The sequence below is a fragment of the Synechococcus sp. CS-1329 genome (genome assembly GCF_025128055.1).
Taxonomy (GTDB): domain Bacteria; phylum Cyanobacteriota; class Cyanobacteriia; order PCC-6307; family Cyanobiaceae; genus Regnicoccus_A.
Map to the genome: position 1 here is coordinate 52,914 of NZ_JAHLYS010000036.1, position 86,024 is coordinate 138,937.

General features: G+C 67.1%; 81 protein-coding genes, 1 tRNA gene and 1 riboswitch (1 of these 83 only partly in view). Of the genes, 41 read left to right on the forward strand and 41 right to left on the reverse strand.

From position 1 onward, the window contains the following. Positions 1-1,451, forward strand: partial view of a DUF3769 domain-containing protein gene (locus KQ304_RS08670; RefSeq protein ID WP_259736699.1) — the 3' end only. 1,729 nt of this gene lie to the left of the window's left edge; the window shows 1,451 of its 3,180 coding nt (coding positions 1,730-3,180); the start codon falls outside the window, past its left edge; the stop codon is at positions 1,449-1,451. 35 nt (positions 1,452-1,486) lie between these two features. On the opposite strand, the gene KQ304_RS08675 is transcribed toward KQ304_RS08670, so the two are convergent. From KQ304_RS08675 to KQ304_RS08700, 6 genes are all read right to left on the reverse strand, one after another. Next, entirely contained in the window at positions 1,487-2,113 is a 627-nt protein-coding gene (locus tag KQ304_RS08675; protein ID WP_259736700.1) for a 3-isopropylmalate dehydratase small subunit 2, read from the reverse strand. 63 nt (positions 2,114-2,176) lie between these two features. Then, positions 2,177-3,610 (reverse strand): 3-isopropylmalate dehydratase large subunit, encoded by a 1,434-nt coding sequence (gene leuC, locus KQ304_RS08680; protein WP_259736701.1) that lies wholly within the window; start codon positions 3,608-3,610, stop codon positions 2,177-2,179. A gap of 27 nt (positions 3,611-3,637) precedes the next feature. Continuing rightward, on the reverse strand, positions 3,638-4,945 hold the full coding sequence (locus tag KQ304_RS08685; protein WP_399228898.1) for a competence/damage-inducible protein A: 1,308 nt from the start codon (positions 4,943-4,945) through the stop codon (positions 3,638-3,640). Beyond that, positions 4,920-6,053 (reverse strand): glycosyltransferase family 4 protein, encoded by a 1,134-nt coding sequence (locus KQ304_RS08690; protein WP_259736774.1) that lies wholly within the window; start codon positions 6,051-6,053, stop codon positions 4,920-4,922. Before KQ304_RS08690 ends, KQ304_RS08685 begins: the two co-directional genes overlap by 26 nt. Before the next feature lie 107 nt (positions 6,054-6,160). Beyond that, positions 6,161-7,450, reverse strand: a complete 1,290-nt coding sequence (glyA, locus tag KQ304_RS08695; RefSeq protein ID WP_259736775.1) for a serine hydroxymethyltransferase — start codon at positions 7,448-7,450, stop codon at positions 6,161-6,163. 146 nt (positions 7,451-7,596) lie between these two features. Continuing rightward, positions 7,597-7,670: transfer RNA gene (locus tag KQ304_RS08700), tRNA-Arg, on the reverse strand. A 96-nt stretch (positions 7,671-7,766) separates the two neighbouring features. Here KQ304_RS08700 and KQ304_RS08705 point away from each other — a divergent pair. The 3 genes from KQ304_RS08705 (at position 7,767) to KQ304_RS08715 (ending at position 8,692) form a co-directional block, all read left to right on the forward strand. Then, positions 7,767-8,024, forward strand: coding sequence for a hypothetical protein (locus KQ304_RS08705; RefSeq protein WP_259736703.1), 258 nt, complete (start codon positions 7,767-7,769; stop codon positions 8,022-8,024). 15 nt (positions 8,025-8,039) lie between these two features. Further along, positions 8,040-8,330, forward strand: a complete 291-nt coding sequence (locus KQ304_RS08710; protein ID WP_259736704.1) for a DUF3181 family protein — start codon at positions 8,040-8,042, stop codon at positions 8,328-8,330. Positions 8,331-8,425: 95 nt separating this feature from the next. After that, entirely contained in the window at positions 8,426-8,692 is a 267-nt protein-coding gene (locus KQ304_RS08715) for a cytochrome-c oxidase (protein WP_259736705.1), read from the forward strand. Here the strand turns inward: KQ304_RS08715 and murJ are convergent. Next, complete coding sequence (murJ, locus tag KQ304_RS08720; protein ID WP_259736706.1) at positions 8,670-10,289, reverse strand: murein biosynthesis integral membrane protein MurJ; 1,620 nt, start codon at positions 10,287-10,289, stop codon at positions 8,670-8,672. The two genes, KQ304_RS08715 and murJ, sit on opposite strands and share 23 nt — an antisense overlap. 123 nt (positions 10,290-10,412) lie before the next feature. Between murJ and sfsA the strand changes: the two genes are divergently transcribed. The 4 genes from sfsA to KQ304_RS08740 all read left to right on the forward strand — a co-directional run bounded on the left by sfsA (position 10,413) and on the right by KQ304_RS08740 (position 14,918). Further along, positions 10,413-11,210 (forward strand): DNA/RNA nuclease SfsA, encoded by a 798-nt coding sequence (gene sfsA / locus KQ304_RS08725; protein WP_259736707.1) that lies wholly within the window; start codon positions 10,413-10,415, stop codon positions 11,208-11,210. 124 nt (positions 11,211-11,334) lie between these two features. After that, complete coding sequence (locus tag KQ304_RS08730; protein ID WP_259736708.1) at positions 11,335-12,792, forward strand: ammonium transporter; 1,458 nt, start codon at positions 11,335-11,337, stop codon at positions 12,790-12,792. 125 nt (positions 12,793-12,917) lie between these two features. Continuing rightward, on the forward strand, positions 12,918-14,114 hold the full coding sequence (locus KQ304_RS08735) for a 4-hydroxy-3-methylbut-2-enyl diphosphate reductase (protein ID WP_259736709.1): 1,197 nt from the start codon (positions 12,918-12,920) through the stop codon (positions 14,112-14,114). 165 nt (positions 14,115-14,279) lie between these two features. Further along, positions 14,280-14,918 carry a DUF1997 domain-containing protein gene (locus KQ304_RS08740; RefSeq protein ID WP_259736776.1) on the forward strand — a complete coding sequence of 213 codons (639 nt, stop codon included), beginning with the start codon at positions 14,280-14,282 and terminating at the stop codon, positions 14,916-14,918. A 78-nt stretch (positions 14,919-14,996) separates the two neighbouring features. Here KQ304_RS08740 and KQ304_RS08745 read toward each other — a convergent pair whose 3' ends face one another. Both KQ304_RS08745 and purH read right to left on the reverse strand, forming a co-directional pair. Continuing rightward, on the reverse strand, positions 14,997-15,455 hold the full coding sequence (locus KQ304_RS08745; RefSeq protein ID WP_259736777.1) for a DUF4079 domain-containing protein: 459 nt from the start codon (positions 15,453-15,455) through the stop codon (positions 14,997-14,999). Between the two features lie 101 nt (positions 15,456-15,556). Further along, the gene (purH, locus tag KQ304_RS08750; RefSeq protein ID WP_259736710.1) at positions 15,557-17,128 is read right to left on the reverse strand and encodes a bifunctional phosphoribosylaminoimidazolecarboxamide formyltransferase/IMP cyclohydrolase; all 1,572 of its coding nucleotides are present in this window, start codon (positions 17,126-17,128) and stop codon (positions 15,557-15,559) included. 57 nt (positions 17,129-17,185) lie between these two features. Between purH and KQ304_RS08755 the strand changes: the two genes are divergently transcribed. Then, entirely contained in the window at positions 17,186-17,869 is a 684-nt protein-coding gene (locus KQ304_RS08755) for a dienelactone hydrolase family protein (protein WP_311133898.1), read from the forward strand. Between the two features lie 64 nt (positions 17,870-17,933). On the opposite strand, the gene KQ304_RS08760 is transcribed toward KQ304_RS08755, so the two are convergent. Next, positions 17,934-18,305, reverse strand: coding sequence for a DUF3155 domain-containing protein (locus KQ304_RS08760; protein WP_259736711.1), 372 nt, complete (start codon positions 18,303-18,305; stop codon positions 17,934-17,936). Between the two features lie 404 nt (positions 18,306-18,709). Between KQ304_RS08760 and KQ304_RS08765 the strand changes: the two genes are divergently transcribed. Next, complete coding sequence (locus KQ304_RS08765; RefSeq protein WP_259736712.1) at positions 18,710-19,825, forward strand: sensor histidine kinase KdpD; 1,116 nt, start codon at positions 18,710-18,712, stop codon at positions 19,823-19,825. Here KQ304_RS08765 and cobS read toward each other — a convergent pair. Next, positions 19,822-20,601, reverse strand: a complete 780-nt coding sequence (gene cobS / locus KQ304_RS08770) for an adenosylcobinamide-GDP ribazoletransferase (protein ID WP_259736713.1) — start codon at positions 20,599-20,601, stop codon at positions 19,822-19,824. The genes KQ304_RS08765 and cobS overlap by 4 nt on opposite strands. 53 nt (positions 20,602-20,654) lie before the next feature. Between cobS and tgt the strand changes: the two genes are divergently transcribed. Both tgt and KQ304_RS08780 read left to right on the forward strand, forming a co-directional pair. Continuing rightward, positions 20,655-21,800, forward strand: coding sequence for a tRNA guanosine(34) transglycosylase Tgt (tgt, locus tag KQ304_RS08775; protein WP_259736714.1), 1,146 nt, complete (start codon positions 20,655-20,657; stop codon positions 21,798-21,800). 34 nt (positions 21,801-21,834) lie between these two features. Continuing rightward, a complete protein-coding gene (locus KQ304_RS08780) occupies positions 21,835-21,987 on the forward strand; it encodes a photosystem II reaction center protein K (protein ID WP_006172455.1) in 153 nt (50 codons plus the stop codon). A 3-nt stretch (positions 21,988-21,990) separates the two neighbouring features. Here KQ304_RS08780 and KQ304_RS08785 read toward each other — a convergent pair whose 3' ends face one another. After that, a complete protein-coding gene (locus tag KQ304_RS08785) occupies positions 21,991-22,722 on the reverse strand; it encodes a WecB/TagA/CpsF family glycosyltransferase (RefSeq protein WP_259736715.1) in 732 nt (243 codons plus the stop codon). A gap of 94 nt (positions 22,723-22,816) precedes the next feature. Between KQ304_RS08785 and KQ304_RS08790 the strand changes: the two genes are divergently transcribed. After that, positions 22,817-26,143 (forward strand): glycoside hydrolase family 15 protein, encoded by a 3,327-nt coding sequence (locus KQ304_RS08790; RefSeq protein ID WP_259736716.1) that lies wholly within the window; start codon positions 22,817-22,819, stop codon positions 26,141-26,143. Here the strand turns inward: KQ304_RS08790 and KQ304_RS08795 are convergent. From KQ304_RS08795 to psaC, 4 genes are all read right to left on the reverse strand, one after another. Next, complete coding sequence (locus KQ304_RS08795) at positions 26,104-27,111, reverse strand: Gfo/Idh/MocA family protein (RefSeq protein WP_259736717.1); 1,008 nt, start codon at positions 27,109-27,111, stop codon at positions 26,104-26,106. The two genes, KQ304_RS08790 and KQ304_RS08795, sit on opposite strands and share 40 nt — an antisense overlap. Before the next feature lie 102 nt (positions 27,112-27,213). Continuing rightward, a complete protein-coding gene (locus KQ304_RS08800; protein WP_259736718.1) occupies positions 27,214-28,476 on the reverse strand; it encodes a hemolysin family protein in 1,263 nt (420 codons plus the stop codon). A 29-nt stretch (positions 28,477-28,505) separates the two neighbouring features. Continuing rightward, the gene (gene glmS / locus KQ304_RS08805; protein ID WP_259736719.1) at positions 28,506-30,431 is read right to left on the reverse strand and encodes a glutamine--fructose-6-phosphate transaminase (isomerizing); all 1,926 of its coding nucleotides are present in this window, start codon (positions 30,429-30,431) and stop codon (positions 28,506-28,508) included. A gap of 132 nt (positions 30,432-30,563) precedes the next feature. After that, positions 30,564-30,809 carry a photosystem I iron-sulfur center protein PsaC gene (gene psaC, locus KQ304_RS08810; RefSeq protein WP_259736720.1) on the reverse strand — a complete coding sequence of 82 codons (246 nt, stop codon included), beginning with the start codon at positions 30,807-30,809 and terminating at the stop codon, positions 30,564-30,566. Between the two features lie 147 nt (positions 30,810-30,956). On the opposite strand from psaC, the gene acpP reads away from it, so the two are divergent. The 6 genes from acpP (at position 30,957) to KQ304_RS08840 (ending at position 37,160) form a co-directional block, all read left to right on the forward strand. Further along, on the forward strand, positions 30,957-31,199 hold the full coding sequence (gene acpP, locus KQ304_RS08815) for an acyl carrier protein (protein ID WP_006172464.1): 243 nt from the start codon (positions 30,957-30,959) through the stop codon (positions 31,197-31,199). Positions 31,200-31,207: 8 nt separating this feature from the next. Beyond that, complete coding sequence (gene fabF / locus KQ304_RS08820) at positions 31,208-32,455, forward strand: beta-ketoacyl-ACP synthase II (protein WP_259736721.1); 1,248 nt, start codon at positions 31,208-31,210, stop codon at positions 32,453-32,455. Between the two features lie 66 nt (positions 32,456-32,521). Continuing rightward, the gene (tkt, locus tag KQ304_RS08825; protein WP_259736722.1) at positions 32,522-34,534 is read left to right on the forward strand and encodes a transketolase; all 2,013 of its coding nucleotides are present in this window, start codon (positions 32,522-32,524) and stop codon (positions 34,532-34,534) included. A gap of 29 nt (positions 34,535-34,563) precedes the next feature. Next, complete coding sequence (locus KQ304_RS08830) at positions 34,564-35,664, forward strand: glycosyltransferase family 2 protein (protein ID WP_259736723.1); 1,101 nt, start codon at positions 34,564-34,566, stop codon at positions 35,662-35,664. An 87-nt stretch (positions 35,665-35,751) separates the two neighbouring features. Next, positions 35,752-36,792, forward strand: coding sequence for a glycosyltransferase family 2 protein (locus KQ304_RS08835; RefSeq protein ID WP_259736724.1), 1,041 nt, complete (start codon positions 35,752-35,754; stop codon positions 36,790-36,792). Continuing rightward, a complete protein-coding gene (locus tag KQ304_RS08840) occupies positions 36,789-37,160 on the forward strand; it encodes a GtrA family protein (protein WP_259736725.1) in 372 nt (123 codons plus the stop codon). Before KQ304_RS08835 ends, KQ304_RS08840 begins: the two co-directional genes overlap by 4 nt. 661 nt (positions 37,161-37,821) lie before the next feature. On the opposite strand, the gene KQ304_RS08845 is transcribed toward KQ304_RS08840, so the two are convergent. Continuing rightward, positions 37,822-38,196, reverse strand: coding sequence for a hypothetical protein (locus KQ304_RS08845; RefSeq protein ID WP_259736726.1), 375 nt, complete (start codon positions 38,194-38,196; stop codon positions 37,822-37,824). 344 nt (positions 38,197-38,540) lie between these two features. On the opposite strand from KQ304_RS08845, the gene KQ304_RS08850 reads away from it, so the two are divergent. The 6 genes from KQ304_RS08850 to KQ304_RS08875 all read left to right on the forward strand — a co-directional run bounded on the left by KQ304_RS08850 (position 38,541) and on the right by KQ304_RS08875 (position 44,182). Continuing rightward, complete coding sequence (locus KQ304_RS08850) at positions 38,541-39,353, forward strand: mechanosensitive ion channel family protein (RefSeq protein ID WP_259736727.1); 813 nt, start codon at positions 38,541-38,543, stop codon at positions 39,351-39,353. A gap of 49 nt (positions 39,354-39,402) precedes the next feature. Then, entirely contained in the window at positions 39,403-40,386 is a 984-nt protein-coding gene (locus KQ304_RS08855; protein ID WP_311133899.1) for a patatin family protein, read from the forward strand. Between the two features lie 13 nt (positions 40,387-40,399). Next, entirely contained in the window at positions 40,400-41,539 is a 1,140-nt protein-coding gene (locus KQ304_RS08860) for a hypothetical protein (protein ID WP_259736728.1), read from the forward strand. Between the two features lie 3 nt (positions 41,540-41,542). Further along, on the forward strand, positions 41,543-42,421 hold the full coding sequence (locus KQ304_RS08865) for a mechanosensitive ion channel family protein (protein WP_259736729.1): 879 nt from the start codon (positions 41,543-41,545) through the stop codon (positions 42,419-42,421). A gap of 94 nt (positions 42,422-42,515) precedes the next feature. Then, complete coding sequence (locus KQ304_RS08870) at positions 42,516-43,091, forward strand: J domain-containing protein (protein WP_259736730.1); 576 nt, start codon at positions 42,516-42,518, stop codon at positions 43,089-43,091. A 47-nt stretch (positions 43,092-43,138) separates the two neighbouring features. Continuing rightward, entirely contained in the window at positions 43,139-44,182 is a 1,044-nt protein-coding gene (locus KQ304_RS08875; RefSeq protein WP_259736731.1) for a hypothetical protein, read from the forward strand. Positions 44,183-44,289: 107 nt separating this feature from the next. Here the strand turns inward: KQ304_RS08875 and KQ304_RS08880 are convergent, their stop codons facing one another. From KQ304_RS08880 to ruvB, 7 genes are all read right to left on the reverse strand, one after another. Then, positions 44,290-44,784: a lactoylglutathione lyase family protein gene (locus KQ304_RS08880; RefSeq protein ID WP_259736732.1), complete on the reverse strand. Its 495-nt coding sequence runs from the start codon at positions 44,782-44,784 to the stop codon at positions 44,290-44,292. 164 nt (positions 44,785-44,948) lie between these two features. Continuing rightward, positions 44,949-46,361, reverse strand: a complete 1,413-nt coding sequence (gene thiC / locus KQ304_RS08885; protein ID WP_259736733.1) for a phosphomethylpyrimidine synthase ThiC — start codon at positions 46,359-46,361, stop codon at positions 44,949-44,951. Positions 46,362-46,455: 94 nt separating this feature from the next. Beyond that, positions 46,456-46,583: riboswitch (TPP riboswitch) on the reverse strand. Positions 46,584-46,615: 32 nt separating this feature from the next. After that, on the reverse strand, positions 46,616-47,248 hold the full coding sequence (locus KQ304_RS08890) for a HEAT repeat domain-containing protein (protein WP_259736734.1): 633 nt from the start codon (positions 47,246-47,248) through the stop codon (positions 46,616-46,618). Between the two features lie 26 nt (positions 47,249-47,274). Then, positions 47,275-47,532, reverse strand: coding sequence for a DUF3188 domain-containing protein (locus KQ304_RS08895; protein WP_259736735.1), 258 nt, complete (start codon positions 47,530-47,532; stop codon positions 47,275-47,277). Further along, complete coding sequence (locus tag KQ304_RS08900; protein ID WP_259736736.1) at positions 47,529-48,752, reverse strand: amidohydrolase; 1,224 nt, start codon at positions 48,750-48,752, stop codon at positions 47,529-47,531. The genes KQ304_RS08895 and KQ304_RS08900 overlap by 4 nt, the downstream gene beginning before the upstream one ends. Continuing rightward, complete coding sequence (locus KQ304_RS08905) at positions 48,749-49,558, reverse strand: tetratricopeptide repeat protein (protein WP_259736737.1); 810 nt, start codon at positions 49,556-49,558, stop codon at positions 48,749-48,751. Before KQ304_RS08905 ends, KQ304_RS08900 begins: the two co-directional genes overlap by 4 nt. Next, a complete protein-coding gene (gene ruvB, locus KQ304_RS08910; protein WP_259736738.1) occupies positions 49,558-50,637 on the reverse strand; it encodes a Holliday junction branch migration DNA helicase RuvB in 1,080 nt (359 codons plus the stop codon). The genes KQ304_RS08905 and ruvB overlap by 1 nt, the downstream gene beginning before the upstream one ends. Positions 50,638-50,696: 59 nt before the next feature. Between ruvB and smpB the strand changes: the two genes are divergently transcribed. After that, positions 50,697-51,194: an SsrA-binding protein SmpB gene (smpB, locus tag KQ304_RS08915; protein ID WP_255108544.1), complete on the forward strand. Its 498-nt coding sequence runs from the start codon at positions 50,697-50,699 to the stop codon at positions 51,192-51,194. 33 nt (positions 51,195-51,227) lie between these two features. Next, positions 51,228-52,226: an SIS domain-containing protein gene (locus KQ304_RS08920; RefSeq protein WP_259736739.1), complete on the forward strand. Its 999-nt coding sequence runs from the start codon at positions 51,228-51,230 to the stop codon at positions 52,224-52,226. A gap of 4 nt (positions 52,227-52,230) precedes the next feature. Here KQ304_RS08920 and kdsB read toward each other — a convergent pair whose 3' ends face one another. From kdsB to KQ304_RS08940, 4 genes are read right to left on the reverse strand one after another with little or no spacing between them, the layout of a single operon-like run. Continuing rightward, entirely contained in the window at positions 52,231-53,076 is an 846-nt protein-coding gene (gene kdsB, locus KQ304_RS08925; RefSeq protein ID WP_259736740.1) for a 3-deoxy-manno-octulosonate cytidylyltransferase, read from the reverse strand. A gap of 51 nt (positions 53,077-53,127) precedes the next feature. Next, a complete protein-coding gene (locus KQ304_RS08930; RefSeq protein ID WP_259736741.1) occupies positions 53,128-54,471 on the reverse strand; it encodes a CCA tRNA nucleotidyltransferase in 1,344 nt (447 codons plus the stop codon). A 25-nt stretch (positions 54,472-54,496) separates the two neighbouring features. After that, a complete protein-coding gene (locus KQ304_RS08935) occupies positions 54,497-54,988 on the reverse strand; it encodes a diadenosine tetraphosphate hydrolase (protein ID WP_311133900.1) in 492 nt (163 codons plus the stop codon). Further along, positions 54,979-55,686, reverse strand: coding sequence for a glycosyltransferase (locus KQ304_RS08940; protein ID WP_259736742.1), 708 nt, complete (start codon positions 55,684-55,686; stop codon positions 54,979-54,981). Before KQ304_RS08940 ends, KQ304_RS08935 begins: the two co-directional genes overlap by 10 nt. A gap of 6 nt (positions 55,687-55,692) precedes the next feature. Between KQ304_RS08940 and KQ304_RS08945 the strand changes: the two genes are divergently transcribed. The 9 genes from KQ304_RS08945 to KQ304_RS08985 all read left to right on the forward strand — a co-directional run bounded on the left by KQ304_RS08945 (position 55,693) and on the right by KQ304_RS08985 (position 67,273). After that, positions 55,693-56,916, forward strand: a complete 1,224-nt coding sequence (locus KQ304_RS08945; protein ID WP_259736743.1) for a glycosyltransferase — start codon at positions 55,693-55,695, stop codon at positions 56,914-56,916. Positions 56,917-56,926: 10 nt separating this feature from the next. After that, entirely contained in the window at positions 56,927-57,916 is a 990-nt protein-coding gene (locus KQ304_RS08950; RefSeq protein WP_259736744.1) for a glycosyltransferase family 2 protein, read from the forward strand. Further along, the gene (locus KQ304_RS08955) at positions 57,909-58,859 is read left to right on the forward strand and encodes a hypothetical protein (RefSeq protein WP_259736745.1); all 951 of its coding nucleotides are present in this window, start codon (positions 57,909-57,911) and stop codon (positions 58,857-58,859) included. The genes KQ304_RS08950 and KQ304_RS08955 overlap by 8 nt, the downstream gene beginning before the upstream one ends. After that, entirely contained in the window at positions 58,859-60,010 is a 1,152-nt protein-coding gene (locus KQ304_RS08960; protein WP_259736746.1) for a glycosyltransferase, read from the forward strand. Before KQ304_RS08955 ends, KQ304_RS08960 begins: the two co-directional genes overlap by 1 nt. Continuing rightward, a complete protein-coding gene (locus KQ304_RS08965) occupies positions 60,007-61,194 on the forward strand; it encodes a glycosyltransferase (protein ID WP_259736747.1) in 1,188 nt (395 codons plus the stop codon). The genes KQ304_RS08960 and KQ304_RS08965 overlap by 4 nt, the downstream gene beginning before the upstream one ends. 35 nt (positions 61,195-61,229) lie before the next feature. After that, a complete protein-coding gene (locus tag KQ304_RS08970) occupies positions 61,230-62,084 on the forward strand; it encodes a sulfotransferase (protein WP_259736748.1) in 855 nt (284 codons plus the stop codon). A 28-nt stretch (positions 62,085-62,112) separates the two neighbouring features. Next, entirely contained in the window at positions 62,113-64,542 is a 2,430-nt protein-coding gene (locus KQ304_RS08975; protein WP_259736749.1) for a UvrD-helicase domain-containing protein, read from the forward strand. Beyond that, positions 64,535-65,899 carry an O-antigen ligase family protein gene (locus KQ304_RS08980; protein WP_259736750.1) on the forward strand — a complete coding sequence of 455 codons (1,365 nt, stop codon included), beginning with the start codon at positions 64,535-64,537 and terminating at the stop codon, positions 65,897-65,899. The genes KQ304_RS08975 and KQ304_RS08980 overlap by 8 nt, the downstream gene beginning before the upstream one ends. A 69-nt stretch (positions 65,900-65,968) precedes the next feature. Next, on the forward strand, positions 65,969-67,273 hold the full coding sequence (locus KQ304_RS08985; RefSeq protein WP_259736751.1) for an O-antigen ligase family protein: 1,305 nt from the start codon (positions 65,969-65,971) through the stop codon (positions 67,271-67,273). On the opposite strand, the gene KQ304_RS08990 is transcribed toward KQ304_RS08985, so the two are convergent. The 8 genes from KQ304_RS08990 to KQ304_RS09025 form a co-directional block, all read right to left on the reverse strand. Beyond that, positions 67,241-67,717 carry a hypothetical protein gene (locus tag KQ304_RS08990; protein WP_259736752.1) on the reverse strand — a complete coding sequence of 159 codons (477 nt, stop codon included), beginning with the start codon at positions 67,715-67,717 and terminating at the stop codon, positions 67,241-67,243. The two genes, KQ304_RS08985 and KQ304_RS08990, sit on opposite strands and share 33 nt — an antisense overlap. After that, complete coding sequence (locus tag KQ304_RS08995) at positions 67,714-68,850, reverse strand: hypothetical protein (RefSeq protein WP_259736753.1); 1,137 nt, start codon at positions 68,848-68,850, stop codon at positions 67,714-67,716. Before KQ304_RS08995 ends, KQ304_RS08990 begins: the two co-directional genes overlap by 4 nt. After that, a complete protein-coding gene (locus KQ304_RS09000) occupies positions 68,843-69,424 on the reverse strand; it encodes an HAD family hydrolase (protein ID WP_259736754.1) in 582 nt (193 codons plus the stop codon). Before KQ304_RS09000 ends, KQ304_RS08995 begins: the two co-directional genes overlap by 8 nt. 29 nt (positions 69,425-69,453) lie before the next feature. Further along, positions 69,454-70,266: a 3-deoxy-8-phosphooctulonate synthase gene (gene kdsA / locus KQ304_RS09005; RefSeq protein ID WP_259736755.1), complete on the reverse strand. Its 813-nt coding sequence runs from the start codon at positions 70,264-70,266 to the stop codon at positions 69,454-69,456. A 75-nt stretch (positions 70,267-70,341) separates the two neighbouring features. Beyond that, positions 70,342-72,177, reverse strand: a complete 1,836-nt coding sequence (locus KQ304_RS09010; protein WP_259736756.1) for an ABC transporter ATP-binding protein — start codon at positions 72,175-72,177, stop codon at positions 70,342-70,344. Between the two features lie 31 nt (positions 72,178-72,208). Then, a complete protein-coding gene (locus tag KQ304_RS09015; RefSeq protein ID WP_259736780.1) occupies positions 72,209-73,267 on the reverse strand; it encodes a glycosyltransferase family 1 protein in 1,059 nt (352 codons plus the stop codon). A gap of 54 nt (positions 73,268-73,321) precedes the next feature. Continuing rightward, positions 73,322-74,035: a heme oxygenase (biliverdin-producing) gene (locus tag KQ304_RS09020; RefSeq protein WP_259736757.1), complete on the reverse strand. Its 714-nt coding sequence runs from the start codon at positions 74,033-74,035 to the stop codon at positions 73,322-73,324. Between the two features lie 77 nt (positions 74,036-74,112). Beyond that, positions 74,113-74,568: a hypothetical protein gene (locus KQ304_RS09025; RefSeq protein WP_259736758.1), complete on the reverse strand. Its 456-nt coding sequence runs from the start codon at positions 74,566-74,568 to the stop codon at positions 74,113-74,115. Between the two features lie 156 nt (positions 74,569-74,724). Between KQ304_RS09025 and KQ304_RS09030 the strand changes: the two genes are divergently transcribed. The 3 genes from KQ304_RS09030 to KQ304_RS09040 all read left to right on the forward strand — a co-directional run bounded on the left by KQ304_RS09030 (position 74,725) and on the right by KQ304_RS09040 (position 79,664). Further along, entirely contained in the window at positions 74,725-76,176 is a 1,452-nt protein-coding gene (locus tag KQ304_RS09030) for an NADP-dependent isocitrate dehydrogenase (RefSeq protein ID WP_259736759.1), read from the forward strand. Between the two features lie 75 nt (positions 76,177-76,251). Then, entirely contained in the window at positions 76,252-78,273 is a 2,022-nt protein-coding gene (locus tag KQ304_RS09035) for an acyltransferase family protein (protein ID WP_259736781.1), read from the forward strand. A 5-nt stretch (positions 78,274-78,278) separates the two neighbouring features. After that, entirely contained in the window at positions 78,279-79,664 is a 1,386-nt protein-coding gene (locus KQ304_RS09040; protein ID WP_399228934.1) for a (Fe-S)-binding protein, read from the forward strand. A gap of 4 nt (positions 79,665-79,668) precedes the next feature. On the opposite strand, the gene KQ304_RS09045 is transcribed toward KQ304_RS09040, so the two are convergent. Further along, entirely contained in the window at positions 79,669-81,021 is a 1,353-nt protein-coding gene (locus tag KQ304_RS09045) for a four-carbon acid sugar kinase family protein (protein WP_399228936.1), read from the reverse strand. Positions 81,022-81,035: 14 nt separating this feature from the next. Here KQ304_RS09045 and KQ304_RS09050 point away from each other — a divergent pair, with 14 nt between their 5' ends. Continuing rightward, complete coding sequence (locus KQ304_RS09050) at positions 81,036-82,223, forward strand: FAD-binding oxidoreductase (protein WP_259736761.1); 1,188 nt, start codon at positions 81,036-81,038, stop codon at positions 82,221-82,223. Here the strand turns inward: KQ304_RS09050 and modB are convergent. The 3 genes from modB to KQ304_RS09065 all read right to left on the reverse strand — a co-directional run bounded on the left by modB (position 82,213) and on the right by KQ304_RS09065 (position 85,059). After that, positions 82,213-84,066 carry a molybdate ABC transporter permease subunit gene (modB, locus tag KQ304_RS09055; protein ID WP_259736762.1) on the reverse strand — a complete coding sequence of 618 codons (1,854 nt, stop codon included), beginning with the start codon at positions 84,064-84,066 and terminating at the stop codon, positions 82,213-82,215. The two genes, KQ304_RS09050 and modB, sit on opposite strands and share 11 nt — an antisense overlap. Next, positions 84,063-84,836 (reverse strand): molybdate ABC transporter substrate-binding protein, encoded by a 774-nt coding sequence (gene modA / locus KQ304_RS09060; RefSeq protein WP_259736763.1) that lies wholly within the window; start codon positions 84,834-84,836, stop codon positions 84,063-84,065. Before modA ends, modB begins: the two co-directional genes overlap by 4 nt. 82 nt (positions 84,837-84,918) lie before the next feature. Beyond that, positions 84,919-85,059 carry a hypothetical protein gene (locus KQ304_RS09065; RefSeq protein WP_259736764.1) on the reverse strand — a complete coding sequence of 47 codons (141 nt, stop codon included), beginning with the start codon at positions 85,057-85,059 and terminating at the stop codon, positions 84,919-84,921. A 26-nt stretch (positions 85,060-85,085) separates the two neighbouring features. On the opposite strand from KQ304_RS09065, the gene KQ304_RS09070 reads away from it, so the two are divergent. Further along, positions 85,086-85,364, forward strand: coding sequence for a hypothetical protein (locus tag KQ304_RS09070; protein ID WP_259736765.1), 279 nt, complete (start codon positions 85,086-85,088; stop codon positions 85,362-85,364). Here the strand turns inward: KQ304_RS09070 and KQ304_RS09075 are convergent. After that, complete coding sequence (locus KQ304_RS09075; RefSeq protein ID WP_259736766.1) at positions 85,355-85,630, reverse strand: DUF1971 domain-containing protein; 276 nt, start codon at positions 85,628-85,630, stop codon at positions 85,355-85,357. The two genes, KQ304_RS09070 and KQ304_RS09075, sit on opposite strands and share 10 nt — an antisense overlap. Positions 85,631-86,024 lie beyond the last annotated feature (394 nt).

Sequence of the window (86,024 nt, forward strand, 5' to 3'; positions counted from 1 at the left end):
GCTATCAGGCGGCAAGGATCGTGCTCACCGCCGACGGCTGGCGCAGCGACCGCGCCAGCTTCAGCAACGATCCCTTCACACCCTCGCAGTCGTGGATGGACGCGGATCAGGTGGTGGTCAAGCAGGACGACAACGGTGATCTGCTGATCACCTCCAAGCGCAACCGACTGATCCTGGAAGACCGTCTCCCCATTCCGGTGACCTCCAGCACTCGCATCAGCAAGCAGCAGGAGGTGGAGAACCGCTGGGTGCTGGGAGTGGATCAGGAGGACCGCGACGGCTTCTACGTGGGCCGGCGCCTGCGACCGATCCGGATCGGTCAGAAGGGGATCCTCGAACTGGAGCCGCAGTTCATGCTGGAGCGTGCCTACCAAGGCACCACCGACAGCTATCCCATCCCCGGCGGCCAGGCCGGCGGTCCCTCGGTCAGCCAGGACAACACCCTGGGCGATCTCTTCGGCCTGGAGGCGCGGCTGGAAACACCGTTGCTGGGTTTCAACACCAGCTTGAACCTGGATATCTCCACCTTCAATCCCGAGAACCTCGCCAATGGCACCCGCAGCTGGGGCCAGATGAATCGCAACATCAACCTTCCCCTGGTGGGCGCCACCACGGCCCGGCTCTTCGGGGCCTATCGCTTCAGGATCTGGAATGGATCCCTGGGCGAGCAGGACATCTATTCGGCTTATGGCGTCTCCCTGGAGCAAAAAGAGACCCTGCCGAAGTGGGGCAGGCTCAGCAACCGCTACTTCTGGCGGGTGGGTGTAGGCAACTACCAGAGCAATGAATTCCTCAGCAGCGGAGAGGAATCCAGGAATCTCGCCCAGCTCTGGCGGGCCAACGCGGTGGCCTCGCTGAACAGCAGCCTGCAGCTCTGGCGGGGAAGGGCCCTGCCCTCCACACCCGATGGCGCCCTGCGCTACTCGCCCGAACCGATCGTGCCCGGCCTGGCCCTGAACACGAATCTGACCGGCAATCTGGCCTATTTCGGCGATGGCACCTACCAGAACACCTTCTCAATCTCCGGTGGTCCCACCCTCACCCTGGGGCACTTCAACAAGCGCTTCTTTGATTTCACCCAGCTCACGATCACCGGCGGCATCACCCTGCGCGATGGCCTCAGCCCCTTCGGCTTCGATGCAGCGGTGGATCTGGGCACGGTGGGGATCGGCCTCACCCAGCAGATCGCCGGACCGCTGCTGTTCAACGGAGGGATCGGCCTCAATGTGGATCCCTCCTCGCCGAATTACGGCGAATTGACCGGGTCCTACGTGGAGCTGCGCTGGCAGCGCCGTGCCTATGCCTTCAGCGTGTTCTACAGCCCCTTTGAGGGCATCGGCGGAGTGCGGATCCGCCTCAACGACTTCAGCTTCAAGGGAACGGGAGTACCGTTCGCTCCCTACCGGCCCGAGTTTGATGCGGTTGGCGGGCCGCGTCAGACCCTGTTCTGATCAACCTCAGGCCTGGGCACCGCTGACCAGCTCGCTCAGTGAAAGCCGTTGGCGTAGGGCAGGGCCGCCAGGGTGCGGCTGAGTTCGGCGTGGTGGGAGAGCAGCTGGCCGGTGGCATCCCACTGGCCCGTGGTCAGCATCTGCAGCGGCCCGGCGGGAAGTTCCAGAGGCCAGCGCTGGCCGTAGCCCTCGAGGCTGGCCTCGGCCAGGGTCAAGCTGAGGGGCTCGGTGGGGGCGGCCAGGGCCGCCTCCTGCAGGGCGCGCATGGTGTCGTGACCGGCCGTCAGGCAGGGCAGGCCCAGGGCGAGGCAGTTGCCATAGAAAATCTCGGCGAAGCTTTCGCCCACCAGAGCCCGGATGCCCCAGCGCATCAACGCCTGGGGAGCATGTTCGCGGCTGGAGCCACAGCCGAAGTTGCGGTTGACCAGCAGCAGCGAGGCCCCCTGGTGCTCCGCCCGGTCGAAGGGATGGGCCCCGGCCAGCTCGGTGCGGTCATCGGCAAAGGCCCCTTCAGCCAGGCCCTCGAAGCTGACGCACTTGAGAAAACGGGCCGGGATGATCCGGTCGGTGTCGATGTCATCGCCGCGCACCACCACAGCGGTGCCGGTGATGCTGGCGATCGGGCCGGCCGGGAAGGGCCGGGGGGGCAGGGAGCTGCTCATGGCAGGAGGCGGGGCACGGAACGGGGCAAGGGGGCGGATCGAGGCGGAGACCGGCGGCGGCGCTCAGCCCACCGGCACCTGCAGCGGCACGAGGGCCAGCAGCTCGCGCACATCGCTCACCCGGCCGGTGACGGCGGCGGCGGCCACCATGGCGGGGCTCATCAGCAGGGTGCGGCCGGAGGCGGAACCCTGGCGGCCCTTGAAGTTGCGGTTGCTGGAGCTGGCGCTGATCTGGCGACCTTCGAGGCGGTCGGGATTCATCGCCAGGCACATCGAGCAACCCGGCTCGCGCCACTCGAAGCCGGCCGCCGTGAACACGGCATCGAGGCCCTCGGCCTCGGCGGCGGCCGCCACCTGCTCCGAGCCCGGCACCACAAAGGCCTTGAGGCCCGGGGCCACCTGACGGCCCCGGGCCACGGCCGCCGCCGCCTGCAGATCACTGAGGCGACCGTTGGTGCAGCTGCCGATGAAGCAGACATCGACCGGAACTCCAGCGATCGGCATGCCGGGCTGGAGGTCCATGTAGCGGTAGGCCTCCTCCGCCAGCGGACGCTCATCCACCGGGGTATCGGCCAGGCTGGGCACCGACTCATCGACGCCGATGCCCTGACCCGGGGTGATGCCCCAGGTGACGGTGGGGGCAATCGTGCCGGCCTCAAAGACCACCTCGTCGTCGAATACGGCGTCAGCCCCGCTGGCCAGGCTGCTCCACCAGGCCACGGCCCGATCCCAGGCCTCGCCCTCGGGCGCGAAAGGCCTGCCCTGGATGTAAGCGAAGGTGGTGGCATCGGGGTTGACATAGCCACAGCGGGCGCCCCCTTCAATGGCCATGTTGCACAGGGTCATGCGCTCCTCCATCGAGAGGGCCTCGATGCAGGATCCAGCGAATTCATAGGCGTAGCCCACACCGCCCTTCACCCCCAGGCTGCGGATGATGTGCAGCACCAGATCCTTGGCGAACACGCCCGGCTGCAGGCGACCCTCCACCAGGATCCGCCGCACCTTGAGCTTGTTCATCGCCAGGCTCTGGCTGGCGAGCACATCCCGCACCTGGCTGGTGCCGATGCCGAAGGCGATCGCGCCGAAGGCCCCGTGGGTGGAGGTGTGCGAGTCGCCGCAGGCGACGGTCATACCGGGCTGGGTGAGGCCCAGTTCCGGGGCGATCACGTGGACGATGCCCTGACGACCACTGCCGAGGCCGTGCAGGGTGATGGCGTGCTCGGCGCAGTTGCGCTCCAGGGTGGCGAGCATCTCCTCGGCCAGGGGATCGGCGAAGGGCCGCGCCTGGGAGGTGGTGGGCACGATGTGATCCACCGTGGCCACGGTGCGCTCGGGGTGGCGCACCCCCAGGCCCAGATCGCGCAGGGCCGCGAAAGCCTGAGGGCTGGTCACCTCGTGGATCAGGTGCAGGCCGATGAACAGCTGGGTGGAGCCGCCCGGCAGCTCGGCCACGCGGTGCCGGTCCCAGACCTTGTCGTACAGCGTGCCGGCGCTCACCGTGCCCCCGAGTCAAGACAGGCCAGCCTAGGTCGGGGGGGCCTGGCCTTCGCTCTGGGTCTGGGCAAGCAGACGCAGCCGCAGGCGGTTGAGGGCCTCACCGGCGCTGACCGCCTGGATCCAGTCGCGGCTGCGGCCAGCGCCGAAACGCACCCCCTCACTGGTGCTGCCCTGGGGCCCAGCCAGGGCGATATGCACGAGCCCCACAGGCTTTTCGGCGCTGCCACCGCCCGGGCCGGCGACGCCCGTGAGGGCCAGGGCCCAGGTGCTGCCGGTGACCCGCCGCGCCCCTTCGGCCATGGCGATCGCCACCGGGTCACTCACCGCTCCATGGGCCTCAAGCGTGGCGGCAGGCACCCCCAGCAGCCCCTGCTTGACGGAATTGGCATAGGCGATCACACCGCCGAGGAAAGCCTCGGAAGATCCGGGCACCGCCGCCAGGGCCGCACCCAGCCCACCACCGGTGCAGGATTCCGCCACCGCCAGGGTCTCCCGCCGCCGCCGCAGCAGCTCCAGGCAACAGGACGCCTGGCTGTCGTCGTCGACTCCGTAGAACCAGGCCCCCAGCCGCTGGCGCAGCTCAGCCTCCAGCGGGGCCAGGAGCTCCTCGGCCTGAAGGAGTGTGGGGCCCTGGGCCGTGATCCGCAGCTTCACCTCACCGGTGCCGGCATAGGGGGCCACGGTGGGATTGGCCAGCTCCAGCAGGTCGGCCACCTGCTCCGCCAGGCGCGATTCCCCCGCCCCCCAGAAGCGCAGGATCCGACTGAGGAACACCCCCTCGGCCAGGCCCTGCCCCCGCAGCCAGGGGGCCGCCGTGGCGGCCCACATCGCCCGCAACTCGGAGGGCACTCCGGGGAAGGTGAGCAGGCTGAAACCCGGCTTGGGGGTCCAGATCATTCCGGGAGCCGTGCCCAGCGGGTTGGCCAGCACGGCCGCTCCGACAGGCAGCAGAGCCTGCTTGCGGTTGCTTGGCGAAGGGGTGCGGCCCAGGGCCGCGAACTTGGCCTGGATGTCGCTCCACACCTCAGGGCACTCCTGAAGCGGAGTGGTGAAGGCGGCGGCCAGGGCCTCGGTGGTGAGGTCGTCGGGGGTGGGTCCGAGCCCACCGGTGCAGATCAGCACCCGGCAGCGGCTGGAGGCCTCCCGCACCATGGCGATCAGTCGCTCACGGTTGTCCCCCACCACCGACTGGCGGTAGTGGGGCAGCCCCAGGCCCGCCAGCTGCTCCCCCAGCCAGCGGGCATTGCTGTTGAGGATGTTGCCCAGCAGCAGCTCGGTGCCGATGCAGAGAATCTCGCAGCCGCCGCTCTCAGGGCTTCGGGTCACACTCGGCATCACAGGGGATGGTGTTGGAGGCGGAATCGCCCAGCAGCCTGCGCTGGCGACGGGATCCCATCACCGCGCCGATCAGCACGGCCGTGGCCAGGGCCAGCCAGAGGAAGCGCAGCTCCACATTGGCCGCCACCAGCGCCAGAGCTGCCAGCCACTGGGTGAAGGCATAGATCAGCAGCACCGTGCGGCGATGGCTGAACCCGGCCCGCAGCAGCCGGTGATGCAGATGGCGCCGATCGGGATAAAAAGGCGAGTGCCCCTCGCTGAGTCGGCCCATGATCACCGCTGACATGTCGGCCAGGGGCAGCGAGAGGATCAGCAGCGGGAACAGCAGGCTGACGGTGGTGAGCCCCTTGGCCGGGCCGACGATGCTGATGGCCGCCAGGGCAAAACCGAGGAAATAGGAGCCGCCGTCGCCCATGAAGATGCGGGCGGGGTTGAAGTTGTGGCGAAGGAAGCCGAGGCAGGCACCGGCCAGGGCGGCGGCCAGCAGGCCGGCGGCGCTCTGCTGGAGGCTGAAGCTCACCGAAAGCAGACCCACCGCGGCGATGCCACCCACACCGGCCGCCAGGCCGTCGAGGCCATCGATCCAGTTGATGGCGTTGGTGATGCCCACCAGCCAGATCACCGTGGCCAGCAGGCTGAGGCTGTCGGGCAGGGGAAAGGCCAGCGACGGCAGACCGAACCATCCCAGGGGCAGATCGATCGCTCCGATGCGCACTCCTTCACTCCAGACCACCACCGCCACAGCCACCTGGCCGGCCAGGCGGGGCAGAGGCGGCAGGGCAAACAGGTCGTCGGCCAAGCCGATCACGAAATAGCAGAGCGCACCGGCCAGGGTGGTCCAGATCAGCTGGTCCCGATCCGGCGCCAGGGTGCCGAAGCCCCCCCGGGCCCAGGTGAAGGCCAGGGCCAGGGAGAAGCCGGCCACCATGCCGATGCCCCCCAGCCGCACCATCGGCACATCGTGCTGCTTGCGCGAATCCGGGGGATCGAAGAGGCCGTAATGCAGCCCCACCCTGCGCACCAGCGGCACGATCAGAGCCGTGAGCAGGGCCGCGATCACCAAGGTGATGAGGGCCGAGGTGAGCGGAGTGGCGGCCATGCTCACGAGCAAGGGGCGGTGCTCAGGTCACCAGGGAATGGCAACGCTGGTGGCAACGTCGCGGAGACAGCCATGCAGGGACCAGATCGAGGCCAAAGCTTAGGCAGTGAGGGTCAGGCCGGCTGGGGGATCCGACTCGGTCCGTAGAGCGGATGGCGGTCGCAGAGGGCCCGCACGCGCTCGCGGCAGCGCAGCTCGATCACGCTGTCCTCGGGATGGAGCAGTCGGTCGGCGATCACATCGGCCACCTCGACGAAGTCGTCGGCATCGAAGCCGCGGGTGGTGAGGGCGGCGGTACCCAGGCGCAGGCCGCTGGTGACAAAGGGCGATTCCGGATCAAACGGCACGGTGTTCTTGTTCGCCGTGATGTTCACCTCGCTGACCAGCAGGTCGGCCACCTTGCCGGTGAGACCGACAGAGCGCAGGTCAAGCAGCACCAGGTGGTTGTCGGTGCCACCTGACACCACGGCGATGCCCCGCTCCTGGATCCGGGTGGCCAGGGCCTGGGCATTGCGGATCACCTGCTGGCTGTAGAGGCGGAAGGAGGGCTGCAGGGCCTCACCGAAGGCCACGGCCTTGGCGGCCACCACATGCTCCAGGGGGCCGCCCTGGCTGCCGGGGAAGACAGCCTTGTCGAAACGCTTGCCGAACTCGGCGTCATTGCAGAGGATCAGCCCGCCGCGGGGGCCCCGCAGGGTCTTGTGGGTGGTGGTGGTGACCACATGGCAATGGGGGACGGGACTGGGATGGGCCCCTGCGGCCACCAGGCCGGCGATGTGGGCCATGTCGGCCAGCAGGAAGGCATCGACGGAATCAGCGATGGAGCGGAAGGCCGCAAAATCGATCGTGCGGGGGTAAGCGGAGTAACCGCAGATGATCATCCGGGGGCGGTGCTGCTCGGCCAGGGCCCGGATGGCGTCGTAGTCGAGCTGCTGGGTGTCGGGATCGACGCCGTAATGGACGGCCTTGAACCACTTGCCCGAGACATTCACCGGCGAGCCATGGGTGAGGTGACCCCCATGGGAGAGGTCCATGCCCAGGATCGTGTCGCCGGGCTGGAGCAGGGCCAGAAACACGGCGAAGTTGGCCTGGGCACCGCTGTGGGGCTGCACGTTCGCCCAGGCGGCCCCGAACAGCTGGCGGGCCCGGGCGATCGCCAGCTCCTCGATCGCATCGACGTGCTCACAGCCGCCGTAATAGCGCTTGTGGGGCAGACCTTCGGCGTACTTGTTGGTGAGCACCGAACCCTGGGCCTCCATCACCGCCCTGGAGGTGAAGTTTTCGCTGGCGATCAGCTCCAGGTGGCTCTGCTGACGCTCCAGCTCACGGCCGATCAGGGCGGCGATGGCGGGGTCCCCGGCCGCCAGGGACTGGTTCAGGGGCGTACCGGTGGCATCCACCATGGAATCGAGGGCAAGGCGCGAGACCCGCATCGTAAGAAATCATGCCGGCGCTTCAGCTGGACCCACGGCCAGCGGCCGGGAGGTGCCAGGGGGGCTGCCGAGGCCGTGCCATAAAAAAACCGCCCGGTGAAGGGCGGTTAAGCAAGCGCGCCTGGAGAGATTCGAACTCCCGACCCTCTGATCCGTAGTCAGATGCTCTAATCCGCTGAGCTACAAGCGCATGCCTGTGCATTCTCACCGCACGGGGGTGCCATTCGTCAACTGTCGCCGGGTCACAATCGAGCCAGCCACCGCAGGCGCTGCGGCCCCCCTCCCCATGCCGATCCGCTGGTACGGCCCCGCCGACCCCGCCGACCCCACCTATTGCCACTACGAGCGGGTGGTGAACCTCTGCCTGCACGGTGGCCTGTTCGCCGCCGTGAACACAGGCCTCTGGTTTGTCCAGGGCCTGCGCCATCCCTGGTCGCACCTGGGTTGGCTGAGCCTGACCTGGGGAGCGTTCTGGCTGTTGCACCTCATCATCGTGTTGCGACTGCGGCCACGAACCGAGGTGCTCGACCAAGGTGAGGGTTGAGCCTGCACCACTCCAGTGAGCCTGACGGCAAGTGAACTTGAGGAGCTGAGCCTGGCCCTGGCTGACCGCCTCTACATCCAGGTGGCCAGCTGGCACCTGTACCTCGGCGACGCCGGGCTGGCGATGACCCTGGCGATCGAATGCGCCGCCCGGCTCGATCAGGGGGCCGGGATCTGCGCCCGTCAGGCCCTGGAAGCCGTTCAGGTGCCGATCGGAGGAGGCTCCAGCCGCCTACCCCTGGCCCGGCTGCTCCCCCCCGGGCAGCTGAGCGACCTCGAGGACATCCTCGACAACCTGGGCGGCTGAGCCCCCCGGGCCGCGCTGTGGCGGCTGAAGAAGCACGACAGTGCGGGCCTGGGCGTTGGGCTGCGAATAGGGTTCAAACCCGTTGCAGGCGTTGGATGCTGGTCATCGAGGTCACCAATGCCCGAGAGGTGGTCCGGCAGCGCATCGGCCCCCTGGGGGGCCGCTTGATCGGCAAGGTGGTCGACGCCGAAGCCCAGGTGGAGAAGGCACTGATTCAGGAACTGGAGACCGCCTTCCGGGAGTTCGGCATCGAAGCGCGGATCTTCTCGGTGGATGGACCGAAAATGTTGGGGCGCAGCCACCTGGAGATTCCGGTCCAGGTGCGCGAGGAGCGCCGGGTCACCCTCCGGAACCCCGGCTGAAGCGCCCTCGCACCTGGCGTAGCAGGTCCCGGGCTTCCGGCACACCCGCCCAGCTGGCGATCAGGCCGTAGAGCGTCAGCCCCAGGCCGGAGCTCAGGGCGCACTGCAGCAGCTGGCCCGGCAGACCCCCTGGCCAGCCCACGAAGCTGGAGAGCACCCAGGCGGCCAGCCCGCCGGCCACCGCGGCCAGCAGCAGCCAGAGGCTGTCCCGCCCCCAGATCCTCAGGGGCAGGCCCCCCAGGCGCCGTTGCAGGGCCAGCAGCAAGGCCGCACAGGTGAGCAGGTTGACGGCCACCGTGGCCAGCACCAGGCCAGGGGCACCGAAGTTGAGTCCCGGCAGCTGCAGTCCCCAGGGCGTGGGACCGCCCACCAGCACCCAGTCGAAGATCACGTTGAAGCCGATGCCGGCCACGGAAAAGCGAAAGGGGGTCGTGCCGTCACCGAGGGCATAGAACACCCGCACCAGCACATCGCGGCCCAGGTAGGCCGGCATGCCCACGCCGTAGGCCATCAGCAGGCTGGCCACCAGCAGCGCCGCACCCTGATCGAAGGCCCCCCGCTCGTAGACCAGGGCCACGATCGGATAGGCCAGCGCCACGAACAGAGCCCCCAAGGGCATCATGCTGGCGGTGGAGAGCATCAGCCCCTGGCGGATCCGGTCCACCAGAGCCGGGCGATCCGCCGGGGCCGTGAGCCGGGCGAACACCGGCAGCAGGGGCACCAGCAGCACATTGGAGAGCAGGCCCAGTGGTGTCTGCACCAGCAGGTTGGAATAGCCCAGGCCAGCGGCGGCGCCGACGATGCCACTGGCAAAGAACAGATCGGTGAAGACATTGATCTGCAGCATCCCCGAGGAGAGCGTGGCGGGGCCCATCACGTGCATCACCTCGCGCACACCGGCGTGCTTCCAGTCCCAGACAAGCTGGAAGCGGTGCAGGCCCTGCTTGGCCAGGGCGGGCAGCTGGATCAACCACTGCAGCACCGCCCCCAGGGTGGTGCTGCCGGCCAGCACGATGCCCCCCAGCGCCGCCGTGGCCGGCAGGGCGATCTCCGCTCCGAGCTGAAACCAGAGCAGGCCGATGCCGGCGATCATCGCCACGCTCGACACCAGCGGGCTCACCGACGGCAGCCAGAACACATCAGCCGCATTCAGCGCCCCGAAACCGAGCCCGATCAGGCCGGCGAACAGGGCCATCGGCGCCATCCAGCGCAACTGCAGCACGGCGATGGCGTGACGCTCCGGGTCGAGCCCAGGGCCCACCAGGGTGATCAGGGGATCGGCGGCCAGCAGCAGCAACACGGTCACCGCCAGCAGGCCCACCCCCACCAGGGTGTTGATCGCCGCCAGCACGTGGGCGCCTTCCTCGCGGGGGCGGCGGGCCAGAACGCTCACCATGGCGCTGTGAAACGGCCCGTTGATGCCCCCCAGCAGGATCAGCAGGAAGCCCGGCAGCACGTAGGCGTAGTTGTAAGCGTCGTAGGCGGCGCCCACACCGAAGGCGGCGGCGATCACCTGCTGACGCAGCAGACCGGCCACCTTGCTCAGGGCCGTGGCCACCGCCACGATCAAGGCGATGCGCCGCAGGGATTTCGCCATCCAGTCAGGCCGCTGGGCCCCATCCACCGGGGGATTCTCCACCCCGTGGCCGACAGCGAGGTCAACGGGCCGGGCGGCAGCATGGACATCTGAGCCATCACGCCCTGGCCAGCCCCTGAGTTGATGCCGGATTCCAAGCCTTGCTCCAGCCCCACCGGCACGCTGATCCTGCCGTTGCAGAACCTCGTGGAGGGGGTGCTGCTGCGCCGCTACAAGCGCTTCCTGGCGGATGTGGAGCTGGCCGACGGCCAGGTGGTGACAGCCCATTGCCCCAACACCGGCCCCATGACCGGGGTGCTGCTCCCGGGGGGCAGGGTGCGCCTGCGCCACGACCCCCGGCCGGAGCGCAAGCTGGCCTGGACCTGGGAGCAGGCCCAGGTGCCCGGCAGTGACGGGACGCCCTGCTGGGTGGGAGTGAACACGATGCTGCCCAACCGGCTGGTGCGGGCCACGATCGAGGCGGGCTGCCTGGAGCCCTGGATCGGGCCGATCGGCTCGATCCGCGCCGAGGTGGCCTATGGCCAGGGCCGCCGCAGCCGGATCGATCTGCTGCTGAGCCCGGCCGCGGGGGCCGCCGACCCGCGCCCCATCTACCTGGAGGTGAAGAACACCACCTGGAGCCGGGGGGAGCTGGCCCTCTTTCCCGACACCGTCACGGAGAGGGGGCAGAAGCACCTGCAGGAGCTGATGGCCGTTGGGCCCGAAGCCCGCGGCCTGCTGGTGCCCTGCCTGAGCCGCGCCGATGTGACGAGCTTCGCCCCAGGGGATTCGGCCGATCCCCGCTATGGCGAGCTGTTCCGGGACGCTCACGCGGCGGGGGTCGAGGTGTTGCCCCTTCGTTACGGCTTCAGTGCCGAAGCCGTGAGCTGGCTTGGGGTGGCCGAGCTGATTTGCAGGGATCCGCAGGCCTGTCCCAAGTAAACGGATCAGGGGTTTTGTAGCGGATGCCACCAGCAGTTGATGCTTCAGCGTGCACTTTTGCCTGGTAGGAACGCCTTCGGGCGTGATTCACCTTTCCGCAAATTCCTGTGCGACGTTGCGCTCCATGACAGTTGCTCCTCACGCCCCTGGGCGACGCCGGCCTCGGCGCCTTCAGGAGGCGAGTCTGCTCGAAGCTCCCGAACTGCTGCTGTGCAGCATCCGTGGCCTCTCCAATTCCCGCACGCTCACCTGGCTGGCCTGTGTGCCCCTGGCCCTCTTCGGCCTCGGGGTGTTCAACCTCTCAGCCCATGCCGCTGAGCTGCCGGAGCTCACGCCGGCTTTTCTGATCAACAATGTCTGGCTGCTGATCGCCTCGATTCTGGTGATCTTCATGAACGCCGGCTTCGCCATGGTCGAAGCGGGCCTCTGTCGCCAGAAAAACGCCACGAACATTCTCACCAAGAACCTGATCGTCTTTGCCCTCGCGGCGAGTGCCTATTGGCTGATCGGTTTTTCACTGATGTACGGCGAAGCTGTCATCCCCGGCTGGCTCTTCTACGGCAAGGGAGGACCACTGGGTCTGTTCTTTGATCCCACCGTCACCGCGGAAATGGTCAAGGACGCCGCTCTGGTGCCCTCCGTTGATTTCCTCTTCCAGGTGGCTTTCGCCGGCACCTCCGCCACCATCGTTTCCGGCCTGGTGGCCGAGCGCATCAAATTCAGCGAATTCGTGCTCTTCTCGCTGGTGCTGGTGGCCTTCATCTACCCCATCGCCGGCAGCTGGCAATGGAATGGCGGCTGGCTGAACCAGCTGGGCTTCATCGATTTCGCCGGCTCCACGGTGGTCCACTCCGTGGGTGCCTGGGCCGGACTGGTGGGCGCCATGCTGCTCGGACCCAGGATCGGCAAATTCACCGATGGCAGGACCCAGGCCATTCCCGGCCACAACCTGGCCATTGCCACCCTCGGCTGCCTGATTCTCTGGATCGGCTGGTACGGCTTCAACCCTGGCTCCCAGCTGGCCATGGATGCTGCCGTTCCCTACATCGCCGTGACCACCACCCTGGGGGCCGCTGGTGGCGGCATCGCCGGCACGCTGGTGTCCCAGCTCACCTCCGGCAAGCCTGACCTGACGATGACCATCAACGGCATCCTGGCGGGCCTCGTCGGGGTCACCGCCGGTTGCGACGGTTTCTCGATGCCAGCGGCCTGGGTTGTCGGCTTCATCGCCGGCACCCTCGTCGTCTTCTCCGTCAGTTTCATCGACAAGCTGGGCATCGATGATCCCGTGGGTGCCTGGTCGGTGCACGGCACCTGCGGCATCTGGGGCACGCTCGCCGTGGGTCTGTTCAACACCGACAAGGGCCTGCTCACCGGCCATGGCTTCGGTCAGATCGGTCTTCAGATCCTCGGGGTGATCTCCTACGGACTCTTCGCGGTGATCTGTTCCTGGGTTGCCTGGTCGGTCATCGGATCCATCTCCGGAGGCATCCGCGTCAGCGAGAGGGAAGAGATCGAAGGTCTCGACATCTCCGAGCACGGCATGGAGGCCTATCCCGACTTCGCCTCCACGGCGAACTGAGTCACCGCTCCTGCCCATTCCGGCCCATGGTCCGGCTCCTGCCCCGGTTTCGACCGGGGCTTTTTTTCGCCCGCCGATGGGCGGCAGCCCATAGAGTCGGCCCCTGCCTGCCCTGCGGCGACGCCATGGATACCCGCGCCTTCAAACGCTCGCTGCATCACTCCGAGCGCTACAACCGCCGTGGCTTCGGCCTGGGCGAGCAGGTGGCGGTCAACCTCGAGGAGGCCTACCAGAGCGAGCTGATCGCCACGATCCGCGAGAACGGCTACGAGCTGCGCCATGGCCGGCTGACCGTGCGTCTGGCCGAGGCCTTCGGCTTCTGCTGGGGGGTGGAGCGCGCTGTGGCGATGGCCTACGAAACCCGGCGGCACTATCCCAGCGAGCGGATCTGGATCACCAACGAAATCATCCACAACCCCTCGGTGAACGCCCATCTGCGCGACATGAACGTGCTGTTCATCCGCGTTGAGGAAGGGGTCAAGGATTTCTCCGAGGTGGGAGTGGGTGATGTGGTGATCCTGCCGGCCTTCGGTGCCACCGTGCAGGAGATGCAACTGCTGAACGAGCGTGGCTGCCACATCGTCGACACCACCTGTCCCTGGGTCTCCAAGGTGTGGAACACCGTGGAGAAGCACAAGAAGCATGCCTTCAGCTCGATCATCCACGGCAAGGTGAAACACGAGGAAACCCTGGCCACCAGCTCGTTTGCCGGCACCTACCTGGTGGTGCTGGGGCTGGATGAAGCGCAGATGGTCTGCGATTACATCCTGGGCAAGGGCGACCGCGAGGCCTTCATCAGCCACTTCGCCAAGGCCTCCTCTCCCGGCTTTGACCCCGACCTGGACCTGGCGCGCGTCGGTGTGGCCAACCAGACGACGATGCTCAAGAGCGAAACCGAGGAGATCGGCCGCATGTTCGAGCGCACCATGCTGCAGCGCTACGGCCCGGCCGAACTCAACGATCACTTCCTGGCTTTCAACACCATCTGTGATGCCACCCAGGAGCGCCAGGACGCCATGTTCTCCCTGGTGGATGAACCGCTCGACCTGATGGTGGTCATCGGCGGCTACAACTCCTCGAACACCACGCACCTGCAGGAGATCGCCATCAGCCGCGGCATCCGCTCGTTCCACATCGACACCCCCGAGCGGATCGGGCCGGGCAACCGCATCGAGCACATGCCCCTGGGGGGCAACCTGGAGATGGTGACACCCTTCCTGCCGGAGGGTCCGCTGCGGGTGGGCATCACCTCAGGCGCCTCGACGCCCGACCGGGTGGTGGAGGATGTGATCCGTCACCTGATGCAGCTCTGCGACGACTGAGGTCCATCCGGCCTCAGCTCCGGTGCTGTCACAAGCCCAGCGGTCGCTCTCCCGAGCTGCAGTTACATTGATTCACCATCTCCCGCGACCACGGGGTAGTTGCTCGGGCCACGAGGAGATCGAACAGTTTTGAGCACCGCCCTGTCCAGCGACGCCTCAACGACCGTGGACCTTGCCCAGGATCCGGAGTCTGTCCAGCGGCCACCAGCCGAGGTGCTTCCCCTGCGCCACAGCGATGATCCACGGGTGCACCGCTACAGCAGCCGCTTTGCGGATGTGATGGAGATGCGGGCGCCCTCCCACGACGTGGCCACCTACCTCGACCATCACGACGGCTGGTTCAGACGCTGTGCGGCGCCGATGACGGTGCAACCACTCGGGCCCAATGGCTATGCCCTGACCCTGGGTCGCTTCGGCAATTTCGGCTTCGAGGTGGAGCCCACCATCGGCCTGGAGCTCCTGCCCCAGAGCGAAGGCATCTATCGCATCCTCACAGCGGCCCTGAGCGAACCCGACGTCAGCCTGCAGGAGGTCTACGACGTGGAGTTCAACGCTGCCCTGCAGCTGGAGGAAGGCCTGAGCGACCCCCTCACCCAGGTGCGCTGGGAACTGGACCTCTGCGTATGGATCCGGCTGCCGGCGGTGATCGGCCTGCTTCCCGACAAGCTGGTGCAATCCAGTGGCGACCACCTGTTGCGTCAGATCGTGCGTCAGATTTCGCGCAAGCTCACCTGGAAGGTCCAGGAAGACTTCCACGCCACCCACCAGCTGAGCTGCCCGCCGCGCCGGCGGGCCCCGTTCTGATCCAGGCGTCTGCGGACTCGCGTCCGGCAGGGCTGCGCTGAGCCGTGAGCTGTGGATCAGGTCTCAGCGACTCGGGCTTCAGCGACTGGTCCAGATCTTGTTGACGATCTGCATGCCGGTGACCGCCTGCCAGAGGAAGAGGGTCATCAGGGTCATGTTCAGGCCCACATGGGCCTTGCGGGCGATCAAGTTGCCCTTGAGCATCAGCGGCGAGAGGGAGGCCGCCACGGCGATCAGGCTGACCATGGCGATGCCCACCAGCAGGTGCGGCCCCACAAACAGCTTGCCGTTGTTGATGTAAGTGACGGCCATGCCACCGAAGCTGCCCAGCACCATCACCGCCAGCACGATCGAGCCGATCTGGAAGTGGCGCTGAGCGAACTTGCCCTTGATCAGCTCCTTGCGCTGCTCCGGCTCGGCGGTGCGGGTTTTCTTGGCCTTGATCCCCAGGCTGAGGGCATAGCCGGAGAGGGCCAGCAACACCCACATCAGCAGCGGGTGAAGGAAATTGAGGTTGAAAGCGAGGGCGTCGGGCATGGTCACGGGGTGAGGCCGTTGGCAGCGAAACTACTGCTCCGAGCCCTCCCCGCGTCGTTCAGCGGCCGCCGCGCACCCGTTGAGGGCGGCGCAGAGGCGCTTCAGTGCAGGAAGTGGCGCTGGCCGGTGCAGACCATCGCCAGACCGAGCTGGTCACAGGCCTCAATCGATTCCCCATCGCGCACACTGCCGCCGGGCTGAATCAACGCGCTGATGCCATACTCCGCCGCCAGCCGCACGGTGTCTCCGAAGGGGAAAAAGCCATCACTGGCCAACACCGCCCCCTGGCCGGCCTCGGCGGCCGCCTCCAGGGCGAGGCGGGCGGAGCCCACCCGGTTCATCTGACCGGCGCCGATCCCCAGGCTGACTCCGGCTCTGGCCACCACGATCGCGTTGGAGCGCACATGGCGCACCAGACGCCAGGCCAAGCGCAGGTCGTCGAGCTCAGCGGAACTGGGCGGCCGCTGGCTGACCACCTGCCAGGCGTCTTCACAGACGGCCTGATCATCGAGGTCCTGGGCCAGCAGGCCGCCGAGCACGGTGCGCAGCTGCCGCCGCGGCGCCCGCAGCAGCGCCGCCGCAGGAAGCTCCAGCAGACGCAGATTCGCCTTGGCCCCCAGGCGCGCCAGGGCCTCATCACTGAATCCAGGCGCCACTACGCACTCCAGGAACAGGCTGGTGAGCCGCTCGGCACTGGCCCCATCCACCACCGCGTTGAGGGCCACGATGCCACCGAAGGCCGAGACCGAATCAGCCGCCAGAGCCCGCTGCAGAGCCTCGGCGAGGCTGCTGCCCACGGCCACCCCACAGGGGTTGGTGTGCTTGACCACCACCGCCGCCGACTGCACCCCCTCGCCGTAGCCGAACTCGCGCACCGTGGCCAGGGCGGCATCGAGATCCAGCAGGTTGTTGAAGCTGAGCTCCTTGCCCTGCAGCTGACGGGCCCCGCCCCAGCCCGCCCCTGGCTCGCTGTACCAACCGGCCTGCTGATGGGGGTTCTCGCCGTAGCGCAGGGTCTGACGCAAGGGCAACTCCAGCCGCAGGGGGGGCTGCTGAGCAGCGGCAGCCTCCTGCGGCGCGGGGGCTGGCTCCAGTTGCTGCGCCAGCCAGGAGCTGATGGCGCTGTCGTAGCTGGCGGTGTGGCGGAACGCCTCCAGGGCGAGCTGGCGGCGCAGGGCAACATCCAGCCGATCCTCGGCCAGGGCCGCGAGGAAGTCGGCGTATTGGCAAGGGTCGGTGAGCACCGCCACATCGGCGTGGTTCTTGGCGGCGGCGCGCACCATGGCCGGGCCACCGATGTCGATCGTCTCCACCGCCTTCTGCCAGGACACGGCCGGATCGGCCACGGTTTCGCGGAAGGGATAGAGGTTCACCACCACCACATCGATGGGGGTGATCGCCTGGGCCTCCAGATCCGCTTGGTGGGCCGGATCGTCGCGGCGGGCCAGGATGCCGCCGTGGATGCGCGGGTGCAGGGTCTTGACCCGGCCACCGAGGATCTCCGGAGCTCCGGTGTGATCGGCCACACGGGTGACCGGCAGGCCGGCGGCGGCCAGGGTGGCCGCAGTGCCGCCACTGGAGAGCAGGCTGTAGCCATGGCGGTGGTGCAGGGCCGTGGCGAGTTCCACCACGCCCTGCTTGTCCGACACACTCAGCAGCGCGGTGGGGGCCATGGACGGTCGTGACGGCGTGCTGGCCACAACTTACGCAGCGACACACCCCCAGCGCCCGTGATCGCGCAGCACCATGGCCCCAGCTCCGGCCCTGCCGCCGGCGCCCCCACCCGAGAGCGCCAGGACCCCAATGCCATGACGGATGACCTTCTGATCCGCGGACCCGCCGCCGCCGAGCAGCGGCTGGTGTTGCTGCATGGCTGGGGCGCCGATGCCGACGACCTGCTGGACCTGGGCGAGGAGCTGGCCGGGCGCTCCACGGGGGTGATCAGCCTGCGGGCGCCGGAAGCCCATCCCCACGGAGTAGGTCGCCAGTGGTACGACCTGCAGCAGCCGGAGTGGCCGGGCCTGGCGGGGGCACGGCTGCAGCTGCGCCAGCGGCTGGAGGCCCTGGCGGAGAGCCTGCCCCTGCAGCAGACGATTGTTCTGGGCTTCTCCCAGGGGGCCGCGATGGCCCTCGATGTGGCCGCTGAGCTGCCGGTGGCCGCCGTGGTCAGCTGCAGCGGCTATCCCCATCCCGGCTGGAGCCCACAAGCCCCGCTGCCGCCGATCCTGCTCAGCCACGGCCGAGGGGATCCGGTGGTGCCCTATGCCGCCAGCGAGGAGCTGCAGCGGCTGTGGCGCAGCGCCGGCGGCCAGTGCCAGCTGCTGGGCTTCCCGGGGGGCCACACCATCGACCCGGCCCTGTTCCCCTCGATCCGCTCCTTCCTGCAGGAGCACTGGCTGCCCCCATCCCCATGAACAAACCCCCGCGGATCCAGTGATCCAGCGGGGGTTGTTGGGTCCGTGGGCCCCTGGGCAGGGCTCAGACGAAGGCGTATTCGTACTCTTCCATTTCCTCCCAGTCGTCGGAGCCGTTGGCTTCAAGGCCGGCGAAGAGGTTGTCTTCACCGACCTGATCGACGATCAGGCGCAGGGAAGGGAAGAGGAAGTGGTTCTCCTCGGCGTACTGGGCACTGAACAGGCCCTTTTCGCCCCAGAAGAAACGATCGGTGGTGTGCTCATTGCGGCGGACGTTGAGCAGGGCAGGCGCCTCAAGGCCGGTTTCGGCGATGTAGCGGCGAGCCGCGGTGACCGGCTTGTGCTCTCCGGTCTCCAGGTTGTGGGTGGGCACGTGGGCGAGCACGCGCTGACCGGCGAGACGACGGCGACTGATCCGCTTGCGCTTCTTGGACATGAAACAACTCCCGAGGGGGAGAAGGAGAGGGATGGGAAGGATGGGCCGGTCTCGCAGGGCGAGACAGCTCGGCTGAGCGCCCCTTGGGGGAGCGCAGGCACGTCCAGACACCTGGCAACCGTGAGCGGAATTTCCAGGGCGGCTGCTGGCAGCTGCTCAAGAAATGGCCAGAGAGGAAGCAAACCGGAGCGATCCCAGGGGAGAGCTCCGAACAGCGGAGGGACGGGTCTCTCTCTGCTGTAGCCTCGTTTGCAGAAAAGTGCAACCGATGCGTTCGTACCTACACTTGGGGTCCGCTCGCGGACCGCGAAGTAATGGTCGATACGTAAATCTTAAGGCAATTTCCGAGATTTCCAGCACGGATCCAGGAATTTTTTTTCGCAGGCTCTCCCGTTCAGCTTCAGATGCAGGTGTCGCCGCGCTTCCTGACCCTGCTGCAGCTGCAGCTTGAGCAGTTCGCTGACCGCAGCGACCTCCGCTCCCTGGTGGTTTATCTGGCGATGCCGCGGGAAGACGGCAAGCTGGCGCTGATGCCGGCCGGCCACTGGCCACCCCAGCGCCGGGTCCTTCCCGCCGTCGATGAAGACCAGAGCCTGCTGCTGCCCAGTGAGCAGCGCCGCTGGCTGCCCCTGCGCCACCAGAGCACCCTCCTGGGTGCCCTGCGGGTGGAATTGGCGGGCAGCGCCTGGCCGGCCAACCTCCATCCACGGCTGCAGGCGGCGGCCCAGGCCCTGACCGAAGCCCTGCTGCTGGATCTGGAACATCAGCGCCTGAGCGAGCAGCTGGAGCTGCAGCAGCAGCAGCTGCGCCTGCTGGTGCACCAGATGCGCAACCCCCTGGCTGCCCTGCGCACCTTTGCCCAGCTGCTCAAACGGCGCCTGGAGGGCGATCCCGAGAACCGGGCCCTGGTGGAGAACATGCTGGTGGAAGGTCAGCAGCTCCACCGCTACATCGAAGCGATCGATGGGCTTACGGATCCAGCGGCGCTCCAGGCCGGCCCCGAGAGCGCAGGCCCCCTGCTGCTGCCACCATCCCTCCGCAGCGGCGAAGCCTTGCCGCTGCGGGAACGGGTTGAGCCCCTGCTGCAGCGCGCCGCCGCCACCGCCTCCCTGCGGGGCCGCCCCTGGCAGGCCCCCGCCTCCCTGCCGGACTGGCACGGTGACAGCGCTGTGGTGGCGGAGATCCTCGCCAACCTGCTGGAGAACGCCTTCCGCTACAGCCCCGAAGGCAGCAGCGTCGGGCTGCACAGCGCCCTGGCCCCAGACGGCCGTCCCAGGCTCACGGTCTGGGACGGAGGACTGGCGATCGCCGATCAGGAGCGCGAATCGATCTTCGGGCGGGGGGTCCGTGGGGAGCGGGGCCAGGAGCTGCCTGGCACGGGGTTGGGGCTGGCTCTGGCCAGGGATCTGGCCCGCAGCCTGGGCGGTGAGCTGCGCCTGCTCTGCCCCCCCAGCCGCGCCGCCAGCGATCTCCCCGATGCCGGCAACGCCTTTCTGCTGGAGCTGCCCCCCAGCGCCTAGCCGGCCCCAGCCACCAGGGCCGCCAGGGCCAGCAGCAGCAGGGTCAGTGTCTCCACCCATTCCACGCAGGCGCCGTAGCTGTCGCCGCTGTGGCCCCCCAGGCGGCGGCCCAGAGCCAGCGGCAGCAGCCAGGCCGGCAGCAGGCCCAGCCAGCCCTGCCAGGGCCAGCCCATCGAGGCCCCCACCAGGCTGAGCGGCAGCAGCAGCAGCAGCGCAGGCCTGAGCTCCCGGCCCAGCCCGAGCCAGTGCCGCTGATGGAAGGCCGCCGTGCCGTCGGGGCGCAGGTAGGGAAAGTGCTGGATGGCCAGCAGCGGGGCGATGCGGCCCCACACCCCGGCCCAGACCAGGGCAAGGGCTCCCAGGGGGCCCAGGTTCAGCTCCGCCAGGGTGAGCAGCGCGGCTGCCCGCAGCAGCAGCACCTGCAGCAGAGCGAGCACGCCGCTGGCGCCCACCCGGCTGTCCTCCATCGCCTCCAGGGCTCGATCGCCGGCGGCCAGACCATCGCCCGTGTCCATCACCCCATCGGCATGGATGCCGCCCGTCAGCCAGAGGCCCAGGGCCAGCACCAGGGCCACGCGGGCCCCGGCCGGCAGCCAGGCTTCGGCCAGGCACCAGAGCAGGCCCTGCAGCAGTCCCTGCAGCAGTCCGATCCAGGGGGCGAAGCGGGCAATGCGCTCGAAGCGGGGCTGGGGCCGCGGCCAGGCGGGCAGCACCGTGTAGAAGATCCAGGCTCCGGCCAGGTCCCGCAGCCAGGGGGGTGCCGCCAGGGGCCTCATCGGCCAGCCCCCGGCAGGCGATCTAGGTTCAGTCCCGAACTGTTCCAGCCGCCGTGACCCGCTCCGCCGCAGCGGCCGACCTCTTCCGCTTCAGCGCCACGGCCCACTGCCCCAGGACCCAGGCCCGCTGCGGCGTCTTCCACACCCCGCACGGCAGCATCGAGACGCCCCGCTTCATGCCGGTGGGCACCCTGGGCACCGTCAAGGGGGTGACCCCGGCCCAGCTGGCGGCCACCGGCGCCCAGATGGTGCTCGCCAACACCTATCACCTGCACCTCCAGCCCGGGGAGGCCATCGTGGCGGAAGCCGGTGGGCTGCACCGCTTCATGGGCTGGGATGGGCCCCTGCTCACCGATTCCGGTGGGTTCCAGGTGTTCAGCCTCGGTGACATCAACGTCATCAGCGACGAGGGGGTGGTGTTCCGCTCGCCCCGCGACGGCTCGCGCATCAATCTCACACCGGAGCGGTCGATGCAGATCCAGATGGCGCTGGGAGCCGATGTGGCCATGGCCTTCGATCAATGTCCGCCCTATCCCGCCAGTGAAAACGACGTGGCCGAGGCCTGCCGCCGCACCCACGCCTGGCTGGAGCGCTGCGTCGCCAGTCACGATCGCCACGATCAGGCCCTGTTCGGCATCGTCCAGGGGGGCACCTTCCCCCATCTGCGCGAGCAGGCGGCACGGACGGTGAGCGCCATGGACCTGCCCGGCATCGCCATCGGCGGCGTGAGCGTGGGCGAGCCGGTGGAATCGATGCACCAGATCGTGCGCCAGCTGGCGCCGCTGCTGCCCCGGGATCGCCCCCGCTACCTGATGGGGGTGGGCAGCCTGCGGGAGATGGCGATCGCCGTGGCCCAGGGCATCGACCTCTTCGACTGCGTGCTGCCCACCCGCCTCGGGCGCCACGGTACCGCCCTGGTGGGAGGCGAGCGCTGGAACCTGCGCAATGCCCGCTTCCGCCACGACCACAGCCCACTGGATTCCAGCTGTGCCTGTGCGGCCTGCACCGGCCACAGCCGGGCCTATCTGCACCACCTGTTCCGCAGCGGCGAACTGCTGGGCCGGATCCTGCTCAGCCTGCACAACCTCACCCAGCTGATGCGCTTCAGCGCGGCCATGGCCACGGCCATCCGCGAGGGCTGTTTTGCAGAGGATTTCACTCCCTGGGAGCCCGGCTCCCAGGCCGCTCACACGTGGTAGCGTCCAGCCCATATCACGATTTCGACGTTCAGGGATGGTCTTCTCCACACTGATCACCGCCACCACCCTGGCCCAGCTTCCCGAGGCCTACCAGGCCTTTGGTCCCCTGGTCGACATCCTGCCGATCATCCCCCTGTTCTTCCTGCTGCTGGCCTTTGTCTGGCAGGCCTCCGTCGGCTTCCGCTGACCTTCAGCCACCCCGCAGCACCGCCCAGGCGAACGCCGGCAGGGCCAGCATCCGCCGCCAGCGGCTCGGTTCCTGGATCAGCCGGTACAACCATTCGATCTGCAGGGCCCCCATCCAGCTGGGGGCCCTTTTTTTAATGCCTGCCCAGACGTCGAAGCTGCCGCCCACCCCCATCCAGAGGCCGGGCTGGCCCCGATGCAGGCGCTGGATCCAGATCTCCTGGCGGGGAACCCCCAGGGCCGCCAGCACCAGATCCGGCTGGCTGGCCTGCAGGCTGGTCTCCAGCCCAGGCCAGGCTTCAGCGGGCTGATAGCCGTGCACCGTGGCGATGAGAACCAGCCCCGGCAGACGCAGCAGCAGCCGCTCCTTCAGGCGCTCCATCACCTCAGGAGACGCCCCCACCAAAGCCACCCGCCAGCCGCGCTCGGCAGCCTCCACCAGCAGCCGATCGGCCAGCTCGATGCCCGGGCTGCGCCGCACCCGGTGCCCCTGCCGCCCCAGGGCCCAGACCACCCCGGCCCCATCGGGGATCACCAGCTCGGCGGCGCGAATCACATCCCCGAGGGCCGGATCCTCGAGGGCCGCCATCGTCATCTCGGCATTGAGGGTGACGATCTGACCACCGCCGCGGCCGTGCAGCCCCAGGGCGGCCTCGGTCACATCAGCGCAGACATCGATCGGCAGCCCCAGCACCTTCGAGCGCAGGCCGGCGGGAACCTGAGTTTCCGTCACCATCACGGCCAGGTCCTCTCGAACCGCAGGGGAGAATCCAGGCAGAGTACCCATCTGCGACGCAGATCCCTCCATCAATCTCGCTGCCAAACCGACCATGACGAGCGAGTGGACCAGTGAAGGACGCCTGGAGCCGCCCCTGCAGGAGCAGCTGGGTCCGCGCCAGCTCAGCGATGAGGACGCCCGCGAGCTGTTGCGCCACCTCGACAATCAGATCGAGCGGGTGGTGCTGGCGCGCCAGCACCCCATCACGGGCCTGCTGCCCGCCAGCACCGCCAACACCGTGCACGGCAATTACGGCGATGCCTGGGTGCGCGACTGCGTCTACTCGATCCAGTGCGTCTGGGGGCTGGCCCAGGCCCACCGCCGCCTCCATGGCCCCTGCACCCGCAGCCATGAGCTGAACCAGCGGGTGCTGCAGCTGATGCGCGGACTGCTCACCGCCATGCTGCGTCAGTCGGCGAAGGTGGAGCGCTTCAAGCGCAGCCTCGACCGGCTCGATGCCATCCACGCCAAGTTCGACACCGGCACGGGCCATCCGGTGGTGTCCGACGACGGCTGGGGGCATCTGCAGCTCGATGCCACGGCCCTTTATCTGCTGCAGCTGGCCCAGCTGACCCGGGCCGGGCTGGTGGTGGTGCAGAGCAGCCACGAGCGGGATTTCCTGCAGAATCTGGTGTATTACGTGGCGCGGGCCTATCGGATCGCCGATTACGGGATCTGGGAGCGGGGTGACAAGGGCAACCACGGCGAGCCGGAGCGCAACGCCAGCTCGATCGGCCTGGTCAAGGCGGCCCTGGAGGCCCTCGAAGGCCTCGACCTCTACGGCCCCCACGGCGATGGCAGCTGCTGCCTGCACATCCCCCATCCGGCGATCGTGCGGCTGCGTCGGGCCCTGCAGGCCCTCTTGCCGCGGGAATCAGCCAGCAAGGAGGTGGACAGCGCCTGCCTCTCGGTGATCGGCTACCCCGCCTGGGCGGTCGAAGACCCGGAGCTGGTGGAGCGCACCCGCAGCAAGATCCGTCGCGACCTCGGTGGCGCCTACGGCTACAAACGCTTTCGCCGCGACGGCCACCAGACCCTGGTGGAAGACCACGAACGGTTGCACTACCAGCCGGAGGAACTGGCCCAGTTCGAGGGCATCGAGTGCGAATGGCCCCTGTTCTTCGCCTACGAGCTGGTCACGGCCTGTTGCGAGGAGCGCTGGGGTGAGGCCTGGCACTGGCGACGGCGGCTGGAGGCGGTGAGCGTGGACGTGGATGGCGTGCCCGAGCTGCCCGAGCTCTACCTGGTGCCGGCCGAGGCGATCGAGGCGGAGCGGCTCCACCCCGGCACCCAGGAGCGCATCGCCAATGAGAATGTGCCGCTGCTCTGGACCCAGAGCCTCACCTGGCTGGGGGACCTGCTGCTCCACGGCCTGCTGACACCGGAGGACATCGATCCCAGCCATCGGCGCCTGCCGGCGCCCCTGGGGGCCGAGCGGGTGCTGGTGGCCCTGGTGCCTGAGAACGAGGCCATCGCCGCGGCGCTGGAGCAGGCCGGCCTGCCGGTGACCCACTCCCATGGTTCGGTGCGGGTGGCCAGCTCCAGGGAGCTGGGCCGACGCATGGCCTCGGTGGGCGCCAACAGCAAGCTCGGCCTCAGCGGCTATCCACCGGTGCGGATGGAAACCATGGCCACGGCGCTGCTCTACCGCAGCCCCGCCGGTAATGGCGGTGGCGGCGGAGGCAGGGGCGGCGGCGAAATCATGGCCTTCCTGCCCTCGGTGCTGGAGGAGGGCACCTTTTATCTGGCGGACGACCCCGAACAGCTGGCGGACACCGTGAGCGGTGAGCTGCGGCTGCTGCAGCGGCAGTGGCGCGGCGATGGCCTGCCCCTGCTGTTGATCCCCCTGGCCGCCGGCCCCTTCCAGCGCGATCCCGACGCCCTGATCCGCCTGGGGGACTCCCTGCGCAGCGGCCTGGTGGAGGGGGTGCCGGTGCAGCTCGACCGTCTGGAGGGATTGATCGATCAGGTCTGCTGGGAGGAGCTGCCACCCCTCCTGGAGCAGCCGCCGGCCCGGCGCAGCCAGCCGGCGGCTCCGGTGCTGCGCAGCAGCACCAGCCAGCAGCCACTGACGATCCAGCAGGAGCAGGAACTGGAGGACATCGCCATCCCCGGCCTGACGGATCTGCTCTGGCGCAGCACCTCGCTGCCGGAGCAGGCGGAGGTGCTGGAGCAGCTGGTGCAGCGCCTGGGACAGAGCGCGATCCTGCAGGGCCCAGCCAGCGCCGGGCCGCTGAAGCTGCAGGCGCTGGTGGAGGAGATCTACCGGCGGGGCCTGGCGGAGGGCGACTGGAACGTGGTGCGGCGCTGCGCCGGCCTGATGCAGCTGGTGCATCCCCAGCTGGAGGATGCGCTCACCGACATCCTGGTGCGTCAGAAGCAGGTGGTGGTGGGTCGCAATTACACCCATGACTCCTTGATCAGCCAGCCCCAGGGCAGCGCCATGATCGGGGCCATGATCCGCCGCTTCAGCGGTGACGACGGCCGCGAGTGGATGCTGCAGCAGGAACTGCTGCTGGCCCTCGACGGCCTGGGCCGCTCGGAGCCGGAATTGCTCAGCGGCAGCCTGACGATCCAGCTGGGGCAGCTGCTGCTGCTGCTCACCGGCGAGCTGGCGGCCGAGCGGGATCTCACCGCCGACGACGCCTTCGAAGCGCTCTGCGATCTGCCGCCCCACGCCATCCGCCGGCGACTGCGCACGGTATTGGCGGATGTGGAGCATGCCCGCGAGGCCCTGCGTCGCAAGGAACAGCTTCATCTGAGCGGGCGGGTGCTCTGGGAGGTGCCCGATCCCCTCGACGACCTGCCGCTGGGCAGTGGCTGCGGCTGGATGCAGCACCGCCAGCGCCTGGGGGCCCTGCAGCGGGTCCCGCGCGATTTCTACGCCGGCATCTGGGATCTGCTCCACCACTGCCGCGGCCTGGTGATCGGCGACAAGCTGGAGCGGCGCAACCGCCTGGTGAGCGAGCCCCTGCTCTCGGAGAAGACCCCTGGTGAGCGCAATTTCGCCGCCCTGGTGGAGCACCTGCTCAACAAGATCGAGGCACCGGAATACCGGCAGCTCTGCACCGAGACGCTGCTCTCGCTGGTGGTGTTCGTGGGTGCCAACACCCAGGTGCGTTTCGACGACTACCTGGCCCTTGATGTGGTGATCGGCCACGCGGTGCGGGTGGGCTGGCAGCAGACCCATCCGGAGCTGGCTGGGAAGGATTACTCCCAGCAGAAATCAGCGGCCTGGGATCTCTTCTACGCCTCGTCACCGGCCCGCTGCCGCCGCTGGCAGATCCTTGCCCTGCGCGACCTCACCGAAGTCGTGGACGGGGCCGCTGCTGCTGACGCTCAGATCGGTGCGTCAAGGGCCATGCAGAGCGAGGGCTGATCCACCGCCAGCTCGATCAAGTTGGCCAGCATCAGCGCCCTGGAGGCCTGCTGGCCATCCACGGCCGGCACCTCCCGGCCGCGCAGACAGAGCAGGAAATGTTCCAGCTCGGCGTAGAGCGGCTCGATCGAGGTGGTACTCACTTCCTCGATGAAGCCGTCGTTGCGATACAGCAGCTCGCCGTGGTCGGCGGAGACCCACTCATGGGCGCGGCGGTGGATGTGCAGCCGGCGATTGAGGAAATCGGTTTCCACCAGGCTGGCGCGGCAATGGGCGCTGAGGCTGCGGATCTTGCGGTGGGCCATCTTGCTGGCCGTGAGACTGGCCACCACCCCGTTGCTGAAGCCGAGGGTGGCATTGACGTAGTCGATCGGGCCCTCGGAACTGCGCCCGCCCGCCGCCGCCAGCCGCACCACCTGGGAGCCGGCCAGCTCGAGCACCAGATCGATGTCGTGGATCATCAGATCCAGCACCACGGAAACATCGTTGGCGCGATCGGCATGGGGGCTGTGGCGCCGTGCCTCCAGCACCACCACCTCCTCGTTGGCCACCACCTTGAGCAGTTCACGGAAGGCGGGGTTGAAGCGTTCGATATGGCCCACCTGAAGCTGGCGCCCCGCCAGTTCCGCCGCGCCGATCAGGGCGCTGGCCTCCTCCTGGCTGGCGGCGATCGGCTTCTCGATCAGCACGTGCAGACCAGCCTGGAGGCAGGCCATGCCCACCCGGTGGTGCAGCAGGGTGGGCACGGCGATGCAGACCGCCTCGACCTCAGGCAGCAGGTCGTCGAAGTTCTCGAACCAGCGGCAGCCGAACTGCTCAATGGCCAGCTGACCGCGGCGTTGATCGGGATCCGCCACCCCCACCAGCTCGGCATCCCGCAGCAGGCTCAGGACCCTGGCGTGGTGCCATCCCATGTTGCCGATGCCGATGACCCCCACCTTGACCGGGGTGATGGGATCGCTGCTCATCGCCGCACCAGCACACCCGCCAACGTGATCTCCCAGCGCTCCAGTGCAGGCATTATCAATGATCATCCGCTCCTGTTGCGTCAGCGCTGCCGAGGCGTTGCCTCAGTCGGAGGGGCGGCGGGTGATCTGAACCCGCTCGATGCGGGGGCCGTCCATGGCACTGATCTCGAACTGGTGCCCCTTCCAGCGCAGGCACTCGCCCGGAGCCGGGATGTGCTGCAGCCGCTCCAGCATGAAACCAGCCAGGGTGTGGTGGCCATCGGCCTCCGGCAGGGAGAGGTCCAGCTGGCGGTTGAGCTCGAAGATCTCCAGATCGCCCGCCACCAGCCAGGTGTCGTCCTGAAGCCGTTGCAGGTTCTGGCGGATCATGATCAGATCGTCCTCATCGCCGACGATCTCGCTGGTGAGGTCGGCCACCGTCACCAGGCCCTCGGTGCCGCCGTGTTCATCCACCACCACCAGCAGGGGCTGACCGCTGCGGATCAGCGGCAGCAGCACCGCCAGAGGCACCGTTTCCTGCACCCGTGCCACCGGAGTGATGTAGGGAGCCAGAAGCGTGTCGCCCTGCAGCAGCCCCTGGGCGATCGGTTCGGCCAGGCGACGCAGGTCGAGCACGCCGCGCACGTCATCAAGCGACTGGGCGATGACGGGGAAACGGGCGTGGGCAGTGGCGTGCACCGCCTCCATCATCTCGGCGAAGGTGACCTCCAGGGGCAGGGTGACCATGCCGGAGCGGGGCACCATCACCTCGCGCACCTGGGTGTCGCGCAGGGAGAACACCCCTTCGAGAATGCTGCGCTCATCCGGCAGCAGACCGGTGACACTGTTGGATTCGATCAGGGTTTCCAGTTCGCCGGCGGAGAGGGCGGGCACCAGCTCATCCCAGTTGCGCGGCAGACCCAGCAGGCGCAGCAGACCATTGGCGAACCGCTCCACCAGGATCAGCAGGGGCCAGAGCGTGCGGATCACCCACTCCAGCAACGGCGCCAGTTGCAGCGCCGAGCTCTCCGGCCGGTGCATCACCCAGGCCTTGGGGGCCACGCCGCCGATCACGGTGGCCAGCCCCACCAGGCCCAGAAACACCGCCACATCCAGCCAGAGGCGTTCGCCCCCGGGGTCAAGCCGCACCGCCAGACCACGGCCGGCCCAGCCGAGGGCCACCATCGCCAGGGCCGCCCCCAGCTGGGTGGCGACCAGCACCCGGCGCAGACGCTGCTGCAGCCGCTCCACCGAGAGGGCGCCGCTGTGGCCATCGGCGGCGAGCACCTTGACGCGGCTGGGGCGCAGATGAATCAGGGCGAACTCACTGGCGGCGAAGAAGGCCAGCAGTGCCAGCAGTGCCAGCAGCAGAACGAGCAGGCGCATGGAGAGGAGAGCAGCGAGCAGGTTGAGGTTCACTCCACGGTGACGCTCTTGGCCAGATTGCGGGGTTGATCCACATCGAGACCGCGGTGGGCGGCGATGTGATACGAGAGAAGTTGCATCGGAATCACGGTCAGCAGGGGGCTGAGCAGCTCATCCACCTCCGGCACCGGCAGCAGCACATCGAAGATCTCGGTGTCGGGGGTGCGCGGGGCCACGCCGATCAGTCGGGCATCGCGGGCCTTGGCCTCCTGGGCGTTGGAGAGCACCTTGTCGAAAACACTGCCGGGCACCGCGATCGACACCACCGGCACCCGCGCATCCAGCAGGGCGATGGGGCCGTGCTTCATCTCACCCGCCGGGTAGCCCTCAGCGTGGATGTAGCTGATCTCCTTGAGCTTCAGGGCCCCTTCGAGGGCGATCGGGAAGTTGATGCCACGGCCCAGGAAGATCACATCCTGGGTGTCGGCGAACTGGTGGGCCAGCTCGGCGCAGAGCAGATCCTGTTCCTCCAGCAGGGTCTGCAGCTGGGCGGGCAGGGCCCGCAGACCGTTCACCAGCTCGAGCAGCTGAGCCGGGGAGCGGCTGGAGCGGCGTTCGGCGAAGGAGAGGGCGAGGCCGTAGAAGGCCAGCAGCTGGCCGAGGAAGGTCTTGGTGGCGGCCACACCCACCTCAATGCCGGCGCCGATGTCGAGCAGGTGGGGCACCAGGCGGCCCAGGGAGCTCTCGGGCCGGTTGGTGATGCCCAGCAGCCTGGGGGCGAAGGCCGGATCGGCGATCAGGTCCCGGCGCTTCTGCTCCATCTGCAGCGCCGCCAGGGTGTCGGCGGTTTCCCCCGACTGGGTGACGCCGATGGTGAGGGTGTGGGGCACCAGCGGCGGCGGCGCGTAGCGGAATTCGCTGGCGTAGTGCACCGCGGTGGGCAGTCCCGCCAGTTGCTCCAGCAGGTAGGCCCCCACCTGGGCGGCATGGCGGCTGGTGCCGCAGGCCAGGATCTGGATCCGCTCCACCCCGTCGAAGAGCTGATCCGGCAGCGGCAGGGCCACCAGCGACGGAGTACCGGGCACCCCCAGCGATTCGCTGGGCAGATGGCGGGCCACCCACAGCGCCGCTGTTTCGGGCTGCTCGTGGATCTCCTTGTGCATGAAGTGGCGGAAGCTGCGCTTGTCCGCCACGTGCTCAGTGCCCTTCAGCAGGCTGGGGGCGCGCGTCACCCGCTCCGCCGTTGGACCGTAGAGCTCAATGCCCAGCGGCGTGAGCAGGGCCGTTTCACCGTCTTCGAGCGGAAGGATGGTGCGGGTGAACCCCGCCAGGGCGGGCGTGTCGCTGGCACAGAGGAATTCCCCCTCCCCCAGACCGATCACCAGCGGCGCCTGACGGCGGGCCACCACCACCGCTCCGGGCGCAGCGGCCCAGACCACCGCCAGGGCATAGGCCCCGTGCAGCTGGGGCAGCACCTGCTGCACGGCTTCGAGCAGCAGCTGGGGTGAGGGCTGGCGCCCCGGGCGCTGCAGCCCAGCCAGCGTCCGGGCCACCAGGTGGGGAATCACCTCGGTGTCGGTGTCGGAGAGGAAGTGAACCCCCTCGGCCTGCAGCGACTCCCTGAGCAGGCGGTGGTTCTCGATGATGCCGTTCTGAACCACGGCCAGGCTGCCGCTGCCATCGAGATGGGGGTGGGCGTTGCGCTCCTCCGGCTTGCCGTGGGTGGCCCAGCGGGTGTGGCCGATGCCGCAATGGCCGAGGGCCCCCTGGGCTTCGTAGCGGGCGGTGAGGTTGACGAGCTTGCCCTCAGCCCGCAGCAGGGTGAGCCGCCCGGCTGGGGAGCCATTGCCCGGCTCGGGCGCTTCGACCGTGGCGATGCCGGCAGAGTCGTAGCCGCGGTATTCGAGTTGGCGCAGGCCTTCCAGCAGCAGGGGGGCCGCCTCACGGGAGCCGATGACCGCAACGATGCCGCACATGGCTGGTGGGCCGGACTTGGGCTGTTTCTAAAGGATCACCACCCGCGCGCCCAGCCCACCAGGGCAGAGCGGCCTGCAGACATGAAAAAGCCCGGCCAAGCCGGGCTGAGGTGCACAGAGCGGGTGAGGGCCTCAGTAGGCCAGGCCCATGCTCCGGCTGGTTTCATCTCCGAGGTAGACGCGGATGCTGAGGAAGTCGGTGGGACAAGCGGTTTCGCAGCGCTTGCAACCGATGCAGTCTTCGGTGCGAGGTGATGAAGCGATCTGGCCAGCTTTGCAGCCATCCCAGGGAACCATCTCGAGAACGTCGAGAGGACAGGCACGGACGCACTGGGTGCAGCCGATGCAGGTGTCGTAGATCTTGACGGAATGGGACATGCCCGGCCAGAGAGCGAACGGCGTCCGGTCAAAGTACTCAACCTGTTCGGGAGCCCAGGGTCAGGGGCCCCAGGCCGTCATCCTTTTTCATACGGGCCAGGGGGCGTTCAGGGCGACCCGTAGGATGCGGCCTCCCACACATCGGCCATGTCACAGGAAGCGATCTTCGAGAAAGTCCGTTCGATCGTTGCCGAGCAGCTCAGCGTCGATGCCGCTGAAGTGAAGCCAGAGTCGAATTTCCAGAATGATCTGGGCGCCGACTCGCTCGACACGGTGGAACTGGTCATGGCCCTGGAAGAGGCCTTCGACATCGAGATTCCCGACGAGTCGGCCGAGGGCATCACCACCGTCGGTGACGCCGTCAAGTACATCCTGGATAAGCAGGCCTGAGGGTGTCGATGGTGGAGGGTCTCCGCCGTGTCGTGGTCACGGGCCTCGGCGCGGTCACACCGATCGGCAACAACGTCTCCCAGTACTGGGACGGCTTGCGGCTCGGCTCCAATGGGGTGGCAGCGATCACCCTGTTTAATGCCTCACGGCATGCCTGTCGTTTCGCGGCCGAGGTGAAGAACTTCGATCCCAGTGGTGTGCTGGATCGCAAGGAGACCAAGCGCTGGGACCGCTTCTGCCAGTTCGGCGTGGTGGCCTCCAAGCAGGCGGTGGAGCAGGCGCAGCTGGTGATCGACGAGAGCACCCAGCACCGCATCGGTGTGGCGATCGGCTCCGGCGTCGGCGGCCTGCTGATGATGGAGACCCAGGCCCACGTGCTCGCCGACCGGGGACCTGACCGGGTCAGCCCGTTCTGCGTGCCGATGATGATTCCGAACATGGCGGCTGGGCTCACCGCGATCGCGCTGGGGGCCAAGGGTCCCAGCAGCGCTGTCTCCACGGCCTGTGCGGCTGGTTCCAACGCCATCGGCGATGCCTTCCGTCTGATTCAGCTGGGCCTGGCCGACGCGATGGTGTGCGGCGGAGCCGAATCGGCAATCACGCCCCTGGGGGTGGCCGGCTTCGCCAGTGCCAAGGCGCTCTCCTTCCGCAACGACGACCCCGCCACCGCCAGCCGCCCCTTCGACGCCGAGCGCAACGGCTTCGTGATCGGCGAGGGCTCCGGGATCCTGGTGCTCGAAAGCCTGGAGAACGCCCGCGCCCGGGGAGTGGAGATCCTCGCCGAGGTGGTGGGTTACGGCATGACCTGCGACGCCCATCACATCACCTCGCCAACGCCGGGGGGTCTCGGTGGCGCCGAAGCGATGCGGCTGGCCATGGCCGATGCACGGCTGGAGCCGGAGCAGGTGGACTACGTCAATGCCCACGGCACCAGCACCCAGGCCAACGACAGCAACGAGACTGCGGCGATCAAGGCGGCCCTCGGCGAGCACGCCTATCGCATCCCCGTCAGTTCGACCAAGTCAATGACCGGCCACCTGCTGGGCGGCAGCGGCGGCATCGAGGCGGTGGCCGCGGTGCTGGCGATAGGCCACAACCTCGTACCACCTACGATCAATTACCAAAATCCAGATCCGGCCTGTGATCTGGATGTCGTGCCCAATCAGGCGCGGGAACAGAAGCTGAACGTCGTGCTCTCCAATTCGTTCGGATTTGGCGGCCACAACGTCTGCCTCGCCTTCCGTCGGATGCGCTGAAGGCCTGGCCCCGCCAGCCATCCGCCGCCCGGAACGCCCCACTCCCCACCACTCCTTCCCCCAACCATGGTCGCCGCCCCCACAGTGGACTCCCTGTCCGTCGACAACCTCTGCGTCAACAGCATTCGCTTCCTGGCGATCGACGCGATCAACAAGTCCAACTCGGGGCACCCAGGCCTGCCGATGGGCGCGGCGCCGATGGCCTACGCGCTCTGGAACAACCACCTGCGCCACAACCCGGCCAACCCCAAGTGGTTCAACCGCGACCGCTTCGTGCTCTCGGCCGGCCACGGCTGCATGCTGCTCTATGCGCTGCTGCACCTGAGCGGTTACGACAGCGTCTCGATCGAGGACATCAAGCAGTTCCGCCAGTGGGGCTCCAAGACTCCCGGCCACCCCGAAACCTTCGAAACCCCCGGGGTTGAGGTCACCACCGGCCCCCTCGGTCAGGGCATCTCCAACGCCGTCGGTCTGGCGATCGCCGAGGCCCACCTGGCCGCGAAGTTCAACCGCACGGGCGCCCCGCTGGTCGATCACCACACCTATGTGATCATGGGCGACGGCTGCCACCAGGAGGGCATCTCCGGTGAAGCCGCCTCTCTCGCCGGCCACCTGGGCCTGGGCAAGCTGATCGCCCTCTACGACGACAACCACATCACGATCGACGGCAACACCAAGGTGTCGTTCACCGAGGATGTGCTCAAGCGCTACGAGGCCTACGGCTGGCACGTGCAGCATGTGGCCGAGGGCAACACCGACATCGAAGCGATCAGCAAGGCGATCGCAGCGGCCAAGGCCGTCACCGACAAGCCCAGCCTGATCAAGGTGACCACCACGATCGGCTACGGCTCCCCCAACAAGGCCGACACCGCCGGAGTGCACGGCGCGGCCCTCGGGGCTGAGGAAGCCGAGCTCACCCGCCAGTCGCTGGGTTGGAGCTACGGACCCTTCGAGGTGCCCGAAGAGGCCTACAGCCAGTGGCGCCAGGCGCGCGAACGCGGCGCCGCTCTGGAAGCCGAATGGGACAAGACCCTGGTGGCCTACCGCAGCCAGTACCCCGCCGAAGCCGCCGAATTCGAGCGCATGCAGCGCGGCGAACTGCCCCAGGGCTGGGACAGCAAACTGCCCCGCTTCACCGCCGCCGACAAGGGCCTGGCCACTCGCCAGTACTCCTACAACGTGCTCAATGCCATCGGCGCCGACCTGCCCGATCTGATCGGCGGCTCCGCCGACCTCACCCACTCCAACCTCACCGACATCAAGGGTGAGCAGAGCTTCCAGAAGGGCAGCGAAGCCAACCGCTACCTGCACTTCGGTGTGCGCGAGCACGCGATGGCGGCGATTCTCAACGGCATCGCTTACCACGACAGCGGCCTGATCCCCTACGGCGGCACCTTCCTGGTGTTCGCCGGCTACATGGTGGGCGCCATGCGCCTCTCGGCCCTCAGTGAGCTGGGTGTGATCTACGTGCTCACCCACGATTCGATCGGCCTCGGCGAAGACGGTCCAACCCACCAGCCGGTGGAAACCCTGGCCTCGCTGCGCTCGATCCCCAACCTGCTGGTGATCCGCCCCGGCGATGGCAACGAAACCAGCGGCGCTTACCAGGTGGCGGTCACCAACCGCAAACGGCCCACGGTGCTGGCCCTCAGCCGCCAGGCGATGGTCAACCAGCCCAACTCGGCCCCCGAGCATGTGGCCAAGGGCGGCTACATCCTCGACGACAGCGACGGCAGCCCCGAGCTGATTCTGATCGGCTCCGGCACCGAACTGGATCTCTGTGTGAAGGCGGCAGTCCAGCTGCGCGGCGAAGGCCGCAACGTGCGGGTGGTGTCGATGCCCTGCGTGGAGCTGTTCGAGGAGCAGGACGCCGGCTACCGCGAGTCGGTGCTGCCGGCTGCGGTGCGCAAGCGCCTGGTGGTGGAAGCCTCCGGCTCCTTCGGCTGGCACAAGTACGTCGGCCTCGACGGTGACACCGTGTCGATCGACCGCTTCGGTGCCTCCGCCCCCGGCCCCACCTGCCTGGAGAAGTTCGGCTTCACTGTGGAGAACGTGGTCGCCAAGGCCAAGGCGCTCTGAGCGCCACCACCTCTCTCGCCCGGGGCCCGATGGGCTCGTCCGAGCGCCTGTCCATCGTTCTGCCGACGTACAACGAACGGCAGAACGTCGCCAGGATCCTGGAGGAACTGCTGCCGCTGAAGCAACACTTCGACCTGGAAGTGCTGTTCGTGGACGACGATTCGGCCGATGGCACGGCTGATCTGGTCAAGCAGCTGGCCCACGGCCAGGCCGGCGTGCGCCTGATCCGCCGGGTGGGGCGCGCCGGCCTGGCCAGCGCCATCAAGGAGGGCATCCTCGATGCCACAGGTGATGTGATCGTGGTGATGGACTGCGACGGCCAGCACGAGCCGGCGGCGGTGGAAGCAGCGGTGGCAGCCCTGCTCAGCAGCGGCAGCGATCTGGTGGTGGGCAGCCGCTTCCACCCTGACGCCGCCATTCACGGCCTGAGTGCGGAGCGCACGCGCAATTCCACCTGGGCCAACACGATCGCCCGCTTCAGCCTGCCGGGCTACCGCCGCCTCACCGATTACATGAGCGGCTTTTTTGCCCTGCGGCCAGAGGCTGTGCTGCGCCATGTGCGGCGGGTGGATGTGAACGGATTCAAGTTTCTCTACGAGCTGCTCTCGATCAGCCGCGGATCGCTGCAGGTCAGTGAGATCCCCCTGCGCTTCCAGGCCCGGATGGCCGGTGATTCAAAGCTGGATCTGGCCATCGTCTGGGATCTGGGAGTCTCGATCCTGCACACGTTGCTGCTGCGCGCGATCCCCCGCCGCGCCATCAGTTTTGCCCTGGTGGGCCTGAGCGGGGTGGCGGTGCAGATGCTGGTGGTGCAGGCCTTGATGGCCGCGGCGGGGCTGGCCTTCAGGCAGGCGCTGCCGGTGGCCGTGGTGATGGCCGCCAGCACCAACTACCTGATCAACAACGCCCTCACCTTCCGCTTTCAGCGCCAACAGGGACCAGCGCTGCTGAAAGGACTGCTCAAGTTCCTGCTGGTGGCTTCCCTGCCGGTGCTGGCCAATGTGGGCGTGGCCTCCACCTTCTACAACCTGGTGTCCCGCAACACAGTCCTGGCCCAACTGGCGGGCATTCTGGTGGTGTTCGTCTGGAACTACGCAGCGTCCTCGCGGTTCGTGTGGAACACGCCTTAGCGAGCCCACCCCAATGCGATCGGCTCAACGCCATGGAGCCATCAGGGCGGCCCACTCTCATGCATTACCGTAAGGATTAGCAGCGACATGAACGCCATTGTGGAGAGCATGAGCACATCTGCTGACAGAAAGGGTCCGGCTGCAGCCGAGCAATTCACGCCCCAAAGCAGTCAGCCAAGCCCATTGATTTCCCTTGTCATTCCATGCTTCAACGAGGAAGGATGCCTGGAGACACTGTTTGAAGAACTGCACAAGCAGGCTCAATACGTCCTCAAGGCCAGATCAGAACTGTCATTTGAAATCATCATCATTGATGATGGCAGCAAGGATCAAACGATTGAAAGCGCCAAGAAACTCCTAATCCAAAGCCAAGATTGGGCCTCGGGTAAGATCATCTGTTTTTCTCGAAATTTCGGCAAGGAGTCGGCACTGCTGGCAGGCCTGCACTATTGCTCAGGTGATGCATGCATCACTATTGATGCTGACTTACAAGATCCCCCTGAGGTGATTCCAGACATGATTAGCTCATGGCTCGAGGGCCATGAGATCGTCAGTGCAGTCAGAAGCGATCGCTCCAATGATCATTGGATCAAACGCTTCACGGCCGAATCCTTTTATCGAATCTTTCTCGCACTCTCCAAACTTGACATTCAGCTGAACGCCAGTGATTTCAGACTTCTGGATCGAAAGGTGGTCACTGCAATCCTGGCCTGCGAAGAACGGGTGCGGTTCTCTAAAGGCTTCTTTGCCTGGGCAGGTTTTCGGAAAAAAGAAGTCTATTACAAAAGGCAGATGCGCTCTGCTGGCGAAGGGAAATGGAACCAATGGAAGCTCTGGAACTACGCCTTGGACGGAATCTTCAGTTTCTCAACAGCACCATTGAGAATCTGGAGCTATGTTGGCTTTATCGTGACCATAGCAGCCTTTATCGTTGGGATGACTTCGGTCGTGCGGGCGATTCTCTTTGGAATTGAAACTCCTGGCTACGCCTCACTGTTCGCAGCTGTCACCCTTCTTGGCGGGCTCCAGCTGATCGGAATCGGAATTGTGGGAGAGTACCTTGGACGCACCTACATGGAGTCTAAACGGCGGCCTTGGTTCATCGTACGTGATATTTTTGAGACTTGAATATCATCTCACGGCTGGGTAGATTCAGTGCAGTTGGCCTGGTCGCCACCGGGATCCATGCCACTGTTCTTGTCGCACTCATCAGCCTTGGCATCGGCAACGGCCTTGCCAATCTCTCTGGTTTCCTGATTGCATTCATCTGTTCATTCTTTGGCCAACAGGCGCTGACATTCAAAGACCGGCTCGGAGAAAAACGGCTTAACAAAAGAGCTGCAGCGGTGCTGCTGATCGTCAACAGCAGCCTGGCGATCATCTTGGGGCAAATCGCTCCAGCCGTAGCCCTCCCGGCCCTGCCGATCCTCCCCGCAGCAACCAACTACATTCTGCTCTGGATATTCACTGGGCGCAGCTTCTTCATTGCCAACTAACAGTTTTTGACCATCAGTTTCAGACAGTGAACGGCAACCGGGTTTAGACAGAAATCAAGTGAGGCCCTCAGCGCTCAGCTGTTGAGGGGGTCACAGGAACATCTTCGTAGAACTGCTGAAGAGCCAGCACCACCGCTCTCCAATCCGGAACAACCGCACCGGCAGAGGAGATCCAGATCAGCCGATCAGGGCGGAGGCACTGTCACGACAACATCCTGGTTGAGCGGCTATGGCAAATGCTCCAGCATGAAGAGGTGTACTGGCCTACTACAGCGACGGCTGGGCGGCAAAACCCTCAATGAGATCTACAATCAGTTGGGCACCTGTTCCGCCCACCTTGGGTTAATGAGTACAGGGGCACCGGCTGTTCAAAAAAAGCCATCCAGCTCAGAGGCTGTTCACCAGATTTTCGAGAAGATCGAGAATCATTTCTCCATGAAATCCTCAAAGCATAAAGCCATGAAACTATCAAGGCATGAAGCCACCAAAGGCGACTGCCTAGCGGCTTTTCATGCATAGAAGAACATATTGAATCGTAAGTTGGTTGACGGCCTAAAGACCTCGGCCTCTATGGCGCCGAGGACAAAAGGAACCAACCAACCCACGTCACCATTCAGGCGAAAGCCTGGGCAAGCAAGCGATGGGCGTGCGCCACTGGTTGCTACTTAACAATCAGCATAACTTCATTCGACTTCTTGCCAGTCTTTTCATCAACAATATAAAGGGGGTATGAACCTGGCTTGGCATAGAGCTCAGGCGGGACTAGCCCTGAAACCAAGGTGCCGTCAGAATTGACACTTGATCCAGGCAGTTTTTGTCCTGCAAGCACCGGCACCGCAGATTTAGGTGCGTCCGTGGTGTCTGCCCAGATGGCACTGAGGCCATCTGGTTGGACGTTAAATGGCTGACCAGCCTGGATTTCCAAGGGCCCATACCCCTTGAGGGAAATCTGCTTTGCAGCCGGTGAGCAAGCTGCAAGCCCGAGGGGGATCGCCAAAAGTGACGCCATCAGGGCATTCCGAGCGGGTCCGGTCATCTTCAAAGCAAGAAATCGTATTCAATCATACCTGATCTTAGAGCTGAATTCCGGCTCGGCGGAACCTTGCTGACCTGCCCTTGATGGCTGGCCGTTTTTCGAGACCTGGATAGCCAGCCATGGCTTCGCAGACGCTTGCGGTTGTGACATAGATCACACCCACGCCTCCGTTCAGCAGTTCAGAAATTGGGGTCAGATTCTCTATGTTGGCAGGGATGGATCGAGTTGGGTGGGACAAGACTTGACCAAGAAAAATTCTGCTCCCAAAATGAATATTAATGCCTGCAGGAATGTGAGGCAAGGCCATGCCACAATTCAGTCTTGCCCTGGGTTGAGCGGGACCAATGGCCGAACTGCTCGACTGGCTGCCCAAAGGGCTGGCGGCCCTCGCCATTCTTGTGGTGTCCTGGCTGGTGTGGCGCACGGCACGGCGTGCCGTGGGACTGGCGATCGAGCGGGCGGGGCTGGATCCGACTGCCAGTAATTTCCTGCTGACGATCCTGAAGTATGTGATTCTCTCGATCGGGGTCGTCACAGCCCTCGGGCGGGTGGGAGTCAACACCACCTCCATTCTCACCAGCCTCGGTGTTGTCGGCTTGAGCCTTGGCTTTGCCGCCAAAGATGCCCTCTCCAACATGATCTCAGGACTGTTCATCTTCTGGGATCGCCCTTTCGTTCTCGGCGATCTGATCGAGGTGGGTGGGCACTATGGCCGGGTGGATCGGATCACGATGCGCTCAACCCGGGTGGTGACACCTGATGGGCGAATGCTTGCTGTTCCCAATACGATCGTGGTGAATTCAATTGTGGCTTCTTACACGAATTTCCCCCATCTTCGCCTTGATATTCCCTTCAGCGTGGGCGTTGAGGAGAACCTTGCTCGGGTTCGCGCGATCGCCCTCTCCCAGTGCCCCGATGCGGATCTGCTGGCCGAGGATCCGCCGGCCAGGGTGGTGGTCACAGCCCTGAATGATTACAACATCGGTATGGAGCTCCAGGTGTGGATCTTTGATGAGAAGCAGCACATCGCCATGCGCCACCTGCTGCGCGAACAGCTGTTCGAGGCCCTGCGCAAGGCCGATGTGGACATGCCACTGCAGACGTTGGCTCTGCGAAGCATCGATGGCAATTCTGAGGTGAGCAGGAAAACCCAGTAGGCTTGCAAGGGCCAATGTGGCCCAAATCATTCATGCGAAACTGGAAGGCATGACAAGCATCGGCCTGGCCCTGGGCAGCGGCGGTGCCAGGGGATGGGCCCACATCGGAGTGCTCCGTGCCCTGCAGGAGCAAGGGATCCGGATCGATGGGATCGCCGGCTCCAGCATCGGCGCCCTTGTGGGAGCGATGCACTGCGCCGATGAGCTCGACGACCTGGAGGACTTCATCCGGGAATTGAGCTGGAAAGGCATGCTCAGCTACTTCGACATGGTCTTCCCCACCAGCGGCCTGCTCGATGGCAATAAGATCTATGCGTTGCTCTCAGAGCGCCTGCAGGAGATGAGGATCGAAGATTCAGACATCCCCTTCTGCTGTGTGACCACTGATCTGATCAACGGCAAAGAAGTGCAGCTCCGCTCAGGTTTGATGGTGGATGCAGTCCGGGCCAGCATCTCAGTGCCGGGCATCTTCACACCATTCTGCGCTGGTGATCGTGTCCTGGCCGATGGCGGCCTCGTCAATCCAGTGCCGGTGGATGTGGTCAGGAGCATGGGGGCCGAGGTGGTGATCGCGGTGAATCTCAACAGCCCCGGCACCGGCTCTGAGGCGGAGCCGAGCGGCGAAGCGCAGGGAGCAACGCACAGAAAGGAGGCCGAAGAGTCTGGGGGTGGCCCTCACCCCAGAGCCAGCAGTGAGGCCTCAAAGCAGCGCAAGGAGTCGTTTCTGAAGAGCCTCGCAGAGCGCTACGAGAACCTGCAGGACAATCTTCAGGAGTCGTTGCAGGACAAGGTGGATCGGTGGTTCCCTGATCAGGATCCCTGCCCGAACATCTTCGAGGTGATCGGCCTGTCGCTCAACGTGATGGAGCAGCAGGTGACCCGCAGCCGCCTGGAGGAGCACACTCCCGACCTGCTGGTGCAGCCTCTGCTGGCCGACTTTGCCATCTTCGATTTTCACAAGGCTGATGCGATCATCCGCAAGGGTTACACCGCCATGAAGCAACAGATGCCGGCCCTGATGGAACTGCTCTGATGGACCAGATCTGATGGCGCTGCATCTGCTCGAGGCCCTGCGGGACAGCCTGGATTCCTGGTTTGAGCAGCAGAAGTCTCAGTTGGCAGAGGATCCGCTGGAGCCTCTGCCGCGGGAACGCAGCCTCGCCGTGCAGCGGCAGGTCGCTGGTCTCAACATCCCGGCGGCCCAGCTGACCTTTGTGCGCCAGGAGCTGGAGGAGGCGATCGCGGCCTGGCGCTCCGATCCCGACGCCTCCCATGTGCTGATCCTGCTCAGCCGGCCGGTGGACCCCATCGCCCCGGTGATCGAAGCGGCCCTGGCGGGGTGGACAGCACCGGTGGACGTGTGCCACACGCTGCTGCCCTGCCACCATCGGCCCGCGGATCCCCAGGCGACGGCGCTGATGCTCAGCGCCGCACTGGAGGAGCCCCTGCCGTCTGGGGCCGGCGATGACGACACGGTGCTGCTGTGCCTGCCGAGCCTGGACCAGTGTTTTCTGCGCTGCATCAAGGGCTGGAGCGGGATCGGGCACCTGCGCGAGGTGATCCTGGAACGCCGCGACCGCTTCTGGCTGCTGGGCTGCAACGGCTGGGCCTGGAAATTCCTCGACCACGTCAGCCAGATCAACTCCTATTTCCCCGACGCCAGAACCCTGCCGGCCCTCACCGGCGACGACCTCAGGGACTGGCTGGCGCCGGTGAGCCACGACCTCGGTCTCGGCCGTGCCGCGGACGACCAGCCCAATGACGCTGGCGACGGGGAGCACTCCAAGACGGGTGCAGGCGAGACAGACCAGTGGGCCCAGCTGGCAGACCTGTCCCTGGGCAGCTTCAGGATCGCGGCTGAACTCTGGCTCGGGGCACTGCGACTGGACCCGGACAGCGAAGCGGGCCGCCTGCAGCAATCGAGGCCGGCACTGCCCACACTGCCGGCCCTGACGGATGAGGACCGCTACATCCTGCACAGCCTGTTGATCCACGGAGCCCTGCGCAGGGACCATCTCGCCTATGGCCTGGGGCTGCCCAGCCACCGCCTCCAGCCCCGCATCCAACGGCTGCTGGGCGAAGGGCTGCTGCGGCAATCAGCGGCGGAGCTGTGCGTGCAGCCCGGGCACTATCCCGCTCTGGTGAAGGAGCTGGCGAACAGCAATCTCTTCACCGGGGAGGCCTGAGCGATGGCTTGGCCCCTGCTCCACCCTGGTCTGCGCCCCGAGCTGCTGTTGGCGGCAGCGCAGGCTGAAACCAGCAGGCAGCGGATCCTGGCTGAGCTGACGCTGTGGAAGTCGATCAGCGCCGTCCTCGCGATCCTGCTGGCCTACGGAAGCATCGTCCTGATCGAGCGGCTGACCGTCTGGCTCTCCGAAAAGGTGGCCCGTCGCTACAGGCTGCTGATCAAGCAATCGCTGCCCTTCCTCAAGGGGCTGATCCTGGTGGTGACGGTGTCCCACCTGCTCGATCAGTTTCTGAATCTCAACCAGAACAACCTGCTGGCGCTGACAGGAACCCTGGCCGTGGCCCTCGGCTTTGCCTTCAAGGACTATGTGAGTTCGATCATTGCGGGGGTGGTCTCCCTGTTCGAGGCCTCCTATCGGGTGGGGGACCGGGTCAGGATCGGCGACCACTACGGGGAAGTGGTGGGCTACGGATTGCGCAGCCTGCAACTGCTGACCCCCGACGACGACACCGTCACCATTCCCCACAACCTGCTCTGGACCGATCCGATCGCCAATGCCAACAGCGGCCACCTGGAGGCACAAGTGGCCACCGATGTGTATTTCGACCACAGGGTGGACGTGGATCTGGTGATGGAGATTCTCTATCAGGCGGCCTACAGCAGCCAGTACACCCAGCTGCGCCTGCCTGTGGTTGTGGTGATGACTGAACACCTGTGGGGCACCCAGTTCAAGTTGCGCTCCTATCCCATTGATGCCCGTGATGAGTTCACCTACCAGACTGATCTGCTGAGGCGAGCCAAGCGAGCCTTTGCCCAGCATGATCTGCCCTATCCCTACCGCTCGCTGGCACTGCTCCAGCAGGCGGCAGCCAAAGGCTGATCTGCAGCGGCCGTGAGTGTTGAAGATTTGCGAATTCCCGCACAAGCCCAGCCGCATAGATTCAGAATTCTTCCACATACTGACTCATCGACAGGTGGTAACACGCGCCAAAAAGTTGACGCTACCGGAAGTCAGCGAACGGATCCAGGCACTGCTGAGTCAGTCGGCTCTAACAGAAGCTGATCTTCTGGCCTTCGCCAGGGCCGTGAATGGAAGTGACTTCAAAGTCCCACCGCCACCCAAACCAAAACCGGTGCCCAGGCCAAAGGCGCCCACCCTCGCGGAAGTCAAATCCGCCGTGCTGGCACATTTTGACTGCAAGACAGCCATGCAGCTGAAAAAGAACAAGAATTTCCAGATGTCGATGACCGGAGACCAGATCATCCTCAAGAACAAAGAGGATTGGCTGAGGCTCTATCGCCGCTTCGTTGGTATCCCCAGCCATGAACGGGGGCTTGAAGCAGGGCCGACCGTCATCAACGGCATCGACGTGCTCAAGCATTTCCGGCCCTGGGTGGTGTTCGACCTGGATCCAAAAACCGCCAGCGCTGATGACGTGAGGGAAGCCTTTCGAGCCTTAATCAAGGTGCACCATCCTGACCACAACGGTGATCCCCGTGTGGCGGAACGCCTGCAGAAGATGAAAGATTCAGTCCTGGCCCTGATGTGAGTTTAATACAGAGCTGAAGCCCTTACGACAACACTTCAACATCCAGCATGCGCGACCTGTTAACGGATCGGGAAACAGCCAGGATTCTCGGCAAAAGAATTGATTCTCTCTACAAGATTGTCGATGCCTTTGATGCGCAGTCCGACGATGAGTGGGAGCTGGTGGAGGGTGAACACTTTGAGTTCACTGGAGCGCCTGTGGCTGCGGCCCAAGGCAAGCGCGCCCGGCGTTTCACGGAGGAGGGCATTGAAGCCCTGGCCCGTTACATCGAAACAAAGGAAAAGATAGGACTTCTGCGCTTACTCCGTGACCGGATCTTCAATGTGAAGCAAAAGCGCCGACAGATGCTGGTGTCACGGCGCATTACCCAGGAGTTCATGGAGATGGGCGATGACCTGGTGATTCGAGGCGAACTGGCCTTCGTGAGCCGTAAGACCACGGTGAGCATCCTCCAGACCAACTACCAGGGCTTGAGCAACTCCTGGAGTCGCTTGCGTTCTACTGGCACTGAAGATGGGGAAGAAGCTCTTGAGATCGATAAGGATTTTGTTGAGGCCGAAGCCAAGATCGTGCTGATCAGTCAGCGCGGCATCGCACGAGTTGCTCGTGACATGCACAAAAACAGCCAGATCACCCCAGCGCGCAAAGCCTGGATCGAAGCGGTGGGCGATGTGGTGGAAACATGCTTCAACGCTGAAATCCGCCACCTGACCCAGGGATCAGATCTAGCCATCAAGCGAGCCAAGGGTGCTGCCGGGAATCGCTGCGAAGTGACCGGACAGAAGTCCTCAAGGCAGACGAAAGTGGACCTGGCCGGTCACCACCTGTTTGATCGCTGCAGCCGCCCAGACCTGGCAGATCTGAGCGATAACATCCTGGTGATCATTCCAGATCTGCATCAGGAGTTTCACAGCTGGAGGCCTGGAGCCTGCACCCCCAACGACTTTCTAACTTTCGCCGAAACCGTGCGCGCTGATCTCTTCGATCCTGTGAACTCCAGACAAATGAAACGACTGCAAACCTTGACCCGACGACTGAAACGGCTTCAACACGAACGGGAAGGGCAGCAGGTGAGGTATCACAGGAGTTGAGCAAAGAATCTTGCAGCGATGATTATCACGAACGCTCCACGATCATGCTGAGGCCATCCGCAGCAACGAGGCTACGCCGCGCCCAACTGCATGCTTTTATTAACTTTCTAGTAGGCACCTTGTGAATAGGTTAATTCATAACTGTGTGAATAGATCTCAAAGATGAGGCCGAAGGGATCTTCGACGTAGCACATCCTGTAGGGTTTTTCTCCGGGATAGTATTCGCGGATAGGCATCCTCTGCTTGCCGCCGTGTTCGACAATCTTTTTTACCAGTCCTTCAATATCTGGATCCTGAACGCAAAAGTGAAAAGTGCTCGTCTTCCAATACTCAAAGTCTTTTGGTGTTTCATTGTTTTTAAATTCAAACATTTCAACACCAATCTTATCACCTGTAGACATGTGCGCAATTTTAAACGAGCCCCAGCCCTCGCCGAATACATCGATACACATTTGCCCTATTGGGGTTCTTGACTCTTCAGTAATCACTGTTGGCTTCATTATATGATACCAGCCCATCGCATCACTGTAAAACTGAGCCGCTTTCTCTACATCTGGGACAGAAATTCTGATATGCGAAAACGTTCTTGGATATGGGCTCATAGCTTATTCCTATCACTTGAAAATCAACAGTAGCTCGACGGGCCCGAAAACACTTCCCGAAGGAAAGGCCCTGGAGTATCCGCGGAACACTCTCGACATCAAGGCTGTCTGGGTGGGCCCCTGAGCCACTGGTGCATCACGCCCCACCCAGACAGCCCCCTGGCTCAGACTCCCACCGGTTGGCCAGCAGGTTGGCCAGCTGCGGCGGCAGCTGCAGCCTCCTGAGCCTTCAGCACCTCTTCGAGGCCGGCCAGATCCTCGTCGGTGATCTTGGTCTGCATCGGGCAGTGCTTGGGGCCGCACATCGAGCAGAACTCGGCCTGCTTGTAGATGTCGGCGGGCAGGGTTTCGTCGTGGTACTCACGGGCCCGCTCGGGGTCGAGCGAGAGATCGAACTGCTTGTTCCAGTCGAAGGCGTAGCGGGCGCGGCTGAGTTCGTCGTCGCGGTCGCGGGCTCCCGGGCGGTGGCGGGCGATGTCGGCGGCGTGGGCGGCGATCTTGTAGGCGATCAGGCCCTCACGCACGTCTTCGGCGTTGGGCAGGCCGAGGTGCTCTTTGGGCGTCACGTAGCAGAGCATCGCCGTGCCGTGCCAGCCGGCCAGGGCGGCGCCGATGGCGCTGGTGATGTGGTCGTAGCCAGGGGCGATGTCCGTCACCAGGGGGCCGAGCACGTAGAAGGGCGCCTCGCTGCACTCCTCCATCTGCTTTTTGACGTTGAACTCGATCTGGTCCATCGGCACGTGGCCCGGACCCTCCACCATCACCTGGATGTCGTGCTCCCAGGCGCGGCGGGTGAGCTGACCCAGAGTTTTCAGCTCGGCCAGCTGGGCGGCATCGGAGGCATCGTGCTGGCAGCCGGGGCGCAGCGAATCGCCCAGGGAGAAGCTGCAGTCGTAGCGCTTGAAGATTTCGATGATGTCATCGAAGCGCGTGAACAGCGGGTTCTGGCGGTGGTGATAGAGCATCCACTGGGCCAGGATGCCGCCGCCGCGGCTGACGATGCCGGTGAGGCGGCCCTTCACCAGCGGCAGGTGCTCGATCAGCAGGCCGGCGTGGATCGTCTGGTAATCAACGCCCTGCTGGCAGTGCTTCTCGATGATGTGCAGGAAGTCGTCTTCGTCGAGCTTCTCGATCGAGCCGTGCACGCTCTCCAGCGCCTGATACACGGGCACCGTGCCGATCGGCACCGTGGAGGCGTTGATGATCGCCGTGCGCACCTCATCGAGGTTGACGCCGCCGGTGGAGAGGTCCATCACCGTGTCGGCGCCGTACTTCACCGCCAGGCGCAGCTTGGCCACTTCCTCCTCCAGGTCGGAGGCGTTGGGGGAGGCGCCGATGTTGGCGTTCACCTTGCACCTGGAGGCGATGCCGATCGCCATCGGCTCGAGATTGGTGTGGTTGATGTTGGCGGGGATGATCATCCGGCCCCGGGCCACCTCCTCCATCACCAGCGATTCAGGCAGCTTCTCGCCCTTGGCCACATAGGCCATCTCCTCGGTGATCACACCCTGGCGGGCGTAATGCATCTGCGACACATTGGCGTCACCACGACGCTTCTCAATCCAGGCGCTGCGCATGATCGACTCGTGAAAGGGGCGTTCGGACCGGGGGCCGCTGGGAGGCGATGGCACAACTCCGGATCCGGGCGCCACCGGGACCGATCGGACCGCGGCTGCATTCGGGACACTTCCCTGCGCCGGCATGACCCGGATCAGGTTCGGAGGGTGTGATCTCAGCCAGGGCCTGAAGCGCTCTTCCGGGGGGAAGCGTGCTCAAGCCGGGCACCCCTAGTGACGCTTAAAACCTAGCAAGCCTGGCCGGAAACGGACTCTCAACCCTGCAGACCATTGAGAGCCGCCGCCACCACCCGATGGTCGGGATCCTGCTGCAGGCCGCTCAATGCCTGGCGCGCCGCCTCACTGATCTCCGTCTGCTGCGAGTTGGCGCCGGCATCCCGGACGATCCGGCCGAGAATCTCAGTTCCACCCACGCGCACACTGCCATCGGTATCGGCGATGGCCATCTGGGCCAGCTCCAGCAGCACACCGGGCTCGATCTCCGCCTGCTCCGCCAGGGCCGAGAGGATGCTGCAACGCACCAGCCACTGGTCGTCGGCCGCAAACGACTGGCGCAGCAGCGGCCAGGCCCGCTCCACCCCGTAACTGGCCAGGGCATTGGCGGCCTCGGCGCGCACATTGGCATCCTCATCGGCACTGAGGGCCGTCGTCAGGGCCTGCCAGCCCGCCTCGTTGCGCTTCACCCCCAGGCCCGCGCAGCTGATCGAGCGCACGATGAACGGTTCCTGCTCCAGGCCCAGCAGCAGCAGCGGCACCGCCTGCTCTGCCTCCAGCCGCCGCAGCCCCACCAGCGCCGGCAGGGCGCGGGATGGGTCGCCGGAGACGATGGCCTCGCGAATCTGCTCGGGGTTCAGGCCAGCCGGGCTGGCGGAGTCTGGATCGGCCATGGCCTCAGCTCAGGGGTGGAGTGAGTTCACCCTCCCACGCCGTTCACGCGACCGCCACCGGGGGCCTGAGGTGTGGCCTGCTGCAGCGCCTCCAGCAGGCTGCGCCGCCGCCGGGCCCGGCGCACACCGCTGCTCACCAGCAACCCGCTGCCGATCAGCAGGGCCGGCACCGCCTCGAGCCGCTGGTGGCCACTGCGGGAAGCCAGGCTCACCAGCGCCAGCAGGATCAGCAGCGGGGCCGAGAGGGCCAGCAGCGTCCTCAGGGCCGGGTGGGAGCCACTCAAGCCTGGCGCTCCATCCACAGCAGCAGGCTGAGGGTGAGCACCTGCACGCCCACGGCCAGGGACCCTTCATCGGGATTGAAAGCGCCGTTGTGCAGGGGCGCACAGCCCTCGGCTCCCGCCACCCCCAGACGGAACATCGTGCCCGGTGCGGCGCTGAGCAGCTGGGCGAAATCCTCAGCCCCCAGGGACGGTTGGTCGAGCCGCAGCACCTGCTGGCGACCCATCAACGCCTGGGCGGCCTCTTCGACGATGTCGGTGAGATCGGGGTCGTTGTGCACCGGCGGCGAAATGCAGCGGTAGCGCACACGGGCCTCGCCGCCGTAACCCCGGCAGATGGCATGCACCGTGTCCTCGATCCAGCCCGGCAGCTCGGCGTGGACGGTGGTGTCCAGGCAGCGGACGGTGCCCAGCAGGCGCACATGGTCGGCGATCACGTTGAACGCCTTGCCCCCTTCGATCCGCCCGAAGCTCACCACCACCGGGTGCAGGGCATCGAGCCGACGGCTGATCGCCTCCTGCAGACCGCTCACCACCCGGGCCGCGATCCAGATCGCATCAGTGGACTGGTGGGGCCTGGCCCCGTGTCCCCCTTCCCCCAGCACCTCCACCTCCAGCTCGCCGGCGGCGGCGGTGAGGCTGCCGCTGCGCACGCCGATCGTTCCCACCTCCAGGCTGGGGAACACATGCAGCCCGAACAGGGCCTGCACCCCCTCCATGGCGCCATCGGCCAGCATCCAGGCCGCCCCCTGGGCCGTCTCCTCCGCCGGCTGAAACAGCAGCCGCACCCGCGCGCGCAGCTGGTTCGCCAGCGGTGCCAGCAGCCGCGCCACACCGAGCCCCACAGCGGTGTGCAGATCGTGGCCGCAGGCATGCATCAACCCCTGCTGGCTGGAGGCGAAGGGCAGGCCGGTGCGTTCCTCCACCGGCAGGGCATCCATATCCACCCGCACGGCCACCAGCGGCGCGTCGAGGGGGCCCAGCTCGCCCACCACACCGGTGCGGCCCACGCCTTCGCGCACCTGCCAACCGAGCAGGCGCAGTTCACCGGCCACCAGGGCCGCCGTCTGGTGTTCAGCGCCGCTCAGCTCGGGGTGGGCATGGACATGGCGGCGCAGACCGATCAGCTCGGGCGTGGCCTGCTCCAGGGCCCGAGCCAGATCCAGCCGCTGCCACAGCTCCGCCGCGGTGCCGCTGGGACGGGGTGGGGCGGCAGAACTCATCGCTGGACCAACTGGAGAAAATTCTCGAGAGCCTGGACCGGCCCTGGGGGCCAGCGTCGGATCTCCAGCAGCCATTCTGGCTGGCGATAGCGGGGATCCAGGCCCGAAGCCGCCGCCCAGTTGCTTTCGGCTTCACCGACGGCGCCCCGCTGCCAGAGCAGGGCCGTCAGCGCCGCCCGCGCATCGGCGAACAGGGGATAGCGGCGCACCAGCTTGCGCAGGTCCTGCTCAGCCTCGGCCGGCTCCCCCAGCTGAAAAGCGGCCAGAGCCGCACTGGAGCGGGCCATGGCAAAGCCCGGCCGGGCCGCCGCCGCCGCCTCGAAGCAGTCCCTGGCCTGATCCCAATGGCCGAGGGAGCCCTGCACATTGCCGAGGTTGTAGAGGGCGGAGGCGTCCTCGGGATCCCGCTCCAGAATCCAGTGGTAATCGGCGGCGGCCAGCTCCCACTGGCCCAGGGCCTCTTCAGCGGTGCCGCGGTTGAGGTGGGGATCGGGGTTGATCGGATCGAGCGCCATCGCCCGCTCCTGATCGGCGATCGCGGCCTCAGCCCTGCCCAGGGCCAGTTGCACATTGCCGCGGTTGCTCCAGGCCGCGGCATCCCTGGGGGCCTGCTCCAGCACCTGATTCCAGAGGGGCAGGGCATCGCCGAAGCGGCCCTCGCGGCTGGCGATGAGCGCCTGCTCGAACACCTGCGGCAACGGAACGGTGGGGCTGGCCCAGAGCGGCGCCGGACCCGGCAGCAGCAGCAGGGCCAAGGCCAGAGCGATCGCCAGCAGCCCCCGTCGAACGACCTGCCAGCTGGCCATCAGGCGGCCTCCGGCCAGCCCAGGTGGCGCCGTGCCGCCTCGGTGGCCACCCGGCCCCGGGGGGTGCGTTGCAGGAAGCCGAGCTGCAGCAGGAAGGGCTCCACCACGGTTTCCAGGGTGATCGGGTCTTCGCCGAGGCCGGCGGCCAGGGTGTCGAGACCCACGGGGCCGCCGCCGTAGCCGCCGAGCAGCAACTCCAGCAGGCGGCGATCGCTGGCATCGAGGCCGCGGGCATCCACCCGGTGCAGGCTGAGGGCCTCGGCCACCAGCCGTGGGCCGATGCGCGCCTCCCCCTGCACGCTGGCCACATCGCGCACCCGCCGCAGCAGCCGGTTGGCGATGCGGGGCGTGCCGCGGCAGCGACGGGCCACCTCCACGGCCGCCTCCGCCTCCAGCACCAGGCCGATCAGGCCAGCGGCCCGCTCGACGATCGCCTGCAGGTCGTCGACGGTGTAGAACTCCAGCCGCTGAATCAGGCCGAAGCGGTCGCGCAGGGGTGAACTCAGGGCCCCGGCCCGCGTGGTGGCACCCACCAGGGTGAAGGGCACCAGCGGCACCGCCCGGGTGCGGGCCGTGGTGCCCTTGCCCACGGTGAGATCGAGGCGGAAATCCTCCATCGCCGGATAGAGCAGTTCCTCGGCCACACGGTTGAGCCGGTGGATCTCATCGATGAACAGCACCTCATGGGGGCGCAGGTTCACCAGTAGACCCACAATGTCGCGCGGGCGCTCCAGGGCCGGGGCGCTGGTGATGCGGCAGCGCACCCCCAGTTCCTCCGCCAGCACCAGGGCCATGGTGGTTTTGCCGAGGCCAGGCGGGCCGTAGAGCAGCACGTGATCGAGCGCTTCGGCCCGCTGGCGCGTGGCCTCCACGGCAATGCCCAGCACCTGCTTGAGCTCGCTCTGGCCGATGTACTCGCTCAGGCGCCGCGGCCGCAGCCCGTCTTCGCGGTTGGGCAGGGGAGCTTCGGCATCGGCCTCCTGCGGATCCTGGCCTGAGCCGGTCTGCTGCTGGCGAGGATCCAGCAGCCGCGGCGGCGGCTGGGCGCCGGATCCGGCTGCGGAGGAGACGATCGCCATGGCCTCGACAGTAGGCAGGCCCGGCCGTGGATAGGGTCAGCTCAGCAGAGGGGAGGTCGATGGCCAAAGGCGCGGGCAAGAAGGCGGCCAAGGCGGCACGGGATGCCTCCAATCGGCTGCTGGCCGACAACCGTTTCGCACGGCACCAATACGAGATCCTCGAAACCCTGGAAACGGGCATCGAGCTGGTGGGCACCGAGGTGAAGTCGATCAGGGCGGGCAAGGCCAACCTGCGCGACGGCTTCGGCCTGATCCGCAGCGGTGAACTGCAGCTGCACAACGTGCACATCTCGCCCCACAGCCACGCGAGTGCCTACTTCAACCATGAACCGCTGCGCACCCGCAAGCTGCTGGCCCACCGCCGCGAGATCGACAAGCTGCGGGTGGCGCTCGACCAGAAGGGCCTCACCCTGGTGCCCCTGAATCTGCACCTCAAGGGCTCCTGGATCAAGCTCACCCTCGGCCTGGCCAAGGGCCGCAAGCTGCACGACAAGCGTCAGGATGAGCGCCGCAAGGACGCCGACCGGGAGGTGCGCTCGGCCCTGGCCCGCCTCTAGCCATACAGTCCCCAGCACGAGCGGGGCACCGGGATGTCGGCACTGACGCGCTGTCTGCAGGAAGAGGCGGCCGCCATCGCCGCCGCCTCCGGGCGCCTGGATGCCGCGCAGGTGGACGCGGCCCTGGCGCTGCTCGATCGCTGCGCCGACCAGCGCGCCAAGCTGGTGATCACCGGCGTGGGCAAGAGCGGCATCGTGGCGCGCAAGATCGCCGCCACCTTCTCCTCGATCGGGCTGATGGCCCTCTACCTCAACCCCCTCGATGCCCTGCACGGGGATCTGGGGGTGGTGGCCCCCGAAGACGTGGTGCTGCTGCTCTCCAACAGCGGCGAGACCCAGGAGCTGCTGGAGATCCTGCCCCACCTGCGCCGCCGCGGCACCGGCCGCATGGCGCTCGTGGGCCGGGTGGCCTCCAGCCTGGCCCGGGGCTGTGAGGTGGTGCTGGATGGCTCCGTCGATCGGGAAGTGTGCCCGCTCAACCTGGCGCCCACCGCCAGCACCGCCGTGGCGATGGCGATCGGCGATGCCCTGGCGGCGGTGTGGATGGAGCGGCGCGGCATCTCACCGGCTGATTTCGCCCTCAACCACCCCGCCGGTGCCCTGGGCAAGCAGCTCACCCTCACGGTGGGGGATCTGATGGTGCCCACCGCCAAGCTCCATCCCCTCGAGGAGGGCGCCAGCCTCAGCGAGGTAATCGCCGGGCTCACCGGCGATGGGGTGGGGGCCTGCTGGGTGCGCCGGGCGAACTCCAGCGCCGAGCTGGCCGGGCTGATCACCGACGGCGACCTGCGCCGGGCCCTGGAGCAGCACGCGCCAGCCGAGTGGGCTGAGCTGCGGGCCGCCGATCTGATGACAGTCGATCCAATCACCGTGGCGGCGGATCTGCTGGCGGTGGAGGCCCTGGAGCGGATGGAGCGCAACCGGCGCAAGCCGATCGGCGTGCTGCCGGTGCTGGCCGCGGGGGGACCGATGCTGGGCCTGCTGCGCCTGCATGACCTGGTGCAGGCGGGCCTGACCCCCTCGGCCAGCTGAGCGCTCAGGCGGCAGCAGCAGCAGCAGCGATGGCGCGGGCCTGCTCCAGCTGCTCGGCGGTGTCCACCGAGAGGAAATCACCGTCGACGGGGAAGGTACCCACCGGAATGCCCGCCTCGATCAGCCGCAGCTGCTCCAGCTTCTCGATCTGCTCCAGCGGCGAAGCCGGCAGGTCACTCCAGCGCGCCAGCACATCGGCCCGGTAGCCGTAGATGCCCACATGGCCCCAGTAGGGCGCGTGCTGGGGCCAGTCGGCGGGCTCAACGCCGCGCACATGGGGCAGGGCCGAGCGGGAGAAGTAAAGGGCGCGACCATCGGCCGCCAGCAGCGTTTTGACCACATTCGGGTTGTGCACCTTCTCCGCCCCCATCCGGTACACCGGGGTGAGCACAGCAGGACCTGGGGTGGTGCTGGCGAAGGCCTCGGCCATCGCATCGATCACCGCCGGATCGATGAAGGGCTGATCCCCCTGGACGTTGATGATCACCGTGCGGGAGGGATCCGGCGGGGGCGCGTCAGGGCTGGCCGCCGCCGCCGCGGCCAGGGCCGTGAGCGCCTCCACCACCGAAGCGAGACGGTCGCTGCCGGAGCTGCAGGAGGCCGCTGTCATCAGCACGGGGAACCCCCAGGCTCCTGCTTCCCGGCGCAGCAGGTCGCTGTCGGTGCAGAGCACCACCGCAGCGGCCCGGCGGGAGCGCCGGCAGCACTCCAGCACCCGCCGCAGCATCGGCTGCCCGCCGATGTCGGCCATCACCTTGTTGGGCAACCGCGACGACTCCAACCGGGCGGGCACCGCCACCAGACAGCGCCAGGGGGCCGCTGCTTCCTGCTGCAGGTCCGCCTCGTTCACCGCTGGATCCCGGTCGCTGCAGCGGAGCTTATCGCCAGGCGGCGGTGAGCCCTAGAGCCGTTCCTGATCCAGCCGGGCCGCCCTCGAGCGGCGCAGTCGCTCCCCCAGGGCCGGGCCGGGCGCAACGCCTGCGACGAGCAGATCAGCCGCCACCAGATCCCCCCTGAGATGGCGCCAGCGCAGCCACCAGCGCAGCAGGGGGCGGCGGGGGCCGGTGCCAGCAGCCAGGGCCAGGGCCACCGCCGCCGGAGTGGCGCCCTGACCCTCCAGCAGCACCGCCCAGCCTGAGGGAGACCAGGCCGAGAAGGCCTCTCCCGAGTCAGATCCGCTCACCTGCGCCAGCCGCTCCGCCAGCCGCAGCCACTGGGCCAGCAACTGGTGCTGACGGTGAGGCAACTGCAGCCGCTCGGCCACCGCCAGCGGAGCGCTGCAGCCCGCCAACAGAGCCACCAGCGCTGGAAGCCCCAACCGGCTCGCCCAGCGCATCCGCCGGAGCCAGTGCCGGTCGGCCTGAAGTCCGTCATCGAGCAGCGCCAAGCCACCCCACTGCTGAAGGGCCGCCAGCGCGATCGGCCAGGGCTCCCGCTTCAGCAGCAGGTCCAGCTCTCCCCGCAGGCGGGTGCCCAGCGCCGCCGGCGCCAGGGCGGGATCCTGGCCGTGACGCCACGACCAGGGCCAGGCCGCCAGGGTGTCCTGCGCTTGAAGTCGGCCCTCTGCCGCGAGGCGGAAACCGAGCCGGGCGGCGTAGCGGGCGGCGCGGATCAATCGGGTGGGATCGTCCCGAACGCTGCCGCCATGGAGAAAGCGGAGCTCCCGGCGACTCAGATCCGCCTGCCCCCCATGGGGATCGAACAGGATCAGCGAGGGGCCGTCCTGAGCCGCTGCATCGGCCGCGAAGGACAGCACCAGGGCCATGGCATTGATGCTGAAGTCCCGACGGGCCAGGTCGTCCTCCAGCCGGCCGGCCCGCACCACGGGGTTCTCGCCCACCACCGGATAGCTCTCCAGCCGCGCGCTGGCCAGATCAAGCAGAAGCGGGCCTTCCGCCAGCAACAGCTCCAGTTCCACCGTGCCGTAGGCCCCATGCTCCTGGACAGCCACCAGCTGACCGGGCGCCAGCTGCTTCTCCAGCGCCTGCGCCAACCGCAGAGCGGCCCGCGGGTTCGGGCGCTCAGCGCCCTCAGGAGTCGTCTCGCTGCCGTCGACCACCAGGTCGAGATCAGTGACGCCGCGCCAGGGATCCCGATGCACGCTGTGCAGCAGCAGATCCCGCACCGCACCTCCCACCACCGCCAGGCGATCTGATCCGGCCGCCCGCAGCAGCAGGGGCCAGAGGCAGGCGGGAATGCCGGGGATCTCCACGGCGCGGAACGCATGGGCGGACGGTGGCTGCATCATCCCCAGGCCCCAGGCAACAGCTTCACCAGGACGCGCAACAGGCGCGGGCCCGGCAGAGAAATGACGCCACAGCGGCGGGATCGGCCGGCGGTCGGCTGCCGCTGGCCACGGCCCGGTAGAGATCGGCCACCCGCCAGCTCTCGGTGTCGCTGGCGGCGCCATGGCGCGGGATCAGGTGCAGATGGAAGTGGCGGGCCCCCTCCCCGAAGGCGATGGCATAGACCCGCTCACAGCCCACCAACTGCTTGAGAAGCGCCGAGCTGCGCCGCAGCATCGGTCCGAATCCAGCGGCCTCAGCGTCATCGAAGGCGTCCGGGCCCGGCACGTGCCGGCGCGCATCAAGCAGCAACCAACCCACCAAGGGGCTGGGGTGGGGATGATGCCGCAGCAGCCAGGGACCGCTGCGGTGGATCAGCGGATCGTCACCGGTGTGGAGCGCCGCCTGGATCTGGCAGACAGCGCAGCCGAGATCGGGAACCGCCCCGTCGGGGCCGGACCCTCCGCTCAGTCCCACAGGGCCATGGCGTCATCGCGGGCACCGAACCATTCGGCCGCCAGCGGACCACCCATGGCCCGCTGCTGACGGAACCAGGGTCCGCCCAAGGTCCAGTGCAGCAGGGTGGGGCCGGCCTCGGCGTTGGCAGCGGGCTCCGGTGGGGCCTGCACATCCACCAGATGATTCCAGCCAGTGGGAAGCGCACCGATTTCATGGTCGCCGGCCAGCCAGTGGAACCGATGCAGCTCCAGGCCGCTGGCGGTCTCGACGTAGGCGGGGGTCAGGGCGGAGCAGCGATCGCAGTTGAGCAACATCAGCGAGCTCCAGTTCTTCTTGGGATAGGCGCTCTGCACCTCACCGAGGAATTTCGCCGCTTCGGTGGGGACGTGCTCGTGCTGCACGCACATCACGGCATAGCGGTCGTCGCGCAGCGACCAGAGGGAGGCAATGTCACCGCGACAGAGCATGTCGCAGTCCATGAAAATGGCCCAGCCCTGATAATTCATCAGGTAGGGAACCAGAAAGCGGGTGAAGGAGAAGGCCGTGCTCTGCTTCGGATCGCGGAGGCGCGTGTGCTGAGCGCTCAGCTGTTCCGCCACCACTGGAGTGATCGCCAGCGGCAGGCTGCTGTGCTGGTACAGGCTGTCGATCAGAACGTTGGTGGCAGCCCGCTCGCGCGGGTCGTAACCGATAAAGATGGGGATCGGTCGGCTCATGAAGAGATGGTAGGGGTCGAGGCGGAGACGACCGAAATGATGCCCGGCAACGGCGAGCCGAACGGGCTGGCCGACATCACCCTGCTCGCCACGGCCGACTGGGACCATCCGCTCTGGACCAACAAACAGCATGTGGCCTGCTCCCTGGCCAAGCTGGGGCACCGGGTGCTCTACGTCGAATCGCTGGGTCTGCGCCCACTGCGCGCCGGCCGCTCCGACTGGAGACGGGTGCTGCAGAGGCTCCGCCATGGCCTGCGGCCGCCGCGGCCGGTGCGGGAGCGCCTCTGGGTCTGGTCCCCCCTGGTGCTGCCAGGGGCCCGCAGCGGCCCGGCCGCCTGGCTGAATCGCCAGGTGCTCCGGCTGGGGCTGGCCCGCTGCCGCCGCCGGCTGGGGCTGCGCCGTGACTGGCTCTGGACCTACAACCCCCGCACCCTCGACGTGCTCGACGCTGGGCCCTACCAGCGGCTCATCTATCACTGCGTCGACGCGATCCAGGCGCAACCGGACATGCCGGCCGCCGCGATCGACCGCGGCGAAGCCCGGCTCTGCGCCGAGGCCGATGCGGTGTTCGTCACCTCCCCCCAGCTGCTGAGCGACCTGCGGCCGCTGAATCCCCAGACCATCTACTACCCGAATGTGGCCGATGGCGCCCACTTCGCCCGCGCCCTGGACCCCAGCCTGGGCGTTCCCGCCGAGCTGGCCGCCCTGCCGGCGCCACGGATCGGCTTCGTCGGTGCCATCAGTGCCTACAAGCTGGATCTGTTGCTGCTGGAGACCCTGGCGCGGCGCCATCCCCACTGGTCTTTTGTGCTGATCGGTCCGGTGGGCGAGGGGGACCCCTCCACCGATGTGGCGGCCCTGGCGACCCTCGACAACGTGCACCTGCTGGGCACCAGGCCCTACAACGATCTGCCCGCCTATCTCAAAGGCCTGGATCTCGGGCTGCTGCCCCTTCGCCTCAGCCCCTACACCCAGGCGATGTTCCCGATGAAGTTCTTCGAATATCTGGCGGCAGGGCTGCCGGTGGTGGCCACGGCCATCGACGCTCTCGAGCCGTTCGGCCACCTGGCCCTGCTGCGCCAGCCCACGGCTGAAGCCTTCGCCGCCGCCATCAGCGCGGCCCTTGAGGGGGACGGACCGACACAGCAACAGCGGCTGGCGGGGGCTGCAGCCCACACCTACCGGGGCCGCACCGAAGCCATGCTGCAGGATCTGAGCCAACTGGTGTGAGCCCGATCCCATGCCCAGATCGACCAGCATCGTGACGGCCTGCATGAACCGCCAGGCCCACCTGCTGGAAGCGGCCCGACGGGTGACGGCCTGGGCCCACCACCAGGAGCATCTGATCGTCGACTGGAGCAGTGAGATCCCCCTGCGACGCTGCGATCTGCCAGCCGATCCGCGCATCCGGATCCTGCGGGTGAGCGGCGAAGACCGCTGGAATCTCTGCCGGGCCTACAACTTCGCCCTGGCGCACGCCCGCGGCACCTGCCTGTTCAAGCTCGACGCTGACTGCTGGCCGGAGGCTCTGGACCATCCTGATGTTCTGGCCGGGGCGACGCCGCTCTGCCGGTTCGGCAGCGGACCCGACGGCAGGCTGGGACAGTGGATCATCGATCGGGTCCTGGTCGAGCAGGTGGGCGGCTTCAACGAATTCCTCTGGGGCTACGGCTTCGACGACAAGGATCTCAAGGCGCGGCTGGGCTGCCTGCTGCCCCTGCCCCTTGAGACCCTGCCGGAGCAGGCGATCGGAGTGATCCGGCACTCGATCCACTACCGGGCCGCCCGCCGGGACGGGGTGGAGACGGAAACCCCCGGCCTTGAGCTGCGCCGCAGCCAGGCGTTGAAGTCGGCCACATCCCTGGCCAACCGGGTGCTGGCGGCCCACTGCCCCTGGCACGCCGGCGCGGCCCCCAGCCGCTATCTCCTGGGCGAGCCTGACCACTGGGTGGCCGAGCCAGGCTCCCTGCCCCGGCCACCGGCCGCCGTGGCCAGGGAGGTGAACCGCCTGCGGCGGGTGGTGTTCTGGAGCCGGTTCATGGCCATCCCCGAGATCTGCGTGGAGCGGCTGCCGGAGAAGCTGTTGCCGGCCGGCACGCTGGCAGCTGTGCCGATCTCCTGGTGGCATCGGGCCTACTGGCACACCATCCGGCGGCTGATCGAACTGCCGGTCAACATCCTCTCCAGCCTGCGGGGCTCCCTGCAGTCCACCCGGAGGATCCGTGAGTAGGCGTGCGGCCCTGCGGCTGATGCTGGAGCGTCGCAGCGGCAGGGTGGCGGCCTGGCTGTTGAGCCGTCCGATCGGGGCGGGTCTGCCCTCTCCCCTGCGCAGCCTGCTGCTGGGCAGCCGGGTGCATCGAGCCGTTGGCGCCAATGACGACGCCACGGCCCTCGCCGACCTGCACACCCTGGCCGAACGCCATGGCCGCCACGAACTGGTGCATCGGCTGCTGTTCCGCCGTGGCTTCCGCCCCAAGGACCCAGCCAGCCAGCGCCGGTTGCTCTGGGGGGTGGCTGGCCACCAGGTGTTCCACGACTCCCATCGCTCCTACGCCCTGATCAGCCTCTCCTACAGGAGCCTCAAGGATGGGGACAGCTCCCAGGCGGCCTTGCTGATCCCCCGGATCGAGGCCATGGCGGCAGCCCTGGAGAACGATCCCGCCACCCTCAGCTGCCCCCTGGGCAACCGCCGGAACCGGGCCAAGCTGCTGATCTCGTCGTACGCCACCCTGGTTCATCTGCACCTGCTGGTCCGTGACGGGGACGCGGTGGCACGCATCGGCGCCCGGGCGCTGGCCCTGGCGGAGCGGATGGATTACGAGCAGCTGCCCGCCGACGTGGCCTATCGGCTCACGACCAACCTGGCCCGCAGCCTCGGCATTGCTCAGCTCGATGCCTGGCGCCGCCAGGACGACGAGGGGCAGCGGCGCGCCCTCGTCGCACTGGAGGCCCTCCGGCTCGAAACCCTCAATCCCCGGCACGGTGGCAGCGGCGCCCAGGAGAACCACCGGCGTTTCGTGGCCGGCCTGCTGGAGTCGTACGCCACAGGCTCTGGGGAACAGGGCAGCAGCCCAGGACTTCGTCCCCGCCTGGAGCCGATCCAACCGGAGCGGATCCTCAACGTGGCCACAGCGGAGCTGAACGAGCGCCTGGCGGAATTTCTGAGCTGCTGATGCGAATCCTGCTGTACATCGATTCGCTCAAAGCCGGTGGTGCCGAACGCGTCACGCTTCAGTTCGCCGCCTGGCTCAACCAGGCGGGCCATGACGTCACCGTGCTCACCCGCCATGGACCGTCCTGGGACTTTTATCCGATCGATGCCGAGGTCCGGCGCGTCGTGGAACTCGACTCCGCCCGTGCCCTCGGTCCGCTCGGCTTTCCCTGGCGCCTGCTGGCCCTGCGCCGCCAGCTCCGGCGCCTGAGGATCGAGCTGGCCATCGGCATGACCACCCTGCCGGCGATCAAGCTGCTGCTGGCCAGCCGAGGCCTCGGTGTGCCCGTGGTGGTGTCGGAGCGTAATTACCCACCGGCCAAGCCCCCTTCAGCGCCGTGGCGGCTGCTGCGACGGCTTGCCTACCCCTGGGCAGCCCTGCACCTGGTGCAGACCGAGGCCATCGCGGCCTGGCTGCGGCGGCAGGGGCTGGCCCGGCAGACGGCCTGTCTCCCCAACGCGGTGGCCTGGCCCCTGGCGAGCTTCGAGCCCCGTCTTGATCCCGCCGACTGGCTCGATCCATCCTGGCCGGTGATCCTGGCGGTCGGCACCAAGTCGCATCAGAAGGGGTTCGACCGGCTGGTGGGCGCCTTCGCCCGGATTGCGGCGGACCATCCCGACTGGCGGCTGGTGATTGTGGGGCTCGAAGCTCGCCCGTATCACGGCGATGATCAGGTGGCGGCCCTGCGCGGGCTGCTGCCGGCGGACGCGTCGCTGCAGCGGCGGTTGGTGCTTCCCGGCAAGGCCGGCAACGTGGCCGACTGGTATGGCCGGGCCGACCTGTTCGTGCTGAGCTCCCGCTACGAAGGCTTCCCGAATGTGCTGCTGGAAGCCATGGCCTGTGGTTGCGCCTGCCTGGCGCTCGACTGCCCGACCGGCCCGGCGGAGATCCTCGAACCGGGCCAGAACGGCTGTCTTCTCGCCGCCGACGCGGACGAAACCGAACTCGCCGCGGCCCTCAGCCGGCTGATGGCCGATCCGGACTGCCGCCATGGTCTGGGCCAGGCGGCACGGGGGGTGCGTGAGCGCTTCGCGCCCGAGCGGATCAAGGGGCACTTTCTTGAGCGGCTCCAGCCCCTGCTTCAGGGCGGTCGCGATGGTGGGGGCCCATGAGCGCCCCTTCTGCAGAGCAGCGACAGAAGCCGCTCAAACTGCTGGTGTTCGTCCCGAGTCGCCGGGCCCCGTCCGAGACCTTCATCCGGGCAAATCTGCGGGCGCTCCCCTATGCCACCAGCGTCTACTGCGGCGACGAGCGGCCCTGGGGTGGTCCGCCGCTGCGGCTGGCCTTCGGACTGGCGATCCTGGTCAGCAAGGTGCTGGATCGAGCGGGCTGGCAGCGGCTGGCCAACTGGCTTCCCTCGAGGATGGCCATCGCCATCTGCCGCCAGGAGCGGCCTGATGTGGTCCTGGCCGAATTCGGCTTCCATGCCGTGCGGGTGATGGACCTGGTGCCCGCCACCGGGCTGCCGCTGATCGTTCACTTCCGCGGGGCCGACGCCTCTTCGCGCCTCTACCTGGAGCGGCTGGGGCCGCAGTACCGGCGGCTGCTGCAGCTGTGCAGCGCCGTGGTCGTCAAATCGCAGCCGATGGCGAACACCCTGCGGTCCCTGGCCCTGGAGCGGGCCACGCCACTGCCACTGCTGATCAGTCCCTCGGGCGCCGACCCCGATCACTTCGGCGGCTCCGATCCGGCGGCGGCGGCGCCCCTGTTCCTGGCGGTGGGACGATTCGTGGCCAAGAAGGGTCCACTGCTCACCCTGGAGGCCTTCGCCCGGGCCGCCAGGGGGCGTTGCTCCGACCTGCGCTTGGTGATGGTGGGGGCCGGCCCCCTGCTGGCGGAGGCTCGGCAGCGGGCGCGGGCACTGGGGGTGGAGGGGCAGGTGCTGTTCACCGGCCTGCAGACGCCGGAGCAGGTCGCCGGCTGGATGCGACGCAGCCGCTGCTTCCTGCAGCACTCGCTGACCGGGCCTGACGGCGACCAGGAGGGCTCACCCGTCGCGGTGATGGAAGCCCAGCTCAGCGGTCTGCCCGTGGTGGCCACGCGCCATGCCGGAATTCCCGAGGTGGTGCTGGAGGGAACAACCGGTCTGCTGGTGGAGGAAGGCGACTGGGAGGGCATGGCCCGTGCGATCGGGCTCCTCGCCGATGATCCATCCCTGGCGGCGCAGCTGGGGCGCGCCGGTCGGGCCCGCTGCGCGGCGCGGTTCACGGTGGCGCATCACATCAAACAGCTGATGGCCCTGATCGAGCGTGTACGCTCCGACCCCTCCCCCTCCGACACTCGGCCAGCTCCATAAGGTCGGCATCCCCTCTGTCGAGCCGCCTTCCCGCCATGGCCAACCCGAACCTGCTGCTGATCCGGGGCCTGGGCCACAGCGGCACCACCATCCTCGATCTCATCCTCGGCAGCCACTCCCGCATGGTCGGCCTGGGGGAAGCGGTGCGGATCCTCGAGCCCATCAGCCCCGGCCAGGAACAGCGGGGTCCGGCCCAGCTGCGCCAGGAGCTCCGGCACACGCGCCGGTGCACCTGCGGGGAAACGGCGGCGCACTGCCCGGTCTGGGGCCCACTGCTGGAGTGGCTGCCGGCCCATGACGAGAGCGCGATCACCGACAAGCTTCAGCGGCTGCTGGGCCAGGTGAGCGGCCTGAGTCGCAGCGATCACCCCATCACCTGGGCCGTGGACTCCTATCAATCCGATCTGCAGGTCCCGCTGCTGCCAATGCCGGGCGTGGAGGTGCGGCTGGTCCACCTGGTGCGCGATGTGCGCTCCTGGGTCCACTCACGCTCCAGTGGATCCCGCTCCGCCCCCGGGGCCGCCTGGCGGTCGCTGGCCCGCTGGGCCCGCACCAACGCCCAGGTGACCAGGGTGCTGCAGCGCTCCGGTCGGCCCGTGTTCCTGCTCGGCTACGAGGAACTGGCCCTGGCACCGGAAGCCGCGATCACCAAGCTCTGCGCCTGGCTCAACCTCGACTATGAGCCGGCGATGCTCAGACCGGCCCAGGCCGCCGAGGGCAGTCACATCCTCTCGGGCAACCGCATGCGCTTCGATCCGTCCCGATCCTCCGCCATCCGGTACGACACCCGCTGGCTCAGCGGCAGTCACCCGTGGATCGGTCTCGCGGCCCAGCTCCCGCCCCTCCAGGCCATGAACCGCCGCCTCGTCTACTCCAACCAGCTGCTCTGAGCCAGCCTCCGAGCCGTAGGCTGGCCTGATGGTCGGACCCAGCCACGCTCCCTCTGATTCGGGTGGCTTCCTGGCCGGTCTCAACGACGCCCAGCGCCGGGCGGTGGATCACCACGTGGGACCCCTGCTGGTGGTGGCCGGCGCCGGCAGCGGCAAAACGCGGGCGCTCACCCACCGCATCGCCCACCTCATCGGCCACCACGGCGTCGATCCCCACCAGCTGCTGGCCGTCACCTTCACCAACAAGGCGGCGCGGGAGATGAAGGAGCGGCTGGAGTTGCTGCTGGCCCAGCGGCTGGCCGGCAGCCAGTTCGGCCAGCCCTTCAGCACCCTGCAGCCCCAGCAGCAGCGGCAGCTGCGCAACCGCATCTACCGGGAGGTGACCAAGGAGCTCTGGATCGGCACCTTCCACGCCCTGTTCGCGCGGCTGCTGCGCTTCGACATCGACAAGTACAAGGACCCGGAAGGGCTCAGCTGGACCCGCCAGTTCTCGATCTACGACGAATCCGACGCCCAGACCCTGGTCAAGGAGATCGTCACCCAGGAGCTGGGCCTCGACCCCAAGCGCTTCGAGCCCAAAAAAGTGCGCTGGGCGATCAGCAATGCCAAGAACCAGGGCTGGCTGCCGGATGTGATGGAGGCCAAGGCCGAGGGGGTGCGCGGCCGCAAGGAGGCCGAGGCCTACCGGCTCTACCGCCGCGCCCTCGCCGCCAACAATGCCCTCGACTTCGACGACCTGCTGCTGCTGCCGGTTCAGCTGCTGCAGAGCAACGAGCAGGTCCGTCACTACTGGCATGGCCGCTTCCGCCACGTGCTGGTGGACGAATACCAGGACACCAACCGCACCCAGTACGACCTGATCAAGCTGCTGGTGACCGGCGGCCGCGACCCCGAAACCTTCAACGACTGGGGCGGGCGCTCGGTGTTCGTGGTGGGCGACGCCGACCAGAGCATCTACAGCTTCCGGGCGGCTGATTTCACGATCCTGATGGGCTTCCAGGACGACTTCGGCGACCGGGCCAGCGATGAGGCCACCCGCACGATGGTGAAGCTGGAGGAGAACTACCGCTCCACCGCCACAATCCTGGAGGCGGCCAACGCCCTGATCGCCCACAACAGCGAGCGCATCGACAAGGTGCTGCGCCCCACCCGCGGCGAGGGCGAGCTGATCACCCTCACCCGCTGCGACGACGAGATCGCCGAGGCCGAGGCGGTGGTCCACCGCCTGCGGATGCTGGAGGCGGCCCACCCCGAGCTGAGCTGGGGCGACATGGCGATCCTCTATCGCACCAACGCCCAGAGCCGGGCGATGGAGGAATCCCTGGTGCGCTGGGGGATTCCTTACATCGTTGTGGGCGGTCTGCGCTTCTACGACCGGCGCGAGATCAAGGATGTGCTGGCCTATCTGCGCCTGCTGGTGAACCCTGCCGACAGCGTCAGCCTGCTGCGGGTGCTGAACGTGCCCCGGCGCGGCATCGGCAAAACCACGGTGCAGCGCCTCAGCGATGCCTCCGCCCAGCTGGGCATGCCGCTGTGGGAGGTGGTGAACGACGCGGAGGCCGTGCGCTCCCTGGCCGGTCGCTCCGCCAAGGGGCTGCTGCAGTTCAGCGAACTGATCAGCGATCTCAGCGGCCGCATCCAGGACGCGCCCCCATCGGAGCTGGTGCAGCGGGTGATGGAGCAGAGCGGCTACCTGGCCGAACTGATCACCGAGGGCACCGATGAGGCCGAGGAGCGGCGGCGCAACCTGCAGGAACTGGTGAACGCCGCCCTGCAGTACCAGGAGGAGAACGAGGAGGGGTCGCTGGAGGGTTTCCTGGCCTCCGCCGCCCTGGCCAGCGATGCCGACAGCAAGGACACCGCCGCCGACCGGGTCACCCTGATGACCCTGCACGCCAGCAAGGGACTGGAGTTTCCGGTGGTGTGCCTGGTGGGGCTGGAGCAGGGACTCTTCCCCAGCTACCGCTCCCTGGAGGATCCCTCCGCCCTGGAGGAAGAGCGGCGCCTCTGCTACGTGGGCATCACCCGCGCCAAGGAGCGGCTGTTCCTCTCCCACGCCAGTGAGCGGCGGCTGTGGGGCGGCATGCGCGAGCCGGCCATTCCCTCGGTGTTCCTCTCGGAGCTGCCGCCGGAGCTGGTGCAGGGCGACATCCCCCAGAGCGGTGGCGCCGCCATCCGGCGGGAGCAGCGGCTGGATCGCCTCACCCGGGTGGACCGCCAGGAGAGCCAGCGGCTGGCTGGCGGCAGTGCCTCGGCCCCCACCAATGCGGTGCGGCGCCGGGCGCCGGGGCGGGCCTGGGCCATCGGCGATCAGTTGCGCCACGCCAGCTTCGGGGTCGGTACGATCACCCACCTGTTTGGCTCGGGGGAAAAAATCTCGATCGCCGTGAAGTTCGAAGGGATGGGGCCGAAGATCCTCGACCCCCGGCTGGCCCCGATCGAGGCCATCGATGCCTGAAGCCGGTCCGATCAGCCGATCGAAGCTGGAGGAGCCCCGCTGGTGGATCGAGCCGATGCTGGAGCGTTCCAGGGCCTGGATTGAGCGGCGGCGCGAACCGCTGGAACGCTTCAGCGACCTTCTGCTGGGCCTGGGCGTGCTGATGGCCTGGACCCAGAACGACACCACCAGTGCACTGGCGGCCCTCCTCTGGCTGGTGCTTCGCCTGGTGATCAGTCCAGGAAGTCGAAACTTCAACTGGGTCCTGATTCTGATCCTGCTGCTGAATCTGCGGGGCGTGGTGCTGCACGAGGGCACCAAACCCTTTTCTCACATTGAGTACATCGTCCTGATCGCCGCCTTGGTGGCCGGCGTGGGGCGGACCCTGCGGCATTGGCAGGCCTCCCTGGTGGCGATCGCGGCGGCCGGTGTGATCGGTTTCATCTTCAATCTCACCCCTTTGGTCACCTCCCTGCAGGCCATCTGGTCCGGCCAGGCCGCGCTACCCGGCTATCTGGGCCAGACCTGGGGAGGTCAGTACTTCCGGGTCGGCGCTCTGAGCGTCAACCAGACAGCTTTTCTCTGCGGTCTGACCCTCTGCCAGAGCGCCATTGTGGCGATCCGCAGCAGGGGTCGCCTGCGAACGCTGATGACGCTGGCCGCCCTGACCAGCGCCCTGGCGGCCTTCGCCACCGGCTCCCGCCTGGCGGTGCTGCTCCCCCCGCTGCTGGTGGGGACCGCCCTCGCCCTGACACGCCGATCTCCGGTGTGGCGGCCGAGGCGAATCACCCTGGTGATCGGAGCGGCGGCGCTGGCTCTGGTGCTGGTCGTGGCCCACCAGAGCGGCTTGGGCTCCTGGCTGCTGCAGATGTTCGGCGAACGCAAATCCACTGGAGATGACGGCCGCATCGCCGTGCTGGCCTGTTATCTCGGCCTACCCTTCCTGGAGCCGGGTTTCTGGTTTTTCGGGGCAGGCTACGGAGCGGCCAGAGTTCGCTTCTGCGACGAAGATGTGGGGATCACGGTGAGCCATGCCCACAACTTCATCGTTCAGATCATCGCTGACTCAGGTCTGATCAGTGCCGCTGCCGTCACCGTGACGGCCGTCTTGGTCTTCGGTCGGCTGAAGCGGCTGTTACCGGCCAGCACCGGAGCTGGCGCCACGGACCACCAGGCCCATGTGATCGCACCGGCCCTGCTGGCCAGCTGCCTGTTTCTGCTGATCTTCAACAGCTTCGAGCTGACGACGATGAAGGTGACGATGCTCATTGCTCTGTTCGGCTTTCTGCCGGCCTGTGGCTTCTGGGTCCAGCCACCATCCGACGCCGGCGCAGAGCCCCTGGAGCCAGTGCCGCCCACCGGCGCCACCCATCCGTAGCCGACAGGACCTCTCAGCGCAGCGCTGCACGCCCCTCGCCTTCCCTGACCACTCTCGCCAGCCCTTCCTTTGAACCGAACGGATCCGTCGACGCGCAGCCCTTTCAACGTCCAGGCCTTCGTCTCACTGATCAGCGATGCCTTGCTGGTGCTGGCTGTCGTGTTGCTGTTCATCGAGGATGGCAAGCGCTACAGCGCCGGAGCCACCACCCTCTGGCTCGCCATCGAGACCCTGCGCCTGTCCGGTGCCAGGCCCTGGTCCCTGGGGGCGCTGTCCATCCTGGCCCTGAACGTGCGAGGCATCGTGCTCGAGGACGGCCCGACCCCCGTCTCCCACATGGACTACGTGGTGATCATCATCGCCGTCCTGGTGGGCTTCGGCCGCGACGCCGCCCACTGGCGCCGCACGGCTGCCCTGGTCAGCGGAGCCTGCCTGCTGGGCGTGCTGCTCAACGCCGAAGTGATCTTCGATTTCGCCTGGTGGTCGATCGAGTATCAGGCCCAGAGCCTCACCAAGAACTCGACGGCCCTGCTGGCTGGAATCGGCGCCCTCAGCGGCGTGATGGCGGCCCTGCTGGGCCGTCATCAGTGGCGCTGGTGGCTGCCGATGATCCCCTGCATCCTCGCCAGCTTTGTGCTGGCGAAAGCCACCACCTCGCGCGCCGCCCTTGGGCTGGTGCCCCTGGCCCTGCTGCTGGCCGGTCTGTTGATCAGCCGCGATCGGCTCAGCTCAGCGTTCCGCACTCGGCTCACGGCGCTCTCCCCCCCCATCCGCCGCGGGCTCGGCCTGGCCGCCGTGCTGGTGCCCATCTCACTGGTGGCGATCGCCCTGGTGGTGGAGATCACGGCACCGGGAGGCCTGCTGCGCTGGTTCAGCGGCCTCTACGGGGCGGAGAACATCGCCAACGACATCGGCAGGCTGCGGGTGTGGGAGTGCTATCTCGGGTTGCCGTTCAAAGGTGAGAACCGCTTCATCTATGGAGTCGGTTTTCAGAACTCCTGGCAGATCTGGTGCACCCCGGAGGTGACAGGACGGTTCCTCACCCATTCCCATAACATCCTGCTGCAGATCTGGGCGGAAAACGGAGTTCTTCCCTTCAGCCTGATTCTGGTCCTGCTGGTGCTGATGATCCGGCGGGTGCTGCGCAACACGGCGCAGCGCTCTGATCAGGGCCGGAGCCGGGAGATGGGCGGTGCGCTGGCCTTCTCCAGCACCGCCATGTTCCTCTATATGATCGGTTTCCATATGGTGGAGCTGGGCATGATGAAAGTGCCTCTGCTCACCGCCCTGTTCGGATATTTCCTGGGCTCCATCTATCCAGCCGCCAAGCCAGGCCAGCGCTCACTCCAGGTCGATCACCACAGCGCCGGATGAGGCCGCCAGCTCGCTGACGTGCCGTTTGACGCCGAATTCCCCATCGGCCACCTCCACGCTGTAGATGCGGGCCGGCGTGCGCAGCGGGATGGTGGTGGAGAACCGACAGCCTCGATAGAACCAGGTTCCGTCAGCTTCTCGCTCCTTGGCCAGCACCTTCCCAGCCCCCAGGACACCCGAGCCGATCACGTCGCCCCGTTCGTCACGGATCACCACCTCGGCGGTGGGACTGACCCGTCGGTACTCGCCGATGCCCTGGCAGGCGAGGGTGTCGGCATCGAAACTCATGGCCCGCTGACCAGCGGTCGACACCGGCGTCCGCAGGGACTTCTGGTTGCTGGAGGCCACGATGAAAGTGAGGTCAAGGGACTGAGGGGGGTCATGCCGCCCGCAGCCGCTGAGCAGAACCAGCCCGCAGAGGGCGCCGGTTCGAGCAGAGATCATCGAGGGGCGGAATCGCATGAAGCGGGGACATCGCCCCGGAGGATAGAGCGCATCTCTTCAGGGTCACGAACCCGATCAAATCCCCAGTAGGGCTGCAACAGGGAGCGGAGGGCGGCGGCCGTGTCGCCAGCTGGCGCGGCAGGGGCCGACCCCACCTGGCGGCTGAGAAGGGCGGCCAACTGGCCGCTGAGCGCCAGGCGCTGTCCCCACTCAACGGCCTCGACGTCGGCCTGACCGGGCCGCAGGGCGGAGAGGTCCTGCTCTGGAGCCACGTCGATCCAGTGCAGATCAAGATCCAGCGCCACTCCGTAGCCCAGGTGGGTGCCGAAGGCATTGGTCGCCAGGCCCTGACAGAGCTCCATCAAGGTGCGCAGGGCATCGAGGAACCAGGGGTTGGAGCGGTGGCCGTTGCAGGCCACGATCCAGTCATCTGGCAGAGCGGGGCACTCGGGGTCTTTCCAATGCCTCAGCCAGATCACCGAGCGGTAGCCCCCGGCCGCCTGGATCCCACGGACGGCGTCGAGGCAGGCGGAGAGATCCATCCGGCGCTCCACCGCATCCCAGCTGTGGGCCAGCACCACCAGCAGAGTGGGGCCAAGCTGGCCCCGCAGCGCCTCCTGCCGCTGCGGGGCCAGCAACGAGCGGGCGTAGGCGATCCAGGGGCCAATCGCCAGGGCCGGCTGGCCGAACCGCTCCTGGACCCACTGGGCCCGGAGGGGTCCCATGCACAGGAAAGCCTTCGACCAGGGCCTGGGGCTCTCGAAGCCCGACTCCCGCGACACCTTCAGCCCATGCTCGAGCAGCAAGGGCAGGGGGGTCCCCACCAGCTCCAGTCCGGCGTGCCGCTTGAGCAGGATGTCGTGGCCATAGTGGTGCGACGACTTCTCGCGCTCACGCCGGGCCGGGGTGTGGAAGGCCGGCAGATCACAACTGGAGCGAAAGCGTCCCCCCTCCCAGAGGTCGTGGCAGACCCGGGGAGCGAAGGGCTCGCTGTGGAAGGCCTGGTGCACCAGGCCGGCATAGGCGGCCAACGCCTCCTGCTCCTGCCCTTCGCCCAGGAACCGCCGTCTCTGGCCCTTCAGCCACCAGTGGAAATCCTCCCGCCGGCGCCTGAGCAGGCCACTCCTAAGCATTGGTGTCCGTCCAGCCTTGGCGCAACAGGGCGTTCATCCGGCCGCGGCGGCGCGCAATCGCTTCGGCCAGGGCGCGGATGGCGCCATGGCCACCGGGTTGAGGCAGCACCAGGTCGGCCCGGCGGCGAAACCAGCCTGGCGCATCCGCCGGAGTGAGCAGCAGCCCGACGTGATCGCGCACCACCAGATCATTGAGGTCGTCGCCCACATAGGCCGTCTCACTCGGCGCCACACCCAGCAGCCCGCCCAGCTCGACGATGGCGGCGGCCTTGTCCTTCACGCCCACCAGGGCATGGCGAATGCGCAGGTGGGCGGCACGCAGCTGGGTGGCCCCGCCGCGGCCGCCACTGAGGCAGGCCACCTCGATGCCCAGCGACTGAATCAGACGGATGCCCAGGCCATCGCGCACGTCGAAGCGCTTGAGCGGTTCACCCTCGGATCCGTAATACAGACCGCCATCAGTGAGCACACCATCGACATCGAGCACCAACAGGCGCAGCCCATCGAGGCGGCGGCCACAGACCAGCAACCCGAGCTGGAAACGCAGTTGACGCAGAAGGGAGGAGTGCTGCACAGGGGATGGCTGGAAGGCGGCCAGGGGGCCTAGAGCGTGCTGACCGCGACTGGGGCCTGCTGGAGCGGCGCGCGGATCGCCAACAGCTGCTCCAGCAGAGGTTCAAGCCGGTGCAGGGGCACCATGTTCGGCCCATCACTGAGGGCCTGGTCCGGATCGGGATGCACCTCCATGAACAGCCCGTCCACCCCGACGGCCACAGCGGCGCGGGCCAGGGGAGCCACGAATTCCCGCTGTCCTCCACTGCTGGTGCCCTGTCCACCGGGCTGCTGCACCGAATGGGTGGCGTCGAAGATCACCGGGCAGCCCAGGTCAGCGAGCTGGGGCAGGCTGCGGAAATCCACCACCAGGGTGTTGTAACCGAAGCTGTTTCCTCGCTCCGTCAACCAGATCTCGGGAGCACCCGCCTGCCTGAGCTTGGTCACCACCTGGGCCATGTCCCAGGGGGCGAGAAACTGACCCTTCTTGACGTTGATGACCTTGTCGGTGCCGCTGGTGGCCTCGGCGGCGGCGATCAACAGGTCGCTCTGACGGCAGAGAAACGCCGGGATCTGCAGCACATCCACCACCTCCGCCACGGGGGCAGCCTGCTGGCTTTCGTGGATATCGGTGAGCACGCGCAGGCCGTAGCGCCGCTTGACTTCGGAAAGAACATCCAGGCCAGCCGCAACACCCGGCCCGCGGAAGGAACGGCCCGAGCTGCGATTGGCCTTATCAAAACTTGCCTTAAAGATGTAAGTGATGCCCAAGCGATCCGTGATGGCCTTCACTTTCTCGGCGATCTCGAACACCAGATCTGGGCTCTCGATCACACAGGGACCAGCGATCAGGGTGAAAGTCATCAGGGCAGCGGCAGAATCGGGAGATGGACTGAACGAACTGGGGTTGAACCCGCCAAGCTCAGGAGAAGCTAAGGATCAGGATCCAACGAGTTTGCGCTCCAGCGAGGCGAGATCCCTGAAGGAATCGGAGCGTTCCACCAATTCGCGGAAATTACCGGACGCCTTGATTCGGCCCTGGTGGAACTCATAGATGCGGTCGCAGCGCATCACCGTGGAGAGGCGATGGGCGATCACCACAGTGGTACATCTCCGACCGATCACATCAAGGGCTTCAATCACATCACTCTCGGTGCGATTGTCGAGGGCACTGGTGGCTTCATCCAGCAGCAGAAACTCCGAACCTCGATAAAATGAGCGTGCCAGAGCGAGGCGCTGGCGCTGCCCACCGGACAACTGCAGCCCGTTCTCTCCGATCGGGGTGTGCAGGCCATAGGGAAATTCACTGACGAATTCATCCAGTTGGGCGGCCTCCAGTGCCGCCCAGACCGAATCCTGATCGATCTCATCGGCAGGCTGGCCGAAAGCCACGTTCTCAAGAACACTGGCATCCAGCAGATTGATGAATTGAGGAACCTGGGAGCAGCAGGCTTGCCAGGCCGGCACGTCGAAGCTGGAGACGGGAATGCCATCGAGGGAGAGGTGGCCCTTGCCGGGGCTGAGCAAAGCCAGCAGCAGCTGGGCCGTGGTGGTTTTGCCACTGCCGGTGGCCCCCACGAACGCCACACGGGAGCCCACGGGAATGCTGAGATCAATCCCTTTGAGCACCCAGTCATGGGAGCCCGGATAGGCGTACCAGACATCCTCCAGTCCGATCGTGCGTGTGGGCATCACGCCTTTGGGGGAGGGAACACCAGGATCCCCCAGGACCGGAAGTCCCGCGGGCAGCGTCAGGTACTCAATGGTCTTGTCGATCACCGGCAGACCGCCACGCAGCTGGTTGAGCGAACTGAAGAACTCCTGCAGAGGGGGAGTGAGTCGCAGGGCTGCAATCGCCAGAGAGGAGATGAAAGGGATGATCTCCGTGACGCTGGAGCGATTCCCATTCAGCAGAGCAGGAACAGCGCCAACAGCGAAGATCAGGGTGATGCCCAAGGGTTCAATCAAAAAGCGGGGCACCACCGGCAACAGCTCGGCCGACCAGGCATACTCCTTGGCCTTTTCGCCGGTTTCAATAAAAGCCTTGCGGAAGAAGGCTTCTGAGCCGGTGAGCTTGATGTCGCGAATGGAGCCGAGTGACTCGAGCAGGATGTGGGCCGTGCGGGCCTCCAGCCGCAGCTTCTGCTTGGAGGCATGGCGCAGGTAGGGGGTGATCAGCTGTGAGAGCACCAGATAGGAGCCGACCAGCGACACGATCAGCACCACAGCCGACCAGCGGCCGATCACCAGCACCCCGAAGGAAAGCAACAGAATCGAGAAGATACTGCTAAACATCTTCAGCAGAGGATTGACTACCGAATTAGACGTTTTTTTGATATGGCTCAGCAGCATCGCCGATAATTTGGCCGTGCTCCTTGAAAGGTGATATTCATAACCCTGAGCCAGAACATTGGCATGGATCTTATTTGAAAGGTCGATCCATACCCTGGCCGTGAGGCGCTGCTGGAAGAACTGCAGACCGAGCTTGCTGAACGAGGCCGCCCAGGCCAGCAGGGCAAACAGCAGGATGAGCCAGATGCTCTGGTCGATCTCATCACCGCCGAAAATGCGCACCCCGGGGATGCGATCCTCAAGGGGTCGGCCGACGAGCGCTCCCATCAACCGAGCGATCACTCCGACGGAGGCCAGGTCGATCAGACCAGGCAGAATCGACAGAGGCACCAGGATCTTCAGCTGCTTGATCCGTTCCCGGGGCAGGAATGTGAGCAGGGTGCGCAGCTGTCGGTACGTCCGGCTCTTCGAGAGCGGGTTCAATCGCCTGACGGACTCAACGGTGGTCACAACCCTATGGGAGGCGACCACCATTCCCGACCCGAAGCGGCCAGCGCCTTAGCCGCCCCCGCACCTGCCGCAGCCTCAGGCTCCAGCCGGGGGGCGAGCGCAGGGCCGCAGCCTGACCCTGGAGCAGCCGGCTCCAGTGGGCATCCATCTCCTCGAGCGCCCGCTCCCAGCGGTGTCGCAGCGCCAGCTCCGAGCAGCCCTCCAGCAGCCGCTCCAGCCGTGCCGGCGGGGGAAGCCAAGCGCCGGGGTCAGCCACGGCCGCCGCGATCCGCTCCAGATCAGCCTCCATGGTCCCGCAGCCGATCTGATGGCCGAGCAGGCCGGGATCAAGGCTGTCGGCCAGGGCGTGATTGAGGCTGCTGAACAGGACGCAACCACAGGCCAGGGCCTCGATCGGCGGCAGTCCGAAACCCTCGCTGACGCCGCGCCCCCGCCAGTAGTCGGCCGAGTCGTAGAGCACCACCGCAGCGCTGTTGAACAGACCGACCAGGTCCTCCACCCAGCCCCGTTGGACCTCCACCCGCAGCCCCCTGGCCCGCAGGGCAGGAACGAGCCGATCCAGCACGTAGGCGCTGCACTTGCGCTCCTGCACCAGCACGTCGATGGGGCGTGGCCCCGCGGCGCCCTGCTCGCGCCGACGCTCCCCCCGCTCCAACCACGCAGCCTCCAGGGCATTGGGCACCAGGAAGAGGGGATTGCGGGCGGCCCTCTCCCCCCAGTATCCAAGGGTGTTGCGACTCACCGCCAGCACAGGGACACCGGGCGGCAGCCCAAAACCATAGCCGCTGCTGTGGGCGTGGTAAGCCACGGGCCGACCGCACAGCCGGCGCAACAGCCGGGGCACATCAAAACCCCAGCTGACGATCCAGAGGCTGTGGGCCGGAGGCTCCTCCCGCGCCAGCAGATCATCAAGGAAAGGCTGGTCGGCTTCGCGCTGGCGGTAGGTCACGACCGAGGTCGGCCGCAGCGAGGCGGTGAGCTGGGCCGTCTGCAGTTCGACCTGCAGGCCACCGCAGCGGAAGCGGCCGGTGGTGCCAGGCACCAGAAAGCGGAGGGGTCGCACGGGATCCGGCTCGATCGCCAACGACTCTGGCTCAGGCCGTGACCGGCCCTGAGCTCAGGCCACGACGGCTTCGGTGCTGCCGGTGCGCTGACGGCGGGTGAGGAAGCCGAAGAGCACCTTGCCGATGGCGGCCACCAGGTTCCCTTCCAGCTCCTGGAACATCACCATGTTGAGGTGGAAGGCATGGTTGGCCTCGGCCACGATGCGATCGGCCATGGCCTGATCGATCGGCAGCTGATCGAGGCTGGTGCGGTAATTCGCCTTGAATCCCTTCTCATCGGGGATGGCGTCGAATTCATAGAAGCGCAGGCCATCGTGATCGCCCAGATTCATCGCCTTCTGGGCGATGTTCTTGAGGATCTGACCGCCGGAGAGATCGCCGATGTAGCGGGTGTAGTGGTGACCCACCAGCAGCTCGGGGGATTCAGAGGCCACCTGATGCAGCCGGGCCACATAGGCCTCAGCGCCCGGGGTGGGGCTCACCTGCTGACGCCAGTCGGAGCCGAAGTAGAAGGCCAGGTCGGCCTCAAGGGCAGCGCGGCGGTTGAGGGCATCGCTGGCGATCGGGCCGACGACGGGGTGAGCCTTGAGCTTGCCGATCTCCTCTTCCATCGCGTTGTAGACGAAGTAGAGGTCGGCCACCAGCTTGCGGTAGCTGATCTTGTCGACCACCCCCTTGAGGAAGCAGGTCACGAAGCCGGTGTTCTCGGCCATCGTGTGCGCTTTCTTGGTGCCTTCGCGCAATTGGGACGCCAGGTCGACAGCCATCTCAGCCGGGTGCTGTTTGTACGGAACAATCAACGTAGGGCTGATGGGCGGCGAGGCCCCAGGTTGGTTGCGAAGGTTTAAGCGGCCCGCTCCTGCTGGTCCGGATCGCGGGCCAGCAGGGCGAACAACTCGCGGCACACCTGCTGCAACTTCTCCACCACCTCGGCCTCGGGCAGGTTGGGGCCGCTGGGGCACCAGTCGCCCACGGTGGCCAGCCGCCACTGCTCCCCCTGGAAGGTCATGCCGTTGAGCACCACCCCCAGCAAGCGCGGCGGCGTGCCCTGGGCCGGAGCGGGGGCGGCGGCGAGGCGCAGCTGCATCAGCAGGCTGCGGCACTGCAGTCGTGGGCTCCAACCCGGGAAGTGGAAGGCCAGGTCCACCGACTCCTCCTCAGCGAAACGCCGGGTGACGGGGTCGTCGCGCCAGGGGGTGAGGTTGGCCCTGGCATCGGGGAAATGACGCCGGAACAGGCCGGCCGCGGAAGCGATGGCCTGGGCCATCTCCGGACTGCGGGCCAGGTCTGCCGCATTCATGGCGTTTCCCCTGAGCAGACGTGCGAATGAAGCTGAACTTAGGCTCGCCCCACCGATTCCATGCTGCAGCGTGCCGCAGGCCGCTGCGAGTCATAGTCGGCGGATGAGCACGGTCCACCTGCCTCATCCGCACTCACCTCGCATGATCTGCCGCCGATGGCGTCCACCCCAGCTCCCGCCTACGACCAGCTGACCCCGCCCAGCAGCGGCAGCCCCATCCGCTTCGAGAACGGCCTGCCGGTGGTGCCGAATGATCCGATCATTCCCTTCATCCGCGGCGACGGCACCGGCGTGGACATCTGGCCCGCCACCCAGCGGGTGCTGGATGCGGCGGTGGCCAGGGCCTATGGCGGCGAACGCCGGATCGAGTGGTTCAAGGTGTACGCCGGCGACGAGGCCTGCGAGCTCTACGGCACCTATCAGTACCTGCCCCAGGACACGCTCACCGCCATCGAGCAGTACGGGGTGGCGATCAAGGGACCGCTGACCACTCCGATCGGCGGGGGCATCCGCTCGCTCAACGTGGCCCTGCGCCAGATCTTCGATCTCTATTGCTGCGTGCGCCCCTGCCGCTACTACACCGGCACCCCCAGCCCGCACAAGCGGCCCCAGGACCTTGATGTGATCGTCTACCGGGAGAACACCGAAGACATCTACATGGGGATCGAGTGGGAAGCCAGCGATCCGGTGTGTGTGGAGCTGATCGCCCACCTCAACGACGTGGTGATCCCGGCCAACGGCAAGCTGGGCAAGCGCACCATCCCAGCCGGTTCCGGCATCGGCATCAAGCCGGTGAGCAAGGCCGGCACCCAGCGCCATGTGCGCAAGGCGATCCAGCACGCCATGAAGCTGGAGGGCGCCAAGCGCCACGTGACCCTGGTGCACAAGGGCAACATCATGAAATTCACGGAGGGGGCCTTCCGGGATTGGGGCTATGAGCTGGCCACCAGTGAGTTCCGCGAGGTCTGCGTGACCGAGCGCGAGAGCTGGATCCTCGACAACCTCGCCCGCAACCACGGCCTCAGCGTCGAAGACAACGCCCGCCTGATCGAGCCCGGCTACGACAGCCTCACCCCCGAGAAAAAAGCGGCGGTGGACAGCGAGGTGAAGGAGGTGCTGGCGGCCATCGGCGAGAGCCACGGCTACGGCAAGTGGAAATCGATGGTGCTGGTCGACGACCGCATCGCCGACAGCATCTTCCAGCAGATCCAGACCCGGCCCCAGGAGTACTCCGTGCTCTGCACCCTCAACCTCAACGGCGACTACATCTCCGATGCCGCCGCCGCGGTGGTGGGCGGCCTGGGCATGGCGCCGGGGGCCAACATCGGCGATCACGCCGCCATCTTCGAGGCCACCCACGGCACCGCCCCCAAGCACGCCGGCCTCGACCGCATCAACCCCGGCTCGGTGATCCTCTCGGGCGTGATGATGCTCGAATTCATGGGTTGGCAGGAGGCTGCCGATCTGATCACCAACGGCATCAGCGCCTCGATCGTCAACGGCCAGGTCACCTACGACCTCGCCCGACTGATGGAGCCTCGGGTGGAGCCGGTGAGCTGCTCCGGCTTCGCCGAGGCGGTGATCAGCCACTTTGGCGGTGGCAGCTGAGGACGGGTATGGTCGCCTCTCGCTGGGAGTCAGGCCATCGGGGAGACCTCGCAGCAGGGCGGCCGCAGGGGCGAAATTGACGGCCTCCGGGCCGTGGCGATCGTTGCGGTCATCCTCAATCACCTGAACGAGTCGCTTCTGCCCAGCGGCTTCATCGGGGTCGACGTCTTTTTCGTGATCTCCGGCTATGTGATCACGCGATCACTGGAGCGGAAGGAACCGGCCCACAGCCGCGGGGCCTTTCTGGCGGCGTTCTACCGCCGGCGCATCCAGCGGCTGGTGCCGGCCCTGGCGGTCTGTGTCGTGGTCACGGCGCTGCTGACCTGCCTGGTCGTTCCAGATCCAGCCGACTCACTCTGGACCGGACTGCTGGCACTGGCCGGTGGCTCGAACCTGTTTCTGTTCGATCAGGCCACCGATTACTTCGGCTCCAGCGGGCTGCTCAACACCTTCACCCAGACCTGGTATCTGGGGGTCGATTATCAGTTTTATCTGATCTTTCCCCTGGCGGTCTGGCAGCTCGGTCTCGGTCGGGACGGAGCTGCGGGTCGCCGGCGTTTCCGCCTCGGGATGGCCGTGCTGGCCGCCCTCTCGTTTCTCCTGTTCCTGCACCGCCGCGAGCTGGATCCTTCCGCAGCCTTCTTCCTGCCCGGCCCCAGGGTCTGGGAGCTGGCGGTGGGCTGTCTGATGGCTTCGCCCTGGCAGGGCCAGCGGCTGAATCCAGCTCAGGCCAGAGCTGGCGACTGGGTGGCCTGGGGGGCGCTCTCCGCTCTGGTGGGGGTGACCCTGCTGCCCCAGGACCAGGGACCGATCCCGCTGCTGGTGAGTGTGGCGGCGACCTGCGCCCTGATCACGACCCTGCGGAGAGAGTCGTCGCTCGGCCGGATCCTGACCTGGCCGCCGGTGCTGCGTCTCGGTCTGATCTCCTACTCGCTGTACCTCTGGCACTGGAGTGTCATTGCCCTCAGTCGCTGGACCGTGGGGATCCATGCCTGGAGTGTGCCGGTTCAGCTGCTGCTGATCCTGGGGCTGGCTGAAGCCTCCTACCGGTGGATTGAGACTCCATTCGGCTCGAAGCCGTGGACGGCCGACAACCGCCGCTCCATTCTGATCGGCTTCGGTCTCAACGCCGCCGCCGCCGCCTTGCTGCTGCTGATCAGCGATGGGCTGGGCAGCACTCTCTACGCAGGTGAGCGGCCGGCCACACTCTCGGAGCAACGCCAGAAGCAGCGCATCGCCGGTACGGCCATCACCGGATCCGACTGTCTGGTCAATCGCAAGAAGCGACTCAACCGACGCCAGATCGCGGCGCAATTCGAGGTCTGCTCCGCCGCCCCGCCTTCGGGCAGCGGGGCCGAGGCCAGAACCCTCTTTGTGGTGGGAGACAGCCACGCCGCGGCCCTGATTCCGCTGGCCGCCGACCTGCACCAGAGCGGGCTGGGGATCACGCTGTTGACCAAGGCAGGCTGTCCGTTCCCCGCCACCGCCCATGGGCACCTGGATCCAGGTTGCGCGCGCTTCCAGCGGAACGTCGCCAAGCAGATTCGTGCCGTCGGCCGGCCCGGCGACGCCGTGCTGATCGCGGGGTATCAGTTGAGCCACCTGGGCAGCGGCCTGGAGGCCAGCCGGGATGGCTTCCTGGATCGAAGCGGAGAGCCCGTCCGCGGCAGCGCAGACAAGACGGCGCTCTACACCGAGGCGCTGGGAGCTTTTTCGGCGAAGGCCGAAGCCGCCGGTCTGCAGGTCATCCTGATCGGGGCGGGGCCAAGGCTGATTGGACGGGACACCTGTCTGCCGGAGTGGTTCCGGCCGGCGCGCTGGAACGAGATCTGTCTGGAGGCCCTCCGGGTGGAAGCGATCGACGCCAGCAGAATGAATGCACAGCTGAGGCAGGCCCTGCCCGCCGGCGTTCGCTTCATCGATCCGATGCGGTGGATCTGCCCGAAGGGGTGCTCCCTCGCCGACATGCGCAAGCTGCTGGCCGACGACGACCATCTCACCGACACAGCGGTACGGCAGCTGAAGCGGCCGTTGCTGGATCTGCTGTCCCCAGGCGAAACACCAGCACCTGAGTCGGCGGCAAACCGGGCAGACTGAGGCCCATGAGCAGTCCATCCACCGGCCCCGACGCCATGGCCCGTGCTGCCGATGCAGAGGCCAACCCCACCGACCCCTGCATCCACTGCGGCTTCTGCCTGCCCAGCTGCGCCAGCTACCGGGTGCTGGGCACGGAGATGGATTCGCCCCGGGGGCGGATCCACATGCTCAAGGCGATCGATCGCGGTGAACTGTCCCTCGATGCCACCGTGGCGGGTCATTTCGACAGTTGCCTGGGCTGCCTGGCCTGCGTGTCGGCCTGTCCCTCGGGGGTGCGCTACGACGAGCTGATCGCCGCCACCCGGCCGAAGCTGAACGCGCCGGAGCTGCGCAGTCCCTGGCAGCGCAGTTTCCGGGCGCTGCTGTTCCAGCTGCTGCCCTACCCCGCGCGCCTGCGGGCCCTGCTGCAACCCCTGCGCCTCTATGCGGGCACCCCGCTGCAGGCCTTCACCCGCCGCAGCGGCTTCACCCGCCTGCTGGGCCCCCAGCTGGAGGCGATGGAGCGGCTGCTGCCGGCGCTGCAACCCGAAGCCTTCGGGGCCTCGGCCCCGGCCCTGATCCCGGCCCGGGGCCGCCGCCGCTACCGCGTGGGGCTGGTCACGGGCTGCGTGCAGCGGCTGTTTGATCCGGCGGTGAACAGGGCAGCGATCGAGCTGCTCTGTGCCAACGGCATCGAGGTGGTGGTCCCTCCCGAGCAGAACTGCTGCGGCGCCATGACCCACCACCAGGGGGAACTGGAGCAGACCCGCTCCCTGGCCAAAGATCTGCTCAGCAGCTTCGAGGCGGTGATCGGCGCGGGTCGGCCGGCGGGCCCCGAACCCCTTGATGCCGTGCTGGTGGCGGCCTCCGGCTGCGGTCACACCCTCAAGCAGCTCGATGAGATCCTGGCGGGGGAACCGGAGTGGGCCGCCCGGGGCAGCGCCTTCGCCACCCAGGTGGCCGACATTCAGGAGTTCCTGCAGCGGGTGGGCTTGAGCGAGGAGTTTGTGGGGCGGCTCCAGCCCCTGCGCCATGGTGATGGCAGCCCCGCCAGCGCCGATCGCCCGCTGCGCCTGGCTTACCACGATGCCTGCCACATGCTCCACGGCCAGGGGCTGAGCCTGCAGCCGCGGCAGCTGCTGCGGCAGATCCCCCATGTGCGGATCGTGGAGGCGATCGAAGCGGGCGTGTGCTGCGGCAGCGCCGGCATCTACAACCTGGTGCAGCCCGATGAAGCCGCCGAACTGGGCCGGATCAAGGCCGCCGATCTCAGCGGCACCGGCGCCGATCTGGCCGTGAGCGCCAACATCGGCTGCAGCCTGCAGATCCGCCAGCACATGGAGAGCACGGCCCGCCCGATCCCGGTGGCCCATCCGGTGGAGCTGCTGATGCGCAGCGCCACCGGCAGCTGAGGCTTCAGCCGGCAGCCTCCATCAGCCGCCAGGCCTGGCGGAGGCTGCCTGAGTCGCCGAGGTTGCCCGGCATGGTCAGCAGGGGCAACTGGGGGAAGCGCGGGTGATCGACCGGCAGGCGCAGCAGTGAGAGGCCCGGCAGCAGTTGTCCCTCCAGCCGTACGGCGGCCAGGGCCAGACCATCGCGGAGCAGCGTCTGGCTGGTGGTGCCGCCCTTGCTGATCAGATAGCTCAGCTCCGGCGGCAGGCCGGCGGCCAGGCGGGCCATCAACCCCGCCAGGCTGAGCGATAGACGCTGGCGTTCGCCGGCATCGCGGCAGGGCCTCTCGCCCCGGCTGGTGAACAACAGCGGCGTGCGGCCCGAGCGCCAGGCCTGCTCCAGCCGCTCCTGCAACTCCTGGCGCAGCGGCTCGAGCGCCTGTTCCGCGCCGTCCCGCCGGATTGCGGCCAGCACCCGCTCCACCGGCAGCTCCACCGCGGCACAGGCGGGTTCAGCCAGCAGCGGCTGCAGCTGCTGATCGCTCAGGGGCACATGGGAGCCCACCAGCACCGCTCCCGGGGCCGCGCTGCGGCGCCAGTGGGCCAGCTCAGCTGGCGAGAGCGGCTGGGGCGGCAGGGCGGCGAGGGCCTGGAGCAGGCTCGCCGCCGACTGCACCAGCAAACGCTGCCGTGGCAGCACCGCCCGGACCGCCTCAGCCAGGGCCTGGAGGTGCTCGGGCCGCTGGGCGTCCACCACCACCACAGGGTTGCCATCCAGGGCCAGGAGGCGATCCACCAGGGCCTGGTGGCCGGCCGGCTCCAGCTCCGCCAGGGTGATTCGCTGCACCGCCTCGGCCCGCCGCTCACCCCCGCTCTTGTGCTCCACCCAGGCGGGCAGGTGGCTGGTGGGGTAGCTGAAGCGGGCATCGGCGGCGAAGGCCGAGTGATGCACCGGCTCGCCGTGGAGCAGATGCACCCCCTCCACCGTGGTGCGTCCTCCCTCCAGGAAGGCCGGCACCAGCAGGGTGGCCCCAAAGGGACCGAGTGCCGCCGCGATCCGATCGATCTCCAGGGGGAAATGGCCGCGCAGGGTGGAATCACCCCGACTCACCAGCAGCCAGGAGCCCGGGCCGGATAAGGCCTCCCGCAGGGCCCCGCAGATGTCATCCACCCGTTCAGCGGCCTGCCGGGGCTCGAGAGCGCGGGTGTCACTGAGCAGAAACAGCAGGGGGGAGGGGTCGAGCAGGGCCCGCTGGAGCGTGGGCTGATCCCAGCGCAGCAGCAGCAGGCAGCCATGCACCGACTGGGATCCGGTGGGGTCGTCATCCAGGACGATGATCTTCAAACCGGCTGCGGCGGGGGAAGGCCTGGGGGCCATGGCACCATCGTGCCGTGATCACCCCCGAGCCCCACGATCTGGCTGATCTCGTGCAGGCCTTGCACGCGGAGGGAACGCCCTGGCTGCCCGCCGGCAGCGGCAGCCGCCTGCACTGGGGGCCGCCGGTGCAGGACACCAGCACGGTGCTGAGCTGCCAGCGGCTCAACCGCATCCTTGAGCACGCCGTCGGTGATTTCACGGTGACGGTGGAGGCGGGCACCCCGCTGCGGGACCTGCAGGAGACCCTGCGCCGCCAGAACCAGTGGCTGACGATCGACTGGCCCTGGGGCAGCGATGCCGAGGGCCATGGGGCCGGCACGGTGGGGGGGCTGGTGGCCCGGGGAATGGCCGGAGGGCTGCGCCAGCGCTACCTGGGCGTGCGCGACCAGCTGATCGGCATCGGTCTGCTGCGGGCCGATGGGGTGGCCGCCCGGGCCGGCGGCAAGGTGGTCAAGAACGTGGCCGGCTACGACCTGATGCGGCTGTTCACGGGCAGCTGGGGCTCCCTCGGCCTGATCACGGAGGTGACCCTGCGCACCAGCCCCCAGCCGCCGGAGCGGCGGGGCCTGCTGCTGCAGGGGGAGCTGGGCCCCCTTGATGAGCTGCGCCGCTGGCTGCTGAGCTCCAGCCTCACCCCCGAACTGATCGACTGGTGGAGCCCGGCGGTGGCGACCCAGGCCGGTGCGGATCCGCAGCACGCCCTGCTGCTGGGGCTGGCCAGCGTCAGTGATGCCGCCCTGCGGGCCCAGTGCCTGGAGATCCGCACCCGCGCCGAACAGCTGGGGCTGCGGGGCCAGCCGCTGGATCCGGAACGGCTGGAAGCCCTGCGGGCCGTGGCCCTCGGCCACCCTGAGCCGGGCGGCTGGCTGCTGCGCTTCGGCACCCTTCCTTCCCAGACCGCTGCACTGCTGGCGGAGCGGGTGCTGAGGGATCTGCCGGTGGTGCTGGGGGCGGGCAGCGGCCTCGGTGATGGCTGGGCCGGCTCCGACCTGCCCGCCTACCGGGTGGAGGAACTGCGGCGGAGCTGCGTGGCCCGGGGCGGGGTGCTCACCGTGCTGCAGCAGCCGCCGGGGGGCCATGTGCCGGCCTGGGATGACGTGCCCTCCAAGCCGATGATTGAAGCGGTGAAGGCCCAGTTCGACCCAAAGCAGCAGCTGGCCCGCGGGCGTCTGCCCGGAGTGCGCGATCCGCTCAGGCCCTGAGGGGCATCAGGCAGGTTTCGGGGATCGAGAGGATCAAGGGCGTGCCCGCCGCCGCCAGGCGCCGCCAGGCGCGGGCACTGATCTCCACCTGCAGCGGGCTGCTGGGGGCCCCTGGGGCCCCCAGCGCCAGCACATACACCGACACGCTCAGGGCGCTCTCGTTCACCTCCAGCAGGCGGCAGGGCCAGGCATTGAGCTCACCGGGCTCGGCCGGATCGGCGGCGGCGCGCAGCTCCAGGTGATTGGCGCGCAGACCCACATGGGTGATGCCGCTCTGCCAGGGCCGCCGGCGCCGCAGCGCCAGACCCCAGGCTGGCGCCCAGAGGTCACCGCTGCTGCGCAGCTCCACCCGGGTGATGTTCTTGCAACCGGTGAGGCGAGCCGCCGCCGGTGATCCCGGTTGCTGGAACACCTGCTGGCGGGGGCCATGGGCGATCAGGCGCCCCCCATCGAGCAGCAGCAGGTCATCGGCCATGCGGTAGGCCTCGTCAATGTCGTGGGTGACCAGCAGGAAGGGCACGCCGCTGCGCTGCAGCTGCTCGATCATCTGCTGCTGCAACTGACGGCGCCGGTAAGCGTCCTGGGAGGAGAGGGGCTCATCGAGCAGCAGCAGATCAGGCTCGATCACCAGGGCGCGGGCCAGGGCCACCCGCTGCTGCTGGCCGCCCGAGAGCTGGTGGGGGAAGCGAGCGGCGAGGGCCGTCAGGCCCATGGCCTCCAGCTGGGTTCGCAGCCGCGTCTGGCGTTGGTGGCGCCCCAGCCCAGCGAGCCCGAAGGCCACGTTCTGCTCCACGCTCAGGTGGGGGAAGAGGGCGTGGTGCTGCACCACCATGGCGATGCGCCGCCGCTGCAGGGGGGCATTGAGGCGGCTCTGGCTCTCGAACAGCAGCCGACCATTGAGGCGAAGACACCCCCGATCCGGACGCTCCAGCCCGGCCAGAGCGCGCAGCAGCAGGCTCTTGCCCGCCCCTGAGGCCCCGAGGATCGCCAGGCGCGGGCAGCTGCTGCTGAAGCGCAACTGCAGCTGGAACCCTGGCCGCTGCTGCTCCAGGTCCACCTCCAGCCGAAACGGCGCCGGACGCCGGAGCGGGCCGGCAGCCCCAGCAGTGGCAGCCACCGCTACCGCAGCCAACGGAGCAACGGGCTCCGCCAGCTCCAGGGCGCGCTGCGGCCGCCTGAGCCGCCGGCCCTGGAAGCTCTGCACCAGCAGCAGGCAGAGGCCGTTGAGGATCAGCACCATCACGGTCCAGAACCAGGCCAGGGCAAGGTCGCCGCCATCGACCGCCGCGTAGATCGCCAGGGGCAGGGTCTGGGTGCGGCCGGGGATGTTGCCCGCCAGCATCAGCGTGGTGCCGAATTCACCGAGGGCCCGGGCATAGGCAAGGCTGATCCCCGCCAGCAGGCCCGGCAGCAGCAGCGGCAACGTGATCGCCCGCAGCACCCGCCAGGGCGACGCCCCGAGGCTGAGGGCCACCGCCTCCAGCGAGGGATCCATCTGATCGAAGGCCGCCAGCAGGGTGCGATAGAGCAGTGGAAAGGCCACCACCGCCGAGCTGAGCACCGTGGCCGGCCAGCTGAAGACGATCTCGAGCCCCAGGCGCGTCAGCCCAGCACCCACTAGCCCGTAGGGCCCCAGCAGCTGCAGCAGCAGAAAGCCCAGCACCGTGGGCGGCAGCACCAGGGGCGAGAGCAGCAGCAGGTCGGCGGCGGCGCGGCGGGAACCCTGCCAAAGGCTCACCTGACGGGCCGCAAGAAACCCCAGGGGCACCACCAGCAGCACCGCCAGGGCGGCACTGCGCAGGGAGAGCCAGAGGGGGGAAAGATCAGGAAGGCCCGCGCTCACGGCTGGGGGGAGGGCTCAGGGACCCCAAAACCATGGCGGCGAAAATTCTCGCGGGCGGGGGGTTCCGCCAGGCTGCGCAGATAGGCCTGAGCGGCGGCCGGGTTGCCGCTAGAGGTGAGCACAGCGCCCAGATAGCGAATCGGACCATGGCTGCCGGCGGGTGCTGCGGCGGTGATGCGCAGACCGTCATCCGCCTGGGCCTCGCTGCGGTACACCAGGCCTGCCTGCACATGCCCCTGGGCCACCGCCTGGGCCACGGCGCGGGCGGAGCCAAGCGGCACCAGCTTGGGAGTCACCGCGGCGCTCAGACCCAGGGCGCTGAGCACCTGACGGGCGTAATCACCCACCGGAGCCGATGGATCACCGATGGCGATCGAGCGCAGCTCAGGCCCCGCCAGGCCCTCGAAGCTGAGGGTCCGCCGGCTGGAGCGAGCGGGCACCACCAGCACCAGCTCATTGCTGAACAGCTCGCGGCAACTGCCGGGCAGCAAGCGACCAGCGCCTTGGAGCGCATCCATCTGACGCTGGCCAGCCGAAAGGAACACATCCACCGGCGCCCCCTGCAGGATCTGCTGCTGCAGGGCGCCCGAGGAGGCGAAGTGAAACTGCAGTGGTGGACCGGTGCGCGAGCCGGGTGCTTCAGCCGCCGCGATGTCCTGGAGCGGACGCGCCAGGCTCACCGCAGCCGCCACCAGCAGCGGCCTCGGGGCGGGCGCCTCACTGCAGGCGGAAGCGAGCCCAGCCAGCCCAGCCAGCAGCGTCGCACTCAACCAGGGCCTGCAGCGCAGCATCGATCAGCCCAGCCGGCCGTTGATCACGCCGCACGTATCCCATGGGGCATCAGATCCTTGCTCACAGCGAAGCGAACCACCGTGTGGCAGGAGAGGCCAGAACCGAGGGCGTGCGCTTGCCCTCCTCCAGCCGGGAGTTGTCGCTCTCAATCTCCGCCAGCAAGGCCCTGCTGCCCTCCATGCAGGAGTGGGGGCCGGCCATTCCTGCAGGGCCGCGCTCCTATCCGTTTGAACTCGTTCAGCCAGGCAGAAGATGTGCTCCAGCGTGATCAGCCGCGTCTCAAAGTTGCGGAGAAGGTCATCGGTGATCCGGCCTGTCACGGGAGCTCCCTGCTGAAGGCAATCAGCTCGACAACCATTAAAGCAAGCCGAAGACAGGCCCACCAGATTCGAACCCAGTGCCTGTGCAAGATGAATCAAGGCCATCTCCAGAGCGCAGTGCTGGATCTGGCCAAGACCAACAAGAGCAGCGCCAACTGGACCATAGACAGAATTGATTACCGGTAGAACTCCACATAGAATCGAACCGCACCCAAGGGCCTGACCGAGTGGAGCATGGCCGGCTCAACGACACCAACAACATCAGGATCAAGAACCACAACTTCCCGCTCAGGCTCATCGATGGTGTATTGCAGCCTACCTTCAAGAACAACGATCCTGCCCCAGACCGACTCCTTTGTGCTGTGCCCATGAAGCAGGCCAGAAGGTGTTGTGAGCTCAGTGAATTCAGGAGTTCTCTGATAAGCATTGAGCTGCGCCGGGAGAGACTTCATGGCATAGCCCTATCAAGGAGTGCCAAGGTTAAGGCGTAGGCTCCCAGATCTCCACAGGAAGGATCAAAGCCCGGGCCCAAGGCCAAGATGCACCTTGAGCACTCCATCGCTCAGGTCGTTGCAGCATGAGCGCTGAAAAGAGCTCTGGCTGTTAGCGAGTTAGCAGAAGTCTGGCTCATAAAGCTTCAGAAACAGTGGCCTCTCATAAGCTCAGGAAACAGTCAAGGTCAACGGGGGCATGAGCCCTAGGCATTGTGAGGTGGGTGCCTTTTATTGGACAGCTTCGGCCCCTGACATCGTTAGCCCAGGACGGGAGGAACAGGGTTCTCTCTCAGTGTAGACCTCTTGGGGAGTTCTGCCTCCCAGTGCACTGTGGGGTCTTACATGGCAATAC

What these genes read in the sequence shown, in the direction of transcription:
- KQ304_RS08675 (WP_259736700.1), bottom strand. Translation starts at nt 2,113, where the DNA reads ATGAGCAGCTCCCTGCCCCCCCGGCCCTTCCCGGCCGGCCCGATCGCC.
- KQ304_RS08685 (WP_399228898.1), bottom strand. Translation starts at nt 4,945, where the DNA reads ATGCCGAGTGTGACCCGAAGCCCTGAGAGCGGCGGCTGCGAGATTCTC.
- glyA (WP_259736775.1), bottom strand. Translation starts at nt 7,450, where the DNA reads ATGGTGGATGCCACCGGTACGCCCCTGAACCAGTCCCTGGCGGCCGGG.
- KQ304_RS08705 (WP_259736703.1), top strand. Translation starts at nt 7,767, where the DNA reads ATGCCGATCCGCTGGTACGGCCCCGCCGACCCCGCCGACCCCACCTAT.
- KQ304_RS08715 (WP_259736705.1), top strand. Translation starts at nt 8,426, where the DNA reads ATGCTGGTCATCGAGGTCACCAATGCCCGAGAGGTGGTCCGGCAGCGC.
- murJ (WP_259736706.1), bottom strand. Translation starts at nt 10,289, where the DNA reads ATGGCGAAATCCCTGCGGCGCATCGCCTTGATCGTGGCGGTGGCCACG.
- sfsA (WP_259736707.1), top strand. Translation starts at nt 10,413, where the DNA reads ATGCCGGATTCCAAGCCTTGCTCCAGCCCCACCGGCACGCTGATCCTG.
- KQ304_RS08730 (WP_259736708.1), top strand. Translation starts at nt 11,335, where the DNA reads ATGACAGTTGCTCCTCACGCCCCTGGGCGACGCCGGCCTCGGCGCCTT.
- KQ304_RS08735 (WP_259736709.1), top strand. Translation starts at nt 12,918, where the DNA reads ATGGATACCCGCGCCTTCAAACGCTCGCTGCATCACTCCGAGCGCTAC.
- KQ304_RS08745 (WP_259736777.1), bottom strand. Translation starts at nt 15,455, where the DNA reads ATGCCCGACGCCCTCGCTTTCAACCTCAATTTCCTTCACCCGCTGCTG.
- purH (WP_259736710.1), bottom strand. Translation starts at nt 17,128, where the DNA reads ATGGCCCCCACCGCGCTGCTGAGTGTGTCGGACAAGCAGGGCGTGGTG.
- KQ304_RS08760 (WP_259736711.1), bottom strand. Translation starts at nt 18,305, where the DNA reads ATGTCCAAGAAGCGCAAGCGGATCAGTCGCCGTCGTCTCGCCGGTCAG.
- KQ304_RS08765 (WP_259736712.1), top strand. Translation starts at nt 18,710, where the DNA reads ATGCAGGTGTCGCCGCGCTTCCTGACCCTGCTGCAGCTGCAGCTTGAG.
- cobS (WP_259736713.1), bottom strand. Translation starts at nt 20,601, where the DNA reads ATGAGGCCCCTGGCGGCACCCCCCTGGCTGCGGGACCTGGCCGGAGCC.
- KQ304_RS08780 (WP_006172455.1), top strand. Translation starts at nt 21,835, where the DNA reads ATGGTCTTCTCCACACTGATCACCGCCACCACCCTGGCCCAGCTTCCC.
- KQ304_RS08785 (WP_259736715.1), bottom strand. Translation starts at nt 22,722, where the DNA reads ATGGTGACGGAAACTCAGGTTCCCGCCGGCCTGCGCTCGAAGGTGCTG.
- KQ304_RS08790 (WP_259736716.1), top strand. Translation starts at nt 22,817, where the DNA reads ATGACGAGCGAGTGGACCAGTGAAGGACGCCTGGAGCCGCCCCTGCAG.
- KQ304_RS08795 (WP_259736717.1), bottom strand. Translation starts at nt 27,111, where the DNA reads ATGAGCAGCGATCCCATCACCCCGGTCAAGGTGGGGGTCATCGGCATC.
- KQ304_RS08800 (WP_259736718.1), bottom strand. Translation starts at nt 28,476, where the DNA reads ATGCGCCTGCTCGTTCTGCTGCTGGCACTGCTGGCACTGCTGGCCTTC.
- glmS (WP_259736719.1), bottom strand. Translation starts at nt 30,431, where the DNA reads ATGTGCGGCATCGTTGCGGTCATCGGCTCCCGTGAGGCGGCCCCCCTG.
- psaC (WP_259736720.1), bottom strand. Translation starts at nt 30,809, where the DNA reads ATGTCCCATTCCGTCAAGATCTACGACACCTGCATCGGCTGCACCCAG.
- acpP (WP_006172464.1), top strand. Translation starts at nt 30,957, where the DNA reads ATGTCACAGGAAGCGATCTTCGAGAAAGTCCGTTCGATCGTTGCCGAG.
- fabF (WP_259736721.1), top strand. Translation starts at nt 31,208, where the DNA reads ATGGTGGAGGGTCTCCGCCGTGTCGTGGTCACGGGCCTCGGCGCGGTC.
- tkt (WP_259736722.1), top strand. Translation starts at nt 32,522, where the DNA reads ATGGTCGCCGCCCCCACAGTGGACTCCCTGTCCGTCGACAACCTCTGC.
- KQ304_RS08830 (WP_259736723.1), top strand. Translation starts at nt 34,564, where the DNA reads ATGGGCTCGTCCGAGCGCCTGTCCATCGTTCTGCCGACGTACAACGAA.
- KQ304_RS08835 (WP_259736724.1), top strand. Translation starts at nt 35,752, where the DNA reads ATGAACGCCATTGTGGAGAGCATGAGCACATCTGCTGACAGAAAGGGT.
- KQ304_RS08845 (WP_259736726.1), bottom strand. Translation starts at nt 38,196, where the DNA reads ATGACCGGACCCGCTCGGAATGCCCTGATGGCGTCACTTTTGGCGATC.
- KQ304_RS08850 (WP_259736727.1), top strand. Translation starts at nt 38,541, where the DNA reads ATGGCCGAACTGCTCGACTGGCTGCCCAAAGGGCTGGCGGCCCTCGCC.
- KQ304_RS08855 (WP_311133899.1), top strand. Translation starts at nt 39,403, where the DNA reads ATGACAAGCATCGGCCTGGCCCTGGGCAGCGGCGGTGCCAGGGGATGG.
- KQ304_RS08860 (WP_259736728.1), top strand. Translation starts at nt 40,400, where the DNA reads ATGGCGCTGCATCTGCTCGAGGCCCTGCGGGACAGCCTGGATTCCTGG.
- KQ304_RS08865 (WP_259736729.1), top strand. Translation starts at nt 41,543, where the DNA reads ATGGCTTGGCCCCTGCTCCACCCTGGTCTGCGCCCCGAGCTGCTGTTG.
- KQ304_RS08875 (WP_259736731.1), top strand. Translation starts at nt 43,139, where the DNA reads ATGCGCGACCTGTTAACGGATCGGGAAACAGCCAGGATTCTCGGCAAA.
- KQ304_RS08880 (WP_259736732.1), bottom strand. Translation starts at nt 44,784, where the DNA reads ATGAGCCCATATCCAAGAACGTTTTCGCATATCAGAATTTCTGTCCCA.
- thiC (WP_259736733.1), bottom strand. Translation starts at nt 46,361, where the DNA reads ATGCGCAGCGCCTGGATTGAGAAGCGTCGTGGTGACGCCAATGTGTCG.
- KQ304_RS08890 (WP_259736734.1), bottom strand. Translation starts at nt 47,248, where the DNA reads ATGGCCGATCCAGACTCCGCCAGCCCGGCTGGCCTGAACCCCGAGCAG.
- KQ304_RS08900 (WP_259736736.1), bottom strand. Translation starts at nt 48,752, where the DNA reads ATGAGTTCTGCCGCCCCACCCCGTCCCAGCGGCACCGCGGCGGAGCTG.
- KQ304_RS08905 (WP_259736737.1), bottom strand. Translation starts at nt 49,558, where the DNA reads ATGGCCAGCTGGCAGGTCGTTCGACGGGGGCTGCTGGCGATCGCTCTG.
- ruvB (WP_259736738.1), bottom strand. Translation starts at nt 50,637, where the DNA reads ATGGCGATCGTCTCCTCCGCAGCCGGATCCGGCGCCCAGCCGCCGCCG.
- smpB (WP_255108544.1), top strand. Translation starts at nt 50,697, where the DNA reads ATGGCCAAAGGCGCGGGCAAGAAGGCGGCCAAGGCGGCACGGGATGCC.
- KQ304_RS08920 (WP_259736739.1), top strand. Translation starts at nt 51,228, where the DNA reads ATGTCGGCACTGACGCGCTGTCTGCAGGAAGAGGCGGCCGCCATCGCC.
- KQ304_RS08930 (WP_259736741.1), bottom strand. Translation starts at nt 54,471, where the DNA reads ATGCAGCCACCGTCCGCCCATGCGTTCCGCGCCGTGGAGATCCCCGGC.
- KQ304_RS08940 (WP_259736742.1), bottom strand. Translation starts at nt 55,686, where the DNA reads ATGAGCCGACCGATCCCCATCTTTATCGGTTACGACCCGCGCGAGCGG.
- KQ304_RS08945 (WP_259736743.1), top strand. Translation starts at nt 55,693, where the DNA reads ATGGTAGGGGTCGAGGCGGAGACGACCGAAATGATGCCCGGCAACGGC.
- KQ304_RS08950 (WP_259736744.1), top strand. Translation starts at nt 56,927, where the DNA reads ATGCCCAGATCGACCAGCATCGTGACGGCCTGCATGAACCGCCAGGCC.
- KQ304_RS08960 (WP_259736746.1), top strand. Translation starts at nt 58,859, where the DNA reads ATGCGAATCCTGCTGTACATCGATTCGCTCAAAGCCGGTGGTGCCGAA.
- KQ304_RS08965 (WP_259736747.1), top strand. Translation starts at nt 60,007, where the DNA reads ATGAGCGCCCCTTCTGCAGAGCAGCGACAGAAGCCGCTCAAACTGCTG.
- KQ304_RS08970 (WP_259736748.1), top strand. Translation starts at nt 61,230, where the DNA reads ATGGCCAACCCGAACCTGCTGCTGATCCGGGGCCTGGGCCACAGCGGC.
- KQ304_RS08975 (WP_259736749.1), top strand. Translation starts at nt 62,113, where the DNA reads ATGGTCGGACCCAGCCACGCTCCCTCTGATTCGGGTGGCTTCCTGGCC.
- KQ304_RS08980 (WP_259736750.1), top strand. Translation starts at nt 64,535, where the DNA reads ATGCCTGAAGCCGGTCCGATCAGCCGATCGAAGCTGGAGGAGCCCCGC.
- KQ304_RS08990 (WP_259736752.1), bottom strand. Translation starts at nt 67,717, where the DNA reads ATGATCTCTGCTCGAACCGGCGCCCTCTGCGGGCTGGTTCTGCTCAGC.
- KQ304_RS08995 (WP_259736753.1), bottom strand. Translation starts at nt 68,850, where the DNA reads ATGCTTAGGAGTGGCCTGCTCAGGCGCCGGCGGGAGGATTTCCACTGG.
- kdsA (WP_259736755.1), bottom strand. Translation starts at nt 70,266, where the DNA reads ATGACTTTCACCCTGATCGCTGGTCCCTGTGTGATCGAGAGCCCAGAT.
- KQ304_RS09020 (WP_259736757.1), bottom strand. Translation starts at nt 74,035, where the DNA reads ATGGCTGTCGACCTGGCGTCCCAATTGCGCGAAGGCACCAAGAAAGCG.
- KQ304_RS09025 (WP_259736758.1), bottom strand. Translation starts at nt 74,568, where the DNA reads ATGAATGCGGCAGACCTGGCCCGCAGTCCGGAGATGGCCCAGGCCATC.
- KQ304_RS09030 (WP_259736759.1), top strand. Translation starts at nt 74,725, where the DNA reads ATGGCGTCCACCCCAGCTCCCGCCTACGACCAGCTGACCCCGCCCAGC.
- KQ304_RS09040 (WP_399228934.1), top strand. Translation starts at nt 78,279, where the DNA reads ATGAGCAGTCCATCCACCGGCCCCGACGCCATGGCCCGTGCTGCCGAT.
- KQ304_RS09045 (WP_399228936.1), bottom strand. Translation starts at nt 81,021, where the DNA reads ATGGCCCCCAGGCCTTCCCCCGCCGCAGCCGGTTTGAAGATCATCGTC.
- KQ304_RS09065 (WP_259736764.1), bottom strand. Translation starts at nt 85,059, where the DNA reads ATGGCCGGCCCCCACTCCTGCATGGAGGGCAGCAGGGCCTTGCTGGCG.
- KQ304_RS09075 (WP_259736766.1), bottom strand. Translation starts at nt 85,630, where the DNA reads ATGAAGTCTCTCCCGGCGCAGCTCAATGCTTATCAGAGAACTCCTGAA.